103 protein-coding genes and 2 tRNA genes (1 of these 105 only partly in view) are annotated in these 113,832 nt (G+C 60.8%); 52 read left to right on the forward strand and 53 right to left on the reverse strand.

Annotation, left to right across the window (positions count from 1 at the left end; translation table 11 throughout):
* Positions 1 to 27: 27 nt before the first annotated feature.
* Positions 28 to 1,425, forward strand: a complete 1,398-nt coding sequence (gene murD, locus LC094_RS02510) for a UDP-N-acetylmuramoyl-L-alanine--D-glutamate ligase (RefSeq protein ID WP_226549982.1) — start codon at positions 28 to 30, stop codon at positions 1,423 to 1,425.
* Here murD and LC094_RS02515 read toward each other — a convergent pair.
* Complete coding sequence (locus LC094_RS02515; protein WP_226549984.1) at positions 1,422 to 2,798, reverse strand: SLC13 family permease; 1,377 nt, start codon at positions 2,796 to 2,798, stop codon at positions 1,422 to 1,424. The genes murD and LC094_RS02515 overlap by 4 nt on opposite strands.
* A 102-nt stretch (positions 2,799 to 2,900) precedes the next feature.
* On the opposite strand from LC094_RS02515, the gene LC094_RS02520 reads away from it, so the two are divergent.
* Positions 2,901 to 3,695: an AraC family transcriptional regulator gene (locus LC094_RS02520; protein WP_226549986.1), complete on the forward strand. Its 795-nt coding sequence runs from the start codon at positions 2,901 to 2,903 to the stop codon at positions 3,693 to 3,695.
* A 290-nt stretch (positions 3,696 to 3,985) separates the two neighbouring features.
* Here LC094_RS02520 and LC094_RS02525 read toward each other — a convergent pair whose 3' ends face one another.
* Positions 3,986 to 4,918: an L-lactate dehydrogenase gene (locus LC094_RS02525; protein ID WP_226549987.1), complete on the reverse strand. Its 933-nt coding sequence runs from the start codon at positions 4,916 to 4,918 to the stop codon at positions 3,986 to 3,988.
* 271 nt (positions 4,919 to 5,189) lie between these two features.
* Here LC094_RS02525 and LC094_RS02530 point away from each other — a divergent pair, with 271 nt between their 5' ends.
* The 16 genes from LC094_RS02530 to LC094_RS02605 all read left to right on the forward strand — a co-directional run bounded on the left by LC094_RS02530 (position 5,190) and on the right by LC094_RS02605 (position 23,741).
* Positions 5,190 to 6,359 (forward strand): peptidoglycan glycosyltransferase FtsW, encoded by a 1,170-nt coding sequence (locus tag LC094_RS02530; protein ID WP_226549988.1) that lies wholly within the window; start codon positions 5,190 to 5,192, stop codon positions 6,357 to 6,359.
* 30 nt (positions 6,360 to 6,389) lie between these two features.
* Complete coding sequence (gene murG / locus LC094_RS02535) at positions 6,390 to 7,487, forward strand: undecaprenyldiphospho-muramoylpentapeptide beta-N-acetylglucosaminyltransferase (RefSeq protein WP_226549989.1); 1,098 nt, start codon at positions 6,390 to 6,392, stop codon at positions 7,485 to 7,487.
* Positions 7,488 to 7,523: 36 nt separating this feature from the next.
* Positions 7,524 to 8,927: a UDP-N-acetylmuramate--L-alanine ligase gene (gene murC / locus LC094_RS02540; protein WP_226549990.1), complete on the forward strand. Its 1,404-nt coding sequence runs from the start codon at positions 7,524 to 7,526 to the stop codon at positions 8,925 to 8,927.
* A 90-nt stretch (positions 8,928 to 9,017) separates the two neighbouring features.
* Positions 9,018 to 10,205: an APC family permease gene (locus tag LC094_RS02545; RefSeq protein ID WP_226549992.1), complete on the forward strand. Its 1,188-nt coding sequence runs from the start codon at positions 9,018 to 9,020 to the stop codon at positions 10,203 to 10,205.
* Positions 10,206 to 10,215: 10 nt separating this feature from the next.
* A complete protein-coding gene (locus LC094_RS02550) occupies positions 10,216 to 10,479 on the forward strand; it encodes a DUF2484 family protein (protein ID WP_226549993.1) in 264 nt (87 codons plus the stop codon).
* A 12-nt stretch (positions 10,480 to 10,491) separates the two neighbouring features.
* The gene (locus LC094_RS02555; protein WP_226549995.1) at positions 10,492 to 10,752 is read left to right on the forward strand and encodes a DUF2484 family protein; all 261 of its coding nucleotides are present in this window, start codon (positions 10,492 to 10,494) and stop codon (positions 10,750 to 10,752) included.
* Between the two features lie 76 nt (positions 10,753 to 10,828).
* The gene (locus LC094_RS02560; RefSeq protein ID WP_226549998.1) at positions 10,829 to 12,382 is read left to right on the forward strand and encodes a DUF6161 domain-containing protein; all 1,554 of its coding nucleotides are present in this window, start codon (positions 10,829 to 10,831) and stop codon (positions 12,380 to 12,382) included.
* A 60-nt stretch (positions 12,383 to 12,442) separates the two neighbouring features.
* The gene (gene murB, locus LC094_RS02565) at positions 12,443 to 13,414 is read left to right on the forward strand and encodes a UDP-N-acetylmuramate dehydrogenase (RefSeq protein WP_226549999.1); all 972 of its coding nucleotides are present in this window, start codon (positions 12,443 to 12,445) and stop codon (positions 13,412 to 13,414) included.
* Positions 13,415 to 13,592: 178 nt separating this feature from the next.
* Complete coding sequence (locus LC094_RS02570; RefSeq protein ID WP_226550000.1) at positions 13,593 to 14,504, forward strand: D-alanine--D-alanine ligase; 912 nt, start codon at positions 13,593 to 13,595, stop codon at positions 14,502 to 14,504.
* Positions 14,492 to 15,484 carry a cell division protein FtsQ/DivIB gene (locus LC094_RS02575; protein WP_226550001.1) on the forward strand — a complete coding sequence of 331 codons (993 nt, stop codon included), beginning with the start codon at positions 14,492 to 14,494 and terminating at the stop codon, positions 15,482 to 15,484. Before LC094_RS02570 ends, LC094_RS02575 begins: the two co-directional genes overlap by 13 nt.
* Positions 15,481 to 16,812: a cell division protein FtsA gene (gene ftsA / locus LC094_RS02580; protein ID WP_226550002.1), complete on the forward strand. Its 1,332-nt coding sequence runs from the start codon at positions 15,481 to 15,483 to the stop codon at positions 16,810 to 16,812. The genes LC094_RS02575 and ftsA overlap by 4 nt, the downstream gene beginning before the upstream one ends.
* A gap of 418 nt (positions 16,813 to 17,230) precedes the next feature.
* A complete protein-coding gene (gene ftsZ, locus LC094_RS02585) occupies positions 17,231 to 18,913 on the forward strand; it encodes a cell division protein FtsZ (protein ID WP_226550004.1) in 1,683 nt (560 codons plus the stop codon).
* A 289-nt stretch (positions 18,914 to 19,202) separates the two neighbouring features.
* Positions 19,203 to 20,132 carry a UDP-3-O-acyl-N-acetylglucosamine deacetylase gene (gene lpxC, locus LC094_RS02590; protein WP_226550006.1) on the forward strand — a complete coding sequence of 310 codons (930 nt, stop codon included), beginning with the start codon at positions 19,203 to 19,205 and terminating at the stop codon, positions 20,130 to 20,132.
* Positions 20,133 to 20,318: 186 nt separating this feature from the next.
* Positions 20,319 to 21,155: an outer membrane protein assembly factor BamD gene (locus LC094_RS02595; protein WP_226550008.1), complete on the forward strand. Its 837-nt coding sequence runs from the start codon at positions 20,319 to 20,321 to the stop codon at positions 21,153 to 21,155.
* A gap of 13 nt (positions 21,156 to 21,168) precedes the next feature.
* Positions 21,169 to 22,821, forward strand: a complete 1,653-nt coding sequence (recN, locus tag LC094_RS02600; protein WP_226550010.1) for a DNA repair protein RecN — start codon at positions 21,169 to 21,171, stop codon at positions 22,819 to 22,821.
* Between the two features lie 272 nt (positions 22,822 to 23,093).
* Positions 23,094 to 23,741, forward strand: a complete 648-nt coding sequence (locus LC094_RS02605; protein ID WP_226550012.1) for an FkbM family methyltransferase — start codon at positions 23,094 to 23,096, stop codon at positions 23,739 to 23,741.
* 158 nt (positions 23,742 to 23,899) lie between these two features.
* On the opposite strand, the gene LC094_RS02610 is transcribed toward LC094_RS02605, so the two are convergent.
* Positions 23,900 to 25,264 (reverse strand): FAD-binding oxidoreductase, encoded by a 1,365-nt coding sequence (locus LC094_RS02610; protein ID WP_226550014.1) that lies wholly within the window; start codon positions 25,262 to 25,264, stop codon positions 23,900 to 23,902.
* Between the two features lie 150 nt (positions 25,265 to 25,414).
* Between LC094_RS02610 and LC094_RS02615 the strand changes: the two genes are divergently transcribed.
* Positions 25,415 to 27,100 carry a chloride channel protein gene (locus LC094_RS02615; RefSeq protein ID WP_226550015.1) on the forward strand — a complete coding sequence of 562 codons (1,686 nt, stop codon included), beginning with the start codon at positions 25,415 to 25,417 and terminating at the stop codon, positions 27,098 to 27,100.
* Between the two features lie 60 nt (positions 27,101 to 27,160).
* On the opposite strand, the gene LC094_RS02620 is transcribed toward LC094_RS02615, so the two are convergent.
* From LC094_RS02620 to cobT, 3 genes are all read right to left on the reverse strand, one after another.
* Entirely contained in the window at positions 27,161 to 27,502 is a 342-nt protein-coding gene (locus LC094_RS02620; RefSeq protein WP_226550016.1) for a DUF427 domain-containing protein, read from the reverse strand.
* 168 nt (positions 27,503 to 27,670) lie between these two features.
* A complete protein-coding gene (locus LC094_RS02625; RefSeq protein WP_226550017.1) occupies positions 27,671 to 29,452 on the reverse strand; it encodes an aminopeptidase P family protein in 1,782 nt (593 codons plus the stop codon).
* 43 nt (positions 29,453 to 29,495) lie between these two features.
* Entirely contained in the window at positions 29,496 to 31,370 is a 1,875-nt protein-coding gene (cobT, locus tag LC094_RS02630) for a cobaltochelatase subunit CobT (RefSeq protein WP_226550018.1), read from the reverse strand.
* A gap of 236 nt (positions 31,371 to 31,606) precedes the next feature.
* Here cobT and LC094_RS02635 point away from each other — a divergent pair, with 236 nt between their 5' ends.
* The gene (locus LC094_RS02635) at positions 31,607 to 32,194 is read left to right on the forward strand and encodes an NADPH-dependent FMN reductase (RefSeq protein WP_226550019.1); all 588 of its coding nucleotides are present in this window, start codon (positions 31,607 to 31,609) and stop codon (positions 32,192 to 32,194) included.
* 88 nt (positions 32,195 to 32,282) lie between these two features.
* On the opposite strand, the gene LC094_RS02640 is transcribed toward LC094_RS02635, so the two are convergent.
* From LC094_RS02640 to cobS, 3 genes are all read right to left on the reverse strand, one after another.
* Positions 32,283 to 32,714 carry a hypothetical protein gene (locus LC094_RS02640; protein ID WP_226550020.1) on the reverse strand — a complete coding sequence of 144 codons (432 nt, stop codon included), beginning with the start codon at positions 32,712 to 32,714 and terminating at the stop codon, positions 32,283 to 32,285.
* Positions 32,715 to 32,809: 95 nt separating this feature from the next.
* Positions 32,810 to 33,184, reverse strand: coding sequence for a hypothetical protein (locus LC094_RS02645; protein WP_226550021.1), 375 nt, complete (start codon positions 33,182 to 33,184; stop codon positions 32,810 to 32,812).
* Between the two features lie 153 nt (positions 33,185 to 33,337).
* Complete coding sequence (cobS, locus tag LC094_RS02650) at positions 33,338 to 34,306, reverse strand: cobaltochelatase subunit CobS (RefSeq protein ID WP_226550022.1); 969 nt, start codon at positions 34,304 to 34,306, stop codon at positions 33,338 to 33,340.
* 225 nt (positions 34,307 to 34,531) lie between these two features.
* Between cobS and LC094_RS02655 the strand changes: the two genes are divergently transcribed.
* Both LC094_RS02655 and LC094_RS02660 read left to right on the forward strand, forming a co-directional pair.
* On the forward strand, positions 34,532 to 35,092 hold the full coding sequence (locus LC094_RS02655) for a fasciclin domain-containing protein (RefSeq protein WP_226550023.1): 561 nt from the start codon (positions 34,532 to 34,534) through the stop codon (positions 35,090 to 35,092).
* A 144-nt stretch (positions 35,093 to 35,236) separates the two neighbouring features.
* Positions 35,237 to 36,214, forward strand: a complete 978-nt coding sequence (locus LC094_RS02660; RefSeq protein ID WP_226550024.1) for a DUF808 domain-containing protein — start codon at positions 35,237 to 35,239, stop codon at positions 36,212 to 36,214.
* A 62-nt stretch (positions 36,215 to 36,276) separates the two neighbouring features.
* Here the strand turns inward: LC094_RS02660 and LC094_RS02665 are convergent, their stop codons facing one another.
* Positions 36,277 to 37,176 carry a hypothetical protein gene (locus LC094_RS02665; RefSeq protein WP_226550026.1) on the reverse strand — a complete coding sequence of 300 codons (900 nt, stop codon included), beginning with the start codon at positions 37,174 to 37,176 and terminating at the stop codon, positions 36,277 to 36,279.
* A 148-nt stretch (positions 37,177 to 37,324) separates the two neighbouring features.
* Positions 37,325 to 37,960 (reverse strand): J domain-containing protein, encoded by a 636-nt coding sequence (locus LC094_RS02670; RefSeq protein ID WP_226550028.1) that lies wholly within the window; start codon positions 37,958 to 37,960, stop codon positions 37,325 to 37,327.
* A gap of 69 nt (positions 37,961 to 38,029) precedes the next feature.
* Here LC094_RS02670 and LC094_RS02675 point away from each other — a divergent pair, with 69 nt between their 5' ends.
* The gene (locus LC094_RS02675) at positions 38,030 to 38,287 is read left to right on the forward strand and encodes a BolA family protein (RefSeq protein WP_219783896.1); all 258 of its coding nucleotides are present in this window, start codon (positions 38,030 to 38,032) and stop codon (positions 38,285 to 38,287) included.
* 9 nt (positions 38,288 to 38,296) lie between these two features.
* Here LC094_RS02675 and LC094_RS02680 read toward each other — a convergent pair whose 3' ends face one another.
* The 6 genes from LC094_RS02680 to gatB all read right to left on the reverse strand — a co-directional run bounded on the left by LC094_RS02680 (position 38,297) and on the right by gatB (position 42,260).
* Complete coding sequence (locus LC094_RS02680) at positions 38,297 to 38,734, reverse strand: DUF4177 domain-containing protein (protein WP_226550030.1); 438 nt, start codon at positions 38,732 to 38,734, stop codon at positions 38,297 to 38,299.
* A 92-nt stretch (positions 38,735 to 38,826) separates the two neighbouring features.
* Positions 38,827 to 39,093 (reverse strand): hypothetical protein, encoded by a 267-nt coding sequence (locus LC094_RS02685; protein WP_226550032.1) that lies wholly within the window; start codon positions 39,091 to 39,093, stop codon positions 38,827 to 38,829.
* 58 nt (positions 39,094 to 39,151) lie between these two features.
* Positions 39,152 to 39,646: a thioesterase family protein gene (locus LC094_RS02690; RefSeq protein ID WP_226550034.1), complete on the reverse strand. Its 495-nt coding sequence runs from the start codon at positions 39,644 to 39,646 to the stop codon at positions 39,152 to 39,154.
* Between the two features lie 121 nt (positions 39,647 to 39,767).
* Positions 39,768 to 40,286: a YcnI family copper-binding membrane protein gene (locus LC094_RS02695; protein WP_226550035.1), complete on the reverse strand. Its 519-nt coding sequence runs from the start codon at positions 40,284 to 40,286 to the stop codon at positions 39,768 to 39,770.
* 68 nt (positions 40,287 to 40,354) lie between these two features.
* A complete protein-coding gene (locus LC094_RS02700; RefSeq protein ID WP_226550036.1) occupies positions 40,355 to 40,741 on the reverse strand; it encodes a hypothetical protein in 387 nt (128 codons plus the stop codon).
* Between the two features lies 1 nt (position 40,742).
* Positions 40,743 to 42,260 (reverse strand): Asp-tRNA(Asn)/Glu-tRNA(Gln) amidotransferase subunit GatB, encoded by a 1,518-nt coding sequence (gene gatB / locus LC094_RS02705; RefSeq protein WP_226550037.1) that lies wholly within the window; start codon positions 42,258 to 42,260, stop codon positions 40,743 to 40,745.
* Positions 42,261 to 42,403: 143 nt separating this feature from the next.
* Here gatB and LC094_RS02710 point away from each other — a divergent pair, with 143 nt between their 5' ends.
* On the forward strand, positions 42,404 to 43,165 hold the full coding sequence (locus tag LC094_RS02710; RefSeq protein WP_226550038.1) for a transglycosylase SLT domain-containing protein: 762 nt from the start codon (positions 42,404 to 42,406) through the stop codon (positions 43,163 to 43,165).
* On the opposite strand, the gene LC094_RS02715 is transcribed toward LC094_RS02710, so the two are convergent.
* Together LC094_RS02715 and LC094_RS21540 are read right to left on the reverse strand one after the other, a co-directional pair.
* Positions 43,149 to 44,288: a Hint domain-containing protein gene (locus tag LC094_RS02715; protein ID WP_226550039.1), complete on the reverse strand. Its 1,140-nt coding sequence runs from the start codon at positions 44,286 to 44,288 to the stop codon at positions 43,149 to 43,151. The genes LC094_RS02710 and LC094_RS02715 overlap by 17 nt on opposite strands.
* Complete coding sequence (locus LC094_RS21540; protein ID WP_264186320.1) at positions 44,278 to 44,412, reverse strand: hypothetical protein; 135 nt, start codon at positions 44,410 to 44,412, stop codon at positions 44,278 to 44,280. The genes LC094_RS02715 and LC094_RS21540 overlap by 11 nt, the downstream gene beginning before the upstream one ends.
* Before the next feature lie 277 nt (positions 44,413 to 44,689).
* On the opposite strand from LC094_RS21540, the gene LC094_RS02720 reads away from it, so the two are divergent.
* Positions 44,690 to 45,820, forward strand: a complete 1,131-nt coding sequence (locus LC094_RS02720) for an aminotransferase class V-fold PLP-dependent enzyme (RefSeq protein ID WP_226550040.1) — start codon at positions 44,690 to 44,692, stop codon at positions 45,818 to 45,820.
* A 171-nt stretch (positions 45,821 to 45,991) separates the two neighbouring features.
* Here LC094_RS02720 and LC094_RS02725 read toward each other — a convergent pair whose 3' ends face one another.
* From LC094_RS02725 to LC094_RS02735, 3 genes are all read right to left on the reverse strand, one after another.
* Positions 45,992 to 47,212, reverse strand: coding sequence for an FAD-dependent monooxygenase (locus LC094_RS02725; protein WP_226550041.1), 1,221 nt, complete (start codon positions 47,210 to 47,212; stop codon positions 45,992 to 45,994).
* 113 nt (positions 47,213 to 47,325) lie between these two features.
* Positions 47,326 to 47,556 carry a hypothetical protein gene (locus tag LC094_RS02730; RefSeq protein ID WP_226550043.1) on the reverse strand — a complete coding sequence of 77 codons (231 nt, stop codon included), beginning with the start codon at positions 47,554 to 47,556 and terminating at the stop codon, positions 47,326 to 47,328.
* Positions 47,557 to 47,710: 154 nt separating this feature from the next.
* Positions 47,711 to 48,361, reverse strand: a complete 651-nt coding sequence (locus LC094_RS02735; RefSeq protein WP_226550045.1) for a pyrimidine 5'-nucleotidase — start codon at positions 48,359 to 48,361, stop codon at positions 47,711 to 47,713.
* 145 nt (positions 48,362 to 48,506) lie between these two features.
* Between LC094_RS02735 and LC094_RS02740 the strand changes: the two genes are divergently transcribed.
* On the forward strand, positions 48,507 to 49,151 hold the full coding sequence (locus LC094_RS02740) for a GntR family transcriptional regulator (protein WP_226550047.1): 645 nt from the start codon (positions 48,507 to 48,509) through the stop codon (positions 49,149 to 49,151).
* A gap of 12 nt (positions 49,152 to 49,163) precedes the next feature.
* Here LC094_RS02740 and LC094_RS02745 read toward each other — a convergent pair whose 3' ends face one another.
* Entirely contained in the window at positions 49,164 to 51,584 is a 2,421-nt protein-coding gene (locus LC094_RS02745; protein WP_226550049.1) for a glycosyltransferase family 2 protein, read from the reverse strand.
* A gap of 243 nt (positions 51,585 to 51,827) precedes the next feature.
* On the reverse strand, positions 51,828 to 52,991 hold the full coding sequence (gene carA, locus LC094_RS02750; protein ID WP_226550050.1) for a glutamine-hydrolyzing carbamoyl-phosphate synthase small subunit: 1,164 nt from the start codon (positions 52,989 to 52,991) through the stop codon (positions 51,828 to 51,830).
* 338 nt (positions 52,992 to 53,329) lie between these two features.
* Between carA and LC094_RS02755 the strand changes: the two genes are divergently transcribed.
* Both LC094_RS02755 and LC094_RS02760 read left to right on the forward strand, forming a co-directional pair.
* Positions 53,330 to 53,791 carry a GatB/YqeY domain-containing protein gene (locus LC094_RS02755; RefSeq protein ID WP_226550051.1) on the forward strand — a complete coding sequence of 154 codons (462 nt, stop codon included), beginning with the start codon at positions 53,330 to 53,332 and terminating at the stop codon, positions 53,789 to 53,791.
* A 131-nt stretch (positions 53,792 to 53,922) separates the two neighbouring features.
* Complete coding sequence (locus LC094_RS02760; RefSeq protein ID WP_226550052.1) at positions 53,923 to 54,300, forward strand: hypothetical protein; 378 nt, start codon at positions 53,923 to 53,925, stop codon at positions 54,298 to 54,300.
* 20 nt (positions 54,301 to 54,320) lie between these two features.
* On the opposite strand, the gene LC094_RS02765 is transcribed toward LC094_RS02760, so the two are convergent.
* The 3 genes from LC094_RS02765 to LC094_RS02775 all read right to left on the reverse strand — a co-directional run bounded on the left by LC094_RS02765 (position 54,321) and on the right by LC094_RS02775 (position 57,277).
* Positions 54,321 to 54,857 carry a DUF2244 domain-containing protein gene (locus LC094_RS02765; protein ID WP_226550053.1) on the reverse strand — a complete coding sequence of 179 codons (537 nt, stop codon included), beginning with the start codon at positions 54,855 to 54,857 and terminating at the stop codon, positions 54,321 to 54,323.
* Positions 54,858 to 54,958: 101 nt separating this feature from the next.
* Positions 54,959 to 55,366 carry a hypothetical protein gene (locus tag LC094_RS02770; RefSeq protein ID WP_226550054.1) on the reverse strand — a complete coding sequence of 136 codons (408 nt, stop codon included), beginning with the start codon at positions 55,364 to 55,366 and terminating at the stop codon, positions 54,959 to 54,961.
* Between the two features lie 219 nt (positions 55,367 to 55,585).
* On the reverse strand, positions 55,586 to 57,277 hold the full coding sequence (locus LC094_RS02775) for a cytochrome c oxidase subunit I (RefSeq protein ID WP_226550055.1): 1,692 nt from the start codon (positions 57,275 to 57,277) through the stop codon (positions 55,586 to 55,588).
* 288 nt (positions 57,278 to 57,565) lie between these two features.
* On the opposite strand from LC094_RS02775, the gene LC094_RS02780 reads away from it, so the two are divergent.
* Complete coding sequence (locus LC094_RS02780; RefSeq protein WP_226550057.1) at positions 57,566 to 58,816, forward strand: MFS transporter; 1,251 nt, start codon at positions 57,566 to 57,568, stop codon at positions 58,814 to 58,816.
* A 68-nt stretch (positions 58,817 to 58,884) separates the two neighbouring features.
* Here LC094_RS02780 and LC094_RS02785 read toward each other — a convergent pair whose 3' ends face one another.
* Both LC094_RS02785 and lipB read right to left on the reverse strand, forming a co-directional pair.
* Positions 58,885 to 59,361 (reverse strand): c-type cytochrome, encoded by a 477-nt coding sequence (locus LC094_RS02785; protein WP_226550059.1) that lies wholly within the window; start codon positions 59,359 to 59,361, stop codon positions 58,885 to 58,887.
* Between the two features lie 139 nt (positions 59,362 to 59,500).
* A complete protein-coding gene (lipB, locus tag LC094_RS02790; RefSeq protein WP_319003273.1) occupies positions 59,501 to 60,448 on the reverse strand; it encodes a lipoyl(octanoyl) transferase LipB in 948 nt (315 codons plus the stop codon).
* Between lipB and LC094_RS02795 the strand changes: the two genes are divergently transcribed.
* The 3 genes from LC094_RS02795 (at position 60,362) to LC094_RS02805 (ending at position 62,624) form a co-directional block, all read left to right on the forward strand.
* Entirely contained in the window at positions 60,362 to 61,717 is a 1,356-nt protein-coding gene (locus tag LC094_RS02795; RefSeq protein ID WP_226550061.1) for a peptidoglycan-binding domain-containing protein, read from the forward strand. The genes lipB and LC094_RS02795 overlap by 87 nt on opposite strands.
* Positions 61,718 to 61,900: 183 nt before the next feature.
* Positions 61,901 to 61,987: transfer RNA gene (locus tag LC094_RS02800), tRNA-Leu, on the forward strand.
* Between the two features lie 235 nt (positions 61,988 to 62,222).
* Positions 62,223 to 62,624: an acyl-CoA thioesterase gene (locus LC094_RS02805; protein ID WP_226550062.1), complete on the forward strand. Its 402-nt coding sequence runs from the start codon at positions 62,223 to 62,225 to the stop codon at positions 62,622 to 62,624.
* A gap of 3 nt (positions 62,625 to 62,627) precedes the next feature.
* On the opposite strand, the gene LC094_RS02810 is transcribed toward LC094_RS02805, so the two are convergent.
* Positions 62,628 to 64,556, reverse strand: a complete 1,929-nt coding sequence (locus LC094_RS02810) for an FUSC family protein (RefSeq protein WP_226550063.1) — start codon at positions 64,554 to 64,556, stop codon at positions 62,628 to 62,630.
* Complete coding sequence (locus LC094_RS02815; protein ID WP_226550064.1) at positions 64,556 to 65,041, reverse strand: MarR family winged helix-turn-helix transcriptional regulator; 486 nt, start codon at positions 65,039 to 65,041, stop codon at positions 64,556 to 64,558. Before LC094_RS02815 ends, LC094_RS02810 begins: the two co-directional genes overlap by 1 nt.
* Positions 65,042 to 65,170: 129 nt before the next feature.
* Between LC094_RS02815 and LC094_RS02820 the strand changes: the two genes are divergently transcribed.
* A complete protein-coding gene (locus LC094_RS02820) occupies positions 65,171 to 66,109 on the forward strand; it encodes a DMT family transporter (RefSeq protein WP_226550065.1) in 939 nt (312 codons plus the stop codon).
* 16 nt (positions 66,110 to 66,125) lie between these two features.
* Here LC094_RS02820 and LC094_RS02825 read toward each other — a convergent pair whose 3' ends face one another.
* Positions 66,126 to 68,906 carry a Hint domain-containing protein gene (locus LC094_RS02825; RefSeq protein WP_226550066.1) on the reverse strand — a complete coding sequence of 927 codons (2,781 nt, stop codon included), beginning with the start codon at positions 68,904 to 68,906 and terminating at the stop codon, positions 66,126 to 66,128.
* 557 nt (positions 68,907 to 69,463) lie between these two features.
* Between LC094_RS02825 and LC094_RS02830 the strand changes: the two genes are divergently transcribed.
* Complete coding sequence (locus LC094_RS02830) at positions 69,464 to 72,340, forward strand: Hint domain-containing protein (protein ID WP_226550068.1); 2,877 nt, start codon at positions 69,464 to 69,466, stop codon at positions 72,338 to 72,340.
* Here the strand turns inward: LC094_RS02830 and LC094_RS02835 are convergent.
* From LC094_RS02835 to LC094_RS02865, 7 genes are all read right to left on the reverse strand, one after another.
* Positions 72,226 to 73,164: an AEC family transporter gene (locus LC094_RS02835; protein ID WP_226550070.1), complete on the reverse strand. Its 939-nt coding sequence runs from the start codon at positions 73,162 to 73,164 to the stop codon at positions 72,226 to 72,228. The genes LC094_RS02830 and LC094_RS02835 overlap by 115 nt on opposite strands.
* Position 73,165: 1 nt before the next feature.
* Entirely contained in the window at positions 73,166 to 73,966 is an 801-nt protein-coding gene (locus LC094_RS02840) for an MBL fold metallo-hydrolase (RefSeq protein WP_226550072.1), read from the reverse strand.
* Positions 73,963 to 74,754 (reverse strand): TatD family hydrolase, encoded by a 792-nt coding sequence (locus LC094_RS02845; protein WP_226550074.1) that lies wholly within the window; start codon positions 74,752 to 74,754, stop codon positions 73,963 to 73,965. The genes LC094_RS02840 and LC094_RS02845 overlap by 4 nt, the downstream gene beginning before the upstream one ends.
* A 31-nt stretch (positions 74,755 to 74,785) precedes the next feature.
* Positions 74,786 to 75,943: a DNA polymerase III subunit delta' gene (locus tag LC094_RS02850; RefSeq protein WP_226550075.1), complete on the reverse strand. Its 1,158-nt coding sequence runs from the start codon at positions 75,941 to 75,943 to the stop codon at positions 74,786 to 74,788.
* Complete coding sequence (gene tmk / locus LC094_RS02855; protein ID WP_226550076.1) at positions 75,940 to 76,551, reverse strand: dTMP kinase; 612 nt, start codon at positions 76,549 to 76,551, stop codon at positions 75,940 to 75,942. The genes LC094_RS02850 and tmk overlap by 4 nt, the downstream gene beginning before the upstream one ends.
* A gap of 26 nt (positions 76,552 to 76,577) precedes the next feature.
* Positions 76,578 to 77,747: a D-alanyl-D-alanine carboxypeptidase family protein gene (locus tag LC094_RS02860; RefSeq protein WP_226550077.1), complete on the reverse strand. Its 1,170-nt coding sequence runs from the start codon at positions 77,745 to 77,747 to the stop codon at positions 76,578 to 76,580.
* A 73-nt stretch (positions 77,748 to 77,820) separates the two neighbouring features.
* A complete protein-coding gene (locus LC094_RS02865) occupies positions 77,821 to 78,687 on the reverse strand; it encodes an SPOR domain-containing protein (RefSeq protein ID WP_226550078.1) in 867 nt (288 codons plus the stop codon).
* A 336-nt stretch (positions 78,688 to 79,023) separates the two neighbouring features.
* Here LC094_RS02865 and LC094_RS02870 point away from each other — a divergent pair.
* Positions 79,024 to 79,113: transfer RNA gene (locus tag LC094_RS02870), tRNA-Ser, on the forward strand.
* Positions 79,114 to 79,257: 144 nt separating this feature from the next.
* Here the strand turns inward: LC094_RS02870 and LC094_RS02875 are convergent.
* Both LC094_RS02875 and LC094_RS02880 read right to left on the reverse strand, forming a co-directional pair.
* Positions 79,258 to 79,614 carry a phage holin family protein gene (locus tag LC094_RS02875; RefSeq protein ID WP_226550079.1) on the reverse strand — a complete coding sequence of 119 codons (357 nt, stop codon included), beginning with the start codon at positions 79,612 to 79,614 and terminating at the stop codon, positions 79,258 to 79,260.
* 13 nt (positions 79,615 to 79,627) lie between these two features.
* Positions 79,628 to 79,957, reverse strand: coding sequence for a DUF883 family protein (locus LC094_RS02880; protein WP_226550080.1), 330 nt, complete (start codon positions 79,955 to 79,957; stop codon positions 79,628 to 79,630).
* 157 nt (positions 79,958 to 80,114) lie between these two features.
* Between LC094_RS02880 and LC094_RS02885 the strand changes: the two genes are divergently transcribed.
* Positions 80,115 to 80,288 carry a DUF1328 domain-containing protein gene (locus LC094_RS02885; RefSeq protein WP_226550082.1) on the forward strand — a complete coding sequence of 58 codons (174 nt, stop codon included), beginning with the start codon at positions 80,115 to 80,117 and terminating at the stop codon, positions 80,286 to 80,288.
* Positions 80,289 to 80,342: 54 nt separating this feature from the next.
* A complete protein-coding gene (locus tag LC094_RS02890; RefSeq protein WP_226550084.1) occupies positions 80,343 to 80,840 on the forward strand; it encodes a Dps family protein in 498 nt (165 codons plus the stop codon).
* A gap of 73 nt (positions 80,841 to 80,913) precedes the next feature.
* On the opposite strand, the gene LC094_RS02895 is transcribed toward LC094_RS02890, so the two are convergent.
* On the reverse strand, positions 80,914 to 81,726 hold the full coding sequence (locus tag LC094_RS02895; protein WP_226550087.1) for a response regulator: 813 nt from the start codon (positions 81,724 to 81,726) through the stop codon (positions 80,914 to 80,916).
* Positions 81,727 to 81,857: 131 nt separating this feature from the next.
* Here LC094_RS02895 and LC094_RS02900 point away from each other — a divergent pair, with 131 nt between their 5' ends.
* From LC094_RS02900 to LC094_RS21645, 3 genes are read left to right on the forward strand one after another with little or no spacing between them, the layout of a single operon-like run.
* Positions 81,858 to 82,010, forward strand: coding sequence for a NepR family anti-sigma factor (locus tag LC094_RS02900; RefSeq protein ID WP_226550090.1), 153 nt, complete (start codon positions 81,858 to 81,860; stop codon positions 82,008 to 82,010).
* Complete coding sequence (locus LC094_RS02905; RefSeq protein ID WP_226550092.1) at positions 82,000 to 82,596, forward strand: RNA polymerase sigma factor; 597 nt, start codon at positions 82,000 to 82,002, stop codon at positions 82,594 to 82,596. The genes LC094_RS02900 and LC094_RS02905 overlap by 11 nt, the downstream gene beginning before the upstream one ends.
* Positions 82,593 to 84,344, forward strand: coding sequence for a sensor histidine kinase (locus tag LC094_RS21645; RefSeq protein WP_226550093.1), 1,752 nt, complete (start codon positions 82,593 to 82,595; stop codon positions 84,342 to 84,344). The genes LC094_RS02905 and LC094_RS21645 overlap by 4 nt, the downstream gene beginning before the upstream one ends.
* Before the next feature lie 33 nt (positions 84,345 to 84,377).
* Here LC094_RS21645 and LC094_RS02915 read toward each other — a convergent pair whose 3' ends face one another.
* Complete coding sequence (locus LC094_RS02915; RefSeq protein WP_226550095.1) at positions 84,378 to 85,421, reverse strand: AI-2E family transporter; 1,044 nt, start codon at positions 85,419 to 85,421, stop codon at positions 84,378 to 84,380.
* 165 nt (positions 85,422 to 85,586) lie between these two features.
* On the opposite strand from LC094_RS02915, the gene LC094_RS02920 reads away from it, so the two are divergent.
* Positions 85,587 to 86,366, forward strand: coding sequence for a FadR/GntR family transcriptional regulator (locus tag LC094_RS02920; protein ID WP_226550097.1), 780 nt, complete (start codon positions 85,587 to 85,589; stop codon positions 86,364 to 86,366).
* Between the two features lie 2 nt (positions 86,367 to 86,368).
* Here LC094_RS02920 and LC094_RS02925 read toward each other — a convergent pair whose 3' ends face one another.
* The gene (locus tag LC094_RS02925) at positions 86,369 to 87,040 is read right to left on the reverse strand and encodes a DUF1028 domain-containing protein (protein ID WP_226550099.1); all 672 of its coding nucleotides are present in this window, start codon (positions 87,038 to 87,040) and stop codon (positions 86,369 to 86,371) included.
* Between the two features lie 115 nt (positions 87,041 to 87,155).
* On the opposite strand from LC094_RS02925, the gene LC094_RS02930 reads away from it, so the two are divergent.
* The 4 genes from LC094_RS02930 to LC094_RS02945 all read left to right on the forward strand — a co-directional run bounded on the left by LC094_RS02930 (position 87,156) and on the right by LC094_RS02945 (position 92,629).
* Positions 87,156 to 88,769: an ABC transporter substrate-binding protein gene (locus tag LC094_RS02930; protein ID WP_226550101.1), complete on the forward strand. Its 1,614-nt coding sequence runs from the start codon at positions 87,156 to 87,158 to the stop codon at positions 88,767 to 88,769.
* Positions 88,770 to 88,851: 82 nt separating this feature from the next.
* Complete coding sequence (locus LC094_RS02935; RefSeq protein ID WP_226550103.1) at positions 88,852 to 89,799, forward strand: ABC transporter permease; 948 nt, start codon at positions 88,852 to 88,854, stop codon at positions 89,797 to 89,799.
* Positions 89,796 to 91,673 (forward strand): dipeptide/oligopeptide/nickel ABC transporter permease/ATP-binding protein, encoded by a 1,878-nt coding sequence (locus LC094_RS02940; RefSeq protein WP_226550105.1) that lies wholly within the window; start codon positions 89,796 to 89,798, stop codon positions 91,671 to 91,673. Before LC094_RS02935 ends, LC094_RS02940 begins: the two co-directional genes overlap by 4 nt.
* Entirely contained in the window at positions 91,670 to 92,629 is a 960-nt protein-coding gene (locus LC094_RS02945; protein WP_226550108.1) for an ABC transporter ATP-binding protein, read from the forward strand. Before LC094_RS02940 ends, LC094_RS02945 begins: the two co-directional genes overlap by 4 nt.
* A gap of 22 nt (positions 92,630 to 92,651) precedes the next feature.
* On the opposite strand, the gene metH is transcribed toward LC094_RS02945, so the two are convergent.
* The 3 genes from metH to LC094_RS02960 all read right to left on the reverse strand — a co-directional run bounded on the left by metH (position 92,652) and on the right by LC094_RS02960 (position 97,636).
* Positions 92,652 to 95,384 (reverse strand): methionine synthase, encoded by a 2,733-nt coding sequence (gene metH, locus LC094_RS02950; protein WP_226550111.1) that lies wholly within the window; start codon positions 95,382 to 95,384, stop codon positions 92,652 to 92,654.
* Positions 95,381 to 96,412: a homocysteine S-methyltransferase family protein gene (locus tag LC094_RS02955; RefSeq protein WP_226550114.1), complete on the reverse strand. Its 1,032-nt coding sequence runs from the start codon at positions 96,410 to 96,412 to the stop codon at positions 95,381 to 95,383. The genes metH and LC094_RS02955 overlap by 4 nt, the downstream gene beginning before the upstream one ends.
* Before the next feature lie 138 nt (positions 96,413 to 96,550).
* Positions 96,551 to 97,636: a CobW family GTP-binding protein gene (locus tag LC094_RS02960; protein ID WP_226550116.1), complete on the reverse strand. Its 1,086-nt coding sequence runs from the start codon at positions 97,634 to 97,636 to the stop codon at positions 96,551 to 96,553.
* Positions 97,637 to 97,952: 316 nt separating this feature from the next.
* On the opposite strand from LC094_RS02960, the gene LC094_RS02965 reads away from it, so the two are divergent.
* From LC094_RS02965 to LC094_RS02975, 3 genes are all read left to right on the forward strand, one after another.
* Positions 97,953 to 99,251, forward strand: a complete 1,299-nt coding sequence (locus LC094_RS02965) for an O-antigen ligase family protein (protein WP_226550119.1) — start codon at positions 97,953 to 97,955, stop codon at positions 99,249 to 99,251.
* A gap of 269 nt (positions 99,252 to 99,520) precedes the next feature.
* The gene (locus tag LC094_RS02970) at positions 99,521 to 101,737 is read left to right on the forward strand and encodes a GumC family protein (protein ID WP_226550122.1); all 2,217 of its coding nucleotides are present in this window, start codon (positions 99,521 to 99,523) and stop codon (positions 101,735 to 101,737) included.
* A 54-nt stretch (positions 101,738 to 101,791) separates the two neighbouring features.
* A complete protein-coding gene (locus LC094_RS02975) occupies positions 101,792 to 102,001 on the forward strand; it encodes a hypothetical protein (protein WP_226550125.1) in 210 nt (69 codons plus the stop codon).
* A 213-nt stretch (positions 102,002 to 102,214) separates the two neighbouring features.
* Here the strand turns inward: LC094_RS02975 and LC094_RS02980 are convergent, their stop codons facing one another.
* A complete protein-coding gene (locus LC094_RS02980; protein WP_226550126.1) occupies positions 102,215 to 103,915 on the reverse strand; it encodes a PQQ-dependent sugar dehydrogenase in 1,701 nt (566 codons plus the stop codon).
* Positions 103,916 to 104,358: 443 nt separating this feature from the next.
* Here LC094_RS02980 and LC094_RS02985 point away from each other — a divergent pair, with 443 nt between their 5' ends.
* Positions 104,359 to 105,576, forward strand: coding sequence for a Gfo/Idh/MocA family protein (locus LC094_RS02985; RefSeq protein ID WP_226550128.1), 1,218 nt, complete (start codon positions 104,359 to 104,361; stop codon positions 105,574 to 105,576).
* A gap of 27 nt (positions 105,577 to 105,603) precedes the next feature.
* Here LC094_RS02985 and LC094_RS02990 read toward each other — a convergent pair whose 3' ends face one another.
* The 4 genes from LC094_RS02990 to LC094_RS03005 are packed head-to-tail and all read right to left on the reverse strand — an operon-like array spanning position 105,604 to position 109,873.
* Positions 105,604 to 106,440 (reverse strand): sulfotransferase family protein, encoded by an 837-nt coding sequence (locus tag LC094_RS02990; protein ID WP_226550130.1) that lies wholly within the window; start codon positions 106,438 to 106,440, stop codon positions 105,604 to 105,606.
* Between the two features lie 46 nt (positions 106,441 to 106,486).
* Positions 106,487 to 107,665 carry a glycosyltransferase gene (locus LC094_RS02995; protein ID WP_226550132.1) on the reverse strand — a complete coding sequence of 393 codons (1,179 nt, stop codon included), beginning with the start codon at positions 107,663 to 107,665 and terminating at the stop codon, positions 106,487 to 106,489.
* 1 nt (position 107,666) lies between these two features.
* Positions 107,667 to 108,665, reverse strand: coding sequence for a glycosyltransferase family 2 protein (locus tag LC094_RS03000; RefSeq protein WP_226550134.1), 999 nt, complete (start codon positions 108,663 to 108,665; stop codon positions 107,667 to 107,669).
* Positions 108,659 to 109,873 (reverse strand): glycosyltransferase, encoded by a 1,215-nt coding sequence (locus LC094_RS03005; RefSeq protein WP_226550135.1) that lies wholly within the window; start codon positions 109,871 to 109,873, stop codon positions 108,659 to 108,661. The genes LC094_RS03000 and LC094_RS03005 overlap by 7 nt, the downstream gene beginning before the upstream one ends.
* A gap of 158 nt (positions 109,874 to 110,031) precedes the next feature.
* On the opposite strand from LC094_RS03005, the gene LC094_RS03010 reads away from it, so the two are divergent.
* Positions 110,032 to 111,513, forward strand: a complete 1,482-nt coding sequence (locus LC094_RS03010; RefSeq protein WP_226550137.1) for a polysaccharide biosynthesis/export family protein — start codon at positions 110,032 to 110,034, stop codon at positions 111,511 to 111,513.
* A 10-nt stretch (positions 111,514 to 111,523) separates the two neighbouring features.
* On the opposite strand, the gene LC094_RS03015 is transcribed toward LC094_RS03010, so the two are convergent.
* Positions 111,524 to 112,474: a glycosyltransferase family 2 protein gene (locus LC094_RS03015; RefSeq protein WP_226550139.1), complete on the reverse strand. Its 951-nt coding sequence runs from the start codon at positions 112,472 to 112,474 to the stop codon at positions 111,524 to 111,526.
* A 125-nt stretch (positions 112,475 to 112,599) separates the two neighbouring features.
* On the opposite strand from LC094_RS03015, the gene LC094_RS03020 reads away from it, so the two are divergent.
* Positions 112,600 to 113,439, forward strand: a complete 840-nt coding sequence (locus tag LC094_RS03020; RefSeq protein ID WP_226550142.1) for a family 16 glycosylhydrolase — start codon at positions 112,600 to 112,602, stop codon at positions 113,437 to 113,439.
* 3 nt (positions 113,440 to 113,442) lie between these two features.
* Positions 113,443 to 113,832 carry the start of a glycosyltransferase family 2 protein gene (locus tag LC094_RS03025; protein WP_226550145.1) on the forward strand. It continues 600 nt past the right edge of the window, so only the first 390 of its 990 coding nucleotides appear in the window; it begins with the start codon at positions 113,443 to 113,445; its stop codon lies off the right edge, out of view.

The following is a 113,832-nucleotide window of genomic DNA, read 5'->3' on the forward strand; positions in this document are numbered from 1 at the left end:
TATTTGAACAGCAAAGGAGCGAGCGCGATGATCCCTGTGCTCGGATACGAAGATAGAAAAGTGGCCGTACTGGGCCTTGGGCGCTCGGGGCTTGCGACGGCGAAGGCCTTGGAAGCCGGGGGTGCCGAGGCGCTGTGTTGGGATGATTCCGTCGAGGCGCGGGAGCGGGCGGAGGCTGAGGGATTCACCATCCACGATCTGCACAAAGCGGGCGCCTTCGAGGGTGTGGCCTGTCTCGTCGTCTCGCCCGGCATTCCGCATCTCTACCCTGAGCCGAACAAGGTGATCGCGCTGGCGTGGGACGCAGGCGTGCCGGTCGACAATGACATCGGGTTGTTTTTTCGCTCTCTGGGCCAAGGCGACTGGATGGAGCATGACACCCCGCCGCGCGTCATTGCGGTGACCGGGTCGAACGGCAAATCGACCACTTCGGCGCTGATCCATCATATTTTCGAGGAAAACGGCACGCCCTGTCAGCTCGCGGGCAATATCGGGCGCGGGGTGTTGGACATTGAGCCGCCCGAGGAGGGCGAGGTGATCGTGCTGGAGTTGTCCTCCTATCAGACCGATCTGGCGCGCGCTTTGACGCCGGATGTGGCGGTGTTTACCAATCTCTCGCCGGATCATCTCGACCGTCACGGCGGCATGGGCGGTTATTTCGCGGCCAAGCGTCGGCTGTTTGCCGAGGGCGGGCCGGACCGTGCCGTGATCGGTGTGGACGAAACAGAGGGGCGCTATCTGGCGAACCAATTGGTCGAAAGCCCTGAGGATCTACGCCTCATTCGCGTCTCGTCCGGTCAGAAACTCTCTGGTCCCGGGTGGAACATCTTTGCCCGTAAAGGCTTTCTGTCGGAGTATCGCAAGGGCAAGCAAACCGCCTCGATCGACCTTCGCGAGATGGACGGTCTGCCCGGCGCACACAACCATCAGAATGCTTGCGCCGCCTATGCCGCCGCCCGCGCGCTGAACCTGTCGCCGAAGGGCATCGAAGCCGCTTTGCGCAGCTTCAAAGGTCTGCCGCATCGCTCGCAGCTTGTGCGTGAGTTGAACGGTGTGCGCTATGTGAACGACTCGAAAGCCACCAATGTGGACGCCGCCGCCAAGGCGCTTCAGGCCTTTCCCCGCATCCGCTGGATCGCGGGCGGGCTTGGCAAGGATGGTGGGATTGAGGATTTGAAGCCCTTCTTGGGATCGGTCTCCAAAGCCTATCTGATCGGCTTTTCGGCCCGCGATTTCGCGCTTCAGATCGGTGACACACCCTATGAGATTTGCGAGACCATGGAGGTGGCCGTCGCCAAAGCCGCGGCTGAGGCCGAGGAGGGCGAGACCGTGCTTTTGGCCCCTGCCGCCGCGTCCTTTGACCAGTTCCCGAATTTCGAGAAACGTGGCGAAGCCTTTGCGGCAGAGGTCGAAAAGCTGGGTTAGATCCAGCCCAAAGCCACCCACCACAGGTAATCGAGCGGGATGAAGACCAGCACTGTGAGAGCCGTCATCGAGAGCGTCATCTTCATCAGGTGACGCGTGCTCTCGCCCGCAAGCCCCATGGCGACGATGAGTGGTCCGACTTGGTAGGGGAAGATCACGGTGGAAAAACCGATGACCTGCGTCATCAACACGGCTTCGAGGGAGAAACCCGTGGCCTGTGACAATTCTTCGGCCAGAGGCGTGAGGACCGCAGGCACGCCCGGCATGGTGGTGAACACAGACGTCAGCGCACCCAAGGTCGACAGAGAGAAGAAGTTGAGGAAATCCTGGCCCTGCGCGAGTGGCAGGAGGCCCACCACCTGATGCGCGATGATGGTGCCCAGGCCGGAACTGTTGACCACCGCACCAAGCGCCAAGGCACCGGAAACAAAGAGCAACATGCCGAAATCGACCGCGCCTTTGAAGACGGGCGGCGGCACAAGACCCAGACGCGGCACCAGCAAGACGAATGTGGTCGCAAGGCCGATCCAAGCGGCGTTGATATGGTGCAACTGATCGGTGGCCCAGAAGCCGATGGTGACCAGAAGGAGCGCCATGAGGAGGATCTGTTTGCGCGACGAGGCTGGGCTGGCTTTGGGCGTTTCGACCTGAACGGGGGCGACTTTGGCGGGGAAGAAATAGAGCGTCAAAAGCACCAAAGCGATGGATTTGACCACGCCCAGCACCGGGTAATGCAGCAAGAGGTAATCGGCGTAGGAAAACTCCAGGCCAAAGACCTTATCCGCCATACCCGACAGAATGATGTTCGGAATGTTCGACGGCAGGATCGCAAAGCTGGGCATATTGGTGCCAAAGGCGATGATCACGGCGACGCCGATCCGACCTTTCGAGCCTCTCTCAAGCCCCAACATATCGGAAAGCGCCATGCCCACGGGCACCAATACGGCGGAGCGACCCAGAGACGACGGCATCACAAAGCCCAAGGCCATGCCAATCACCATGAGCCCCCCGATCAGCATGGGGTAGCTTTTCGACAAATGCGGGCGCGCGACTTCGCCGATCTGAGCCCCAAGACCGGAATGCGTGATCGCGGCCCCGATGACAAAGCCCGCGATGATCAACCACATCGCGGTCGAGGTGAAGCCAGAGAATACCACATCGGGTTCCATCAACCCTGGCAACAAAAGGGCTGTGAAAAAGAACAGCGAGGCGAGGTAGCCGGGCACGAGGCCCGTGGCCCAAAGCCCTAGCGTGACGAGGACGATGGCGAAAATCAGCGCCTGATGGGCGGCGAAGATGCCGGGGACGGTGATAGCGATCGCAAGCGCGATCAGGGTGATGACCGCAAGGACGGCTTCTCTGAAATAGGTCATGTATACTCCTGCGCTTGGGGAGGGGGAGTGGGCGCTGGCGGGTGGCGGGCGCGCGTTGCGAAAGATGTAGTAAAAATGTCGGAAATGCGGTAGAGCGACATTATGCCAAATCATGTCGAATACCTGCCAAATCCGGACGCGCCGCCCACAGGCATCGGATTCGACCTCACGCCCGGGCGTCCCGTCATCGCCCGGCGCGAGGAATTTCGCGGGGGCTACGCGGTCGAGCCGCACAGCCATCCGCGCGCGCAATTGGCCATGTGTTACAACGGCGTGATGCGGTTGCAGGCGGGCGAAGATGTCTGGATCATCCCGCATAAACACGCGATCTGGATACCGCCCGATGTCGAACATCAGCTCAGCACGCAATCTGCCGTTCTGACCCATCATCTCTATGTCGCGCCGCCCTATGTGACCCGCGCCGGGCTGCCGCAAGAAATGACTGTGCTGCGCACCTCACCGCTGTTGCGGGGCGTCGTGGAACGCATGGTCGAGGGCGGGTTGACGCGGGCGGAGGTGCGGCGACTGGCCTGGGTGGCTTTGGATGAAATCGGACGGTTGAGGCCCGCAGCGATGCACCTGCCGGGTGGGCGCGATCCGCGTCTTGTGGCGGCGATGGGCATCTTTTTGCGCCACCCGGAAGAGCGGCGGGGATTGGCGGAGATCGCCCATGAGGTCGGGACCTCGGAACGGACTTTGGCGCGGTTGTTCGTGACGGAAACCGGCAAGACCTTTCGCGACTGGCGCGCGCGGCGTCGGATTTTGTTCGCGCTCGAACGGCTGGAACAGGGCGAAAGCAGCACCGATCTGGCGGCGCATCTGGGCTATTCCAGCCCCTCGGCTTTTATCGCCGCTTTCAAACGCGATTTGGGCGTGCCGCCCTCGGCGTTTCGGTGAGGTGGTTACTTTTGATGGTTTTTCATAGAAGCCAGACCCCAGACGTAGCCGACCGGAAACATGAAACAAGGGAGCCAAGTTGAAAGAGCTGAATAGCGCCGCGACTCGACCCACCAGTCGGGGCGAAAAATTAGCAAATAGAGCGCAAACGCTTCCAAACTCAAACATAATGCCGTGAAAGATCGGACTTGCTTAGGTCTTTCTCGCAGTGCCCACTGAATATTTAGCTTCAACGTCCTGATCACTTAAATATCCTTGGTTGAATGGCCTTCGGCGTCAGACCTTTCTCTTCAATACTCCAACGCATCCAGCGTCTCTTTCAACAACCGCGCTGAGGCCCCAAGCGCCTCATGTTCCGCGTCATCCAGTTCCGGGAACAGATCGGACACCACGCCCTGCGCGCCGACGATGCGGGGGATGGAGAGCGCAACGTCCTGCACCCCCTCGACCTTTGGCGTCACGATGGAGACCGACAGCACGGTCTGCTCATCGCGCGCGATCGCCCTGACGAGGCGCTCAAGCCCCGCGCCGATGCCGTACCATGTCGCGCCCTTGCCATTGATGATCGTATAGGCCGCGTTGCGCACCCCGTCGTCAATCCGCGCCTTGACGCCTTCGGTCAGCGGCACGCGCATCTGGGCGGCGAAATCTTTCACCGACAGCGCGCCTGCGCGCGCCGAGGACCAACACAGGACCTCACTGTCGCCATGTTCGCCCAGCACATAGGCATGCACAGAGCGCGGGGCGACGCACAGATGTTCGCCGATCAAATGCCGGAACCGTGCCGTGTCCAAAATCGTCCCCGAGCCGATCACCCGCGAGGGCGGCAGGCCAGACAAACGCGTGGCGATCTGGGTCATGATGTCGACGGGGTTGGTCGCGACGAGCAAGATCGCATCGGGGGCGGCGTCCAGCACCTTGCCGATGATCTGGCGGAACACCTCGGCGTTGCGGGTCAAAAGCTCCAATCGGCTTTCGCCGGGTTTTTGCCCCACACCGGCGGCGAGGATCACCACGCCCGCGCCCTTGAGGTCGGCGTAGTCCCCAGAGGTCACCACGGTCGACGAGGCAAAGGGCACGGCATGGGCGATGTCCTCGGCCTGCGCGCGGGCAAGGCCTGCGTTGTAATCGACAAAGGTGATCTTGCTCGCGGTGCCTTTGAGCGCGATGGCATAGCCTGCGGCAGAGCCGACCATGCCCGCGCCGACGATCCCGATTTTCATGGACAAGCTCCGTGCTGAGAGGAGGGAGAGGGTAAGTTGGTACCAGACTGCGGGGATTCCCCTTAACGATCAATGATGACGGACAATAAGGTGGATCAATTCGCGTTTTGGCATGTCTCGACAGAGATGTCGGCAAATCCCTGCCTTTATGGCGTTTCATCGCTCTGAGGCCACAATCTGTAGTGGCGCAAAGCCGGAAAAGTCGCTATTCTGAACAAATCAGACCCGGAAAACCGGGCGTAAAAATGATAACGAGGCAGTAGGCGGTATCATGACAGAAATGGTGTATGGCTCGGCGCCGATGCGCGTGGGAGAGCCGATCTTGCCGCGTTGGTGGCGGACAATCGACAAATGGACGCTGTCCTGCGTCTTTATTCTTTTTGGTGTCGGGCTTTTGCTCGGGCTCGCGGCCTCGCCGCCTCTGGCCGAAAAGAACGGTTTCACGGACCTGTTCCACTACGTCAAACGTCAGGCGTTTTTTGGCTCTGTCGGGCTGATGGTGATGATCGGCATCACCATGATGGACCCGGCCAAAGTGCGCCGTTTCGCGGTCGTGGGTTTTGTCCTCGCGCTTTTCTCGCTGTTTCTTCTGCCCGCTTTTGGCACGGATTTCGGCAAGGGCGCGACGCGGTGGTTCTCGCTTGGCTTTGCCGCTGTGCAGCCGTCGGAATTCCTGAAACCCGCCTTCGTCATCACCTCCGCCTGGCTCATGGCCGCCGGTCTTGAAATCGGCGGGCCTCCGGGGCGGATGTATTCGTTCCTGATCACCTCTCTGGTGGTGATCCTCTTGGCGCTGCAACCGGATTTCGGGCAGGCCTCTCTCATTCTCTTCGCTTGGGGCGTGATGTATTTCGTCGCCGGCGCGCCGCTGACGCTCTTGGTCGGCATTGCTGGCCTCGTCGTTCTGGGCGGCACCTTCGCCTATAACAACTCCGAACACTTCGCGCGCCGCATCGACGGGTTCCTGAACCCGACGATCGATCCCACGACCCAGATCGGCTATGCCACCAACGCCATCCGTGAGGGCGGCTTCTTTGGCGTCGGCGTGGGCGAGGGGACCGTGAAATGGTCGCTGCCCGATGCGCATACCGACTTTATCATCGCGGTCGCCGCCGAAGAATACGGGCTGATCCTCGTGCTCGTGATCATCGCGCTTTACGCGACCATCACCGTGCGCTCGCTCTGGCGTTTGCTGAAGGAACGCGATCCCTTCATCCGCCTTGCGGGCACCGGGCTGGCCTGTGCCTTTGGCATTCAGGCCTTTATCAACATGGGTGTGGCTGTGCGGCTTTTGCCCGCCAAAGGCATGACCCTGCCGTTTGTGTCCTATGGCGGTTCGTCCTTGATCGCGTCTGGTATCGCGCTTGGTGCACTGCTGGCCTTTACCCGCACCCGCCCGCAGGGCGAGATCGGTGACATCCTGATCCGTCGCGGCCGCTGAGCTTTCGCAGATATATAAAAGAGGTTCCAAATGACCCAAGCCCCCCTTCTTGTCATCGCCGCTGGCGGCACCGGCGGACATATGTTCCCGGCGCAGTCTCTGGCCGAGGTGATGCTGGCGCGGGGGTGGCGGGTCAAACTTTCGACCGACGCCCGTGGCGCGCGCTACACCGGCGCCTTCCCGCAGGCGGTGGAGATCGAGGTCATGCCCTCGGCCACCTTCGCGCGCGGAGGCCTGGCGGCCAAAGCGATGGTCCTGCCGCGCATCATGGGCGGCGTGTTCAAGGCCATGTCGAACTTCATGCGCGACAAGCCCGCCGTGGTGGTGGGCTTTGGCGGCTATCCGGCGATCCCGGCGGTGGCGGCGGCGACACTGATGAAACTGCCGCGCATGATCCACGAACAGAACGGCATTCTGGGCCGGGTCAATCAGGTCTTTGCCAAGCGCGTCGACAAGATCGCCTGCGGCACATGGCCGACCACGCTGCCCGAGGGCGTCGAGGGGGTCTACACCGGCAATCCGGTGCGTGGCGCGATTTTGGAAAAATACGCAGCGCCTTACATCGCGCCCGGCGATTATCCGATGGAAATTCTGGTGATGGGCGGCTCGCAAGGCGCGCGCATCCTGTCTGATGTGGTGCCCGAAGCCATCGCGCGCCTGCCGGAGCGGATGCTGGCCAATCTGCGCATCAGTCAACAGGCCCGCGCCGAAGACCTCGACCGCGTGACCGAATTCTACCAGATGCGCGGCATTCAGGCCGATGTGCAGACCTTCATCCATGACGTGCCGAAGCGCATGAGCGAGAGCCAATTGGTGATCACCCGCTCGGGCGCCTCGTCGGTGGCGGATGTGTCCGTAATTGGACGCCCTGCGATCTTCATCCCCTTCGCGGCGGCGACGGCAGACCATCAGACCGCGAACGCGCGCGGGCTCGTGGAGGCGAACGCGGCGATCATGATCCCCGAAAGTAAGCTGACGCCCGAGAGCCTTGCCGAGCAGATCGAAAACGTGCTGAGCCACCCCGACGGCGCCTTGATGATGGCGCAGGCGGCGCTGTCTGTGGCGAAACCGCAGGCGGCCGAAGATTTGGCGATGCTGGTCGAAGATCTGGCTTTTAGAAAAAAATGACAGCCTGAAAAGGCGAGAGACGAGTGAGACGATAAGATGAACGCGAGCGTAACCAAACTTCCCACCGAAATGGGCCCGATCCACTTTGTCGGCATCGGCGGCATCGGCATGTCCGGCATTGCCGAGGTGCTGTTGAACCATGGCTATCGGGTGCAGGGGTCGGATTTGAAAGCCTCGAAAATCACCGATCGTCTCAAAGAATTGGGCGCTGTGATCTACGAAGGCCAGCGCGCGGAAAACCTCGAAGACGCCGAGGTCGTTGTGATCTCAAGCGCGATCAAACCGGGCAACCCGGAACTGGACGCCGCCCGTCTCAAAGGCCTCCCGGTCGTGCGCCGCGCCGAGATGCTCGCCGAGCTCATGCGCCTGAAATCCAACGTCGCCGTCGCGGGCACCCATGGCAAGACGACGACCACCACGCTTGTGGCCGAGCTTTTGGTCGCGGGCGGCATTGACCCGACGGTGATCAATGGCGGTATCATCCACGCCTATGGCTCGAACGCCCGGATGGGGCAGGGCGACTGGATGGTTGTCGAGGCCGATGAGAGTGACGGGACATTCAACCGTCTGCCCGCCACCATCGCCATCGTCACCAACATCGACCCGGAGCATATGGAGCATTGGGGCACCATCGAGAAGCTGCGTCAGGGCTTTTACGATTTCGTCTCCGGCATTCCGTTTTACGGCCTCGCCGTTTGTTGCACCGATCACCCGGAGGTGCAGAGCCTCGTCGGTAAAATCACCGACCGCCGTGTCGTGACCTACGGGTTCAACGCCCAGGCTGATGTGCGGGCTGTCAATCTGACCTATGTGAAAGGTGTTGCGCAGTTCGACATCGTGTTGGCCGCCGAGGATATGGTGATCGAGGGCTGCACCCTTCCGATGCCGGGCGATCACAACGTGTCCAACGCTTTGGCGGCCGTCGCGGTGTCGCGCCATCTCGGTATGAAAGCCGAAGAGATCAAACAGGCCTTGGCCGCCTTCGGTGGTGTGAACCGTCGCTTCACCAAGGTTGGCGAGATCAATGGCGTGACCATCATTGACGACTACGGCCACCATCCGGTCGAGATTGCTGCCGTGCTCAAAGCCGCGCGTCAGGCCTCCGAAGGCCGCGTCATCGCTGTGCATCAGCCGCACCGCTACTCGCGTCTGCATAGCTTGTTCGATGATTTCTGCACCTGTTTCAACGAGGCCGATGTCGTCGGCATTGCCGAGGTTTACGCCGCGGGCGAGGAACCGATCGAAGGCGCCTCGCGCGACGATCTGGTCGCCGGTCTCATCCGCCACGGCCACCGCCATGCGCGTGCTGTGACCTGTGAGGATGATCTGGTGCGTTTGGTGCGTGAACAGACCCGCGAGGGCGATATGGTCGTCTGTCTGGGCGCAGGGACGATTTCCGCCTGGGCGCATAACCTGCCGGAACGGCTGTCGAAAGGCTGAGGGGCAAAAGACTGACCTCAGCTTTGTTCTGACGCAGAGACAGAGGGGCTGTTCCGGGCTAATCTTGGAACAACCTCTCTGGAGACCGCCATGTCCGATCATCTCAAACGCCGCATCGGCCCCGGATTGCTCACCGCTTATGGCGTGGGCGTCATGGTCGGTGCGGGGATTTATGTCCTCGTCGGCACGGTCGCGGCGCAGGCCGGGATTTACGCGCCTTTGGCCTTTTTGCTCGCCGGTCTGATCGCCGCGCCCTCGGCCCTCTCCTACGCCGAATTGTCCACCCGCATCCCCGAAGCGGCGGGCGAGGCGGCCTATGTCGAGGCGGGCACCGGATCGCGGGCTTTGGGCCTGATCGTCGGGCTTGCGATTGTCGCGGGCGGGACGGTGTCAGCCGCCGCCGTGCTTCGAGGTGGCGCGGGCTATCTCACTGGATTCGTTGACATTCCCCTCAATTTCGCCGTCGTCGGGTTGGGCCTCATGCTTTTGGTCGTCGCCATCATCGGCGTGCTGGAAAGCCTCGCCATGGCGGCTCTTTTCACCGTGATCGAAGTCATCGGCCTGTTGCTTGTCGTCTGGTCCGGCTGGCAGGCGCCCGTGTCGCCGGATTTCACTGCCCCTGCCGCTCCGTATTTTTCCGGCATCGGTGTCGCTGCGACGCTCGCGTTCTTCGCCTTCATCGGCTTTGAGGACATCGTCAACATGGCCGAAGAGGTCAAACGCCCCGAGCGCAGCCTGCCCATCGCCATCATCGGCTCGCTGATCATCACCACGCTGCTCTACGCGGGCGTCACCGTGACTGCCGTGCGCGCCGTCCCGCTCGAAGACCTCGCCGCCTCCGAACGTCCTCTGGCGCTGGTCTATGAAGCGGGTGGCGGGCATGTCGCCGTGCTTTCTGCCATTGCTGTCACCGCCGCCTTGAACGGGGTTCTGGCGCAGGTTGTCATGGCCGCGCGAGTGCTCTTTGGCCTCGGCAAACGCGGCGGGCCGCTTGGGGTCTTTCGCCACGCCCATCCGCGGTTCGGCACGCCGGTTCTGGCCACCGTCCTGATCGGCGCGGTGGTGATCGGCGCGGCACTGGTGTTGCCGGTCTCCGATCTGGCGGGCGTGACGTCGACGATCCTTTTGGTGGTCTTCACGCTGGTGAACGGCGCGCTCATCCTTTTGAAACGGCAAAGCCCCAAAGCGCCCTTCCGTGTGGCCGCTTGGGTGCCCGTCGTCGGCCTGATTTTCGCGCTTTTGACGCTCTTGGCGTTTGCCTTTGGGGCGGTCTCGTGAGGACCATGTCATGAAAGCCCTTGTTTCCTTCGTTGATAATCCCCTGATAGCGCTCGCATTATGGGCGCTTGCCACCATGGCGCTTGCTCCGTTACCCTTGCGCTACCAGATTCTCCCCGGTTCAGTGCTTTTGCTCGTGCTGCCCGTGGTGCTCATCTGGACCGGGCTGACCTATGGGGTCTGGCCGGTGTTGATCGGTTTAGCTGCTGCCGTGTCTTTGTTTCGAAAGCCGCTCAAGGTGCTATGGAGGCGTCTTGTGCGGGGGATCAAATAGGAAGTGGCCGCTATGACCCTGTCCCTCACTCTGGCCTGTTTCTGGGCCGTGCTCGCCAATGTGATCGCGATGTTCCCGTCGCGCCGCCACCATTGGCCGGCCGCCTATGTGCTGATCGCGCTGGGGGTTCCTCTTCTGGGATTTGTCACCTATGAGAACGGCCCATGGATCGGACTTGTGGTGTTTGCCGCAGGCGTATCGATCCTGCGCTGGCCTGTGGTGTATTTGGGCCGGTGGATCAGACGAACCCTGACGCGAGGCCCGGCGGAATAGGGCAAATTCCTGTTCCGGTTTGCGGGGGAAACCCTTAAGATTTGCGTCAGATTGATGCGATTGGGACGGGCCGGATTTGGATATTTCTGAGATTAAGGACAGAGAGACGCTTGAGGCGTGGTTGCAGGGGCGCAGCCATGAGGATGCGGTTGCGATAGCTGCGCGGGCGGCGCTGCGGGTTTTGCCGGTTTATTGGCAGTGGAGCTTGTCTGAAGGAAAGCACGCAAGTGATTTATTAACACTGCAAGTTCTTCGCTGTACTTTGATTTCAATGGTTGCGGCGGAATCTCCGCCTGCAGGGATCGCGCGTGCTGCGAACTCTGCCGTTGCTACCGCTTATGCCATTATCGTGCAACATTTCGGGTATCAATATGCCTCTGCTATGGGCGCGGCAGAGGCGGCGATTGATGCAGCAACGACAGTTTATGCTGGCATCGGGGCTGCAACTGGCTTGTCTTTCGATGAAGCACTTCGGCTAGAAGTGCAAACCGACTGTGTGTCATTGGAAAATGGTAAAGATTTATTTGCTCTGGCTTTGTGGAGCAGCGTCAACTTTTTGGGCGAAGAGTGGCAGAATGTTCTGAAAGCACTGGAAGAAGAGCAAAACGATCCCGGAGTTTGGCGCGTCTGGCGCGACTGGTATACGGGCATTCTTAACCCAGTCAGATATCCGCCTTCTTGGGAATTCTATAGAAAAATTGCTCTGATAGAAGATGAGACATGGGAAGCTGGGCCTGAAGCGATCTCAAAACGAATTGAGGAGATTAAAGCGGGGCGCTTTTCTATTCTCGATCCGCAGCGTGATCTGGATGAGAAAATGCAGAGTGTTTCTAGGCATGTCGAGCAACTTGAGCGAGCTATCCCGAAGTTTTTAAAAGATTTGTCTGGCCTTGAAGAGCGTTTTGAGGAAGTTGAAGGTCAGGCGAAGGGCGTAAATCAAGATCTTTCTGCCACAAGTTCGTATGCGCATTCGATAGCTGATCACACTAAACGCGCGCTTGAGAAAAACGAATCTGATCTGGCACTTCGCTTTCAGGAGCTTCAAAAAGAATATGAGAACAAAATTCAGGCCAGATTTGACGCTTTTCACGCCGCGAACCGAATTAAGGCTCCCGTCGACTTATGGTCGGAAAAGGAAATAGAGCACAAAAAAAGTCGGAAGCTTGCCTTTACCGGATTTGTGGTTGGCCTCATTGTCATTGCAGCTGCCATCGTTTGGGTAGGCGCGACGCTTTTGAACCCCAGCGAAAACTTGATTTTGGCTCTATCACCTGTGGGTTGTGACCTTATTGATCACCCAGAGTTGTGCAAAGGTTTCAGTTTTCGCGGCATGATCTTGTCAGGTTCCGTGCTGACGCTTTTAACGCTCGCACTCTGGTTCACCCGCATTCAGATGAAGCAATATCTCTCTGAGCGGCACTTGGTTTTGGACGCGCGTGAGCGCCGCGCTTTTGCCCAGACTTATATCGGTCTGATCGAGGAAGGAGATACCAGCAAGGAGGCCCAAGAACAGCGTGCCTTGGTCTACGCTGCACTCTTCCGGCCGAGTTCTGACGGTATCATCAAAGACGAGGGCGGCATTGATCCGTCGCTCACGGCGGCGCTGAGTAAATTGCTGGCGGGGAAGTAACCCTTCCCCCCATCCCCCAATCTGTTATGACGCTCCTAATCCGACGCAAGAGAGCCGCCTATGACCCAGACCTATCCCACGCCCCGAGGCAAGCTGACCGAGAACCGGGCTTTGGCCGATCTCACGTGGTTGCGTGTGGGCGGGCCTGCGGATGCTCTGTTTCAGCCGGCGGACCTTGAGGATTTGCAGAGCTTTCTCGCCGCTCTCGACCCCTCCGTCGCGGTTTTTCCGATGGGCGTCGGCTCCAACCTGATCGTGCGGGACGGCGGCATTCGCGCCGTGGTGATCCGCATGGGGCGGGGGTTTAATGGCATCGAGATCGAGGGCAATCGGGTGACTGCCGGGGTCGCCATGCTGGACGCCCATGTGGCGCGCAAGGCGGCGCAGGCCGGGTTGGACCTGACCTTTCTGCGCACCATTCCCGGCGCCATCGGCGGTGCTGTGCGGATGAATGCGGGGTGCTACGGTTCCTATGTGGCCGATCATTTCGTCTCTGCCAAGGCCGTGACGCGCGCTGGCGAACTGGTGACGCTCACTGCCGAGGATTTGAATTTCCAATACCGCCAGACCGATCTGCCAGAGGGCTATGTGATCGTCGAGGCGACCTTTGAGGCCGAGCGTGGCGATCCCGCCGAGCTTGAAGCCAGAATGGTGGATCAACTCGCCCGCCGCGACGCCTCCCAGCCGACCAAAGAGCGCAGCGCAGGCTCGACGTTTCGCAACCCGGCGGGGTTCTCTTCGACGGGTAAGGCCGACGATGTGCATGATCTGAAGGCCTGGAAGGTGATCGACGACGCGGGGCTTCGCGGCTTTTCCATCGGCGGCGCGCAGATGAGCGAGATGCATTCCAACTTTATGATCAACATCGGTGAGGCCACAGCACACGATCTCGAACTTTTGGGCGAGACGGTGCGAAAAAAAGTATTTCAAAACGCCGGTCTCGCGTTACAGTGGGAAATTAAGCGCATCGGCGAATTTTCTGGCGATCCGATCCCGGATGGTCTTGCCGAAGCACAAATTTCCGAGGCATAAGTGCCTTACGCGCTCTGAGCAGGGCGTGTTTTCCCGAAAGGGCGTAAATCAGACCCCGAAGTGGGGCGGTTTTTCAAAGGGTCACATAAGATGACCCGATATCAAAAGGGCCACATAAGATGGCCCAGTGTGTCACGGGTCGCGAAAAGACGATCCTGTAAATTTGAGGCGAGTGGACATGTCGAGCAGGCAGTCCCCGAAAGTCGCGGTCCTCAAAGGCGGTCCCTCTGCTGAACGCGAGGTGTCTTTGTCTTCCGGTCGCGAATGCGCAGAGGCGCTTCGGGGTGAAGGATTCGAAGTGGTTGAGATCGACGCAGGCGAAGACCTGTGCGCGAAGCTGACGGCGGCGGCGCCCGATGTCGTATTCAACGCACTGCATGGTCGGTTCGGCGAAGACGGCTGTGTTCAGGGTCTGCTCGAATGGATGCGCCTTCCCTATACCCACTCCGGCGTGCTTGCTTCGGCTTTGGCCATGGACAAGGAAAAGACCAAAGAGGTCTACCGTGCCGCTGGCCTGCCCATTGTGCCCTCCAAACTGGCGTCCCGCTTTGAGGTCGAAGCCGGTCATGTGATGGCCCCGCCCTATGTGGTGAAACCCTATAACGAAGGCTCCTCCGTGGGCGTCTACATCGTGCGCGAGGGCTCCAATGCGCCGCGCCTGTCGGATGAGATGCCTGCGGTGGTCATGGTCGAACAATATGCGCCGGGCCGCGAGCTGACCTGTTCGGTGATGGGCGACAAGGCGCTCTGCGTCACCGATATTCTCACCGATGGCTGGTATGACTATGAGGCGAAATACGCCACGGGCGGCTCGCGCCATGTCTGTCCTGCCGAAATCCCCGAAGAGATCGCAGCGGCCTGTCAGGACTACGCGCTCAAGGCGCATCAGGTGCTTGGCTGTCGTGGTGTGTCGCGGACGGATTTCCGTTGGGATGAAAGCAAAGGCCTCGACGGTCTGGTGCTTTTGGAAACCAACACCCAGCCGGGCATGACGCCGACCTCGCTCTCGCCGGAGCAGGCGCAAAAGAGCGGCATCACCTTTGGCCAGTTCTGCAAATGGATGGTGGAGGACGCCTCATGCGACCGATAGATCCCACTGAATTTGCCAAAGGCCCGACACTTGGCGGCTCCGCCCGCGTGTCCGAAGCCGTTGCCCGCGCCATCCGTGCGCGCCGTGGTCAGAGCGGCGAGACGGAGAGCGCGCCGCAGCGTCCGCGCGACCCGGCGCCGTCGCGAACCGCCTACCGGATGAGCCGCCTCTGGCTCACGCCGTCGTTCCGCTTTTTCCTCCGCCGCATCGCGCCGGTCGCGGCCGTCGCGGCCTGCATCGGGCTTTGGTTTGCGCCTGAAGACAACCGCGAGGCCTTCATGGGGCAGGTCATGGCGATCAAGGCCGAGGTCCAGAACCGCCCCGAATTCATGGTCAAACTCATGGCCATCGATGGTGCCTCAGGCGAGCTGTCCGAAGACATTCGCGAAGTCATGGCCCAGGATTTTCCGGTCTCCTCCTTTGATCTCGACCTGCCGGGGCTGTTGGCGCAGGTCGAAAGCCTGGATGCGGTCGAAAGCGCCGGGCTGCACGTTCGTGCGGGCGGCATCTTGCAGGTCGACATTGTCGAGCGCACGCCCGCCGTGGTCTGGCGCTCCGATCTGGGGTTGGAGATGCTGGATGCCGAAGGGCACCGTGTTGCCGCCTTGGGCAGCCGTCTGGATCGTCCCGACCTGCCGTTGATTGCGGGCGAGGGGGCGGATCGCGTTGTGCCGGAAGCCATGGCGATCCTCAAATCCGCCGGTCCCCTGACCCCGCGTCTGCGCGGGTTGGTGCGGGTGGGCGAACGCCGCTGGAACATTGTGCTGGACCGCGATCAGGTGATCCTCCTGCCGGAGGTCAAACCGCTGGGTGCGCTGGCGCAGGTGGTGGCGCTGGATCAGGCCAAAGACCTTTTGGGGCGTGACGTGGCCGTGGTCGACATGCGCCGACCGACCCGACCGACCGTGCGTCTCACAGAGGCTGCACAAGACGAATTGAAACGCCTGCGGGGCGTCGAACTTGGAGTGTCTTATCGATGACCGATTTGTACGAAGCCCAACGGGCCATGCGGAACATGCGCAAAGCCGCCCTGCAACGCGGTGTGATTGCCATTCTCGACGTGGGTAGCTCGAAAATCGCCTGTCTGGTGCTGCGCTTTGACGGCGAGCGTTTCATGGGCGGCGATGGGGTCGGGGCCTTGGCCGGTCAATCGTCCTTCCGCGTCATCGGCGCCGCCACCACCCGCTCGCGCGGTGTGCGGTTCGGCGAGATCGAAGCCATGGCCGAAACCGAACGCGCCATCCGCACCGCCGTGCAGGCCGCGCAAAAGATGGCCCAGACCCGCGTGGATCACGTCATCGCCTGTTTCTCCGGCGGCAGCCCGCGCTCTTATGGCATCGCGGGGCAGGTCGAGGTCGAATATGACACCGTGTCGGAACAGGACGTCGCCCGCGTGCTGGCCTCGTCTGACGTGCCGGATTACGGCAACCACCGCGATGTGCTGCACGCCCAGCCGGTGAACTTTCAGCTCGATCACCGCTCCGGCCTCAAAGATCCGCGCGGTCAAATCGGGCAGAATCTCGCCGTCGACATGCATATGCTGACGGTGGACACGGCCACGATCCAGAACCTTCTCTATTGTATCAAACGCTGCGACCTCGAAGTCGCGGGGCTGGCCTCTGGCGCTTACGTGTCCGGCATTTCGGCTCTTGTGGAAGATGAACAGGAACTGGGTGCGGCCTGTATCGATATGGGCGGCGGTGCGACCGATGTGTCGATCTTCATGAAGAAACACATGATCTATGCCGATAGCGTGCGCATGGGCGGCGATCACGTGACCTCCGACATCGCAATGGGGCTGCAAATCCCGCTGGCGACCGCCGAGCGGATCAAGACCTTTTACGGCGGCATCGTCGCCACCGGCATGGACGACCGCGAGATGATCGAGGTCGGCAGCGATTGTGGCGACTGGGAGAAAGACCGTCGCACTGTGAGCCGCGCCGAGTTGATCGGCATCATCCGCCCCCGCGTCGAGGAAATCCTCGAAGGCGTGCGCGAATGTCTGGATGCCGCAGGGTTTGAACATATGCCCAGCCAGCAGATCGTGCTGACAGGCGGGGCCTCGCAAATTCCGGGGCTTGATAGTCTGGCGCCGAAAATTCTTGGTCAGAATGTCCGTATCGGGCGGCCTTTGCGGGTCCAGGGCCTGCCGCAGGCGGCCACGGGCGCGGCCTTTGCCTCCGCCGTCGGCCTGTGCCTCTTTGCGGCCAATCCGCAAGACGAATGGTGGGACTTCGAGATCCCGGCGGAACGCTATCCGGCGCGGTCTCTGAAACGCGCGGTGCGTTGGTTCAAAGACAATTGGTAAGCGGTTGCAGCCCCTATTGCAGCTCCTGCGGGGGCTGTGATAAACACTACATATAGGCAGAAGGCCCGGGAAACGGGTCGGAGAGACATAAGGCACAAGAGCAGTGCCCGGACATGACAGCGATGCTTTGCGGCATCTCAGGCCCTTTTTGTAGGGGGCGAGGGGGATCGCCTCTTTTCGTATGTCTGAATGGTTAACCGCTAAATCTGGCCTCATGCGCAAAATCCCGCCGAAAATAGCGGCAATATACCCCATATTTTGTGGCATTCCCGTGTTTTTGGGATGACGCCGTAGACGAAACCCCATAATATTAAGGGTGAATAGGTAAAGTTTGCCCCGATTCACGGGGCGGGGACATCGGGCGGTTTGGGCAGAATGTGCAATCGCCCCGGCACGAGAGAAAGCAGGCGGTACACTCATGGCTTTGAATCTGACGATGCCCGAGCGGGACGAGTTGAAACCCAAGATCACGGTCTTCGGCGTTGGCGGCGCGGGCGGCAATGCGGTCAACAACATGATCGAAAAGGCGCTTGAGGGCGTCGAATTCGTCGTGGCAAACACCGACGCGCAGGCGCTGCAACACGCCAAGGCACAGGCCCGCATCCAGATGGGTCTGAAAGTGACCGAGGGTCTGGGCGCAGGCGCACGTCCTTCCGTGGGCGCCGCCGCAGCCGAGGAAAGCATCGAGGCCATCGTCGATCAACTGGCGGGCGCGCATATGTGCTTTATCACCGCCGGTATGGGCGGCGGCACCGGCACGGGCGCGGCTCCGATCATCGCGCAGGCCGCACGTGAGCTGGGCGTTCTGACCGTCGGCGTTGTGACCAAACCCTTCCAGTTCGAAGGCGCGAAACGTATGCGCCAAGCGGACGAGGGCGTCGAGCAGCTTCAGAAAATGGTCGACACGCTGATTGTGATCCCGAACCAGAACCTGTTCCGCCTCGCCAACGAGAAAACCACCTTTACCGAGGCCTTCTCCATGGCCGATGACGTGCTGTACCAAGGCGTCAAAGGCATCTCCGATCTCATGGTCCGTCCGGGCCTCATCAACCTCGACTTTGCCGACGTGCGTTCTGTGATGGACGAAATGGGCAAGGCGATGATGGGCACCGGCGAAGCCACCGGCGAAGATCGCGCCGTGCAGGCCGCCGAGAAAGCCATCGCCAACCCGCTTCTGGACGAGATTTCTCTGAAAGGTGCGAAGGGCGTTCTGATCAACATCACCGGCGGGCACGACCTGACGTTGTTCGAACTGGACGAAGCCGCCAACCGCATCCGCGAAGAGGTGGACCCGGAAGCCAACATCATCGTCGGCTCCACGCTCGACAACGACATGGATGGCGCGATGCGTGTGTCCGTCGTCGCCACCGGCATCGACGCCACCGTGGTTGCCGAAGTGCCGGTGCCGCGTCGTCGTCTGGCCGAGCCGCTGCAAGAGCCGACCGTTGTCGAGGAAAAGCTTGAACAAGCCGCTCCCGCCGCTGTGGCTGCTGCCGCCGCAGTCGAGGCCGCGGCCTACGAAGAGCCTGCCCAGCCGACCCTTGATGTCTTCGATCCGCAGGCAACGCATGCCCGTGCTGAGGCCCGCACCTCTGCACCGGAAGAGTCCTTCCGCGCGCTCGACGACGATCTGCCGCCGCCGGCCTATCAGCCGCGCCCGCAGCCCGCGCCGCAACCGGCCATGCACGAACCGCAGGCCGACGCTTTCGTGGCCCCCCGCGCGCCCGCTCCGGGCACGCCGTCGCCGGAAGCCATGGCCCGTCTTCAGGCCGCTGTCTCCAAACAGCCGCGCGCCGACGTGCGTCACGAGCAACAGCAACCGCGTTACGCCCAACCGGCGGCCCATCCCGCCGCAGAAGCCAAACCGGCCCGTTTTGGCATCAACTCCCTGATCGGTCGTATGACCGGCCATGGCGGCGAAGAAGAGGCACGTCATCAGGCCGCTCCTGCCGCGCCCGCACCGCAACCGCAGCAGGCCCGTTTCGGTGCCCAGCCGCAGGTGCGTCCGCAGGTGCATCAGGCCTATGACGAGGATCAGGACCCGAACCCGGACGCCGAGAAAATCGAAATCCCGGCCTTCCTGCGTCGTCAGGCCAACTGACATAAGTCTGTGATCGGGCCGTTATGAACCACATGACCTTAGGTCACAATCACAGATATTACAGACCCTAAAAGGCCGCCTTCGGGCGGTCTTTTTCATTTTAAAACAATGGATTGCCGCATTGCGGCAAAATCCTGCGCGGTTTTTTGCCTCTGCTCAAAGGGAGATGTTTCAATCCGTTACAAAGATTGAGTTGAGGTGGGGCGGGGGGAATGGTTATTTCAATATCAACCAAGCCCGAAGTGTATTTGGGCAGAGGTGAACAAAAAGTTAAAACATGAGGCACAAAGTGCAGAGCACAGTCGCAAAAGAAATCCGGTTTGACGGGGTGGGTCTCCACTCCGGGACGCCCGCGTGCCTTGTGCTTTCGCCTGCACCTTCGGGGCATGGCATCGTCTTTGTGCGCTCCGATCTCACTGCTGATGTGAATGCCCGCATTCCCGCGCGTTGGGATGCTGTCGTTCCCTCGCAGCTTTGCACGCTCATTCGCAACGAAGATGGCGTCGAGCTGTCGACCATCGAACATATCATGGCGGCGCTGGCGGGCTGTGGCGTGACCAATGTCATCGTCTCTGTCGATGGTCCGGAAGTGCCGATCCTCGATGGCTCCGCGGCCCCCTTCGTCGATGGTATCCTGGCCGCTGGCCTCGTGCGTCAGGACGGTCCGGCGCGGGCGCTCAAGATCCTGAAACCCGTCGTCGTTGAGACCGAGAGCGCCACTGCGCGCCTTGAACCCTCCGACACGATGGAAATCGAATTCCACATCGACTTCGCGGATCGCGCGATCGGTGTGCAGGACAAACATCTCGTGATGGCGAATGGCGCCTTCGTGCGTGAACTGTCGAATTGCCGCACCTTCTGCCGTCAGGCCGAGGTCGATATGATGCAGGCCAATGGTCTGGCTCTGGGCGGTGTCGCCGGTGAGAACGCCGTCGTCTTCGATGACGATAAGGTCAACGGTGGCCCCTCCGGTCTGCGCCATGCGGACGAGCCGGTGCGTCACAAGATGCTCGATGCTCTGGGCGATCTCTACCTTGCGGGTGCACCGATTCTGGGGCGCTACGTCGGTCAGAAATCCGGCCATGCGGTGACCAATGCGCTCTTGCGCAAACTCTTTGCTACGCCGGGGGCCTGGGCCTTTGTCACGGTGGACGCGAAAACCGCGAAACGCCTGCCGGGTGCCGGTGTCAGCCGCGCTGATCTGGCCTTTTGCGCCTGATCTTTCGGCTCTTCTTTCGGCTTGGGCGAGCAACAGGATAACCCCACAGTCCCGCGCATTTTTCGACGTGACGATCACGTGACGACTTTTCCCGTCTAAAGGCGTTTTGCCTCGGATTTTTCTGTGCTAGGAGTGTGGGCACGCCCCCAAGGAGGGGCGTGTGGAACGGTGAGGGTAGGGCCTTTCATGACGGCACGAAAAACAGGTCATTTCGCAGTAGTTGTTGGATTTTCCATGGCTTTTCTGACAGCCTGCGGGAACAATGCTCCGACGCGCGATTTGGAGGGCTACCCGGCCGAAGAGATCTACGCCCGCGCGGAATATGAGATCACGCAAAAAGATTACGGCGACGCTGCGCAGTATTTTGGCGAGGTCGAGCGTTTGTACCCCTATTCCGACTGGGCCAAACGTGCGCTGATCATGCAGGCCTTCTCCTATCACCGCGACAAGGATTACGAGAGCGCCCGCGTTTCCGCGCAGCGTTTCCTCGATTTCTACCCCGCCGACGAAGATGCCGCCTATGCGCAGTACCTTTTGGCGCTGTCCTATTATGACCAGATCGACGATGTGGGCCGCGATCAGGGTCTGACCTTCCAGGCATTGCAGGCTCTGCGTGCCGTTATCGAACGCTACCCCGACACCGAATATGCGCGCTCTGCGATTCTGAAATTCGATCTGGCCTTCGATCACCTTGCTGGCAAGGAGATGGAGATCGGGCGCTATTACCTCAAGCGCAAGCATTACGCCGCCGCCACCAACCGCTTCCGCGTCGTGGTCGAGCAATTCCAGACCACGCAACACACGCCGGAGGCGCTGCACCGTCTGGTCGAAAGCTATCTGGCGCTGGGTCTCGTGGAAGAGGCGCAGACCGCTGGTGCGATCCTCGGTCACAACTATCAGTCGACCGAATGGTATCAGGACAGCTACAAATTGCTGACGGGGCAGGGGCTTGAGCCGAAAGCCTTTGAAAACAACTGGCTTGGCGCGATCTATCGTCAGATGATCCGCGGCGAATGGCTCTGAGGCTCACACAAAAATGCTAAGAAGTCTCGACATCCGGGACATGTTGATCATCGACCGGCTGGAACTTGAGTTTCAGCCGGGTCTCAACGTTTTGACCGGCGAGACCGGCGCGGGCAAATCCATTCTTCTCGACAGTCTCGGTTTTGTACTGGGCTGGCGCGGGCGCGCCGATCTGGTGCGTGCGGGCGCGGCACAAGGCGAGGTGACCGCCGTTTTCGACCTGCCGAAAGGCCATGATGCCGAAGAGGTCCTGACCGAACTCGGCATGGACACCGACGATGGCGAGCTGATCCTGCGGCGGGTGAACACGGCCGACGGTCGGAAGACCGCCTGGGTCAATGACCGACGCGTGTCGGGCGATGTGCTGCGGCGTCTGTCGGAGGTTCTGGTCGAGCTGCATGGCCAGCATGACGACCGCGGGCTTTTGAACCCGCGCGGGCATCGCGTGTTGCTCGACACCTTTGGTGGTGTGGACACGCTGTTGGCGGCGACCCGGACTGCATGGAAAACGCTGGCCTCGGCGCGCAAAGCGCTGGCTCTGGCAGAGGCTGAACAGGCGGCTCTGAAAGAGGAAGAGGACTTCCTGCGTCATGCCGTGGGCGAGTTCGACGCGCTGGCGCCGGAGCCGGGTGAAGAGGCCAAATTGGACGCCGAACGCCGCCTCATGCAATCGGCGGAAAAGATCGCGGCAGATGTCGCCAAGGCGCATCAGGCGATTTCCTACGATGGTGGTGAGGGCATGTTGTCGGATGCGCTCAAATGGCTCGAAGGGGCGGCGGAAAAGGCCGATGGGCGGCTTGATAGCGCGATCGAGGCGCTTGGCCGGGCGCTCAATGAATTGGCCGAGGCGCAATCCGATGTTGAAGAGTGCATCGAGTCCTTGCGCTTCAATCCGCATGAGCTTGAGACCCTCGAAGAGCGGCTTTTTGCGATCAGAGGCCTGGCCCGTAAGCATAATGTTCTGGCCGATGACCTGCCGGCATTGGGCGAGGAATTTCGCACCAAACTCGCAGCACTCGACAGTGGCGCAGGCGATTTGGCGGCGCTTGCCAAATCGGTGACACAGGCGGAGGCCGCCTATGATGCCGCAGCGTCGGCTCTGACCGAGGCACGCCAAAAGGCCGCGTCCGAACTCGACGCCCTCATGGCCCGCGAATTGGCGCCTCTGAAGATGGAGCGCGCGGTGTTTGCGACCGAGGTCAGCCAAGGCGAGCCGGGCGCGGAGGGCCGCGACGAGGTGTCCTTTACTGTTGCGACCAACCCGGGCGCACCGGCGGGGCCTCTGGGCAAGATCGCTTCTGGCGGCGAGCTGTCGCGCTTTCTTTTGGCGCTTAAGGTCTGTCTGACCCGCGACCAGACCGGCGTGACGATGATTTTCGACGAGATCGACCGCGGTGTCGGCGGCGCCACGGCCGATGCGGTCGGGCGACGCCTCAAGGCGCTCTCGGACGAGGGGCAGGTGCTTGTCGTGACCCACAGCCCACAGGTGGCGGCGCTTGGTGGTCATCATTGGCGCGTGTCGAAACGGGTCGAGGCGGGCGTGACGCTCTCTGAGGTGACGCCGCTGGACGCAGGCGCGCGAGTCGATGAGCTGGCGCGGATGCTGTCCGGCGATACCATTTCCGACGCAGCGCGGGAGGCAGCAAGGTCGCTTTTGGCGGGTTAGAGTTTGATTTTTACTCATGGCGGGGGGGAATTGGTTTCGCCCAAGCTGTACTTATCTCGAACAAAGCTTTCAGGGGTCGGGTGAACCGGTTCGAAAAAGGAGACGGCTGATTGCCTCCTTTTCTGTTGCCGCCCTGGCAAGATTGAAGTCTACATGAATTCATTCGACCTTGAGACGTGTTGCGACCTGTTTTCCGCACAAGTCGCGAACGAGATACGAAGTGTTCTTGCATAGCGAGATGTAGTGTCGTCTAAATCTCAACTGCGGACGCTTTGAACGATAGCTTGGAGACAGTTTTGTTAGAACCTTACACATATAGTTCACATCAGTTTGGTGGACGAACCGCAAAACTGCCCAACAATCACGGCGGAATTATTGGTAGGCATTGGGCAAAAGGACGATTTTACGAGCAGGCGCTTTTGCGTTTCGTCCGGGCACAGACTGCTGCGGGGACCTACCTTGATGCAGGCATGAACATTGGCAATCATTCTTTGTTTTTTGCGAAATTCTGTAAATCTCGTACTGTATATGCGTTTGAGCCCTACATTCGTCATATCCTTCGTGCAGAGGAACTATTTCAAGCCAACGATGTTCATGAGAAAATCCGGGTTTTTAACTGTGCCTTGTCAGATCAACCTGGTGAAATTTCGATAAATATCGCCAATCAGCCAGCCACTGTGCCGGCGCTGAGAGTTGACGATCTGGGCCTTACGGATCTGGCCGTGATGAAAATTGACGTCGAAGGTGCTGAGGACGCGGTGTTGCGCGGTGCATACGAGACTTTGGGGCGGTGCCGTCCACTTCTGCTCGTTGAGGTGTTTGATGAGAATTACGATGCCAATGTGACGATTTTGGCCGACATGGGATATCAGATTGGCGAAAAATTTGGCCCCGCAACATATGCTTTCAAGCCGATTTAAAGCGTTTCTGCTTAGGGTCCTGAGCCTAAACCTGACTCCGGGTTTGAGCAGAAAAGCTTTAATCAATCTGTAGCATCTGTCTGTCACACTGTTGCCCGTGAAGGGTAGCGAGTTTTGGGCGCGGAGGTTTCCGCGCCCGTTTGCTTTTTCGGTCTTTCTTACGGCACCAACTTGCCGGGGTTCAGGATATTCGTCGGGTCCATCGCTGCTTTGAGCTGACCCATGATGCCCCAGGCGGCGCCATGTTCTGCGGGCATCAGGCCCTTTTTGCCGATGCCGATGCCATGTTCGCCCGTGATGGTCCCGCCCAGTTTCAGCGCGCGTTCGGCCATCAGATGCGCCAGACGTTTGCCTTCTTTGATCTCCGCCTCGTCATTCGGATCAACCAGCAGGATTGCGTGGAAATTGCCGTCGCCGACATGGCCCAAGATCGGCCCGTGCAGCGGAGAGGCGGCGATGTCGGCGCGGGTCTGTTCGACCGCTTCGGCCAGTTTCGAGATCGGCACACAGATGTCGGTGACCACCGCTTTTGCGCCTTGGCGCAGCGCCAGACAGGCCCAATAGGCATGGTGGCGCATGGTCCAGAGCGCGGTGCGATCTTCGGCCTTGGCGGCCCATTCGAAATCCGAGCCGCCGAAATCATGTACGATCTCGCCAAAGGTCTCGACCTGTTCGGCGACGGTGGCGTCAGAGCCGTGGAATTCGACGAAAAGATGCGGTTTCAGCGGGAAATCCGCGCCCGCATATTTGTTCACCGCATCGACGCTTTCGGCGTCCAAAAACTCAATCCGCGCCATCGGCAGACCCATCTGGATCGTCGCGATCACGGCCTCGACGGCGGGGGTGATTTCGTCAAAGGAACAGACGGCGGCGGAGATCGCCTCCGGTTGACCATGGAGCCGCACGGTCATTTCGGTGATCAGCCCAAGCGTGCCCTCGGAGCCGACAAAAAGCGAGGTCAGGTCATAGCCCGCCGAGGATTTCCGCGCGCGGCTTCCGGTGTGAATAATGGTCCCGTCGGCCAGAACGACCTCTAGCCCGATGACATTCTCTTTCATCGTGCCGTAGCGCACGGCGGTGGTGCCCGACGCGCGCGTCATCGCCATGCCGCCGAGAGAGGCATTGGCACCGGGATCGACCGGGAACATCAACCCGGTGCTGCGCAGCTCGACATTCAACGCCTCGCGGGTGATGCCGGGTTGAACCACGGCGTCCATATCGGCGTCATTGACCCGCAGCACCCGGTTCATGCGGTTGAAATCCACCACCAGACCGCCGGTCGTCGCGAGTGTCTGACCCTCCAAAGAGGTGCCTGCGCCGAAGGCGGTGACGGGCACACCATGGGCGTGGCAGATTTTCATGATTTCGGAGACTTCTGTAGTGGTCTCCGGGTAAGCGACCGCTTCGGGTGGCGTGTGCGGAAACCAAGTCTCAGACAGGCCATGCTGATCGAGTTCGGACTTGGATCGGGTGAGCCGACCCTCTAGAACATTGGAAAGCGCGGCATAGGCTGTGTCAAACATGGGGACTCACTTGTCTGTTAAGGCCCGGCGACCATAAAGGAGGCGGGCAGTCAGGGAAAGCGGATGCGCATGGCTGGGCAGGTTTAGGTGACTGTCGTTGCGTCAGGTGCCGAAAGTCACGCTGAAAGACAAGAGGGGGACAGCAGGCAGATGGCCGAAGACAAAACGGCATATCCGGCGAAAGCGTTTCAGGACATTCGCGAGGGTCTGATCGAGGCGCTCGATCTGATGCGCCGTCGTGGTCCGAGTCAGATTCAGTTCTGGTTCATCGCGCTTCTGATCGGGATCGCCTCGGGTTTTGCCGCGCTGTCGTTTCGCAAGGCGATCGATTATTTGCAGGGGCTGTTTTACGGCACCCATGACCTGCGCCACCTGCACAGTTTTGCAAGCGAACTGCCTTGGTTCTGGGTCTTGCTTTTGCCGGTGTTTGGCGGGCTTTTGGTCGGCATCGTGTTGAACTGGTTCACGCCGGACGGCCGCGTGCGCTCGGTCGCCGATGTGATCGAGGGCGCCGCGATGAATGAGGGCCGGGTGGAGAAACGTGCGGGCCTTGCCTCTGCACTGGCCTCTCTCATCACGCTTTCGACGGGCGGCTCTTCGGGGCGCGAAGGTCCCGTGGTGCACTTGGCAGGGGTGATTTCCACATGGGTGTCGAACCGCTTACATGCCGATGGTATCACCGGGCGGGATCTCTTGGGCTGTGCCGTGGCCGCCGCCGTTTCCGCCTCCTTCAACGCACCCATCGCGGGCGCCTTGTTCGCGCTCGAAGTGGTGCTGCGTCATTTCGCGGTGCATGCTTTTGCCCCGATTGCTATCGCCTCCGTGGCAGGCACGGTGATCAACCGGATGGAATTCGGCGGTGTCACCGAGTTTACGCTGGCCGCCGAGGGCGCGCTGACCTTCTACGTCGAATTGCCGGCCTTTTTGCTGCTCGGGCTGTTGTGCGGGCTGGTCGCCGTCCTGATGATGCGGACGATTTTCATGGCGGATGATTTCGGCACTTGGGTGCAGGAAAAGCTGCACCTGCCGCCCGTGCTCAGACCCGCCTTCGCCGGGCTCTTGCTGGGCCTCATTGCCATCCAATTCCCGCATATCATCGGGGTCGGCTATGAGACGACCTCCTACGCGCTCACCGGACAGCTCTTGTTGTGGCAGGCGGTGATTTACACGGTGATCAAGGTCATCGCCGTCTCCATCACCATGGCGGGGCGCATGGGTGGGGGGGTGTTTTCTCCGGCACTGATGGTGGGGGCCTTGACCGGCCTGTCCTTTGGTCTTGTGGCGACGGCGATCTTTCCGACCGTCTCCGGCACCGCGACGCTCTACGCGCTGGCGGGGATGGGCGCTGTGGCTGCGGCTGTTCTGGGCGCGCCGATTTCCACCACCTTGATCGTTTTCGAACTCACCGGCGACTGGCAGACGGGGTTGGCCGTCATGGTCACCGTCTCCTTGTCCACGGCTTTGGCTTCGCGCTTTGTGGATCGCTCGTTCTTCCTCACGCTTCTGGAGCGCCGCAATGTGCATTTGGCGGCGGGGCCTCAGGCCTATCTCTTGGCCACCGTCAGGGTGCATCAATGCTACCGCAAACCCGATGCGCCCCGCGCGGCCTCGGAAGACGCCTGTCGCGAGCTGATCGGGCAGGGGATTTACCTCTCGCCCAATGCCACGCTGGAAAAGGCCATGCCTTTGTTTGAAAAGAACAATCTGATCTTCATTCCTGTCGTGACCCTGCGCGAGGACACGGGCGCCGAGCTACATGGCGCTTTGTTTCAGGTCGACGCGCTTCGGGTGTTTTCGCGCAAACTGGCGGAGACGGCGGCGGAAGAGCATTCGTAAACGCAAAACGCGGACCTTTTGGCCCGCGTCTTTCAATGAGTATTTAGACCAAGAAAAAGCTCAAAGCTGTTCGACAGCGGCCTTTTGCGCGTAGAAGGCGATGTAGCCTTTGACCTCGGCGGCGACCTCATTGGGCTCTTCATAGCTCCAGGCGGCGTTTTCGATCACCACGGATTTGGTGTGAATGTCGAAATGCTTGGCGGTGCCTTTGAACGGGCAGGCCGCGACCGTGTCGGTCTCTTCGAGAAACGCCATGGCAAGGTCCTCGCGCGGGAAATAGATCACCGGCGGGTAATCGCCCTCGGTCAGCTCCAATGCATTGGCGGTTTCGCCCAGAACGGCCCCGCCAGCCCGCACCACCCATTTGCCCGCAGCGGGGCGAATTTTGATGTGATCTCCCATGTCGTCGTCCTTTTTATTTGTGTTGCGCGCAGCTTAGCCCCTTTTGTCCCAAGCTGGAAGCCAGACGGGCCTGAAAACGTCCCGTCAAAACGTCTTATAAAGGGGCGCCAAAACGCAGATTTGTCGGTTTCGACAAGGTTTTAGCAGGCTTTGCATGTCAGGTATATGTCAGACGGGGGCCACCGCTTGTCTCAGCCAGATTTTGGCATGCTCTGAGACCCGATCCTTGAGCTTGTCCCAGACCTCTTCGTGATAGGCGTTGATCCAATCCTGTTCCCAAGGCGCCAGCTCGTCGGCGAGGATCAGGCTACGGTCGATTGGCACCCAGGTGAGCGTCTCGAAACTTAGCATATCGCGCGGATCGGCACCGGTCAGTTCAGGCGCCTCTTGCACCACGATCAGGTTCTCGATGCGGATGCCATAGGCCCCCTCGCGGTAATAGCCCGGTTCGTTCGACAGGATCATGCCTTCTTCAAGCGGCAACATCGACAGCCGCGAAATCCGCTGCGGGCCTTCGTGGACCGACAGGTAGGCGCCGACGCCATGCCCGGTGCCGTGGTCAAAGTCTCGGCCCATCCGCCACAGAGGCGCCCGCGCCAGCGCATCGAGGTGCCCGCCCGCCACGCCGCGTGGAAAGCGCGCGGTGGAAATTGCGATCATGCCCTGCAACACGGCGGTGAAAGCGGCGCGTTCCTCGGCGCCCGGATCGCCCAAAGCAACCGTGCGGGTGATGTCGGTGGTGCCGTCCTGATACTGCGCACCGCTGTCGATCAGCAGCAATTCGCCCTCTTTGAGTGCGCGGTTCGTGTCCTCGGTCACCCGGTAATGCACGATGGCGCCATTGGGACCGGAGCCGCAGATCGTGTCGAAGGATATTTCCTTGAGTTTCCCTGTGGCGGCGCGGAAGGATTCGAGCTGTTTCACCACTTCGATCTCGGTCAGATCCTCGGGCATCTGCTCGGACAGCCAGCTCAGGAACTCGACCATCGCAGCCCCGTCTCTGAGATGTGCCTCGCGCGAACCGGCGATTTCCTCGGGCGTTTTGCAGGCTTTCGGCAGAATGCAGGGGTCCGTGCCCTCAATGATCTCGGCATGTTTCAGCATGGTTTTCACCGCGAAAGGCGCGCTGCCGGGATCGACCAGCACGCGGCCCGTCAGCTCCTCCAAGGCGGCCCCGAAGGCGGCACGCGGCAGAATGGAAATGCGCGGGTCCGGCCCGAGATGGGCGTATTTCGCGGCCTCGTCAAACAGCATCAGCCGCCCCGTGACGGTCAGAATGCCAAAGGCCTGCACCACCGGGTTATGCGCAATATCAGAGCCGCGAATGTTCAACAGCCACGACAGGCTGTCGGGCAGGGTGAGCACCACCGCCTCTGCACCTGCTGCGGCCACAGCGTCGCCAATCTCCGTGAATTTCTCCTCAGAAGTTTTACCCGTGAGCTCAAAGGGTTGAGCCGCCACAGGTTCAGAGGGCCGCGCCGGCCGGTCGTTCCAGATTTTGTTCACCAGATTGCCGGTGGAAATCAACTCCTTGCCGCCGCCCGCAAGCATCTGACGCAGGCCTTCGACCTCACGGATCGTATGCAGCCAGGGATCAAAGCCGATCTTTTCCGCCGTCTCGCCCAAAAGCCAGCCGCCCAAAGATGTCCCCGGCCAGTCGACGTAATCGAAAATCTTCGGATCGCATTGCGCGCGCACCTGCACCGTATAACGCCCGTCGGTGAACACGGCCGCGCGGCCCTTGAGCACCACGGCAAACCCGGCCGATCCGGTAAAGCCGGTGAGCCAGGCCAGACGTTCATCACAAGGGGCGACATATTCGCCCTGATGCGCATCGGCGCGCGGCACGAGAAAGGCGTCGAGCCCGGCCTCGCTCATCTCTTGGCGCAGCGCGGTCACGCGCGGGGCGGCCTGGTCGGGGCGAGAGGTCACGTCAAAGCTTTGGAACATTTTTCAATGTCCTTCATTGCAGTTTAAAATACTCAAATAGCGCTCAAGAGGCGCGGCGCATGCCCATCACGCGCGCACGGGCCCGCGGGTCGCTGTCGAACAGGGAGGCGAGTTGCTCCGTCATCGCACCGGCCAATTGTTCGGCGTCGGTGATGGTCACGGCGCGGTCGTAGTAGCGGGTCACGTCATGGCCGATGCCGATGGCCAAAAGCTCCACCTGGCGGCGTTTTTCGACCATGGCGATCACATCGCGCAGGTGTTTTTCCAGATAATTCGCGGGGTTGACCGACAGAGTGCTGTCATCGACCGGCGCGCCATCGGAGATCACCATGAGAATTTTGCGCGCCTCGGGACGCGCGGTGATCCGACGATGCGCCCATTCAAGCGCCTCACCGTCGATGTTTTCCTTCAGCAAACCCTCTTTCATCATCAGGCCAAGATTGGCCCGCGTCCGACGCATCGGTGCGTCGGCGGATTTGTAGACGATGTGGCGCAGATCGTTGAGGCGGCCCGGCTGTTGCGGACGGCCTTGGCTCAGCCATTCCTCGCGTGACAGCCCGCCTTTCCACGCCCGTGTGGTAAAGCCCAGCACCTCGACCTTGACGTTGCACCGCTCCAGTGTGCGCGCCAGAACATCGGCGCAGATCGCGGCGATCGAGATCGGCCGCCCGCGCATCGAGCCGGAGTTATCCAGCAAAAGCGTCACCACCGTGTCGCGGAATTCCGTGTCTTTTTCGACCTTGAACGACAGAGGTGTCGTCGGGTTCGCCACCACACGCGCCAGACGGCCTGCGTCCAAGATGCCCTCTTCGAGGTCGAACTCCCACGAGCGGTTCTGTTGCGCCTGAAGACGGCGCTGCAATTTGTTCGCCAGTCGCGAGACGGCGCCTTTCAGCGGCTCCAACTGCTGGTCGAGATAGGCGCGCAGGCGTTCCAATTCGGCAGGTTCCGCCAGCTCTTCGGCCATGATCTCTTCGTCATGTGCGGAGGTGAAGACCTGATAATTCGGGTCGGCATCCGAGATGGGCGCGGGCTGCGGCGGCTCGACGTCGCTTTCGTCCTGCGGCAGCTCGACCTCTTCGGAAAATTCATCCTCGGCCATGTCGTCGGACGACGCGGTGGCCTCCTGCATGTCCTGCTGTTCTTCCTGGGTGTCCTCGGAGCTGGCCTCGTTCTCGTCCTCTTGCTCCTGCTCTTCGCCCTGGCTGTCCGGCTCTTCTTCCTGTTCCTCGGTCTCGGCGGATTGATCCTCTTCCGGGTCGGTCTGATCCGGGTCCTCGCCCAGCTGATCGCCATAGCCCAGCTCTTCGATCACCCGGCGGGCGAGGCGGGCAAAGCCTTTTTGATCCTCCAAAAGGCTGTCGAGGTCTTCGAAGGTGTCCGTGGTCTGGCCCTCGATGAAATCGCGCCAGAGATCCAGCACATTATCGGCACCTGCGGGCAGGGTCCGCCCGGTGGCTTTCTCGCGCAGGTAATAGCCCATCGCCTGCGCCAGCGGCGCGTCTTCGCGTTTCGCGATGCCGTCATAGCCGCGGCGCATGGCGTCATGGCCGATCTTGGCATCGATGTTCTTGCCGGTGCCGGGCATGAACCGCGCACCCGCCGCCTCGCAGCGTGCGGTTTCCAGCGCATTGTAGATGTCATAGGCCATCTGTCCCGGCGGCGCATAGCGTTGGAACGTCGCTTGATCGTGGAATTTATGGCGCAAAGCCAAAGCATCCGCCGTGCCGCGCGCGATCAGCACCTCGTCTTTCGACATCCGGCGCGAGACCTGCGGCAGGCGCACGGTATCACCGGAAATCCCCGAGGGGTCCATCGAATAGGTGACGGTCAAATCGCTGTCGTCGGCCAGGACTTTCGTCGCTTCCGCGAGAGCTTTTTTGAAGGGATCGGCCGGGTTGTCTGAGGGCTTGGTCATAGGCTCGTTAAATCATGGGATTTGAGGCCCGGCAAGCGAAAGACAAGCGAAAGGGGCGTGCAGGGATGCGACCGGGGATACGCCAAAAAGCTGGCCATCGCAGGGGTGCACAGGCTTTGCAGCCCCCGCGCACACAATAGCGGCTTGAAGCCTCTGTTTGTGCAGACTTATTTAGGGGCCAAGTCACATCACCTCCTCCTCCTCCCGTAGATGTGCGTATGTAAAAGGAAGTCCCTATGTCCAACCCGAAAATTGCCATTGTGATTGGCTCCACCCGTGATGCCCGTTTTGCCGACAAACCGGCGCAATGGCTGTTCGCAAAAGTGAAAGAGCTCAGCACCGAGCTCGATTTTGATCTCGTCGATCTGAAAGATTACGAGCTGCCGATGTTCAACGAGATGGCCTCGAACCTCTGGGTGCCGTCCTCTGACGAAAAAGCCATCGCTTGGCAGGAAAAAATGGCCGAATATGACGGCTACATCTTCCTGACGCCCGAGTACAACTCCTCGATCCCGGCGTCGCTGAAAAACGCGTTGGATCAGGCCGGCAAGGAATGGGTGCGCAAACCTGCCGCCGTCTTCGGCTACGGCTCCGTCGGTGGCGCACGTGCTGTCGAGCATCTGCGCGCTGTGGTGATCAACCTGCAAATGGTGCCGGTGCGTTCCGCCGTTTACATCTCCGGCTCCGACTTCTTCAAAGTCTCGCCGCTGGGCGCCAACGCCGAAATGTCCGAGATCGAAGCGGGTATTCTGCCCTCCGTCGAAGCGATGCTGGGCGATCTGACCTGGTGGACCAAAGCCACGAAAGCGGCGCGCGAGGCGTAAGCCTCTCTAACGATGGTATAAACCACGCACATGTATGGCAAAAAGGCCCGTCATTTTGGCGGGCCTTTTTACGTTTTTGGGGTAGGGGTTAGCCTCCGAGAAGCATGCCGCGACACTGCCGCATGTTCTCGGCGGCCAGCGACTTGGCCCGGTCCGCTTCGCGCGGGTCAAAGGAAAACCGTGACACGGCCAGCAAGTCGCTCTGGGCCACATGGCCCGCGATGCGCAGCTCTTCATAGGCGGGCTCTGAGCCCGGCGACATGAGCGCCGCCAAAAGCTCCTGCATCGCCTCTTTCAACGCGTAGAGTTCCCGATCCTCATGATGCTGCGCCTCCGCCGACAGCCGTCCGGCGCAATAGGCGAATTGCCGGGCCAGAGGATCGTCGGCGGGCAGGGGCGCGGCACGCAGCGGTGCGGCAAAGGTGGCCATAAGACACAGAAGCGCAGCCGTTTTTCCGGTCCAGCCCAAGGGTTTGGAGCGGGTTTGGAAAAGAGACTCTGTGCGTGCGTGTCGTGTCATGGCCTTTGTCTGTCGTGGGAATGTTACATTGAGGCTAGGCGGGATTCGTCGTTCTGGCAAGGGATTTGTATATACTTTGGATATACCTTTTGGGCTCAGCTTAAAATCAGGGCGCGGCAATGTGCGATTTCGACTTCGGCGCGTTGCTGAGCGATGCGGGCCTCCTCCGGCCCTGTCCCGAACCACATCCGTGTTAAAAGTTCGGCATGGGCGACTTTGGCGACCAGCCGCAGATGCAGCACCTCGGGCCCCTTGTCGGGTGGGGTGACGGCCTCAAGAAGAGAAATCATCGCCAGTCGCTCGCGCGCGATCTGGTCGCTGTCGATGTTCGAAAACATCCAGCTGAATTCCAACTCGGCCGAATATCGCCCCGCACAATAAGCAAATTCGCGCAACAGAGGGGCCGAGGTGATGCTGTCCCAGACCGGAAGGGCCGGGGCGGGCAGGGCCGCGATGAACCAATTGATCATTGCGGCGGTTATGCTGGATAGCCATCGCATTCGACCAGTATAGCAGAAATTGCCTTCTCACGTCTTAACGCTGATGCGGTCTCGGAGAAGTCGTTGATCTAAAAGAAAAAGCGGACCCGAAGGCCCGCTTTCAATCTCGTCTGTGGAGGCGGTTTAGCCCGCGACAGAGGCCGCCGACTCGGGCAGTTCCTCGTCAAAGCACCGCTGATAGAACTCGGCCACGGTCTGACGCTCCAACTCATCGCATTTGTTGAGGAAGGTCAGGCGGAAGGCATAGCCGACATCGCGGAAAATCTCGGCGTTCTGCGCCCAAGTGATCACGGTTCGCGGGCTCATCACGGTCGAGAGATCGCCATTCATGAAGGCCGTGCGGGTCAGGTCCGCGACGGTCACCATCTGGCTGATCGTCTTGCGGCCTTTCTCCGTGTTGTAATGCGGCGCTTTCGACAGAACGATGTTCGCTTCCGCGTCGTGGCTCAGATAGTTGAGCGTCGCCACAAGGCTCCAACGGTCCATCTGCGCTTGGTTGATCTGTTGCGTGCCGTGGTACAGGCCCGTCGTGTCGCCGAGGCCCACGGTGTTCGCGGTGGCGAAGAGGCGGAAATAGGGGTTCGGTGTAATCACCTCGTTCTGGTCGAGAAGCGTCAACTTGCCGTCCGCTTCCAACACACGCTGGATCACAAACATCACATCGGCGCGGCCCGCATCATATTCGTCAAAGACGATGGCGCAGGGGTTGCGCAGCGCCCAGGGCAGGATGCCTTCCTGAAACACGGTGATCTGTTTGCCGTCCACGAGTTTGATCGCGTCTTTCCCGATCAGGTCGATCCGGCTGATGTGGCTGTCGAGGTTCACCCGCACCGAGGGCCAGTTGAGGCGCGCGGCCACCTGTTCGATGTGGGTGGATTTGCCCGTGCCGTGATAGCCCTGAACCATCACGCGGCGATTGTGGCTAAAGCCCGCGAGGATCGCCATCGTGGTGTCCGGGTCGAATTTATAGGTCGGATCCATCGCAGGTACGCGGTCTGAGGCCTCGGCAAAGCCTTTCACCGTCATGTCGGTGTCGATGCCGAAAACATCGCGCACGGAAATGGTTTCGGTCGGTTTTGCGCTCGCGTCCATGATCTTGCCCGTTCTGATTTCTCACTCACCTGACTTCTTGCCCTGTCGAGGCGTCAGGTGCAAGGGGCAGTGCGCCGCAGAGGCCCGCATTCTCCGAGGGCGTCCTGTGCAAAGCCTCACGGCCCTGTGATCCGTCGTGATATTTGTGCGGTGATCTGCCCGGCGATCCGTCCCGTATCCCTGACAACCTCGACACTGGGTCGGGGCATAAAAGGGAGAGACCTTATGAAACGCACGATTTTTGCCGCCGCCACTGCGACGCTTCTGGCCACCACCGCATTTGCGGACGATCACATGGCCAAGAACCCGATGGTGGGCGGCGCCGAGATGTTCGCTGACAAGAATATCGTCGAAAATGCGGTGAATTCCGCCGACCACACCACGCTTGTGGCGGCCGTGCAGGCTGCGGGTCTTGTCGAGACGCTGTCGGGCGAGGGTCCGTTCACCGTCTTTGCGCCCACCAATGACGCCTTTGCCGCGCTGCCGGAGGGCACGGTTGAGACCCTGCTTCAGCCGGAGAACAAAGACCAGCTTACCAAAATCCTGACCTGCCACGTGGTTGCCGCTGACGTGATGTCCGAGGCGCTCGTCGGTATGATCGAAGACGACGGCGGTGTGCATGACGTGCCCACAGTCGGGGGCTGCACGCTCAAGGCCATGGTCAAGGACGGCATGGTGATGATCGAGGACGAACAGGGCAATGCCGCCACTGTGACCATCGCCGATGTGGATCAATCGAACGGCGTCATCCATGTGATCGACAAGGTGCTTTTGCCGGCCATGTAATCCCTTCGGGGTTCATGCGGGGAGCGGGGTGCGTCTGAGGCGCATCCCGCTTTTTATGTGCGTCTTTAGATGCTGTGGGTTGGCCTTTCGGGCGCTTCGTGCCTACATACGTCCCAATGTAGTTTTTTACGTGGGGACAATGAGATGAGTGGCCTTCTGGCGCTTTTGGACGATGTCGCGGGGATCGCGAAAGTGGCGGCGGCCAATGTGGACGATGTCGCAACGCAGGCGGCGAAAGCCTCTGCCAAGGCCGCAGGCGCGGTGATCGACGACGCCGCCGTGACGCCGAAGTACGTCCATGGGTTCGCCCCCGCCCGCGAATTGCCCATCGTGGGCAAGATCGCTCTGGGCTCGATCCGCAACAAATTGCTGATCCTTCTGCCGCTGGCGCTTTTGCTGTCGAGTTTTGCGCCCTGGCTGATCATGCCACTGCTGATGCTTGGCGGGTCTTATTTGTGTTTCGAGGGCGCCGAGAAGGTCTATCACCTGTTCAAACCCCACGCGCCCCATGCCGATGGCCAGCCCGCCAAGGGCGATCCGGCCCATCTCGAAGAGCAAAAGGTCGCGGGCGCGGTGAAGACCGATTTCATCCTGTCGGCCGAGATCATGACCATCATCCTCTCCGCCCTCGATCCGGGCCTGTCGATCTGGTTCGAGGCGGGCGCTCTGGCGCTGGCGGGCATCTTGATCACAGTGGTGGTCTATGGCAGCGTGGCGTTGATCGTCAAAGCGGACGACTTCGGGCTCTGGCTCGCGCGCGTCGGGCGTCTCTCCGCCACCCGCGCTTTGGGGCGTGGCATTGTGAAATTCATGCCGCTGTTGATGAAGCTTCTGATGATCGTCGGCACGGCGGCGATGATTTGGGTCGGGGGCTCCATCGTCATTCACGGCATGCACGAGCTGGGCCTGCATCGCCCCTATCAGGACATCCACGATCTCGCCGAACTGGCCGCCCATGCGGTCGAAGGGGCCGCTGATTTCGTCAAATGGTTCGTCACCGCCTTTTTCGACGGCATCTTTGGTCTGATCTACGGGCTGATCCTGATTCCCATCGTGGCAAAAGTGATCAATCCGCTGATTGCGCTCTTCAAGAAAAAGCCCGCCACGCCTGCCGATCATTGATCTCAGGTCTTTGACCTCCTCCCCTTTAGCGCGGCGACGCTTGGGGGGAGGCCCGGTCCCACCTAGAGGTCCTCGCGGAACTCGGGAAATGTTACCGCCTCGATGCGGGCTTTGAGAGCCGCTTTCTCGGCCGCCGCGGCCTCTGCGGGCATGGTGGAAACCATCGCCTCTAAGGACAGGGCATCTTCGGAAAGTGCGAGCAATGTCGTGATCGCTTCGGCTTGCTCCGGCGTCAGGTCCTGCGCTGAGGGGGCGCGCATAAATATCCTCATCTCACCGTATACCCGCAGCATGGCACTGGGATTCAAAGTGTCATCATTGAGCATATCCAAAAGCGTGCTGCGCAGAAGAGAAGCGCAGGCTGTGCCATCATTGATGTGGCACGGCAGGGAGGTGCGGGTGTTTTGTGGCGTCGGCTTGATGGTTTTCAGGGTCGTACAGGCCAAAGCTCCGCCGCGCTGGCATTGATCCGTGAGCGTGGCGATCAAGGTGTCGGGGTCAGGATTTTGTGCCATGGCCTGACGCGTACAGCCCTCCATCACGCCAGCTTCACACGACAAACTTGCATAGCGCAGAGCTTTTGCATCGTTCTGCCGGGCCACGACACATTGCCGAGAGCCAGTGTACACGCCATTCTGTCTATAGACGTTGCATCGCCCAGTGGTCGTGGTCAGATAGGTTTTGGCAACCTGCAGACAGGCCTCGCCATCGCTGTCGTTTTTACAACGCAAGATATTGGGGCGAATGTTCTCGACATAATACGACACACGGATATCCGCGTCGCTAGAGGTATACCAAAAAAGCACGATCACGAGCACGCTGGCGACAAAACCGCTCAGAAGCGTTCTGCGCGCAGGGCTGCGGTCAATGCGCCGATATCTTCTATGCAGGATCACAGTGAGCGGGATGAATGCGACGATACCTGCGAGAAGCGTAAATAAGATGAACATTGCAAAAAACACGGGCGGGCTCTCCTTGGAAATCTGTTGCGTGACCTGAAATGTGAGCTGCGCGAAGGTGATCCGTGCGCGTTGGCCGAATTGTTTTCATCGACACATAGAAAAAAGGTGCGCCTTTCAGCGCACCGTTCTTATTGGCTTCAAAGTGACATCACTTGAACCAGCGGCTTTCCTTGAGCTGATCCCAGGCCCAGACCACCTGTTGCAACTGCTCCTCTTGCGAACGGTCGCCGCCGTTCACGTCGGGGTGCAGCACCTTGATCAGGGCGCGATACTGTTTCTTGATCTCGGCCTTGGTCCAATGGTCCTTGGCCTCCAGAATCTCGATCGCCTGACGTTCGACCGGCGGAAGTTTGCGGGTCGGCGCCGCCGGGTCCGATTTGCCCGGATTGCGCGTCGCGTTCTCGCCCAGAACCTCATGGGCATCGTCGATGCCAAGACGTTCCCAGGCGCGTTGCTCGACCGATTTCTTGCCGAAAGGCTTGGTCGGGCGGTCGCCGGTCTGAGACGATTTATAGGCCGCATCCATCTCGGCCTCGGTCGCATTGGTAAAGAAATTCCATTGCAAATTGTATTCGCGCACATGTTCCTTACAGAACCATTTGTACTCGTCGAGGTGATCCGGGGACCGCGGCGCACGATATTGGCCCGCTTCCTCACAGCCCTCCCATTCGCATTTGCGTTTGGAGGTCTCGAACGCGCCGGACATGCCTCTGCGGCCGCCGCGTCTGTTCTTTTTCGCGGACGATACTGACATATCAAAACCGAAGGGGTCTTTTTTATCCATCTGCCTCAACCTTTTCGACTCGGACGCAAGACTTTAGATGAGAACGGGAAAATGGAAAAGGGGCCGATGATGACAATTGCCGATCAAATGCGTGAACGTTTGCAAAATGCCTTTGCGCCCAGTGAGTTGCTGGTCGTGGATGACAGCGCGTCTCATGCGGGCCATGCCGGAAATCCGGGCGGCGACGGGGAGACCCATTTCAACGTGCGGATCAGATCAAGCGCCTTTGAGGGCCAGTCCCGCGTCGCGCGCCACCGCATGGTGCACAAAGCTCTAGGGGATCTGGTGCCGCGCATTCACGCCTTGGCGCTTGATCTGGATGTGTAAGCCCTGAGATCAGGACTCGCGGTCTTCGGCGATCTCTTCAGCCACATCCGGCGCAACCTTGCGGGCTTCGGCTCCGGCGCCTTTTTCCGCCTTCGCGGGGAAGGGCACGGAGGGCGGCGGCGTGTCACGATCTGCGGCCAGCGTTTTGCGCGCAGGGGCGGTCTCGACCTCCGCGCCCTTCGTCTCTAGCGTGGCTGCCATCTCTGCGGCCGCGCCAAGCTCGCGGCGGAACACCAGAACCGTATGATAATTCACGGTTTTGGACGCGATCCCCGCGCGTTCTTCCATCGGCACCAGATCGGCGCGCAGATACTCCCAGCCTTCGCGGCCTTTTTCGTTCAAAAGGCTTTGCATCGCCTGCGCGATCCGGGCTTCGGGCGTTCTCGCCGCTTTGGATTTCTCGCCTTTGCGCGGGGCGGGCAGGGTCAGATATTCGTAACGGGGCATCAGAGGGTCTCCTTGTTGCCCCCGGTGTAGCCGATCCCCGGAAGGGGTCAAGTGCGGCCCTATCACATACGCGTGGAACCGCTTTCCCTCGTTCAAGGCGTGGCAAAGGTGCCGTATTCCGGCTTGTCGGTGGCAAAAACACCGAAATCGCTTTCGCGGCGGAAAATCAGCACGGCTTGTTTGCCCTCGACCCCGTTCAAGGTGAATTCGTCCGAGCGCAGATAGGTCCAGCCGTCGCCTGCCATGGCATTGAGCCGCACGGTGACGGCATCGGCGAGCCGGGCCTGTGGCGTCTGCGCGGCAGAACTGGCTTCGCCCTCGTGAGGGGCAGGAATGGCGATATATTCGTAATGGGACATGGCGATCTCCTTCCTGACATAGCCTTACGCGAGAGGGCTTAACGGAGGATTGACGTCATTAGGCGGCCTTGTTTGCCAGAGAAATCGCACGTCCGGCCTGTGCAGGACGGGGCAGGGCGGAATGCGCCTGTTTCAGCGCTGCGAGATTGTCCGCGATCTCTGGCGGGAAGGGCACAACGCGCGGTCCTGACATGTCGATATGCAAGAGCAATTCCTCGGCAGTCGCCGCGATCCAGCCACCTTCGTGGTGAATCTCATGGAACAGCACCATGCGTTTGGTGTCAAAATCCAAAAGCTGTGTTTGCACCCGCACCCGGTCGCCGAGTTTCAGCTCGCGTTTGTAACAGATATGCACTTCGGCGGTGTAGCTCGTGTGGCCTTTGGTCTTGGCATAGGTCTCCCCCAGCCCGATCAGCGGGTACATCTGATCGCCGCCCAAATCCATGATCACCGCGTAATAGGCCATGTTGATGTGACCGTTGTAATCCACCCATTCGGGGCGGACGTCGATCAGCGTGGAGATATGAGGCGCGGGGAGGGGAGCGGCGGACATGGAGCGATCTTCCTGTGAGCGATCTTTCTGTTGCGTTGCCCGCCAAGATCGGTGCTCAGCCATCGCAGGTCAAGCGATGAAAAGGGGCGGTGGGCCGCCCCTTTCCGTCGTGCTGGTGGTCTCAGTGGCTGTGGCCCGCGCCCTCGATGATGGAGAGCGTGGGGGCCGGATGTGCCGGGCGCGGTTGGCCCTCTTGCGGCAGTTCGACCCAGGCGTTTTCGCCGCCCTCGCAGGTCTGCACGACCGGGATATAAACCGTGTCCCCCGGCGCAAACGCATCGCTCACATAGCCGCGAAAGACGAATTCGTCATATTGCCAGTCCTCAAGCGCCCCATTGGTCCAAGTGATCGACTTTGCGCCCTCGCTTTTCGGGCCGTGATCCTCGTAGCTGCGCGCGTAGGGGCCGGTCTCGACCGAGACGTCCCAACCGGCTTTCGGCATCGGTTTGACCGACACGAGGCCTTCCGGAATGTCGATCTTGACGGTGTGTGTGGCCTGACCGTCGCAGCCATGGGTCACGCGCATGACGAATTTAAAGCTCGTCTCCGGGGGCGTTTCGCTCACGTCGAGCGAGGCATGTGCGGAGGCGGAGCCTGCCGCAAAGGACAGGGCGAGTGCGGAAAGAACAGTGGTTTTCATGATATGTCTCCTGAACCCGACGCCTTCGAGTGCAACGGCGCGGGGGATTTGATGTCAAAGATGAGGGATCAGGAGAAAGAGGGCGGCGCGCGGATCGGCGGCGTGGCGCCGGAAAACACCGCGTGCGGGAGAGTTGCGACGATCTGTGTCTGTTCGGTCCGATGGGACAGGGGCCGGGGCAGAACAGGCTCTGTTGCGACCAACAGCGCCGCCGCGTGCAGCACACAGAAGGGACAGACGGGGGCGGTGGCGCCGTGGTCCTCTTTGCCCGCGCCGACGCCACAGATGTCCGACCAGTTCATGCCGGACGGAAGCGCCGCCGTGCTCAGCGGTCGCTCAGAGGCAACGAGAGCGGTTTGAAGTTGCGCGCCCGCGTGAACAATGCCCGCCGCCCAAAGGTGAATCGACAGCAGGCACAGGCCCAGCAGCCGGATCAATCCTTTGGACAGGCGCATATCAGAGACCGAGTTTGGTTTTGACCAGCTCGTCCACCGCTTTCGGGTTGGCCTTGCCGCCGGTGGCTTTCATCACCTGACCGACGAACCAGCCCGCGAGTTTCGGGTTGGCCTGGGCTTTCTCGACCTGGGCCGGGTTGGCGGCGATGATCTCGTCCACGGCGGCCTCGATGGCGCCGGTGTCCGTCACCTGTTTCATGCCGCGCGCTTCGACGATTTCCGCCGGGTTGCCGCCCTCGGTGTAGACGATCTCGAACAAATCTTTCGCGATCTTGCCGGAGATCGTGTCCGCTTTGATCAGCTTGACGATTTCGCCGAGTTGCTCCGGGCTGACCGGGCTTTCCGCAATATCCGTGTCGTCCTTTTTGAGACGACCGAACAACTCGTTGATCACCCAGTTGGCCGACAGCTTGCCGTCTTCGCCGACGGCCACGACTTTCTCAAAGAAATCCGCGTTCACCGTGTCGGCGGTCAAGACGCCCGCGTCATATTCCGACAGGCCGAAGTCCTTGACGAAACGCGCCTTTTTCTCGTCCGGCAGTTCCGGAAGGCTTTTGGCGATGTCGTCCACCCACGCTTGTTCGATCTCCAAGGGCAGGAGGTCAGGGCAGGGGAAATAGCGATAATCGTGTGCTTCCTCTTTCGAGCGCATCGAGCGGGTTTCGTTCTTGGCCGCATCGTAAAGACGGGTTTCCTGATCGACCGTGCCGCCGTCTTCGAGAATGGCGATCTGGCGACGGGCCTCATAGTCGATGGCGGCCTGAATGAAGCGCGTGGAGTTCATGTTCTTGATCTCGCAACGGGTGCCCAAATGCGAGAAATCCTGCGTTTCCTGGTATTTCTCATACTGACCCGGACGACAGACGGAGACGTTCACGTCAGCGCGCAGGTTGCCGTTCTGCATGTTGCCATCGCAGGTGCCCAGATAGCGCAGAATCTGACGCAGTTTCAGCACGTAAGCGGCGGCCTCTTCCGGCCCACGAATGTCGGGACGCGAGACGATCTCCATCAGCGCCACACCGGTGCGGTTCAGGTCCACGAAAGACATCGTCGGGTCCATGTCGTGAATGGATTTGCCCGCGTCCTGTTCAAGGTGAATGCGCTCGATCCGCACCTTGCGGGCGACCCCCGGCTCCATATCGACGATGACTTCGCCTTCGCCCACGATCGGGTGGTAGAGCTGGGAAATCTGATAGCCTTGGGGAAGGTCAGGATAGAAATAGTTCTTACGGTCAAAGGCCGAGAACAGGTTGATGTCGGCCTTGAGACCCAACCCCGTGCGCACGGCTTGCTCGACGCAATATTCGTTGATCACCGGCAACATGCCCGGCATCGCCGCATCCACGAAGGACACGTTCGAGTTCGGCTCATTGCCGAATTGCGTCGACGCGCCGGAGAACAGTTTGGCCTCGGAGGCGACCTGGGCGTGAATCTCCATCCCGATGACGAGTTCCCAATCCTCTTTCGCACCTGCGATGGTTTTCACTTTCGGTGCGGCATATTCGAGATGGTCAAGCATGGGCGTGTCCCTGATCTGATCGAGCTTTTCTGGCGTTCTAGGCGGTCTCAGGCCCATGGGCAAGAGGGGGCGGGCGCTCGGGCTTTGCAAAGAGGGTTTTCCCGGGCATATATAGACAGCTTGCTGATAAAAGGTGATGTGGTGTGACACGCGTGTCGAAAAGGATCGTTGGGGCTGCCTTCGCACTTCTCATGAGTGCGGTCACACCCGTTTGGGCCCCTGTTTGGGCCGCGGACACCACCTCGACCATGTCCGCGCCGGTTTTGCCCATGTCGGCCAGCCCCGTGCCCATCCCGCGTCCCTATGAAATCCGCATGCCGAAACTTCGCTGGAAAAATCAGACGCGCGGCCCGGCGTGGACGCGTGCGGCGATGCGCGCGGTGGCCAGTCATGGGCAGGGGCTGATCAAAACCGTGCCGGGGGACATTCACAATTGGTGTCCGGGCTATGCCACCCAAGACGAAAGCGGGCGTGCGGCGTTCTGGGCCGGGCTTCTCTCGACGCTCTCCTATCACGAAAGCACTTGGCGCGAGACGGCGGTCGGGGGCGGCGGGCAATGGTTCGGTCTGGTGCAGATCGCGCCGCCCACCGCGCGGCATTACAATTGTCGGGCGGGCACGGGCGAGGCGCTGAAAGACGGCGAGTTGAATTTGGCCTGTGCGGTCAGGATCATGAACAAAACCGTGGCCCGCGACCGGGTGGTCAGCCAAGGCATGCGCGGTGTCGCAGCCGATTGGGGGCCGTTTCATTCCAGCACCAAACGCGAAGACATGCGCCGCTGGTTGGCCGCGCAGCCGTTTTGCCGACCTATGCTGAAAAGCTCGCCGGTGCCTTTGTTGCGACCGGTGTCTGAGGAGGGCGATCTGGGCTCTGACGTGAAAGCCGCGCTCAGCTCGCCTTTCTGAGCGACACATCGCGAAGGCCCCGAAGCGCCTTTGCCTCCCAAGATTTCAACTCGTAGCGCGACAGCTCGGGCTGCGCGCTCTCGTCCTCGCATTCCGGGAACAGCGTCAGGATTTCACACCGCGCCTCATCCGACACGGATTTGAGGGCTTCTTGGCCCGGGTAAAGGCTTTCGGTCGGGCAGGCTTCGGCAAAGACGATCTGATGCGCGTCGAACAGCATGTGGAAATACTCCACCATACCGGTGCCATTGCCACCCTCGACGATGCGGATGCTGTGATCGTTGACCAGATATTTGGCCGCGACCAGAACGTCGCGTTCGCCAAACAGCACCTCGGCCTGCGGACCGCGCACCAGCATGCGGTGGTTCTGGCTCACCCACATGTCGCGCAGGTTGCCAAGCGCGCCCATGCGGATCAGCACCGGCGCGAGCGCCCCCGTTGCGGGCACTTTGCGCGATCCGATCCAGCGGATGGGCTGGGCCCCGTGATCGAGCGTGTTGACCAGATCGCCCTCTTTCAGCGTCTCGATAAAGCGCGGGCCTTCGGGCGTGTCGATCAACGTGCCGCGGGTCAGACAGACGGCGCCGTTGATGATCTCTTTGGCAAAGGTGTTGTTGTCGATGTTGAAATTGCCGTCGCCCTCATTGTCGATCACACCGTCGCCGTCGTAATCCATATCCGTCTCGTGATCGATCTGGATCACCGGGCGCAATTCGGTCAGATCCTGACCGGGCGCGATCAACACGTTGTTGAGACGCGGGCCCCCGTTAGAGGACACAAGCACATTGGCGTTAAAGCGCAAATAGGTGTCGCCCAGACCGGAGAGATCGCTTTGAATATTGGCCGTCTGGCCGGGGTTCATCGGCTCATAGGTGTAAAGCGCCGTGCCGTTCACGTAATCGGCGGGACTGTCATAGACGACGATTCCGGTGATCTGGCTGGAACCCGAAACTTCGCCATCCGTGACATTCTGGACGGTGATGACTACGACGTCGTCTTCCTCGAACGGCATCGTGCCGTTGTGGATCATGATATGCCCGCCGTTGCCGCCGCTGCTGTTGGTGCCGATGGACACATTGTCGAGCAGCGAGCCGCCCATCACCAGGATTTCTTCAGTCGACATCGCGCAGGCCTTCTACTGGAGAGCGGAGGGCATGAGGCATCGCGTCTCCGCGCTTTGTGCGGGACGGCCCAAGCTGTGGGGTCACGATGGGCAGGCCCATCACGATGCATTCGTCTTTCGGCATGACTGCTCTCTGCCTGTATGTTCTGTCCGGCCAGGGCCGAACGATCTGCCTCGGGTGACGCATCTTTAGATTTTGCAGATGCGGTCTTTTATTGTGCTCTGGTCAACGCCTTGTTTTTTCGCCTGTCCGGTGCTCTTTTGGACCTGAGACAGAGGTGGCGCTTGGCGCAGAGTATGACGGGGAGGAGGGCTTTCTGTCCAGCCCCGCCGCATTCAGCGCGCCGCAGCCGTGACCTTTGTGCCACCGCAGAGGCCAATCATCATCCGAGGAGGACCCCATGACCGCTTTGCGCCCCGATATCGACCCCGATGGATTGCTCGAATTCTCGGTCGTCTTCACCGACCGGTCGCTCAATCACATGTCGAAGGCCTTTCAAACCGTGATGACCGACATCCACGACACGCTCTGCGAGGTCTATTCTGCCGACACGGCTGTGGTCGTCCCCGGTGGCGGCACCTATGCGATGGAAGCCGTCGCGCGCCAGATCGCGGGTGGCGAAGACGTCATGGTGATCCGCAACGGCTTTTTCTCTTTCCGCTGGTCGCAAATCTTCGAGGCGGGCGACATTCCGGCCTCGCAGACCGTGTTGAAAGCGCGCCGCACCGGCAATGAACCGACCTCCGCCTTCTTGCCCGCGGCCTTGGAAGAGGCCGTCGCCAAAATCCACGAGCTCAAACCCGCCGCCGTCTTCGCGCCCCATGTCGAAACCGCTTCGGGCATGATCCTGCCCGACGCCTATATCCGCGCACTCGCAGAGGCCGTGCATGAACACGGCGGGCTCATGGTGCTCGATTGTATCGCCTCGGGCTGTGCCTGGGTTGATATGAAGGCGACCGGCGTCGATGTGCTGATCTCCGCGCCGCAAAAGGGCTGGTCGGCCCAGCCCTCCGCCGGTCTGGTGATGCTTTCGGAGCGCGGTGTCGAGGCCGTGACATCCCGCCAAAGCTCGTCTTTCGCGATAGATCTCGGCAAATGGCTGACCATCATGGAGGCTTATATGGGCGGCGGTCATGCCTATCACGCCACCATGCCGACCGATGCGCTCCGCGCCTTCCGGGACGCCATGCTGGAAACCAAAGACTACGGTTTCGCGAAACTCTCCGAGGCGCAATGGGAATTGGGCCGCCGGGTGCGGCACCTTCTGGCGGAGCGCGGCTTTAAATCCGTCGCGGCAGAGGGCGTCGAGGCGCCGGGTGTCGTGGTGTGCTACACGGACGATCCGATGATCAAAACCGGCGCGGCCTTTGCGGCGCAGGGGGTACAAATCGCGGCGGGCGTGCCGCTTCAATGCGATGAGGGCGAGGGGTTCTCGACCTTCCGCCTCGGGCTTTTCGGTTTGGACAAGCTCTATGACGTCGATGCCACGATTGCCCGATTGGAAGCCGCCTTGGATGCGGTGCAGGGCTAAGGGTTTCCTTTGGCCCTAAATACTCATCTGGCCAAAAGCTTTTGAGTATTTGGGGCAGCAAAGGAAACACAGACCGATGCATTTCAGCGCTTTCTCACGCGTGAACCTTAATCAGATTAACCTTAACGCGTGAGAAACATGAGGCAGTGGTGGGGGAGGTCAGGGTGCGCCTTAGATCGGCCCCAGTCCCGCTTCCATCACCTTGCGGCGCACCGGGCGCAGGTCATGCACCGCTTTCAGCCCCAAAAGCCGCACCGCGCGCAGGATGTCATCCTCGGAGCGCACCACGCGGTTGAACAGATCGACCACCTTGGCTCGTGCCGCGATGTCGCGATGCCGAGTCTTCGCATAAGCGTCGAGCATGGCTTCGCCGCCAAGTCCGACCGGATCGTTCTCTGCCAGCGCCAAGAGTTCCGCCAAATCGTTCAAAGACGTGTTCAACCCTTGCGCGCCAATCGGCGGCAACACATGCGCGGCCTCGGCGATCACCGCGACGCGTTCGCTCGACAGCCGATCGGCGAGCTGGGTGATGATCGGGAAAATACCGCGACCAGAGGCCAGTTCCAGCTTGCCAAACAGCCCCGCAGAGCGCGTCGTCATCGTAGCGTTGAAGGCGTCGACGTCCATGTTCAACAGCTCGGTGGCATAGGGCCCTTTGTTCATCCAGACGATGGCGGAGGCGTGTTTGCCGTCAATGTCGGCCAAGGGCACCATGGTGAACGGCCCGCCTTCGCGGTAGATCTCCGTCGAGACGTTGTGATGCGGCAGCTCATGGGTGGCGGTGAAGGCCAGCGATTTCTGACCGTAGCGCGTGGTCTTGACGCCGATGCCCGCGGCCTCGCGCAGCGGCGAATTGCGCCCATCGGCGGCCACGACGAGTTTCGCGCGCAGGGTTGTGCCGTCGGTCAGGGTGACACGCGCCTCGCTGGTGCGGGTGAAGAGGCTCTTGAACCCCACACCATAGCGCAACTCGACATTGGGAATATCAGGCACCGCACGGGCCAATTCGCGGCGGATCACCCAGTTCAGGAAATTCCAGCCGAAGGGCTCATCGCCGCTTTCGCGACCTTCGAATTGCCGCTCGGTGCGGATCACGGCGGGGGCGCCGTCCTCACCGGGTAACGTGTCGACAATGCGCAGGGATTCGAGCGGCGTCGCATGGGGCGCCAGCGTGTCCCAGATGCCGATGCGTTGGAACAGATCGCGCGCCGGGCGCAGGAACGCGGTGGAGCGCAGATCGGAACTGGCCTCGTCGCCAGTGATGACGGGCTCTGCGGGATCGACCATGAGGGTTTTGAACCCCGACGCCCCAAAGGCCGCCGCCGCGATCAGCCCCGCGATGCCGCCGCCAGAGACCAAGACATCAAAAGTGTCATTTGTCTGGGATGTCATGGCCGGATCTCCTCTGCATCTTCGGGCTTTGCCTCAGAGATAGGTGCAAAAGAGGGGATTGTCCAAGGGGCAACACGATCTGCGCGCCGCCCTTTGGAGCAGAAACTTAAGGCTCAGCGGCCCATGGTGAGCAGGATCAGCACGAGGTAGATCACCGGCACGGTCGCCACGGCGGTCACGCCCAAAACCCAGGGGCCGATCGCGAAAGCGCCGTAGATGACAGCGGCCAGAACCGCGACAACCACCAACAAAAACAGAGCCACACCGCGCGGCGTTGCCTCGCCACCTTCATGGTGATCGTGGGCGTCGTGGGACGGGGTGATGTCGAGAGTGGCGTCGGTCATGTGCGTGCTCCGCGAGTGATGGGGGGCGTTTGTGTTGGATTTCGACCGGAGATACGTGAGGACATGCCTGTCGTCACGGCGACGGTTTGACGCAGGCGATTGACTTGGATCAAGCGGGCTTAAGCGAAACTGCGGCAAAACTGCCGGGATCAGATCACATCAACTCGCGCAGGAAGCGCGCCAGATCATTGGTGTGGTGATCGATATGGGGTGCAGGAGGGGCGAGCGGTGAGGGGGCGACATAGATCGTCTTCATGCCGAGCTTGTGGGGCACTTCGAGGTTGCGCGGATCGTCTTCGAACATCGCGGCCTCTGTCGGCGTGATGCCGTCGAGCCCCAGCACCGTGTCAAAGGCTTCGGCCTTGGGTTTGGGATGAAACTCAGCATGTTCAATGCCATAGACCGCGTTGAAAATCCCGGTCAGCCCGCGCGCCTCAAGCACACGGTTCGCATAGGGCGCCGAGCCGTTGGTGTAGACAATCTTGCGCCCCGGCAGGTTGGTGATCGCGGCTTTCAGCTCCGCGTCACGCGTCAGGCCGGAAAAATCGATGTCATGCACATAGGTGAGATAGGGCAGCGGATCGGTGCCGTGTTTGGTCATCATGCCCGAAAGCGTGGTGCCGAATTCGCGCCAGTAGTCACTGCGCAGGCGGTTGGCCTCGTCCTGAGAGACATTCAATTCGCGCGCCACCCAATCGGTCATTTTGACCTCGATCTGGGAAAACAGCGCGGCTTCTGGCGGGTAAAGCGTGTTGTCGAGGTCGAAGACCCAGGTTTTCACGTGTGAGAAATGATCGGCTACCATGCGCCTTTGTTAAAAGCCCCCTTCGGCACATGCAAGCCGCCTCGTGTTAGCGCTTGATTGCGGGGGCACTGCATGGCTATGGTTTGGGCCTGCCCGGATGAACAAAACCCGCTGAGTCAAAAGTGAGCCGAGAGAGAGACCTGAGATGAAAGACCCGCGCGCGAGCCAGAAAGATGCCTATGGGCTGATCCTTGAGGCCATCGATACCGGCGTCTATCGCCCCGGCGACCGTCTGGTCGAAAGCGAGCTGGCGGAGCGGTTCGGTGTCTCGCGCACGCCGATCCGCGAGGCGTTGCAGCGGCTTGAGACCCAATCCATGCTCACCCGTGACGGGCGGTCTCTCATTGTGGCCTCGCTGGATCACAACCAGATGGCCGATCTCTATGTGGTGCGCACCGAGCTTGAAGGTCTGGCGGCGCGTCTGGCCGCGCGTCATGCCACCGCCGAAGAGGTCCGCGTGCTGCGCGATATGGTCGAGGCAGATCGCGCTCTCATCGGCCAGCCCGAGCCGATGTCACGCGCCAACCGCCGGTTCCACAAGCAAATCCACCTCGCGTCGCACAACAAATACCTCGTGCAACAGCTCGATCTCGTGCACCGCTCCATGGCGCTTTTGGCGACCACCTCTCTGGCCGCCGAAGGCCGTGGCGAGGAGGCGATCAAGGAGCACGATCTTATCGTTTCCGCCATCGAGGCGCGCGATGGAGAGGCGGCGCATAAGGCGCTCTCCGATCACATTTCGAAAGCTTTTGTCACCCGGCTGAAAATCGACGCGGAAAAAGTGCGTTAAGGGAAAGCGCCTTTAGGCACTGTCACGACTTTTATCGATTGGCGACACGCCCGGCACGAAGTCCGGTCGCTCGGCAAAAGCGGCCACATGCGCCCAGTCCGGTGCCCCCGGCGCGTTGACGGCGGGCGGTGGCGCAGGCGTTGTCAGCACGCCCAAGTTTTGGGTTCGCTCTGGCGTCGGGCGGATGTCCGGCTGAGGCGCTGGACGCAGGCGCTCCGGGTCGAGGGCCACGGCCGCCGCCTCCACCGCGCGGCGCAGGGCGGGGGGTTGCGGCCCGCGTGACAAGTCCAGCCCAAAGGTCAGCCGCCGTCCCGGAACCGGGGCCGAGCCGCCGGTCTCCGGTTGCAAGCCGTCAAAGGCAAAGGGCCGCGCCGCTTCGGCCACTTCGCGCAGAGGCATGGGGGCCTCGTCGCGGGTCGGATAGAGGACAGGCGGGGCGTGCTTTTCATTCGCGGGGGCCTTGCGGGTGACACGCGGCGTTCTCAAAACAAAAGGCGCGGTCTCGGCGACCTCAGGGGCAATCGGGTCCGAGAGCACAAGAGGCGCCTCGGCCTCAGTTTCCTCGTGAAAGCCGTGATCATCGATGCCATGCGCGGTCTTATCCCAGTAATAGGGCTTTGACACCACTTCCCAGAGCCCCTTGAGCGCAGCGAGGGTGGCCAGCGGATAATAGAAATGCAGCGTCGGCACCCAAGGCCAAAGCCATTTGTGTTTCGAGGTCGAGGTGGCGACCATGCTGGTGGCGATGGTGATGACCTCAGAAAACAGGAACACCGCGCCCAGAACCACCAAAAGATCATGCGGCAGCACCCCGCGCATCGGATGCGGCAGGCCCAAGGGGAACATCCAGAAGGACCACAAAAACGGTGCCAGCACGAATTGCGACAAGGCGCCCAAGAACAGCGCCTGCACCCCAAAGAACCGCCACGGCCCCAGATCGCGCCAGAGCTTGCCGGGCTTTTGCATATGCATGGCGTAGGTCATCGCGTAGCCCTTGAGCCAGCGCGACCGCTGCTTGACCCAGGGCCAGAGACGACAGTTGGCCTCTTCTTCGGTCACAGTATGCAACAACTCGGTGCGGTAGCCATGGCGCGCCAGACGGATGCCGAGATCGGCGTCCTCGGTCACGTTATGCGCGTCCCAACCGCCCAGCTCCTCGATGGCATCGCGCCGGAAAAACAACGTGGTGCCGCCCAAGGGCACGGTCAGCCCCATTTTCTCATAGCCGGGAAGGATGACCCGGAACCAAGTGGCATATTCGACGGTAAAACAACGCGATAGCCAGTTGGTGCGCGCGTTGTAGAAATCCAGAATGCCCTGCACACAGGCGACTTTCGGATCGGCCTGAGCGAAATGCGCGGCGATTTTGTGGATCTGCTCGGGCTCCGGTGCGTCCTCGGCGTCATAGATGCCGACGATGGACCCGCGACAGAAATCCAGCGCGAAATTCAAAGCCCGCGGTTTGGTTTTGACCCCCCCACGCGGCACGATGATTTGCCGCATCCAACGCGGCAAATCGGTGCCTGCGATGGCCTCTTGGGTGACGGTGTCATCTTCTTCGACCACCAGACAGATGTCCAAAAGCTCACGCGGATAATTCAGCCGGGACACGCGTTTGATCAGCCGCGTGGCGATCTCGCGCTCTTTGAACAAGGGCACCATGATCGACACGATGGGAAGGGCGGTTTTGTTGCGTTTGCTGGCAAATGTGCTTTGCCGGGTCTTGGAATTTCGCGCCTGAGCAAAGGCGGCGGCGAGTTTGAGCGCGGTGGAGATCACCAGCGTGATCACCGCCCATGAGGTCAAAAGGATCGCCGCCGTCAGCGGTGAAATCAGCGCGATGAGCAGGCCCAGAACCGCCAGAGACGACATGAGCCGCGTCAGCTTGCGAATGTCCATCTCGCGACAGCTCTCATGGGCCGCGACGCGGGTTTCGGCCTGTGACGCCAGACGTCGTTGACGCGATTTCAACAGCGCTTCGTGCAGCGCGGTTTCCGAGGTGACGGCCAAGCGCACCGGACCGAAAATCCCGGTCAAACGTGGGCGCAATTCCTCGAATTGTTCGGGACGGCAGGAGGCGATCAGAACCGTGCCACCCGCCTGCCGCCAGGGCAAAATCCCACGCCGAAGGCATTCGTCGGCTCCGATGCGGTCGATGAGGCGCACATCGGGCGGGCTTTGATCAAAGCGGGCGATCTCGGCGTTGAACTGGCGGGCGAGCGCGGTGTAGAGCGCGCGCTCGCTGACCATGCCGTGGGCCAAAAGAATATCGCCGATCCGCGCGTCTTCGCGTTGACGCATGGCGGCGGCGCGCACCAGATCGCCGGGGGCCAATTCACCCATCTCGACGAGGATTTGTCCGATCGGTTTGCGACTGCGGGGGCGCGGCGCGGGAGACGGGATCGGAGAGACGCGTTGAGTGGCAGACAGCACAAGAGGGGCCGCGGAGGTTCCGTGGCTTTTGAATGTCGGAAACTGTTGATGCCTGTCAAAAGACATCCGACCCCCGCTGTCTACGGATCGGGCACATCCCGACCGCGTTTGGACACCTTGGAGGACGCTTGGTTAACAACGCGTTAACCGCGACTGTGAAAGTGGTAAATGCGGCGTTCAGGACACGAAAAAGGCGGGCAAAACCCGCCTTCTCTTAACCTTAATACCGTCCGCTCAGGCAGATCAGGCGGTTTCGCGCTCTGCCATGGCCGCAGCGAAGCGTTCGAACAGGTAGTAGCTGTCCATCGGACCCGGGGAGGCCTCGGGGTGGTATTGCACGGAGAACACCGGCTTGCCCTCGACCGCAATGCCACAGTTGGAGCCGTCAAAGAGCGAGATATGCGTCTCTTTCACGCCCTGAGGCAGGCTCTGCGCGTCCACGGTGAAGCCGTGGTTCATCGAGGTGATTTCCACCTTTCCGGTGTCGAGATCTTTCACCGGATGGTTGGCGCCGTGGTGGCCGTGGTTCATCTTGATGGTCTTGGCACCCAAGGCGAGGGCCAGCATCTGGTGACCGAGGCAAATGCCGAAAACCGGCAGGTCTTTGTCCAAAACGCCTTTGATCATCGGTACGGCATATGTGCCGGTCGCAGCCGGATCGCCCGGACCGTTCGACAGGAACACACCGTCGGGATTATGGGCCAGAACCTCGTCGGCGGTGGCGGTGGCCGGAAGCACGGTCACGTCGCAACCGGCAGAGGCCAGACAGCGCAGGATGTTGCGTTTCGCGCCAAAGTCCACGGCCACAACTTTAAAGCCCTTGCCCTCACGTTTCGGGTAGCCATCCGGCCAAGCCCACCGCATCTCGTCCCACTGGTACGATTGCGCACAGGTGACGTCTTTGGCCAAATCCAGCCCCACAAGACCGGAGAAGTCGCGCGCCTGTTTGACCAGAGCTTCGATGTCGAACTTGCCTTCCGGGTCATGCGCGATGGCGACATGCGGCGCGCCCTGTTGGCGGATTGCGCGGGTCAGACGGCGGGTGTCGATGCCACCCATGCCGATGCGACCGCGTTTTTCGAGCCAGGGACCAAGGTCTTCCTGCGCGCGCCAGTTCGACGGGTCGGTCGGGTCCCATTTGACCACCATACCGGCCGCGACCGGGTCCGTGGTCTCGTCATCCTCGGCGTTGACGCCGGTGTTGCCGATGTGCGGGAAGGTGAAGGTGACGATCTGTCCGGCGTAGGACGGATCGGTCATGATCTCCTGATAGCCGGTCATGGCGGTGTTGAAACACAGTTCTGCGGTGGTGGTTCCGGTCGCACCGAAGCCTTTCCCGTAGAAGACAGTGCCATCGGCCAAAGCCAGACAAGCGGTTGGATTTCCGGACTGTAGACCAGATGCCATGGCACGACTCTCCTATATGGGCAAAATTGGCCGGAACCTAAGGAAAGGGGCGGGCAGCGTCAAGCACTCGGGGGGCGATTTTGAGCTTAAATATAGAGTGTAATGATTTCAATTATTTATGGCATGTATTGCCGATTGTGAACGGTGCTTGAGCTTGGTCGCCTGTTTCGCTATGTTGGCGTCTTGCGACTTCACTAAAGCGTTTTGCGTTTTGTCTGAGGCAGGTCAACTGAGGCAGGTAAAAGCGAAGCGCAGTGTTTGATATAACCGTAGTATGGCGTTTTCCGAAAATCTGTCACTCAGGTTCTTCGTCAAACGCTTTAGGGGATGAGGCCCATATGGATATGCGAAGCCGGCTGAATGCCGCACTGAAAACGGCGATGAAGGAAAAGGACAGCGAACGTCTGGCGACGCTGCGCCTGATCAACGCCGCCATCAAGGACCGCGAGATTGCGGCCCGTGGCGAGGGCGAGGATGTGGTGGTCTCTGACGACGACGTGCTCGGCATCCTCGGCAAGATGGTCAAACAGCGTCAGGAAAGCGCAAAAGCCTTTGAAGAGGGCGCGCGTCTTGAGCTTGCGGAAAAAGAACGCGCCGAGATTACGATCATCGAAGAATTCCTGCCGCGTCAGTTGAATGCTGACGAGGTCACCAAAGCCGTCGAAGACGCCATCGCCGAGACCGGTGCGGACAGCATCCGCGACATGGGCAAGGTGATGGGCGCTCTGAAGGCCAAATACACCGGCCAGATGGATTTCGGCGCTGCCGGGCCCATGGTCAAGGCACAGCTCGGCTGCTGAGGCGGCCGAAGATTGCACATCATGAGAGGTCGCTTTCGGGCGGCCTTTTTTCATGTCTTGGGCGTTTCGAGTTTCCTTTCGCGCGGAATCCGTATACCCCCGGCGACCCGTATCAAGTGAGGAGTTTTGCTATGAAAATGAAGATGTTGTGCGGCGCGGTGGCCATGGGGGCTTTGGCAGGGTGCGATCCGTCAAGCGTCACGCAATCGATGCACCCGGACTATGTCCGCCATGAGATGACGTCGCAGGACGGCGAGAGCGATTACGCCTTTCTCTGTGCCCCGCAAGCGAGCGAGGCCGCGACCAAGGCCCAGCTCGCAAAAGCACGTCAGATGACGGATGCCCATCTCGAAGCCAGCGCTGAGAGCATGTTTGAGCAGATGATGAGTGACGACGATTTCACCACCTGGGACGCCTATAAGGTCACGCGCGACAGCCAGAAACAGGCGGATGTTTTCGTTAAGGCGCTGAAGGCCGAGACGGGCTGTGTCCTCGTTGAGGCGGAGTGATCTCGGCGCAGCTCAGGCGTTTAATTCGACCGTTTCAACTCTGACAACATGGTCATGAGATCGTGATAAAGGCTTTGGCGCTCTTCCGGACTGAGAAAGGCGCCAAGCTCCACCTCGCGCGTTTGCGCCGGTCCGCCGCCTTTCATCGTCAGATAGTGCTCCACCTTGCCCTCTTTCGGGTGGAGCGTCAGGCGCAGCCAATAGGGGTTGGCCTGCCATATCAAAGCGGCGCCCTTGGCGGGCCAATGGGTCAGTTCCACACGATCGGGCCAGATCAGCATCTCTTCGCGCAGCCGGTCCCGGTCCGAACGCCTGAGCGCCACCCAAAGCGCCGCGAGTGCCGTCATCATGAAGATCAGCAGGACCCAAAAGGCGATGGTTCCAATGAAAGGCACCACGGGGATCAACCCGCCGCAGAACATGATCCAGATGGTGGCGGAAAAGCCTTTGCCCTTGAGCGAGCGATGCGGCCAGAGATCGAGCCGCAAGACAGGCGCGTCCTCCTCAGGAGGCCGGGGCAGGGGCGTGATCTGATTGGGCGTCCAGCGATAGGGCATGGTGGGGATCGGTGCGTTTCCCCTCACCTTAGGCGCTTCATGACCACAGGGAAAGCGATGTCTTTGCGCCGCTCTATGAGGGGGGCGTGCGGTGGCCTCTGTCATAACGTCAAGCACCAGTCGCTATCCCCATCTTCGATCAGCATGCCGCGCGGTTCAAAGGCGCCGATCCGCTCGCCGTCGAAAGCATAATAGGCTTTGATGCGTTGCGCCTGCGTGGCGTAGGCACCGTTGCTGCCATGTTCGAGAATGGCCACGAAGCCCGTTGAAGGATGCGCGGGAAAGAGCGCGGCGGCGCTGGCGGCCTCCTGGCTGGTCCATTTGCAATGGGTGATGCGGTCGATTTCGGTGGCAAGCGCATCGATCTGACTGCGCACGTTCATCGCGTCGGGATTGAAGAGCGGTTCCGGCGAGGTGATCAACATGGCGACACGGGTTTTGCCGTCGCGCGGGTCGTAGATTTTCGAGAATTGTGGCGGATGCCAATGGTCAGACACGAAGGTCGCCATGGGGGGCTCCCCGGTGTCTCGTGATTTGAAGAAAAACGCCAACATTCGTGTGCTCCTGACCGCTTGAGATCAAGGCTACTGAGGAAATCGGCGCAAACCGTGGCCTGTTGAGGGCAAAAGATGCCCAATGTCTTAAACGGTTAACGGCGGATCAAACGGGCTGTATGAAAAAGGCCCCGCATTTCTGCGAGGCCTCTCTTGATCCGGTGTGGCACTGGCTTAGTGCGAATGCTGGTGATCCCAGTCTTCGCGCTTCGGCAGCGTCTCGAACGTGTGCTCCGGCGGCGGGGAGGGCAGGGTCCACTCCAGCGTGTCGGCATATTCGTTCCAGTAGTTGTTCTCGGTCACGCGACGGCCCGCAAAGAGCGTGTAGAACACGATGCCGATGAACAGGACGAAAGAGGCGAAGGACAAAAGCGCACCGTAAGAGGAGACTTTGTTCCACATCGCGAAGGCTTCCGGGTAGTCGATGTAACGACGCGGCATGCCCTGACGGCCCAAAAAGTGCTGCGGGAAGAAGGTCAGGTTCACGCCGATGAAGAACAGCCAGAAGTGCAGCTTGCCCGCCCATTCCGGGTACTGACGGCCCGACATCTTGCCGATGTAGAAATAGATCCCGGCAAAGATGGTAAAGGCCGCCCCCATCGACATGGTGTAGTGGAAGTGAGCGACGACGTAATAAGTGTCGTGATAGGCCCGGTCCACACCCGCCTGAGACAGCACGATGCCGGTGACGCCACCGATGGTGAAGAGGATCAGGAAGCCGAACGCGAAGAGCATCGGCGTCTTGAACTCGATGGAGCCGCCCCACATGGTGGCGATCCAGGAGAAGATTTTCACACCCGTCGGCACGGCGATGACCATGGTGGCCATCATGAAGTAGCTCTGCTGCGTCAGCGACAGGCCCACGGTGTACATGTGGTGCGCCCAGACGACAAAGCCCAGAACCCCGATCGCGATCAGCGCCCAGACCATCGGCAGGTAGCCGAAGACCGCTTTGCGCGAGAAGGTCGCGATGATGTGCGAGATCAGGCCAAAGCCGGGCAGAACCACGATGTAGACTTCCGGGTGGCCGAAGAACCACAGGATGTGCTGATAAAGGATCGGGTCACCACCGCCAGCGGGCTGGAAGAAGGAGGTGCCAAAGTTCCGGTCGGTCAACAGCATGGTGATTGCGCCCGCCAGAACCGGCAGGGACAAAAGGATCAGCCAGGAGGTGACAAAGATCGACCAAGCGAAGAGCGGCACCTTGAACATGGTCATGCCCGGTGCGCGCATATTAAGCATCGTGGTGATCATGTTGATCGCGCCCAGAATGGACGAGGCGCCCGAGACGTGCACCGCAAAGATCGCCAGATCCATGGAATAGCCGCCCTCGGCGGTCGACAGCGGCGGATACAGCACCCAACCCACGCCGGAGCCGGACTGGTTGTTACCACCCGGCGCAAAGAGGGACGCGATGCCCAGAGCCACACCACAGACATAGAGCCAGTAGGACAGGTTGTTCAGACGCGGGAACGCCATATCCGGCGCGCCGATTTGCAGCGGCATGAAATAGTTGCCGAAACCGCCGAACAGTGCCGGGATCACCACGAAGAACATCATCAGAACGCCGTGATAGGTGATCATCACGTTCCAAAGATGCCCGTTCGGGTCACAGTTTTCGGCACCAAAGCCCGAAATCAGACGCGCGGCGGATTCGCCCGCTTCATTGAGACACATGAACTGAACGCCGGGCTCCATGAGCTCGAGGCGCATGTAGACGGTGAAACAGACCGAGATAAACCCCACGACGGCCGCCGTGAAGAGATACAAAATCCCGATGTCTTTATGGTTGGTGGACAGGAACCAGCGGGTAAAGAACCCCCGGTTGTCCTCGTGTTCATGCCCGTGAACGGCTGCGTCTGCCATGCGGTCCTCCCGACTAATGCGTGGTCATGCGTACAGTTTATGCGCTTGAAAGCGATGTTTATGCGTCTCTCCGCCGCCCCCTTCTCGGGAGTCATATCGCGGAATTACCATTTGTCTTAGAGCTTCACGAAGACGAGAGCAATAATTTGGCGCATTTTGTCGCAATAAAAATGCAGCTTTGGGGCTTGAAACTTTTGTTTTGGCTCAGTTTGCCGGTCCGGAGGGTGTCTCGCTTGCGGTGGTTTCGGGCTTCGGCATAGGGTCTGGTTTTACCGGAAAGTTTATCACATGCCGCAAATTGCCTTTCGCCGTTTCGTTATCGCCAGCGGCTTGACCAATCTGGCGGATGGGGTGGCGGTGGTGGCCTGGGCCTGGCTCACCTCTTTGCTGACCCGTGATCCTCTGATCATCGCGCTGGTGCCGGTGGTGTTGCGCCTGCCGTGGTTTCTCTGTGCGATCCCTGCGGGGATCGTGACGGATCGGGTGGACCGGCGGCGGTTGATCGTGGCGATGGATGTGCTGCGCGCCTTGGCTTTCGGCGGCACGGCTTTGGCGATTTTTTGGGCTCTGCCCTTGGCGGAGCCGCCCGATACAGGCCTTTCGTCACCTGCGTTGTTCACCGTGTTGATCCTCGCGGCCTCCCTCGTGGGTGTGGCCGAAGTCTTTCGCGACAATGCCGCCCAGACCATGTTGCCAAGCCTCGTGGCGCAGGATGATCTGGAACGGGCCAATGGGCGGTTGTGGAGCGTCGAGATGGTCGGCAATGCCCTGATCGGCCCGGCCTTGGGCGCGTCTCTTTTGGCCTTCGCCCTGCCTTTGCCGTTTTTCGTCAATGCCTTGGCCTATCTGTCTGCGATTGTCCTCGTGGCAAGGCTCAAGGGCAATTTTCGCCCGAAATCCAACGGCCCCCGCAACTGGCGACGGGAGTTGAAAGAGGGGTTCGCCTTTCTCAGAGACGCACCACTTTTGCGCGCACTGGCTTGGATCACCGGTTTTTGGAATCTGTTCTTTCACATGGTCCTGATCGCGCTGGTGCTGCATGTGCAGGAAAACCTCGGCGTCGAAGCGCAGGTCTACGGCCTGATCCTGACCGGCGGCGCCATCGGCGGCATTTTGGGCAGTTGGAGCGGCGGCTGGGTGGTCAAGCGGATCGGCGCGGCCAAAACGGCGCAAATCTCGCTCATGGCCTCGGTGCCTGCGTTTCTGGCGATCGCCTTTGTGCCGGGGCCGGTGTCTTTGGCGCTCACCCTCGGGGTGTTCGAATTCATGGGCATTCTGTGGAACACCGTCTCTGTGTCCTACCGCCAACGCACCATCCCCGACGCGCTTTTGGGCCGGGTCAACAGCCTCTATCGCCTCTTGGCCTGGGGCATGATGCCGGTCGGGCTGTTTTTGTCGGGCGTCATCGTGCGGCTGTTCGACGGCATCGTGCCGCGCGACACCGCCCTGATCCTGCCGTTTCTGGTGGCCGCTTTCGGGGCGCTTGTCCTCGGTCTTTTGGGCTGGCGGGTGTTGGGGCGCGGGTTTGCCGGATCGTAGACCAGACCCTGGACATGAAAACGCCGCCCCCGAAGGTGCGGCGTCTTAAATGCTCTCGCAGCAGGCGCTTATTCGGAAGCGGCTTCTTCTGCGGGGGCGTCTTCCATCTCCGCCGGTGCCTCTTCGGTCATTTCAGGCGCCGGAGCCACGGAGGCGAGGAAGGCCACGATGTTCGACGCATCCTTGATCTTAAAGGTCATTTTCGAGCGACCGGAGCCACCATGGGTGTCGATGAAGGCGGTCGGGTCCATGGCATATTCGACCAAGAGTTCCGGGGTCCAAACCATGCCGGTTTCGCCCACGGCGATGATGCCGTCGCCATAGTTAAAGCCTTCGACGGAGGCGACAGGACGGCCGACGATGCCGTAGAGGTTCGGGCCGGTCTTGCCACCGCGCACGATCGCTTCGCCCGCATCGTCCACAACCATGTGGCAGGCTTTGCATTTGTTGAATTCTTTCTCGCCCGCAGCAGCGTCGCCTTCGGCAAAAGCAGCGGTGGAGGTTGCCATCAGGGCGGCGGCTGTGAAGGCAAAAAACTTATTCATAAGGCGGTGTCTCCCGATTCATGTGTCCCAACTCAGAATACCGAGTTTGACTGGTGTTACCAGCCCGGGCATCTCCTACTTTGATCTTACTCAAGTGCCGGGGCGCGTTTGGGCTTGATCGGGACGTTTGGCCGCAGGGTCACTCTGCGAAAACCGTCCCGAAGCTGCGTTTCAACGCCATATCGACGTCTTCCATCGTCACCGGCAGGCCGAGATTGACCAGAGATGTCACCCCATGCTCGCGAATGCCGCAGGGCACGATGCCCTCGAAATGCGAGAGATCCGGATCGACATTGATCGACAGCCCGTGAAACGACACCCATTTGCGGATGCGCAGCCCGATCGCGGCGACTTTATCTTCGGGTTTCTGACCCAGAGCGGTGAGCGGTTTGTCATCGCGCACGACCCAAACGCCGACACGGCCCTCGCGGATCTCGCCCTTGATGTTGAACTCATCTAACGCGGCGATCACCCAGGCTTCCATATCCTGCACGAATTTGCGCACGTCTTTCCCGCGTTTGCTCAGATCGAGCATCGCATAGGCCACGCGCTGGCCCGGACCGTGATAGGTGTATTGCCCGCCGCGCTTGCTCTCGTAGACCGGAAAGCGATCCGGATCGACAAGGTCTTCGCGCCGCGCAGACGTCCCGGCGGTATAGAGCGGCGGATGTTCCACAAGCCAGATCAACTCATCGGCCTCGCCCTTGGCAATGGCCTCCGCGCGCGCCTCCATTTCGGCCACGGCCATGTCGTAATCCGTCAACCCGTCAGAGATTCGCCACTCGACCATTTGCGCCCGTCCTTGCCTGTGTCCCTTGCCTTGGCTCTGATTTAACGCGGCGAAGGCGCCGCGAAAAGGGGCAGGGGCTTTGCATTTTGAGAATTGAGGTCGGGTTTTCCATACCCCGTTGAGAGTTTCTTTAGGATTTGGCCAAAAACCTCTCAGAAGATCACGATCCGGTGATAGGCTTGGACATCTGTGTAAAATGAGGGGGATCTCATGCGTATCAAATATTTCATCTCCGCGGCTCTGGCCTCTGCCCTGATGCTCGGAACCACGTCTCGTGTTCAGGCCGATGGCGGCGATTTCATTGCGGGGGCCGTGATTGGTGGCCTTCTGGGCGCGGCCAGCCAGCAACCGAAAAAGAAAACCACCACCTCGACGCGCAGCTATCGCCCGCGTCTGCCCTCCACGCAGGAAGGCAAGGAAATTCAGGCCTCGCTCAATTACTTCGGGTTCAACGCCGGGTCCGTCGATGGCCAGTTGGGGCAAAAGACCCGCAACGCCGTGTCTTCTTATCAGGCCTATCTCGGCTATCCGGTGACCGGCCAGCTCTCGCCGTTTGAGCAGGAGCTGCTGATTTCGTCCTACAACCGTGCGCAGGCCGGGGGCATGCAAACGTCTCAGCTTGTGGCGGCCAGCCCCGATGGGACGCGCGGTCTTTTGAAACAATACCGCTCCGAGATGGCCTCTGGCGGCGCCACCATGGCGGGTGCGCCGATGATGGCAGCCCCCGGCACGACTGTGGTCGTGAACCCGGTGATGCCGCAGGGACAGGGCACATTGACGGCTGCGGCACCTGCACCGACTGCACCTGCGGCCGGAGGCATGCCCGCTTTCGCCGCCGCCCAGCCGGAAGGCGCGATGCCAAGCTTCATGGGCAACGGCGCGACGGTGTCCCTGGCGTCGCATTGCAACAAGGTTTCCTTGATGACCAACACCAACGGCGGGTTCGTCACCGAGGCCTCGATGTCCGACCCGAACCAGGCGTTGAACGAACAATTCTGCCTCGCGCGCACCTATGCGATCAGCACCGGCGAAGACATGATTTCCAAGGTTCAGGGCTTTACCCCCGAACAAATCGCCCAGCAATGTCAGGGCTTTGCTCCCACCATGTCGTCGCAAGTCGCCGCCCTGTCGATCCAGCCGCGTGATCAGGTTCTGACCGACACTTCGGCCTTTGTGCTGAACTCCGGCATGTCGCCGGCGCAACTGGCCTCGACCGCGAAAATCTGTCTCTCCGTCGGCTATCGCACGGATGATATGGATGTGGCGTTGGCCTCGTCTCTGTTGCTCGTGGCCTTGGGCGAACGGGCGTACGGCGAGCTTTTGGGTCACCACCTGAGCCAAGGCGTCGGCGTCACCCGTCGCCCGGATCTGGCGCAGGCCTGGTATGGTGACAGCCTCTCTGCCATCGACGCCGGCATGCCCGCCGTCTTCGCGCCGGGTCAGCCCGAGCGTCAGGGCCTTTTGCGCAAGGCCTCCATGTCGTTGAGCGGCGCGGTGATCCCGCAACCGGCCCCCGTGGTGCCCACCTCCGCGCCCGCGCTGCCGAGCTTTGGCGTGACGGAATAAGTCTGGAAGTCTCTCGGGTTTAACGTCTAAGGCCGCCACGGGTTCTCCCATGGCGGCCTTTCTCATTTGCGCGCTTTAGACTGCGCTGCGAAGCCTGTAGAAAAAAATCTGTCCGAGGGTCAATTTTCCTCTTTCCTTCCCCGAACCGCTTCGCTACATAGCCCCTCACCAAGCCTAGACAGTGCGGTCGTGGCGGAATTGGTAGACGCGCAGCGTTGAGGTCGCTGTGGGGTAACTCCCGTGGAAGTTCGAGTCTTCTCGACCGCACCATTGGCTCTTTGCAAAAGCAAAGATGCCGAAACCCTCCTAATGTTTTCATGCGGCAATCGTTTTCGGCACGAAAACGATTAGAGCCTTTGCGCTCTTGATCCTTGCTCGCCTGCGCCCTCACCCCACCGCCATGCACCCAGCCCAATGCCGCATTGCGTGTTGGGGCAAAGGCTTGAGGCCTCGTCTCTGGCGTGCCATTTGAGACCCATAGATCACAAGACAATGGACTTTCAAAATGTCAGACGCACATACACCCGAGGGCATGGAGCTCACGCTGCGCACGCTTGCGATGCCTGCCGACACCAATGCCGCGGGCGATATTTTCGGCGGATGGGTGATGAGCCAGATGGACCTCGCCGCCGCCATTCGCGCCAACGAGCGCTGCAACGGGCGCACGGTGACCATCGCGGCCAATGAAATCGTGTTCAAGAAACCGGTGAAAGTGGGTGATACGCTTTGCGTGTATACGGCCATTGATCGCGTCGGGCGGACCTCCATGGTGATCCGGATCGAGGTTTGGGCGCGTCGCTGTTATTCGGCCTTGCGCGATCATGTGACCGAGGCGCGGTTCACCATGGTGGCCGTGGATGAGGACGGCAATCCGCGCGAAGTCGGCCCGGCGCCGGAGCACGTGTAACTCTTAGTCCAACGTGGTGAGCAGGGGCGTCAACGTGTCGATCCCGCTCACTGCCTCGCGCAACAACGCAGCTTCGGGGCCGGTGTGTCGGGCCTGAAGTTTGACGAGCGTGGCGCGGGCCCGGGCCGGGTCCTCACGCAGATAGGCCAGACGCATCAAAGCGGCCCGTGCGGCACGGCGATTGGAGTCGGAGATCGCCATTTCATGCGCTGCCATCCGGGTCTCGGCCTGATTTTCCGCCTCCCGATGGCACCACATCGCCGCATGACCAAGGTTCAACAGCGCCAAAGCCGCATCTTGCGCCTCGGTCTGGGCCCGCGCGGCGCGCTCGGAAAGGCGCACCAGACGCAGCGTCCGGTGATAGAGCCGCGCCTGCCAATGGCTGCGGGTTTGCAGCGCCTTCGGATCGGCGGCCAGATCGCTCAGATCGTGCAGCATGGTCGTCATCAACGTGTCGAGGCGGCGTTTCAGGTTGGCCGGGTAGATGGTCAGATAGGCCCCCATCGCGGCCACAGGGGCGGCAATCACGGCAAGACCGGCGGCAACGGAGGTCTCGAAGGTGCCGGTCAGCGGCCAATGCGGCTGCGACATCAGCATCAGGACCATGTTGTAATCGAAACTCATCGCGACGGTTTTGTTATGCGCGACAAACAGCGGCCCGATCAAAATGAGGGGCAGGGTGAAGAGGATCATCTGGGTCTCCGTCTCTGCCATCGGCCAGATCAGCCAGCGCAAGATCAAGGCACCGATGACGCCTGCGAGCTGACCCTGAAAGACGGATTTCATCATCTGCGCCGGGTTCTCGAAGGTCGAGAACAGCGAGATCATCACCGACAGGCCCAAAAGCATGAAGGCGCCCACCGACCAGCCGGTCACCAGCCACAAGACGCCAAAGAGCAAAAGCGCGCCAAAGGCCCGAAGCCCCGCTTCGCGCGCGCCGGTCCAATCGCGGTGCAAGACCACGGAGAGCGGCGCGAATGCGGCGGGGTAGGCAACGGAGCGGCGCTCATGCGGATCGGCATGCCAATTGGCCAGCGCCGCGCCCATGGTGTCGAGTGTCTCGCGCAGACGCGGCGACAGGCCGGGCGTCTCGGCGGAGGCTTTGAGGCCCGCGAGGGTCTCGGCGATGTCCTCATCCGCCAGCGCGAGACTGGCCGCGCTCAGATGGCTGCGAAAGCCTGCGGGTTGGCTGTCGCCATGTTTCCAAAGCAAAAGCGGGGTGGCGGCAATTAAGAGCGTGCGGGTGGCACGAATGCTTTGACGCGAACGGATGGAGCCTGCGCCATGCGGGTCCAAACCCTCTTCGATGGCCGCGAGATCCGACAAAAGCTGGCGGCGACGCGTGTGTGACGGTGTGGCGGCGGCGGCCTCCGCCAGCATCTCGGTCAAAAGCGCGCGCACCTTTTGGCGCAGCTCGCCGGTGGCGGCCTTGGGCGCAAAGAGCGAGCCGATAAAGGTGGCGACGACGACGCCGGTCATGACGGTCGCCAGACGGTCGGCGCCGAGGCCCAGCACTTGATCCGGGTGGGCGGCGTCCAAAAGCGAGACCATGGCGGCGGTGTACCCCGCCAAGACGGTGCCATAGGCGACAAAACCGCGCTGAAGATTGCCGATGTAGGTACAGGCCCCGACCCAAAGCGCGAGACCGATGATTAGAAGCGAGGGGTGAAGCTGCATCGACAGAACCAAAACCACGCCCACGATGGTGCCGCTGATCGACCCCAGACCCCGAAACAGGCTTTTCTCCCAAAGCTGGCCACGGGTGGGCTGCGAGGCCGCCCAGACGGTCATCGCGGACCATTGCGGATGCTCCAGCCCGATGAGCCAAGCCAGCACAAAGGCGATACAGGCCGCAATCGCGGTACGGGTGGCAAAGCGCAGGCGGTTGGTGTCGAACCCATGGTTTGAAAGCCAGGAGAGGAGAGGGGTCATCAGCTGTCTGCCTTCGTCGTTTGCGTGAGCGCGCGCTCGACTGTGATGTTGATCTTATCCATGGCACGGATCAGCGCGGCGACCTCTGTGTCGCTGAGATCGGTCAAAAGCGTGGCCTCGACGGCGTTCAAATGCGTCTTGATCCGGGCGACATCGGCATGGCCTTCGGACGTCAGATATAAGAGACGCGCGCGGCGGTCCTTCGGGGAGACCCGGCGTTCGATCAGCCCGCGCTCTGAGAGAATGTCCAACAGACGCACGAGGCTTGAGGTGTCGAGCGCCAGTTGATCCGCCAGCTCTGTCTGGCTGATCCCGTCACCCGCATCGAGATGCACCAAGGGCGCCCAGGTGGCATCGGTCAGCCCGGCCTTGGCCAGTTCGGCATGGATCACCTTGCGCCAGCGCCGCGAGAGCGTGACGAATTGAAACCCGAAGAGGGTTTTGGCGGGGTCAGATTGGGGCAGGGCGGCGGGTGTCTGTGTCATAGATTGCATGTGCGTCAAAATGATTGGCATTGCAAACTATCTGCGTGCAAGTCGCCTGTGCATAGGATGCATGGCTCTTTTCGGGCGCGCCGGTTTCAAAGGCACCGGAAATCGCGTTACGCTGCGGTTATGTCCAAAACCTCTGACAGTCTCTCCCCTGAAAATGTGCCGCTGGCCGTGGCGACGATTGTCGGGACCGTGTTTGCCCTGTCCTTGGGGGATGCCCTGATCAAGGCGCTTGGCGGCGCCGGAGGTATGGGGATATGGCAGCTGTTCGCCCTGCGGTCTCTTCTGGCCTTTCCGGTTCTGCTGATCGGGGCTTTGAGCATGTTCGGAGCCAGCCGCTTAAGACCGCGCGCGCTCTTCTGGATCGTGCTGCGCTCGCTGCTTTTGGTCGGCATGTGGATCGCCTATTACCTGTCGCTGCCGCTTTTGCCGCTGGCCGTTGCGGCGGCAGCTTATTACACCTTGCCGTTGTTCATCGTGGCCTTCGCGGCGCTCTTTGGCGGCGAAACGGTCGGGCGCCTGCAATGGGGCGGTGTCGCTTTGGGATTTTTAGGCATCTTGCTGGTGCTCAGACCCGGAGGAGAGGCGTTTTCATGGGCGGCGCTTTTGCCCATTCTCTCAGCGGTGCTTTATGCGGTTGCGATGATCCTGACGCGCACCAAATGCCGTTTTGAACATCCGGCCACGCTGGCCTTGGGCTTGAATGCTGTGTTCATTCTGGTGGGCGGGGCTGGGCTTTTGATCGGCAGCGGCATGACGGAGGATATTCCCGGGTTCCTGACGCCGAAATGGCAGGAGATGACCGGGGTGCAATGGCGCAATCTGGTGCTTTTGGCCGGGCTTATCCTTGTGGCTTCGGTGGGGACGGCGGTGGCCTATCAGGCGGCTTCGGCCTCGACTGTCGGCACTTTTGATTTTGCCTATGTCGGATTTGCCGTGATCTGGGGCGTGGTGATTTTCGACGAACGACCGCAGGGCGCGGCCCTGGCGGGCATCGCGCTGATTGTCGTTGCGGGGGTCTTGGCCGTGCAGAGGCCAAAACCCAATTTGTCGTCACGCTAGGCGCAGGGAGGCCGGATTACGCCACCAAAAGCCCCGCCTCATGCGATTTGAGGCATTTGCGGGCGGTGTCGCCGTGATGCGTCGGCATGGAGCGCAGCTCCGGGAAGAGCGCAAAGAGTTCTTCGCGCGCGGCATCCTCAACGCCGGTGAGCGAGTAATCCGAGACGTGGAAGCTTTCGGAGGGTGCCCCCTCGGCAAAGATCACCTCGTGGCGGTCGAACATCAGGTGGTAATAGGTCACCATGCCGCCTTGAGATTCGCGGATCGTCGTGCCGTTGATCAGGTGCTTGGCGGCGGCGAAGACCTCGGAAGTGCCGAACAGCATTTCCGAACGCCAGCCGTTCAACAACATGCGGTGCTGTGGCGAAACGATCAGATCGCGGTCGTTGTTCAACGCGCCTGCCTTGATCTCGATGGGCGCGAACCGGCCCATCGCGGGCACCTCGCGCGCGCCGACCCAACGCAGGGGCTGCACGCCGTTGTCCATGGTCAGCACCAGATCGCCGGGCTTCAAGTCCTCAACCGCGCGGGCGCCGTAGGGGGTCGCGATCCGTGTGCCCTTGCCGAAACAAATCACCGTTTCGATGTTGGTGAATGTGATGACCGTGCCGTCGGCCAGCGTCAGAGAGCCGCTTTCCGGGTTGTTTTCGTCATAGATGATCGGTTTTGTCGACCAGTCGATGTCGAGGCCGGAGAGATCGAGCACATCGTTGTCGCCATCGCCCGGGTCCTCGGCACCGTTGATGGTGATCGCATTGCCGTCCAGCAGGGCAGGGTCGATGATGATCGTATCATTGCCGGTGCCGCCGTAGATCGTGTCGCCGCCGCCCGCGTAGATCGTGTCGTCGCCCGCACCACCGTCGATGATGTCCGCCCCTTCGCCGCCGTAGATGGTGTCATCGCCATCCTCGCCGAAGAGAATGTCGTTGCCGGTTCCGCCCAGAATGGTGTCGTTACCTGCGCCGCCATAGATCGTATCGTTGCCCGCGCCACCATCGAGGTAGTCGTCGAAATCGTTGACATTGGCGAGGTCGACATCGTCGATCAGATCGTCGCCGTCGCCCCCATAGACCGTGTCGCCTTCCCCGGTTTCTGCGTTGCCCGAGCCGTAGAAAATCGTGTCGTTGCCGTCGCCGCCATAGATGGTGTCTGCGCCGGAGCCGCCTTCGATGTAGTCATCGCCCGCGCCGCCGAGGATCGTGTCGTCGCCGTCCTCGCCGTAAAGCTCGTCATCGCCGCCCGCACCATCGAGGTAATCGTTGCCCGCGCCGCCGTAGAAAATGTTGGTGTAGGAATTTTCGCCATCGGTGCTTTGCCCGTCGAAGCCGATGAGCGTGTCGTCGTAATCCGACCCGATGAGGCCGTCGATGCCCGAACCGCTGTCGCCCTCGGCGTCGCCACCCGAGTATGTGCCAGTGCCGAGATTGACATTGACGCCTTCGGAGCTGTTGGAATAGTCGATCGTGTCCTGACCTGCGCCACCATCCATGTAGTCGGCGCCTTCGCCTCCGATGAAGGTGTCATCGCCGGCTTCGCCATACATCGTATCATTGCCGACGCCGCCTTCGATGATGTCATCGCCTGCGCCACCATAGATCACATCGTCGCCAAGCCCTGCGTCGATGATGTCATCGCCGTCGCCTGCTTCGATGATGTCATCGTATTCGGTCTGGATCACATCGAAGTTGACGTCGGAGATATGGATCGCCTGTTGTTGCGTGCCATTGTTGCCGTAGTCGATGGTGATGCTGGAGACGGGGCCGGGGATGGTCACGAGGATCGCGCCGGAGGCATCGTCGGGATTGACGTAATTCGCATCCGCCGTCCCCGTGGCGGTGTTGCCGGAGACGCTGACCTCGCCCTCGGGCGTGATGGTCAGGGTGACGGTGTTGCCCTCGGCATCCACGGCGGTGATGGTGACGGTGTCGACAAAGGCGTAGACGTCGAGATCGGAAATACGAAAGGTGACGTTTTCCACCTCGCCCAGAACATCGCTTTGGGTCGAGGAGAAATCGAGCGTGACCGACGAGGTGTCTCCACTGTTGCCGGAGCCCCAGAGGCGCAGCGAGCTGTTGTCGGAGAAATCCCCGTTCTCCGTGTAGATGGTCTCGTTGGAAATGGTGGCGGTGTTGTTGCCGTTGGTTTCCGTATAGCCGATGTTGACCTGCACACCATTGATGACGGTGGACATGCCCCCCTCGATCGAGGAGTTGTCAGCGGCCAGATCGTCCCAGCTTAGCGTGCTCTCCAAGGTGGTGGTGCCATCGACCATTTCGCCTTGCGGGTCGCCGGTGTAATTCGTGTCAATCGTGTCGTTGCCGTCCGTGCCGCTGACGACCCCGTCGGGCAACTCGGCGGTCGAGATGTAATCCGCATAGCTGAAACTCGGCGCCGTGCCGTTCGACGAGCCGGGATTGGAGTTGTAGTTGACGATCTGATATTGATGCCCGTCGATCAGCGGTTGTTCGGAGACGGTGTAAAAGCCGCGCGCGTCGCCGTTCTCGACCTCGAATTGGATGACCTGAAAGGTTTCGCCGGTGGTCATGTCCGTCACGGTCCATGCCATTTCCGCATCGACATTCGAGCCCGTCGAGGTATTGCCGCCAATGCTGACATTCGCCGTGGCGGTTTCGCCATAGCTCCCGCCTGCGCTGTCGTCTGTCAAAATAGCGTTGTTGTCTGTGACAGCTGCCGTGCCGGTGGGGCCGCCTCCGGAATATGTAAAACGTGATCCCGTTGTCGTGCTGAACACGCCGCTCGGGTTGAAATTATACACTTCCAGTTCGTAAACGGGCATCTGCTCACTCGTCTCAAATTGCTGGCCCGATTTCGTCAGGGACCGTCTCACCTGCGGCCGGGCGTCATGGTTAATGATTGCTTGAGGGACCAAGTGCCGCTTCTTTGTGGCACGATTGGGGCAAGCTTGGGTCAAAGCTATGAAATCACTGGGAGGCCAAGAAGAATTGTTTCTTCTCTGGCGACAATGGGCCGGGTGAGTTTCCAGACCTCTGTCTAGATCATTTTGGGGCCACTTTGCAAGTCACACATTGAGCCGTCGTGGTGGTTCGGGCGTGATTTTGAGGGCTTTTCGCCCCCGATTTTCGCCTCTGTTTTTTGCCCCAAATTGCTCTGCGCGAATTTGCCTCAAATGCGAAGTAAAAACGGCTTCCTCTTCAGGGAATGTAAGGGGTGCAGGGGTAAGATGCTCAAGACCTCTGAGGTTCGATACCCGGTGCAGGGCTGTGCAACAGGTGGCCCGTCGCAACCGCAGGTTTCGGCGCGACGGGACAAATCAGGACGCGTGCGTCCGAATGGGTGATTTACGGGTGACCGTGAATATTGGGGACTGCTTCTATGCCGACGAACACGCTTCAAGGCTATAATATTTATGATTTTTCGACCTCGACAGGGTCGATCTATGTCGGTCCCGGCGATACGATTGCGCTCAATCCGGGATGGGATCCGTCCGTCAATTCTCTGTCTATCGCCGTCACCGATGACGATGCGGTCTTCAATGGCGACAAGTATGCTGATGAGACGGGCGATGATAGCTCGCAATCCGCCGTCATTCAGAACGCGTCTGGCACCACCCTGGCCTCCGGTCAGGCCTATCTGGACGAGCGCATCATCCTCTCGGATGGCGAGGGCAACGTCATTCATGTCTACACGGTGGAAATCAACGGCACGCTTCAGGGGGTGATTTCAGACCCTGCGCTGGTGCCCGGCGTCACCTATACGGTCATCTCGATTGACAACGTCGATGCCGCCTCAGGCACCGCGCCCGCCTACGCCGATATCGCCACCTCGCATTATGACCCGGATCAGGGCGTCTATTACGATGGCGGCGCCAATGACGACAAGTTGACCACTGGCGCGGGCAACGACACGATCGAGGCGGGCGCGGGCGCCGACTGGGTCGAGGCGGGCGACGGCAACGACACCATCTACTATGGCGAAGGCGGCGCCACGCAGGCCGATGGCGACACGGTCTATGGTGGCGCGGGCGACGATATGATCGACGACGTGTCGGGCAGCGCCTACACCTATGACGACACGCTCTATGGCGAGGCCGGGAACGACACGATCTACGCCGGCGGTGGCGACGACGAAGTCTACGGCGGCGATGACAATGACACCATTTACGGTGAGGACGGCGACGACGAACTGTACGGCGATGCGGGCGATGACGTCATCTATGGCGGTGACGGCTATGACCTGATCTGGGGCGGCGAGGGCAACGACTGGCTTTACGGCGGCAATCAGGACGACGTGCTTTACGGTGGCGCGGGCATCGACGTGCTGTTCGGCGATGCGGGAGACGACACGCTTTTGGGCGAGGCCGGGGACGATCACCTCTACGGTGGCTCTGGCACGGATACGCTGTCGGGCGGAGCAGGTAACGATACGTTTTATGTCACTGAGGCAAGTGAGTACGACTACCTCTACGGGGATGACGACTGGGATACGGTCGACTTCACCTATGCGACCGGATCGACCGGCGTCACGCTCACCTTCTCTGGAGACAATGCCTTTGACTACACGCTCGATGGCACCACGGCCGCCGGGTCGGGCAACTCGATGGAGCATTTCAATCTCACTGATCAGAGCGATGAGATCGATGCCTCTTTTGATACCACTGGCGCCTCCTATTCACTTTTGGGGGGCGATGACATCTTCAAGGGCGGTTCCGGCAACGATGCGGTCTATGGCGGGGAGGGCAACGACACCATCTCGACCGGCGATGGTGGAGACTATGTCGACGGCGGCGCGGGCGATGACACCATTGACGGCGGTGCTGGCAATGACTGGCTGTCTGGCGGGGCGGGCAATGACACGATCTATGGTGGCACCGGGGATGATACCCTTGAGGGCGGCGCGGGAAATGACGTGCTCTGGGGCGAAAGCGGTCAGGACACATTTCTCTTTTCGGACAATTGGGGCGCGGATACGGTCTACGGCGGCGGGCTTGGCATTGATTTCGACACGCTCGATTTCTCCAATGTCACCGTCGATGTCACCGTCACCTTCTCCGGTTGGGAGGATGGCACCGCCACCGATGGCACCAACACCGTCACCTTCGACAATATCGAGGCCATCACCGGCGGCGCAGGCGATGACACGATCGATGCCTCCGCCGACGGCTCGGGGCTGACGCTTGATGGCGGCGCAGGGGCGGACACCATCACGGGCGGGACGGGCGACGATACCATCACCGGCGGCGCGGGTGACGATACGATCCTGCTCACCGACGGTTTCGGCAATGACACGATCACCGACTTCGACCTGTCCGATGGGGACGCGGACGGGTTCACGGCGGATCAGCTCGACGTCTCCGGCCTGACGGATGCAGAAGGGAACCCGATCAACGCCTGGGATGTCACGGTCTCCGACGATGGCTTTGGCAATGCGGTGCTGAGTTTTCCGAATGGTGAGAGCCTGACGCTCATGGGCGTGGCGCCCACACAGGTGGACAGCGCGCCGGAAATGTACGCTATGGGCATTCCCTGTTTCACCTCAGGCACGCGGATCATGACGCCCTCGGGCGAGCGCTTGGTCGAGGATCTGCGCGCGGGCGATCTGGTCTCCACCATAGAGGCCGGGCCGCAGCCGCTGTTATGGCATGGCCAAAGGCGGCTGGGGCAGAACATCCTCAAGGAGCGTCCCGAGCTTTTGCCGATTTTGATCCGCGATGGCACCTTTGGCAACCGGGGCGATCTTTTGGTCTCTCCGCAACATGGCATGGTGGTCCCTGATCCGCGCGCAGGCGCCGGTCGGGTCTTGGCGCGTGCCGTGCATCTGTCGCGTTTGGGCGAAGACCGTATCCGGCGCGCGACAGACCAGAAATATGTGATCTATCACCACCTGCTGCTGCCGCAACACGCGACGATCCTTGCCAATGGGGCACTGACGGAAAGCCTCTATCCGGGACGCTTTGCACTCTCGGGCTTTGATCGTGCGGCAAAGGCCGAAGTGTTCGACCTTTTCCCGGCGCTCAAAGCTATTATGCACGCGCCTGACGCGGCGGAGCATCTCTACGGGCCAAGTGCTTTGCCCTATCTGCGCGGGTCTGAAACGCGTCGCGTGTCTCTCTTGCGGCTGCTGACGGCTGACGGGGCTTACGGCAAGATCGCCAGCCAGCACCAGATGGTCAGGATGGACCCCGCCGTCGCGATCAACACCGAAGACGCCGCCACGCGTTTCGCCACACCATACATATTGGCAAAGAGATAGGCATTGATCCCCGGCGCCATGGCCGCGGTGATCGTGGCGGAGCGCAAGGAGGGCGTCGGCAGGTCAAAGACGAAATGCCCAAGCCCGTAGGCGATCATCGGATGCAGCACCAAGGAGGCGGCAACTGCCCAAAGGATGATCCGCATATCGCCCTCAGGCTTATAGCGCAAAAGCACGCCACCCAGACCAAAGAGCGCCGCTGGGATCGCCGCACGGGTCATGAGACCAACCGCATCCCACACGGGCGCGGGGAGGGGGATCTGCGCCAGATTGACGGTCCACCCCGCCGCGATGCCGAGGATCAGAGGGTTGCGCAACACAGAGCGCGCAATCTGCCGCATCAGGCCAAAGCCCGACAGGCCCAGCCCCCGCGTCCGGGCAATTTCCATCGCCGCAATGCCGATGCCGTAGAGCAGCGGAGAATGGATCGAGATGATCGCAAAATTCCCCGCCAAGGCCGCCTCGCCATAGGCGCGTTCGGTGATCGGAATGCCCAAGAGAAGCGAGTTGGAGAACAAGCCGATGAACCCAATCGCCACGGCGTCCGTCAGATCGCGTTTGAACAGGTAGCGCGCGCCCAGAAAGCAAAACAAACCGCCCGACAGAGCGCCTGCGTAGAATGAAATCAGGATCGGTGGGTGGAAATCCGCCCCCAGATCCATCCTCGCGATGCCAGAGAACAGCAACAGCGGTACGGCGAAATTCTGGGCGAATTTCATCACGCTGTCGATCAACTCATCGCTGACCCAGTCGAACCTGCGCGCCAGATAGCCGTAGCCGATCACTAAAAAGACCGGAAGGATGACGGTGATCAGGTCCTGCATGTCAGAGCGCTCCTGTGATCTCGATCACCATCCCGTCATGCGCGGGGGTGACGTGATCCGGGGTCTCCTCATCCACGGTCGCGTAGTCGATGTCGATGTGCATATTGGTCAGCACGGCTTGGCGCGGTTGGGCGCGGGCGATCCAGTCGAGCGCCAGCTCCAAATGCGCATGAGAGGGGTGTGGCGTGTACCGCAGCGCGTCGATCACAAAGGTATCAAGCCCCTGCATCGCGTCCCATGTCGCCTCATGAATCGCCAAGACATCGGGGATGTAGGCCAGATCACCGATACGGAACCCCTTGGCCTCGATCTGTCCGTGGTTGACCTGCAAAGGTGTCAGCGTCACGGGGCCGCCGGGGCCATCGATTGTGACCGGCCCGCGAATGGCATGAAGGTCCAGAATAGGCGGGTAATTCGAGCCCGCAGGCTGCACAAAAGCATAGCCGAACCGCGCGATCAGATCGTTTTCCGTCTCGCTGTCGGCATAGACTTTGACGCGTTCGCGCATGTTGAACACGATCTGGCGCAAATCATCGAGGCCATGCATGTGATCCGCGTGGGCATGGGTGAACACGACGCCATCGAGCCGCTCCACGCCTGCGTCGAGCAATTGCTGGCGCATGTCGGGGCCGGTGTCGATCAGCACGGTCGTGGTCCCGTCCGGGCCGTCGCGTTCGATCAGAGCCGAACAGCGCATCCGCCGGTTTTTCGGGTTCTGCGGATCGCAGGCGCCCCAATGGTTGCCGATCCGCGGCACGCCGCCTGAGGAGCCGCAGCCCAATATGGTGAAACGCGCGCTCATCGAATGGCTTTCGAGAACAGGCGTTCAAAATTGGCCTCGGTCAGCGCCGCGAACTCGGCAAAGTCCATCTCAAAGGTCTCGGCGGCGCGCTGGGCGGTGTGGGCGGTGTAAGCCGGTTCGTTGCGACGCCCGCGATGCGGCGGCGGCGCAAGATAGGGGCTGTCGGTTTCCACGAGGATACGATCACGCGGCACGGCACGGAAAATCTCGCGCAGCTCTTCAGAGCGCGGAAAGGCCGTGATGCCGGACATCGAAATGTAAAAGCCCCAGTCCATCGCCGCCAGCGCGAACGCCTTCGAGGCGGTGAAGCAATGCAGCACGCAAGGGTAGGCACCTTTGCGGTATTCCTCGCCCAAAATCTCCATCGCATCGGCGTCGGCGTCGCGGGCGTGGATAATCAGCGGCAGTTGCGTCTCACGCGACGCCTCGATGTGAATGCGCAGGCTCTCTTTTTGAATGTCGGCGCTCTCGGCGGTGTAGTGATAATCGAGACCGGTCTCGCCAATGCCCACGAACTTCGGATGCTCGGCCAGCGCGACAAGTTCGTCCACTGTCGCCAGAGGTTCCTCGGCCGCCGACATCGGATGCGTGCCCGCCGCCCAGAACACCGGATCGAAGCGTTCGGAAATGGCTTTGACCTGATCCACCTGCCGTAGCCGGGTGCAGATCGTCACCATACGGTGCACGCCAGCGTCCACGGCGCGGGCGACAACCTCCGGCAATTCCTCGGAAAAATCCGGGAAGTCGAGGTGGCAATGGCTGTCTGTGATGCGGGCGGGAAGGCTCATGCGGTCTGCTCGTTCTTCGGACCGCAGGACATCATCGGCTGATGCGGGAGGCGGTGTCGTTGATCTTGAATACCATATCGAGGATCAGAGCGGCAGGGTCAAGGTTCACCGCCCTCGCATGTTGTGCGCGTGCGGAAAGCTCTTGCTGCAACACCGCCCAATCGCGGGCGGCAAAGCTGTCGGGCGCCAGTCGGGTCAAAAGCGCGGCTTCTCCCGGCGCGGCCTCGACAATCGGCGGACGCCCGGCGCCTGCGCGCGCAAGCCGGGTCAGAAACCGGTCGATGAGGCCCAGCGTCAGGTCATAGCGGTCGATGTTGGCGGCGCCCACGCACCCTTCGGCGAGTTTCAGCGCCCGCGCGCGGTCGAGCCGGGGCAGGGTGGAGAACAGTTCCACCAGATCGCGATACACATCCAGCCCGCCCAAATTCGTCAACCTCAACGCCTCCCCCACAGAGCCGGCGGACAATTCCGCCAATGCGTCTGACTGCTCTGCGGCATCGAACCCCGCCGCGTCAAGGGCTTGGGCCAAATCGGCGGGCTGGAGTGGCCCGAGACGCAGCTCGCGGCAGCGGCTTCGGATCGTCGGCAAAAGCCGCGAGGGCTGGTGCGAGATCAAGAGTAGAAACGCGTCTTTCGGCGGTTCTTCGAGGGTTTTGAGCAAGGCGTTTGCGGCGGAGACGTTCATCTCATCGGCGCTGTCGACAATGACCACGCGACGCCCGCCGTCGGCGGCGGACATATGAAAGAACGCGTTGAGCTTGCGCACCTCTTCGACGGTGATCACCGTGCCATGGCGCGATTTTTTGGCGTCCCATTCGCGGCGAATGAGGCAGAGACGGGGTTCTGCGAGCTGCGCGGAGCGGCGGTAGACCGGGTGGTCGTGACCCAAGTCGAGGCTGTCCGTCGGCGGTGGGGCCTCGCCAAACAGCCCACCTTCATCCTCCACCGGCTGCGCCAGCAAAAATCGCGCGATGCGCCAGGCCAGCGTGGCCTTGCCCACCCCGCGCGGGCCGGTGATCAGCCAGGCGTGATGCATCCGGTGCGAATTGAAGGCGTCTAGAAAGTTCTCTTCGGCATGTGCCTGACCGAACAGCGTCGAGGTCCGGCGCGGATGCGGGGCGCCCGGCGCGCAATCGGCCTCCGGCGCCATCTCCATTTCGCCGAGTGATTGTGAGGATCGGCTGCTCATGAGGACAATTGCCCCGCAACGAGGGTCAGCACCTCTTTGGCCACGACCTCGATCTCGCGCCCGGCGTCGATCACGGTGAAACGGTCATGTGCCTTGGCCAGATCGAGAAAGGCCGCGCGGCATTTTTCCTGAAAATCCTGACCGAAATCTTCGAAACGTTCCTCGGAGGTCTGACGCCCCTTGGCGCGCGCCAGCCCGATCGCCGGGTCCATGTCGAACAACAGCGTGAGGTCCGGCTCGATCCCGATCATCTCATTGTGCAGCCGGTTCACCTTGTCCTGTAGGTCGCCGCGCGTGACGCCCTGAAACACCCGCGTGCTGTCGGCGAAACGGTCGCAAATGACGACTTTGCCCGCAGCTATAGCGGGGCGGATGGTCTTTTCCAGATGATCGCGACGGGCGGCGGTAAAGAGCAAAATCTCGGTTTCCGCCGACCAGCGGTCCGGATCGCCTTCGAGCACGAGGGAGCGGATTTCCTCGGCGCCGGGCGAGCCGCCCGGTTCTCGGGTGTGCACGACCTCATGACCCAAAGCCTGAAGCGCCTCGGCCAAAAGCCGTGCTTGTGTCGATTTGCCGGACCCGTCGATGCCCTCGAAGCTGATGAACATGGCGCACCCCGTGTTCGCGCAGTTGGTTATTCGGCTACGGCCAGACCCGTTTGCCCTTCCAACTTGTCCTTAAGCACCATGAAGGCCGTGCGCAACCTCGGAGCCAATCCGCCGCGCGCAATAGAGCGATCCGCGACCAAAGGGATACGCGCTTCGGGCAGGTCTTCGCGCGGGATCACCAGCTCGGCCAGCGTGTCGCCTTGGGTGATCGGGGCCTCAAAAGGGCCGGTGTAGATCACCTCTCCCGTCAGTTTTTCCAACTGGCTGCCGGGCAAAAGCACGGAAATATCCTCGGCGGCGACAAGCCCCACCTCGGTCTGATCACCCATCCAGACATTGGCACGGGCAAATTCATGGCCTTTTTCGGCGACGGATTTCTCGGCGAATTGGCGGAAGGCCCAGTTGACGATGCGTTCGCTTTCCTGCGCGCGGTCGGCCTCGGTCGCAAGGCCGGAGAGCACAAAGACCACCCGACGCGTGCCCTGGGTGGCGGACCCGACAAGACCATAACCCGCCTCTTCGGTGTGGCCGGTCTTGAGCCCGTCCGCGCCAATGCCGAGTTTCAACAAGGGGTTGCGGTTATAGCGGTTCTGCGGCGCACGGTTGTCGTAGGGAAACTCATGCTGGCCAAAATAGCCGTAATATTCCGGGAATTCGGTGATGAACCGGATTGCCAATTTGCCCAGATCCTCGACCGACATGCGTTGGTTGGGGTTGGGCCAGCCGGAGGCATTGGCGAAGGTCGAATTTTCCAGACCCAGAACCCGCGCACGGTCGTTCATCAGGCGCGCGAAATTGTCCTCGGTGCCCGCCAGCCCTTCGGCGACGACGACACATGCGTCATTGCCGGAGAGGACGATGATGCCCTGAATGAGTTCTTCGACGGACGGACGGTCGGTCTCGTTGAGGAACATGGTCGAACCGCCCATGTTTTTCGCCCGCGTCGAGACCGAAAACCGCGTGTCGAGCGTCACACGCCCATCGCGCAGCGCCTCGAACAGCATGTTGAGCGTCATCAGTTTCGACATGGAGGCGGGCGGCAGAGGTGTCTGAGCCTCTTTGTTCATCAAAACGGTTTCGGTCGTCAGATCATAGACCCAGGCGGCGCGGGCACGCGTTTCAAACGCGGCGGCGGGCAGGGTGAGGGTCAGGGTCAGAAAACCGGCTGTGAGGCTTTTGGCGATGAGGCGCAACATGGGGGCGGGGCGTCCTTTCGGGCGGGCGTCTAGGTTTGGGCAGGCCTCTTTGAGGCCCGCCCGGCTTTGTCTCTTAATGCGTTACGGCATAGGCGTCCGTGAAGCCCGCCTTTTTCACTTTTTCGAGAAGTGCCGCGCGTTCAGACGCGGTGGCGGCGGGGCCGACGACGACACGCCAGAAGTCTTTGCCGTTCGAGCTGCCGGATTTTGTCGTCGCAACGATGCCTTGCGAGCCCAACATATCGACCGTGCGTTTGGCATTGGCCTCGACTGAGAAAATCCCGATTTGCAAATAGGCTTTCGAAAGACCAGAGGACGCGGGTTTCAGCGCCGCCGGTTTTGGGGCGCTCGCTGCCGGTGCCGCTGTCGCTGTCGGGGTGGCTGGTTTCACCGCAGGCGCAGCGAGTGTGTCGAGCGTGGCCGCCGCATCGGCGATCGGATCGTCGAGCGAAGTCGCCGCGATTGTTTCCGTTTCTGCGAGGGTCTCGACGGTTTCCGGCTCTTGCGCGACTTCTTCGCGTCTGAGCGCGGTGATGTTCAGCTCGGCCGGAGAGCCTGCCAGCATGCCAAGGGCTTCGGCGGCGTCAGAGGACACCTGAATGCCCGGCCCGGGCGAGGTGGCTTCGCGTTTGAACAGCGCGCCGATGACGAATTTGCCGTTTTTCTCGTTGCGGATGATGACGCGCTCGGGATCGGTCACCTCGGAATGCGCCACCCAGACACCGCCCAAAGACGGACGCCCGTCCCAAAGGCCCGTGTCCGTCACCTGAAACACATCCGGCGCCTCGACATCGCGTTCCACCAGTTTCGTGGAGGTCGAAGCCGCCTGCGCCCCTGCCGGCGCTTTCATCTTGTCGAAAAAGGATTGTCCGTCCTCGCACGCTGTCAGCGCGAGTGTGACCCCCACAAAGAGCGCAACGCGCGTCCCTTTACCCGTCATTCGCATGAGTATGCCCCTATATCACCCCTGATTTTCCCGGCATTTTTCTGTCGGGCTCAGGTTACTCTGTCTGCTCATTTTATCTTTTGCCGTTTCGAGAGGGGAACCCCCCCTGTCGTCCCGAACGGATTTGGCGACAGTCTAACGGTTCGCCCCCAAGCTGGAAAGCCCCGCATTGCGCAAGTGGCGGAAAATAGCACGGCTCGCGCGCGGGGAGTTCATGGGGAGAGCAGGGAGGTGCGCGAGGGTGTTGGGCAAAACAGGATGCATAAGATGGGTTTTAGAATCAAACCGAGGACGCTAATCCTGTCCGAACCCGCTCGGGGCATGCGCGTAGGAGGCTTGGCAGAGTGGTTGAATGCACCGGTCTTGAAAACCGACGGGCGTGAAAGCGTCCCCAGGGTTCGAATCCCTGAGCCTCCGCCAGCGTCTCTTTTGCAAGGCAGTTAAGAGATCAACGACCACAGAGCCGATATGCCTGAGATCTTCTCTCGTCCTTCGAAGGTGGATTTGCTCCCTTTTTGAACCTGAAAAAGTGATACGGAAGCTTGAGGATTGGGGTGTAAGGACTTACTTTCGCAAGGCTTTACCGGCTTGAAGTCCTTCGGAAAAGGCGATGGCGATGCGGGCGAAGAGATCGTCTTCGGGGGTGCAGGCCGCGCGTCTGTAGGCCTCTTCGGCGCGTTGATTTTCGAGCGTGGAGGCGCGTGTGCCTTGCGTGTTCAGCGCGATGATCACCAGTCCTGCGCCGACATAGACCAGACCGATCACCAGCGCCGCAAACTGCGCATCACGCAGGGTGCTGAGCATGATCCAGGCGGCGACGGTCAAAAAGCCGATGCCCACCGCCATGAGGATGCCCCCCGCAGAAACCCAGGCCGCACGACGTGCGCCCCGGGTCAACTGATGTTGCAATGCCGTCAGCATGAACAAACGCTCCTTACGAGCGGCGGCTGGCCAGAAGGCCGACCAGAAACCCCACACCTGCGGCGATGCCAACGGAGGCGGCGGGGTTGGCGCGGACGGTTTTCTCCGCACCGGCATAGGCGTCACGCGCCTGCTTGCGGGCATATTCGGCGGTCTCGGCGCCTTTCTGTTTCGCAGATTCAAAGCTCTCTTCGGCGGCGGAGCCGAGCTGGGCTTTCTGCGCGCGACCGTAATCGCCCATCACTTTGGTGAGCTCGGCCACATCCGCTTTCAGCGTTTCGATTTGAGCCGAGAGATCAGCAGACGTTTGTTCGACGGCGCCATTGGTTTGAGCACGTGCCATGATCTTTCTCCTTTCGAATTTCAGTTGCCCCATCAACGCCTGAGCGCCGCGCAAAGTTCCGAAAAATATCTTTGGAACTTCGGGCCGGGGCGGGCCGTTATCCTCTCAGACCGCGCTTGATGAGCGCATGTATGAAATCGCTAATAAGGAGGCTCCCATGCTTGGTTGGGCACTTACTTTTCTTATCGTTGCGATTGTCGCCGGGGTTTTCGGTTTCGGTGGCATCGCGAGCGCTTCCGCCGGGATCGCGCAAATCCTGTTCTTCATCTTCATCGTCCTGTTTTTGCTGGCGATGGTCGCTCGTGCTGTTCGGGGTAAGCCGCCGGTTTAACACCGGCGCAGCCCCCAACATCACGCGAAAAATTTTATGAGAAAGGAGTACATTATGAAGGATGGTCTCGACACCACTCCCGAAGCCACCGACGTCAACACCGGGGTGAAATCCCCGAAAGCTGTCGCGGACGGGCTCTCGCAGGTTCTGACCGACACCTATACGCTTCTTCTAAAGACGCATATCTATCATTGGAACGTCGAAGGCCCGCTGTTCTACAGCGTCCACAATCTGACCGAAGAACAATATGGCGCGCTGTTCGAGGCGACCGACGAGTTGGCCGAACGCATTCGTGCGCTGGGGCAACTGGCGCCCATGTCCATCGGCGACATTCTGGCGGGCACCAAGGTGCAGGACACGCCGAAATCGCCGAGTGCCACAGAGATGGTGGCCGATCTGGCGCAGGACCACGAACAGCTGGCCTCCCAGATGCACAAGCTGATCAAATTGGCGGAAGAGCACGATGACGATGTCACCGCCGATATGGCGACCGCGCGTGCGGCCTTTCATGAAAAGGCGGCTTGGATGCTTCGGGCGATTGCAAAGTCCTAATCTCTTGAAGATCTTAACAAAAAGCGCCCCGCCGATCTCTCGGCGGGGCGCTTTATTTGGTTTGATCTCAAGCTCAGGACACGAGCGTTTCCGTGCTGGCAAAGAACATCGCCTGCGACACGGCAGAGCGCACCTGATCTTCGCTGTAGGGTTTGGTGATCACGAAGGCCGGTTCCGGGCGGTCGCCGGTCAAAAGGCGCTCGGGGAAGGCAGTGATGAAGATCACCGGCACATCGCCCGAGGCGCGCAGAATGTCGTTCACAGCGTCGATGCCAGACGAGCCATCGGCCAGTTGGATGTCCGAGAGGATCAGATCCGGCTGGGTCTCTTTCGCCAGTTTCACCGCTTCGCTGGCGATGCTGGCAACACCGGTGATCTGGTGCCCCATGTCGGCCACGATGCCTTGAAGATCGAGCGCGATGATCGCCTCGTCTTCGATCACCATGACACGGCCATTGATGCTTTCGGTCATTTCATTTTGCGCAACGTTCAGAAGGTGCTCGACCTCATCGACATCGGTGCCCATGATTTCGGCCACCTCGTCGAGGGTGAATTCCTCGATGGTGTGAAGCAGCAAAGCCTCGCGGGTGTTCGGCGTCAGGCGACGCAAATGCGCCTGGGCACGCTTTGCGAGACCCGTCTCATCCTCGCCCGTCGGCGCGCCGGCACTGGCCCAGATCAGGTGGAAAGCATGGAACAAAGCCACTTTCGGGCTTTCTATCTCATCAAAGACGGAGCGGTCGCTCAAAAGCGCCTCAAGAGTCGTCGCCGCATATTTGTCCCCGGTCTGTTGATCCCCGGTCAACGCCCGCGCGTAACGACGCAGGTAGGGCAGAAGGCTGGCCACAATGAGGGACAGTTTCTTCTCTGTCGGAGCTGTCGACATATATTTTCGTCCTTTTTTTCGATTTCTCGGGAACCAAACGCGGCCGGAATGCGTTTGGTTCCCGAAAACGGTATAAAATTTTCAGAAAGCCCACGGAAAATCCGGGAGATGGGCCTGAGATGGGAAAGATAATGGCGCAACAGAAACCAAAACATAATCTCGATGAGCAGATCGAGATGAATTTGAAAAAAGTCTATCAGAAAACCCTCGACGAAGAGGTGCCTGACCGCTTCCTGGAACTGCTTGAGCAGCTTAAGGAACAGGATGCGCGCAATGACCAGTAACGCAAGCCTGGCGCAAGACGCCCCGCCGCTCGATCCGCGCGAAGAGATCGTCACGCATTTGCCTGCGATGCGGGCCTTTGCTCTCAGTCTGACGCGCAACCCGTCGCAGGCCGACGATCTGGTGCAGGACGCGGTGATCAAGGCGTGGAAAAATCTCGCCTCTTTTCAGGTTGGCACGAACATGCGGGCCTGGCTGTTTACGATCCTGCGCAACACGTTTTATTCCGACCGTCGCAAAAGCAAACGCGAGGTGCAGGACACGGATGGCGCCTTTGCTGCCACTTTGGCGAACAAGCCGGACCATGACGGTCGCCTCGCCATGGCGGATTTCGAAGCGGCCTTTGTGCAGCTCAAATCCGAACAGCGCGAGGCCCTGATGCTCGTGGGTGCCATGGGGTTTTCCTATGAAGAGGCCGCCGAGACCTGTGAAGTGGCGGTGGGCACGATCAAGAGCCGGGTCAACCGTGCGCGTCAGGCGCTGAGCGAGTTGATGAACCTCGAAGAGGGTGAGCCGCTGGAGCTGACCGATCAACAGACATTGGCGGTGATGAGCACCAATATGCCGGGACGGGGGGATGCTGCGTGATCTGGCGCATTGTGCGTGCCCGCGTGGACGGGCTTGGCGTGCGTATTGCGGTTCTTCTGTCGATTGCGCTGTTTCCCATCGGCCTGATCGCTGTCTCCCTCACCCATCAATTCGCCAAAGCCGCGGATGAGCGCGCGCAGAGCAATCTGCTCGCGCTCACCGCGCAGGCGGCGGCGGGCGAAGAGGCTCTGATCCGCACGGGCTTTGGCACGGCGGAGGCGCTGGCCGCCGTCATGCCCTTTGTTGTCGCGGATGAAGCCGCCTGTGACGGGGTGTTTTCGGGGTTCATTGAGAGCAATCCGTCATTTATCTTTGCAGGCTATATCAGTGCTGATGGGATTTTGGTCTGTGGGTCTGCGGAAACCGGGCAAGATTTCAAAAATCGCAGTGTTTACAAAAGTATGATCGAGGTGCCTGAGCTCAGAAGCGATCTCGTTCTGGACGGTCAGGTCAGTCACCGGCAAGTGATCGTGCTCTCCGCGCCGGTCTTTAAGAATGGCCTGTTCGATGGCTATATCAGCGTCTCCCTGCCGCATGAGGACACCCGCATCAATCTCGAAAACGCGCCGGTCGACCGGCCTGTCGAACTGATCACCTTTAACGCAGAAGGCGAGGTTCTAAGTGCGTCTGGCGGGCTGGAAAACGTCGATGCGCGCTTGCCTGAGGGGCGTCCTCTGGCCCATCTCACCGGACAGTATCGCAGCTCTTTTTCGGGCGTGACCAATGATGGCGAGGAGCGTGTCTTTGCCGTGGTGCCGATCCTCAATGAAAAGGTCTACGCCATCGGGAGCTGGCCGCGCGAGCGCCTTTCGGTGGCGCCGGGCTTTGCGATTGCGACGCCGATGATCTTTCCCATCGCGATGTGGATCACCAGCCTCGGCGTGGCTTATTTCGCGGTGCACCGCCTTGCGATCAAACACATACGTCACCTGAGCCGGGACATGCGCACCTTTGCGTCGACCCGACGCCACAATCCGCGCCGTAAGGACTTCGGACTGCCGCGCGAGCTGCGCGACATCGAAGGGGCGTGGCTTGATCTGGCGGAAACCGTGATCCGCGATGAGGCCGAACTTGAGGACACGATCCATGACAAATCGGTGCTCCTGAAAGAGGTGCATCATCGCGTCAAAAACAACCTGCAACTCATTGCTTCTATTGTGAATATGAAGGTCCGAAAGGCGAAGACGCCGGAGGCGCGCTTTGCGCTCAAAGAGGTGCAGGGCCGTGTGATGAGCATCGCCACCGTGCATCGCAGCCTCTATGAAACGACCACAGAGGGCCGCGTGCGTGCCGATCAACTGTTGCGCAGCACGGTCGGCAAGCTGGTCGATGCGGGCGTCGGCAATGAGATCAAACTGGAGAACACCCAGAGCTACGAGCCGATCACGCTTTACCCGGATCAGGCCGTGCCCTTGTCGCTGTTGGCCACGGAGGCCACGACCAATGCCCTGAAATATGTGGGGCGGCCGAACGAAGGGTTGCCCTGTGTGGAGGTTAGCCTCACCCGGTTGGAACCTGAGATCGCCCGACTTTCCATTTCCAACAGCAAAGGCGCGCCGCTTTTGCCGCCGGAACAGATCAGTGGCACGGGGCTTGGCACCAGCCTGATTCAGGCTTTCGCACAGCAGCTCGGTGGTCAGCTCAAAGTCGAGGACGAAGAGGGCCGTTACAGTGTTGTGATCGACTTCCCGATTGCCTCTTTCGATGAGGCCTCCGACGGCGGGTTCACGGAGGTGGAAGGCGACTGAAGGGTCGCCTTTCCCCATTCTTTTCCAAATGTTTTAATCCATGAGAGGGGCCGACTGGCAGTGCTTAGACGGACCCAATCCGTCAAACACTGCCAGCCCCCAGACCAGAAGCGGAATGGCGATAAAGCCCCCCACAGGTCCCCAAAGCCAAAGCCAGAAACACAGCGACAGGAACACCAGAAGCGGATTGACCTGCATGTGGCGGCCCACGAGGGTCGGCGTGATGAACTGGCCCTCCAACATGTTGAGCGTGATAAATGTCGCGGCAGGCGCCAGAGACATTGCGCCGTCAAAAGCGATGGTCCCGGCGACAACCAAAGACACGGCTACGGTCGCAGGGCCGATGTAGAGCAGAAAATTCATCACGGCGGCAATCGTTCCCCAAATCACCGGACCGGGCAGGCCAAGCGCCCAAAAAGCGCCGGCGACGATGGCGCCGAAACAGGTGTTGATCAGGGTGATCGTCAGGAAATAACGCGACACCCGCGCATCCGCGTCGCGCAAACAGGCGGCGGAGGGGCCTTCGGGATGCAGTTTGGTGAGCCACTCATACATCTCGTCGCGCGACAAAAGGATAAAGAACATGGCGGCCGCGAAAAGCAGGATCTGCGCGATCAGCGAGGGCGCGGCGAACAGAGCGTCGCCCAGCGACGGCAGATCGACAGTATCGCCTTCATCGCCGCCGCCATCGGGTGAGATTGTGTCCTGAACCTCTTTCGTCACATCGCTGATGCCACGAAACATGTCTTGCACCTGACTGATGGTCGCGCTCAATTCGTTTTTGATTTCAGGGATTTGAAGATAGGCGCGCTCGACCACGGGTTCGGCGATGAACACCAGAATGGCCAGAAGGCTCAGCACCGTGCCGAGGCTCAAAAGCGCACCGATCGCAGGCGGAAGGCCAAAGCGTTTCCAGAAGTTCGACAGCGGAGACAGCACCACCGCACAGACAAAGGCCAAGACAAAGGGCGCGAGCAGCGCATGAGCCAGATTAAGTGCCATCACCCCGGCAATCAGCGCCAGGACCACCAAGGCCCAAGTCGCTGTCTCCGGGCGTCCCCGTTCGGTTTGCATCATGCTGTTCTCCTTATTCATGAGGGAACGCTCAAGTCTCTGTTCCGGTTCCGGTCGCGGGGAATTTGAACCGCCTCAAAAGACAGTTTTTTTGCTTTATCATCGTGTCGTCGGATCTATCATGATAAATATCGGGACGCCCCAATTCGCCAGATCGAGACCTCGCAGATGACCACTCCCTCCGTGCCGCAAAATGGCACAGAAAACAGACCTCAGCCCCGTCGCTCGCGCCCTGTCAGGGTGGCCGAGGAGATCAAGGATTGGGTGGTGAAACGCGGTTTGCAGCCCGGCGATCGTCTGCCGGGCGAGGCGGAGTTGATCGCGCGTTTTGGCATGTCCAAGGGCACGATCCGCGAGGCCATGCGGCTGTTGCAGGCGCAGGGGCTCATCGAGACCAAAACGGGGCCGGGCGGTGGCAGTTTCGTGGGCGAAGTGTCCCGCGACCGGGCCAGCGCGCTCTTGGCGAATTACTTCTATTTCCGCGATGTGACGGTGGCCGACATCTATCAGGTCCGCATCGCTTTGGAGCCGGAGCTCGTCGCCAGTCTTGCCGGGCGTTTGAGCCCTGAGCAACTGGCCGAGCTCGAAGAGATCATGCAAGACTACGCTGGTCCCGCCGCCGATGCCGAGGAAGAGCGCCGCCAACATGTCGCGTCTTTGCGATTTCACGCTCGCCTGTCGGACTTCGGCCAGAACGCGCTTTTGGGCTTTTTCATCGGCTTTATGGCCCAGATTTTGACCGATCTGACGGTCTATAAAAAGCTCTACGCGACGCCGAACGAAGACCTCTGGCGGCAAGGGCGTGATCACCAGCTTGGTCTCATTCGCGCGCTGAGAGACGGCGACTCGGAGGCCGCGCGGCAGATCATGAAAAGCCACATGGAGATGGCGAAAACCCGGATGGAGGCGCAGGAGGCCGAGGTGATGAAAGGCTTTATCGCCGAGTAGGGTTAGTCCGGGAAAGGAATGCCGCGCTCGCGGTCGTTCAGGGTCGGCACATAGGTCGTCCAGCGGGCATAAGCGCCGCTTGTGGCGCGCGTATAAAGTGCTGCGAGCGCTTCAAGCGGGGTGTCCGAATAATCGATGCGCAGGCTCATGGGCGGATGATCCCGGCTGACCACCAAAAGGGCGGCGGAGAGCAATCCGCGACTGTCGCCGCCTGCGCGGGACGCGGCCGTGAGCGCCGCCATGAGACGCTGGGCGAGGGGGGCTTCGGTGGTTTCGAAACCGGTGAGACAGGCGTCCAGCACCGCCTCCGAGGACAAGAGATTTCCCGCGACGATCACATGGCGCCCCTGACGCGCGCCTGCGGTGGCGATGCTTTGGGCGCCGGTGAAAGAGGCCGTGCCCCCCATGGGATCGAGCGCGGACAATTGACGCTCATTGCGGCCCGTATCGGCCTGCGTCACAGCCTGCACAGCCTCTGTCGCCGTCTTGCCATTGCGCATCAGCGTGAGGACATCGGTGCCCCAGAACGTGCTGGGCAGGGAGCCTTGCGAGGCCGAAAGCCCCGATTCGGCATCGCCCCGCAGCACCCAGCCGCCGACACAGAGGCTGCCCGTGGTCGCGGCTCCGCCATAAGCGCCCGTTTTTTCGTCAAAAGCCAGGATCGAGATTGTCATTCGGGTCTCCATGAAAAGGGAGGCTTGAATTTATCATGAAAATTTGGCCTCATCAATTTATCATGATAAATTATCCATTGCGCAAAACCGGGCGCATAACAAGAGAGGAAACCCCATGTCACTCTTTCACGTTCCCCGCCGCCTGAACCGTCATGTCACCCGCCGCGCCGTTTTGGGGGCGGGCACCGCGCTGGCCCTGACGCTCAGCCTGACCATGGGGATCGCCGGTGACGCGCAGGCGCAAACCCCGCCCGGAGTGCTCATCGTCGGCCAGATCGCCGAGCCCAAGGCGCTCGACCCGGCCGCTGTCACCGCCGTCAATGATTTCCGCATTCTGATGAACGTCTACGACGGTCTCGTGCGCTATAAAGACGGCACGTTGGAGGTCGAACCGGCGCTGGCGACCGCTTGGGAGATCAGCGAGGACGGCACAGAGTACACCTTCAACTTGCGCGAGGGCGTGACATTTCACGACGGCACGCCGTTTAATGCCGAGGCTGTGAAGTTCAATTTTGAGCGCATGCTCAATGAGGATCACCCCTATCACAACACCGGGCCGTTCCCCTTGGCCTTCTTCTTTTCCTCCGTAGACAGCGTTGAGGTGGTGGACGATCTGACGGTGAAATTCACCCTGAACGCGCCCTACGCGCCGTTCCTGTCCAATCTGGCCTATCCCACCGGCCTCATCGTCTCGCCCGCCGCTGTCGAACAATACGGTGCCGAGTTTGGCCGCAATCCGTCCGGCACCGGGCCGTTCAAATTCGCCGAATGGCGGTCGAACGAGGCGGTGGTGATCGAGGCCAACCCCGACTATTGGGATGGCGCGCCGGAGCTTCAGGCCGTGGTGTTCCGCCCGATCACCGACGCCAACACCCGCACCGCGGAGATGCTGGCGGGCGGCATCGATTTGATGGTCGAAGTGCCGCCCGTGGCGCTCTCAGAGTTCCAAAGTGACGCCTATCAGGTCTATGAACAGGCCGGCCCGCATGTCTGGTTCCTGATCCTGAACACCAAGGAAGGCCCCTTTGCCGACGTCCGCGTGCGTCAGGCCGCCAACTATGCGGTGAACAAGGAGGCTTTGGTCAATGAGGTGCTCGAAGGCACGGCAGATGTCGCCGCTGGCCCGACGCCGCCCGCTTTTGCATGGGCCTATAACGATGAGCTGTCGCCCTATCCCTATGATCCTGAGAAGGCCAAGTCCTTGCTGGCCGAGGCGGGCGCTGAGGGGGCCGAGCTGACGTTTTATGTGACCGAAGGCGGTTCGGGGATGCTCGATCCCATCGCCATGGGCACCGCCATTCAGGCCGATCTCGAGGCCGTGGGGTTCGATGTGAAAATCGAGACCTACGAGTGGAACACCTTCCTGGGCGAGGTGAACCCCGGTCTTGAGGGCAAGGCGGATATGGCCGAAATGGCCTGGATGACCAACGATCCGGATACGCTGCCGTTCCTCGCTTTGCGCACGGAGGCCTGGCCCGAGGCGGGCGGGTTCAACTCCGGCTATTACTCCAACCCGAAGGTCGACGAGTTGCTGGAAGCCGCGCGGGTTGCCACGGATCAGGGCGAACGTGCCGCGCTCTACAAAGAGATGCAGGCGATCGTGCAAGAGGACGCGCCTTGGGTCTTTGTCGCCAACTGGAAGCAGAATGCGGTCACCAGCGACAAGGTCGAAGGCTTTGCCTTGCAACCGTCCTTCTTCCTGCTGCTTGATGACGTCGTGAAGAACTGACGCGCTATGACACCCGCGGGCAGCCCACGCCCGCAGGGTTTTATGATCATTCACACAGCAAGCCGCCCAACCGGAGCCGCGTATGACAGGCTATATTCTGAAACGACTTCTCTCGGCGATCCCGGTGCTCTTCGGCATCACGGTCATCGTCTTTTTGATCATGGCGCTCATCCCCGGCGACCCGGCCACCGCCATTTTGGGAAGCTACGCCACACCCGAGAATGTCGAAAAACTGAACCGCGATCTGGGCCTCGATAAGCCTTTGGTGCAGCAGTATTTCATCTGGCTAAGCAATATGGTGCAGGGCGACTTTGGCACCTCTTTCGCACTCAACCGCCCGGTGATCGACGAGGTTTTGGAGCGTTTCAACGGCACTCTGGTGCTGGCGGGCACGGCCTTTGTCCTTTGTTCCGTGTTTGGTGTCGTGGCGGGCGTCATTTCGGCGGCCAATCAATACGGGCTGGCGGATAAGGCGATCACATTCGTCGTACTTTTGGGCATTTCGATCCCGTCGTTTTTCCTCGGCATGATGATGATCCTGTTTTTCGCCGTGAACCTGCGCTGGTTTCCGGTTTCCGGCATGTGGCCCATTTACGGCGACCGGACTTTGCCCGTGCTTCTGACCCATCTCGCCATGCCCGCCTTTGCCTTGGCCGTTGTCGCCACCGGTGTCGTCGCGCGGCTCTCGCGTTCGGCCATGCTCGAAGTGCTGCGCCAAGATTTCATCCGCACCGCGCGGGCCAAGGGCGTGCATGAGCGCGGCGTGATCTGGCGCCATGCTTTGAAAGCCGCGATGGTTTCGATCATCCCGGTCTTGGGCATTCAGGCTGGTTTCGTGCTCTCCGGCGCGGTCTATATCGAGATCGTGTTCCAATGGCCGGGCGTCGGGCGGATGCTGGTCGATGCGATCCTCAAGCGTGACATTTTGCTGGTGCAGGGCGGGGTGGTCTTTGTCGCCGCCTGCTATGTGCTGTTCAACATCATGGTGGATGTGGCGCAGAGCCTGCTCGACCCGAGGATCAAGACATGAAGAGTTTCCTCACCCTTCTGGTCCGCAACCGTCTGGCTTTGGCGGGGGGCATTGTCTTGCTGCTCGTCGTCCTGCTGGCGATCCTGACACCAGTTTTGCCGCTCGCGGACCCGGATGTGACGAACACGTCGAACCGGTTCCAACCGATCTTTTCCGAGGGTGCGCTTTTGGGCACCGATCATCTCGGCCGCGATCTCTTGTCCCGGCTGATGTGGGGCACGCGGCTGTCGCTCGCGGTGGGCGTTGCCGCCGCCATTGTCGCCGCCACGATTGGCGCCGGGATCGGCATCGTCGCGGGCTACTATGGCGGGCGGATCGACAATATCATCATGCGCGGCGTCGATATGTTGATGGCCTTTCCCTATATCCTCTTGGCGCTGGCCATCGTGGCCGCCCTCGGGCCGGGATTGTTCAATGCGCTGATCGCGGTATCCGCCGTCAACGTGCCCTTTTTTGCCCGCAACATTCGCGGCATCACGGTGGGCCTCGCACATAAGGAATTCGTGGACGCCGCCCGTCTTGCGGGCCTGTCCAATACCCGGATCATCCTGTCGGAAATTCTGCCCAATGTGATCCCGGTGATCGTCATCGCCATGTCCACCACCATCGGCTGGATGATCCTCGAAACCGCGGGCCTGTCGTTCCTCGGCCTCGGAAGCCAACCGCCGCAGGCCGATCTTGGCTCCATGCTGGGGGAGGCACGATCCGCGCTTATCACCAATCCGCACACCTCCATCGTGCCGGGTGTGATGATCCTGATCATCGTCATGTCGATCAACCTCTTGGGCGATGGGGTGCGCGATGCTTTGGACCCGCGTCTGAAATCCGGTGCCCTGTCGCGTCCGATGGCCGCCACGCGTGTGGAGCGCGCAGAGCAACCGCCCGCGTCCGAGGGCCAAGGCCTGTTGGAGGTCAAAGCTCTCGAGACACAGTTCCACATCAAGGACCGTATCTATCGTGCCGTGGGCGGCGTGGATCTGTCGGTCGAGAAAGGCGAATGCCTCGGTATCATCGGCGAAAGCGGCTCCGGAAAATCCGTGACAGCGCTCTCCATCATGGGTCTCGTCGCCTCTCCGCCCGGCGTGATCACCGGGGGCGCGGCCTATTATGAGGGCGTTGACCTGATCGGCGCGCCCTACAAGCGCCTGCGCGACATGCGGGGGCGCAATGTGTCCTATATTTTCCAAGACCCTCTGGCGACGCTGCACCCTCTGTACCGTGTCGGTGATCAGCTGATCGAAGCGATCCGTGCGCATCGGCCCATCGGGCGCGAAGAGGGCCGCGCCAAGGCGATCGAATTGCTCAACGCCGTGCGCATCCCCAATGCCGAGAAACGCATCTCCGATTACCCGCATGAAATGTCGGGCGGGATGCGCCAACGTGTTGGCATCGCCATGGCTTTGGCCAATGACCCGGACATCATCATCGCCGACGAGCCGACCACCGCGCTCGACGTCACGGTGCAGGCGCAGGTGCTGACCATTCTTGATGATCTCAGGCGCTCGCGCGGCCTCGCCATTGTGTTCATCACGCATGATTTTGGCGTCGTGGCGCAGCTCTGCGATCGGGTCGCGGTGATGTATGCGGGCCGCGTGGTCGAGACGGGGCGCACAAGCGACATTCTGGACGCGCCGCGTCATCCCTATACCGCGCGGCTCATGGCCTGTGTGCCGGAGCTTGGCGGCGGCAAACGGCGGCTGGAGGCCATTCCCGGCCTGCCGCCCGTGGTCGACAAGCTGCCCGTGGGGTGCGCCTTTGCCGACCGTTGCGACCGGGCGCAGGACGCCTGTCGCAATGGGGACATTGCACTGGCGCAGACCGGTCATCACGCCGTTCGCTGCCTCTATCCCGTGGCACAGGAGGAGATCGCATGACCAACGCGCTCAAACTCACAGACCTGTCGAAAACCTTCCCGGTCGGGCGGTCGCTTTTTGGCAAACCCACCGGCTCGGTCAAAGCCGTGCATCCGCTGAGCCTCACGGTGGAGCAGGGCGAAACGCTGGGCATCGTCGGGGAATCCGGTTGCGGAAAATCCACGCTGGCCCGCATGCTCGTGGGGCTTTTGCCGCCCACGACGGGCCAGATCGAGATTGAAGGTGCCGCACTCGATACCGCCGATCCGGCGGCCTTCGGCAAGCGCATTCAATATGTGTTTCAGGACCCGATTTCGTCGCTGAACCCGCGCAAGACCATTCGCCAGATTATGGAGGCGCCGCTCAAGCGCCTGCACCACATGCCGGCGGAGGCGCGGCGCCAACGGATTTCCGAGATTTTCGAAAGCGTCAATCTGCGCGAAGAGTTCCTCGACCGTTACCCGCATGAATTCTCCGGCGGGCAGGCGCAGCGCATCGGCATCGCCCGCGCTTTGGCGGCAAACGCCCGCATTCTGATCCTCGATGAGCCGGTCTCCGCGCTGGATGTCTCGGTGCAGGCGCAGGTGCTGAACCTCTTGGCCGATCTTCGCCGGAGCTTTGATCTGACGTACCTGTTCATCAGCCACGATCTGGCCGTGGTCGAAGCGGTCAGCGACCGGATCGCGGTGCTGTATTTCGGCTCTGTCGTGGAGGTTGGCCCCGCCGAAGAGGTCTTCGCCGCGCCCAAACATCCCTACACCAAATTGCTCGCCGACAGCGCGCCGGTGGTGGGGCGGGCTTTGACGCCGCCTGAGGCAGAGGGCACGGAATTGCCAGACCCGCTGAACCCGCCGCCGGGCTGTGCCTTTGCCGCACGTTGCCCGCGCGCCAGCGAGACATGCCGCAGAGAGGCACCTCGGCTCACCCCGGTCGGGGCAAGCTCAGAAGTGGCGTGTTTTCATCCGCTCTCAGTGTGACGTCGCCCTCTCAGGTCCTCTCTCAGGCAACTTCACCTTTCGGCGCGGCGACGCCCGCAGGCGTGTAGTTGAGGATCGGGGCGAGCCAGCGTTCGGCCTCCTCGATCTCCATGCCTTTGCGCGCGGCGTAATCGGCGACCTGATCGCGTTCGACCTTGGCGACGCCGAAATAGTAAGACTCCGGGTGGCCCAGATAGAGACCCGACACCGACGAGCCGGGCCACATCGCCATGCTTTCGGTCAGCTCGACCCCGGTGGCCGCTTCGGCGTCCAAGAGCTTGAACAGCGTGACTTTTTCCGTGTGATCCGGCTGCGCAGGGTAGCCCGGCGCCGGGCGGATGCCACGATATGGCTCGCCGATCAGCTCTTCGGGGCTGAAGGTCTCATCCGCCCCGTAGCCCCAATAGTCACGCCGCACACGTTCGTGCAGCATCTCGGCCATGGCTTCGGCGTAGCGGTCGGCCAGCGCTTTGACGAGGATCGACGAATAGTTGTCGTGTTCGCGGTCGAAGCGGTTGGCGATCTCCACCTCTTCGGGGCCCGCCGTGACGACAAAGCCGCCGACGTAATCTGCGGGGCCACCCTCGGGCGCCACGAAATCCGACAGGGCGACGTTCGGTTTACCCGCACGTTTGGCGTGTTGCTGGCGCAGGGTGTGGAGCATGGCAAGCTCTTCGCGGCGGTCCTCGCCGGTGTAGAGCCGGATGTCGTCGCCCGTGGCATTGGCGGGCCAGAATCCCACAACAGCGCGCGGCCCGAACCATTTTTCCTCGATGATGCGTTTGAGCATGGCTTGCGCATCGGCGAACAACGCCCGCGCCGCTTCGCCCTGTTTCGGGTCGTCGAGGATTTTCGGATAGACGCCCTTAAGCTCCCATGTGCGGAAGAACGGCGTCCAGTCGATGTACTCGGCAATCTCCGCGAGATCCCAATCCTCGATCACCTTCGCGCCAAAGAATTTCGGCGCTTCGACCTTATAGTCGCTCCAGTCGATGGCAAAGGCATTGCCGCGCGCGGTGGCCAGAGGCACGCGCTGTTTTTCGCGCTCGGACCGTTCGTGGCGTTCGGCGACCTTGGCATATTCTTCCCGAATATCCGTGACATAGGAGGATTTGTTCGCAGCCGACAAGAGGTTGCCCACGACACCCACCGCACGGCTGGCGTCCAGCACATAGACCGCCGGGCCCGAGTAGCGCGGGGCGATTTTCACCGCCGTGTGGACCTTTGACGTGGTGGCGCCACCGATCAGCAGCGGAATGTGGAAATCCTCGCGCTCCATCTCGGCGGCGAGATGCACCATCTCGTCGAGGCTCGGCGTGATGAGACCCGACAGGCCGATCACATCGACATTCTCTTCGCGTGCCACTTGCAGGATTTTCTGCGGCGGCACCATGACGCCGAGATCGACAATTTCATAGTTGTTGCAGGCCAGAACGACGCCCACGATGTTCTTGCCGATGTCATGCACATCGCCTTTCACCGTCGCCATCAGGACCTTGCCCGCCGACTGACGGCCATCGCCCCCGGTGAGGCGTTTTTCCTCTTCCATATAAGGCAGGAGCACCGCAACGGCCTGTTTCATCACGCGGGCGGATTTCACCACCTGCGGCAGGAACATTTTGCCGGAGCCAAAGAGATCGCCGACGACATTCATGCCGTCCATCAGCGGGCCTTCGATCACATGGAGCGGACGTTCGGCGGCCTGACGGGCCTCTTCGGTGTCGGCCTCGATGAATTCGGTGATGCCATTGACCAGCGCATGTTCGAGACGCTTCTCGACCGGCCAGTCGCGCCAGGCCAGATCGCGGACTTTCTCTTCGCGCTTGTCGCCGCGGAAGCGGTCGGCGATGTCCAAAAGCCGCTCGGTCGCCGTGCCGCCGGCTTTCGGCATACGGTTCAGCACCACGTCTTCGCAGGCTTCGCGCAACTCCGGGTCGATCTGGTCGTAGACCGCCAGCTGACCGGCGTTGACGATGCCCATGTCCATCCCCGCCTTGATGGCGTGATAGAGGAAGACCGCATGCATCGCCTCGCGCACCGGCTCGTTGCCGCGGAAGCTGAAGGACAGGTTCGAAACGCCGCCGGAGATGTGACAATAGGGCAGGTTTTCCCGGATCCAACGCGTGGCTTCAATGAAATCGACGCCGTAATTGTCGTGCTCTTCAATGCCGGTGGCGACGGCAAAGACGTTCGGGTCGAAAATGATGTCCTCGGGCGGGAAACCCATTTCGTCCACCAGAATACGGTAGGCGCGGGCGCAAATCTCGGTCTTGCGCTCAAACGTGTCGGCTTGGCCCTGTTCGTCAAAAGCCATGACCACGACCGCCGCGCCATAGGCGAGACATAGCCCCGCGTGATGGCGGAACAACTCTTCGCCCTCTTTCAGAGAGATCGAGTTGACGACGGATTTGCCCTGAACGCATTGCAGACCGGCCTCGATCACCTCCCATTTTGAGCTGTCGATCATGATCGGCACGCGGGCGATGTCGGGCTCAGAGGCGATAAGGTTCAGAAACTCGATCATCGCCTGTTTTGAATCGATCAGACCCTCATCCATGTTGATGTCGATGATCTGGGCGCCGTTCTCGACCTGATCGCGGGCCACATCGAGGGCGGTGGCGAAATCGCGGTTGACGATCAGCTTTTTGAACTTTGCAGAGCCCGTCACATTGGTGCGCTCGCCGACGTTCACAAACGGAATATCGGGTGTCAAAACAAAGGGTTCGAGACCGGAAAGACGCAGATAATGGCTCATGCGGAAATCTCCCGAGGGGCAAAAGAGGCGACGGCATCGGCGATGGCGGCAATGTGTTCGGGCGTGGTGCCACAGCAGCCGCCGACCACATTGACGAGGCCCTCGCGGGCGAACTCGCCGACCTGTGCGGCGGTTTGTTCAGGCGTTTCGTCATATTGGCCGAAGGCATTGGGAAGGCCTGCGTTCGGATAGGCGCAGATCAAGGACGAGCTGACACTGGCCAATTCGGCGATATGAGGCCGCATGGCCGCAGCACCCAAGGCGCAGTTGAGGCCGACGGAGAAGGGGCGCGCGTGCATCACGGAATGCCAGAATGCGGTGGGGGTCTGACCCGAAAGCGTGCGTCCCGAAGCATCGGTGATCGTGCCGGAAATCATGACCGGAAGGCGCACGCCCGCCTCGGCGAAGGCCTCGAAACTGGCGAAAATGGCGGCTTTTGCATTGAGCGTGTCAAAGATCGTCTCGATCAGGATCAGGTCAGAGCCGCCGTCAATGAGGCCCTTGATCTGTTCGCCGTAAGCCACACGCAGGTCGTTGAAACTCACCGCGCGGTAGCCCGGATCGTTCACATCGGGGCTGATCGAGGCGGTGCGGTTCGTTGGTCCCACGGCGCCCGCGACATAGCGTTTGCGACCGTCCTCGGCCTCGGCGCGCTCAGCGGCGCGGCGCGCAACCTGGGCGCCTGCGACGTTGAGATCATAGACCGCATGCTCAAGGCCATAGTCGGCCTGCGCGATGGTGGTCGAGGAGAAGGTGTTGGTCTCCATGATGTCCGCGCCCGCCTTGGCGAAACGGTAATGAATTTCCTCGATCACAGAGGGCTGGGTCAGGGACAACAGATCGTTGTTGCCCTGCTGCGGGTGATTGGATTTCAGATCATAGGACCCGTCGCCTTGAAAATCGTCCTCTGTGAGGCCAAAGGTTTGCACCTGCGTGCCCATGGCGCCGTCGAGAATGATGATCCGCTCTGCGGCGAGTTTGCGCAGGGCGGTGAGGCTGGGGGCATCTGGGAGAGAGAAATTGATCATGGCGCTCCTCGGGAACTGGGTGCGTTTGGCGTGCGTATGCCCGCAAGCGCCGGATGCGCAAAAGGGGCGTTGGGGGGATATAGTCTCAGTTGAACATGAGCGGTAGCGAATAATTCTTAAGATAATGATGAGCGAAATTCATCTGGACGGCATGAGAGGAAGGCCCGCGTGGCCGATCCGCGCGAACTGCGCCTGAAGCGAAGGCGCGTCGAGATGCGTGCCGATCAGCACCAGCCGGGCGCTGGCCTGACCATTGGGCCAGGCGTCCAGACGGTGCAGCGGGTAAAGCCGGTGGCCGACGGCATGGACCAGCGCCGGGGTGGTGGGATCGTCGCTCAATGCCACGAGACCCTTGATGCGTAAGAGACCGTTTTCGGGTTTGCGGCACAGGGCACCCAGAAAGGCCAGAAGGGCGGCTTCGGGCAGCGGCGCCTCTGCCGTGAGGGTCAGCGCCGTGACATCGCCGTGCCGGTTCAAATCGTGAAACGCTCCGCAGGCGTGATCGTGATCGGTGGCGAGCCATTGGGCGACATCCTCGCCCTTGCCAAAGGCGGAATAGCTTCCGGCCTTGAGCAACATTCCGGGGTCAAAAGTCGTGTCAGCCGCCCGATGCACCTGTGCGGTGGCGTTCAGGGTGCGGAGCCGCTCTGTCACCGCCGCCAGCCTCTCCGGCGTGACCTCATCGACATGGGTCAGCACGAGATGATCGGCAAAGGCGATCTGGCGCAGGCTTTCGGGATGCTGGGCAAGCGCGGCCTCAAGCCCCGCGACATCGACCACGGTGGTGACCGACGAGAGCCGAAACATGCGGGCGACCATGTGGTCGCGCAAGCCCATGGCCGGAAGCCCGCCGGGGATGAGGCTGTTGAGGATCGGCGCGGGGTCCGCGAGCCCTGTGGTCTCGACAATGACGCGCGAAAAGGCGGGCAGGCTGCCGTTTTGCCGCCCGACCATGAGCCGTTCGAGAGAGGACCGCAGGTCGCTCCCGGCGGTGCAACAGATACAGCCCGAGGTGGTCACCATCACCCGCTCGGAGCCTTCGCCGACCAAATCCTTCGCGATCAGGTCCTGATCGATCGGCACGAGACCGAATTCATTGATGATCAGCGCGGTGTCCTGAAAGCGCGGGTCCTGCAAGAGCCGGTTCAAAAGCGTGGTTTTGCCCGCGCCGAGAAAGCCGGTCAGGAGGTGGACGGGAAGCTGATCAGAGGAGGGACGTGCCATGCGCCTACTGTCTCACGACGGTGGCTTAGGGGCAAGCGGCGGCGGATCCCCAAAAGGATCACCGGGCGGGCCAACACGTGAGTCTCAAACCCGCGCAAGCCGGACCAAACAGGCCCAAGACGTTCGCGTTGCGCTGGAAAAGCAAGCATCAGCCCCCTCAAGGCGCGCAAAATAAGGCGGTTTGGCGCGTTTTTAGGCACAAAAGCCTCAAGAAAAGAGTGGGTCGGGCGGGAAACCTGCATGTAATGTCATAGAAGCATGCTTTTGTGATCGGGTGTCAGGCCCGCGTTCGGCGTGTAAGAAGAGTGATCTGAGTATGATGACGCCAGAGGGGACAATCTATCCCACCGCCCCCCGTCCGCCTCTGCGGGCAGGTCGGGGGCAGGCGCGCTCTGATCAAGGCCGGGATAAAAGCTGGTTCGGGCTCAGTGCCAAGCTGCGCGATCATCTTTTGCTGACGCTCTGGCTGGTGGTGACCTTCAAACAATTCCCGATGGACGAGCTGATCCTCTATCCGTTGTCTCTCTATTTCGGCTACGCCTTTGTACGCGACATCGACGAGCTTTTCCCGATTGTCGCGAAATCCTGGGTGCTGTTCCTGTTTCCGATCTGGTGCACGATGTCGGTGCTTTGGGGCGTCAACCCGAGCACCATCATCAAATCCGCCGCGCAGGGCTTTCTGACCGTGATGATTTGCTACTGCGTGGCGCTCAGGCTCGAGCGGCGTGATGTGCTTGTCTCGCTGGTCTTTGCGGCGGGGATCTTCGCCATCGCCTCGCTCATTTTGCCCGCGACCGGCGGCAAGGCCTCGCGCGGGGTCTTTGCCTCAAAGAACTCCATGGGGCTCAATATGGTGATCCTCTGGACGGCGGCGCTCTGTGTGATGCTTGACTATGGTCAACGCCGGGCCTTTCGCCTCATCGCGGGGGGGCTGGCCGCCTGTGCGCTGGCGCTGGTGTTCATTTCCAACTCCGCCACCGCCGTGCTTTTGGCCTTTGCGCTGATGTTGGTGATCCTTCTGTCCAAAATCCTCGAAGGCCGGGGGCTGTTTCATCCCGCTATTCTGGTGATCCTGACCTTGGGACTGAGCGTCTTGTTGATCGGCGCTTCTTTGGTGTTCTCCGCCGCCAATGTCGATGTGATCGGCCTTGTCCTTGATGAATTCGGCAAGGACGCGACGCTGACCGGGCGCACCGTGCTTTGGGGCTATGCCTTTGAGCAGATCAAGGAGCATCCGCTTTTGGGTGTCGGCCATGGCGGGTTCTGGAACCCGCGCGACTGGACCCATGTGTCGCGCAAGATTTTCATCGACTTCCACAAGGACTTCAACGCCTCCTTCACCTTTCACAACGCCTATCTCCAGACCGCCGTGCACCAAGGCCTGATCGGGCTGGGCATTGCGATCACGGCGTTTTCCTTTTCGATCTGGCAGGTCTTCGCCGCGATGATCCGCAAATGCGAGATGCCGCAGGCGTTTTTCGTCGCCATCGCCCTGATGATCCTGGCGCGCAACATGACGGAGCCGGGGCTGATGACCCCCTTCGCGCTGATGACGATGGTGCTCTACATGGGGGCGCTGATCGGGGTGCGGGAGCGGGTTTATGGCCCATCCTGACCGGGGTTTCGAGTGTGTTAAGATGGTAAACAAATCCCTGTTACAGTCAGGTTTGTATGGTGCGCAGAGGAAAATCGCCGCTCAAAAAATGAGCGTCACGGGATTTACCGGCCTTTGGGCGGGAAATGCCTTGATTGCGCAACGACGGTTGAGAAAGCTGAAGGTGAGGCCGGGGCGCATGTGGCGTGTCCGGCCTGGGGGTTGAGACATTGCGATGAGGCCAGCATCTGTGCGCTGGCCAGTGCAAGGGGCTTAGAGAGGGTGTGAGTATGAATCAGTATAGCGGTGTGCCGGCATTGTCGAAAAAAGACTATGAGCCACAAGACCACGCGTCGTCTCCACCGGAGGTCGAAGCCCCGAGAATGCGCCTGAGCGATCTCATTCAACTGATCAAGGACGGGCGCAAGACCATTGCGATTTTTGCGGGCACGGCCATCGTTCTGACCGGCCTGCTGCTGTTGAATGCGACGCCGCGCTACGAGGCCGTCTCACAGATGCTCTTGGGCGAACAGGGGTTGAGCGCGCAGAACAGTTTCGATCTGGTCGAGGAACAGAACCTCACCAGCTCGGTGATCGAGGGCGAGCTGGCCGTGCTGCGCTCGAACGTCTTGCTGCACCGGGTCGCGGAGCGGCTCGAGCTTGAGACCGTGCCGGAATTCAACCCCGCCGCTTTGGATGGCGACGGCCCGTCTTTCATCGGCGGGCTCAAATCCTGGCTGAAATCTCTGGTTCCCGATTTCGACGCGGATCGCGGGGCTGAGATCGCAGAGGTTGAGAGCCAGATCTCCGTGGCGGCTTCGGCGAGTGCCACGCAGTTGGGCGAATATCGTGACATCGTCGGCAAGCTGCGCCGGTCTTTCTCGGTCCGTCAACAGGGCACATCCTATGTGGTGCAGGTGACGGCGGAATCCGAGGACCCTGATCTGGCCGCCGCTTTGTCCAACACTTTGATGGACGAATATGTGAAATTCCTGACCGACAAACGCTTTGATGCGGCGCAGGAATTCACCCATTGGCTGGAGGTTCGGGTGAACGATCTGGCCGTGACGCTCGAAGAGTCCGAGCGCGCTGTGGTTGACTATCGCGCCCGGATGGAGGCCGATGCCGACAACCGCTCGCGTCTTGACCAACAGATGACCGAATTGACCACGCGTCTCGTGCAACAGCGCGCCGAACTGGCCCAGATCAACGCGCTGCGCGACAAGATGAACGAGATGCTGGAAAACGACGGCCCGCTGGCGGCGCAGCTTTTGTCCTCTTCTGAGGAGATGGTCGAATATCGCAGCCAGATGTCGAGCCTGCGCCAGCGCGAGGCCAATGCGGTCGGTCGCTTTGGCGAGGACTCCGCACAGGTCGCCTCGATCCGTCGCACCATTGAACAGCTCGAAGACGCCATCGAAACCGAGGTGCGGCGCGAGTTGGACCGGCTGGAAAACCAGCGCGAGGTTCTGACCGTGGTGGTCGGTTCGATGGACAATTCGCTCTCGGAGCTGTCGCGGCTTATGCTCAATCAGTCGGGCGAAGAAATCCAACTGAGCCAGCTGCGCCGCGTCGCCGATGCCAACCGTCAGGTGTATCAACAATTCCTCGGCCGCTTCAAAGAGCTGAGCGAATTGCAGAGCCTGCAAAGCCCGGATGCCGAGGTGATCTCCTACGCCAACCCGCCAAGTTCGCCGGTCTATCCGCGCCGCAAACTGTCGTTGATCCTCGCGGCCATCGGCGGTGTGTTTCTGGGCGTCGCCTATCTTTTGATCCGCAACATGTTGCCGCAGAAACTGGGCTCGGAACAGCAATTGGCGCAGGGCACGGGCGTCGGCGTTTACGGCACGGTGAGTGGTATCAGCGACGATTTGTTGCTCTATGATCTGTGCAGCAAGCTGAACAGCAAACCCGACAGCGATCTGGCGAAACAGGCGATGCGTCTGGCCAATAACGTCGATATGCGGGCAGGGGGCGCGGCGCGCACGATCCTCGTGAACACGGACAGCGACCGCATCGACCGGCTCCATACGGTGGTGATGCTGGCCTGGGCGCAGGCGCGCAAGGGCCGCAATTGCGTCTTCCTCGATGCCGACATCCGGGGCGCACAGCTGTCATCCAAACTGGAATATCTCAAACCGAAAGCGACCCTCGCGGACGTGCTCTACGGCAATGGCGCGGTCGAGGATGCGCTGACCCGGATGCCGCGGGTGGGGGCGTTTTTCATGCCGACCGAAACCATGACCGGCGCCAATCCCGCCGTTGTCTTCGACACGGAGAAATACCACGAGGTGATGCAGGCGCTTCTGGCCGAGGCCGACACGGTGATCATAGCGCCCCCCCCCGCCACGAGCTTTACCGAAGCCTACACCGCGACGGATGCGGTGGACGCGAACCTCTTTGTCGTCCGCGCGGGAACTTTGACGGCGGCAGACCTGAGCGAGCCGCTGGCCATCGCGCAATCCGCCAAGGCGCAGAACTTCGGGTTGATCATGACCTCGGCGTGAGGGAGAATATCTGACCTTTTTAGACCTATGAAATGATAGCCCGAGGAGATGATAATGACTGCGCAAAATCTTGGAGCAAACTATGTTCTGACGGCGCTCTTGCCGCGTTTGGAAAAACTCATGCCGGGTTTGTGCGATGAGCTTTTGGCGGGCATCAGGGCAGACAAAGAGGCTATCAACATGAGCGGAAAACTGACCGCTGACGTTGAAGAAATCTTTTGCTCCGCAGAGAAAATCCTTGCGCATTCAGGGCATGAGACGTGAGTGCCGAATTACAGCAAACCTAAAGTGTTTTTCGTTTAATCTGAATTAGATTGAGCGAAAAACGTTGCCACACTGAATTGATATTGCTGCGTTTCTCAAAAATTGAGTGCCTCAAGTTTTGCGAAACGCTTTATTCACCTCTCTTTTATGAAAAAGACCACCGCGCGGTGGTCTTTTGAGTCTCATAGTGGCCGCCTCAAACCCTGAGGCGTCTCACAGCTCACACAGGGCCTTCGAAATCGCCAGCGAGACATTCTCATTCTCGATGCCTTCCCAGCCCATGCTGGTGTCCGGCAACATGCCGAAGGGATCGGAGATATAGGCCTGAAGCGTCTGTTCAGTCCAGACCCCGCCCAGTTTGTCCAAGGCGCCGGAGTAGCCTTCGAAGGGGCTGTTGCCCGGCTCGCGGCTACAGATGTTATGCAGCGAGGGCCCCGCGCCATTGTCGACGCCTTCGAGCAGGCTATGGCATTGCAGACAGGCCGCCATGGTCCCATCCGCCGCCGCCAGCACATCGGCGTCCGCGGCGTAAGTCGTCAAAAGCTCGTCAAAGCGTGCCATCGGATCGGGGCCGGTGTCGGCGGTCAGGAATGACAGGCGGCGGTCGTCGGTGTAGAGCACGATGGTCTTGCCGCCGTGGATCGCGTCCATGTCACGGATGCGCATCTCGACGTTGATCGGCTCGACATAGATGCCCCGGCCATCCTCGACATGCACCCGGTGCACCGACCCGCTCAAAGCGCCAACAAGCACGTCTCCGTCCCAGGCGTAATGGAAATTCTGCACCGCCAGCGCCGAGGAGGGCGCAATCGAGGGCACAAAGGCGATCACCGGTTTGTCGTAGCCGTCATGATTGGCGTGGCGGTCGCCGTTGCCCGCAGGCTGGCGGTTGTATTTCGTGCCAAAACTCACCGCAGGGAAGCCGAAATTTGCGCCATCGAATACGAGGTTCAGCTCGTCACCGCCCTGCATCCCGTGATCGGAGACCCAGATACGCCCCTCTGCATCGACGCTCACGCCTTGCGGGTTGCGCAGGCCCTTGGCCACGGGCGTCTTGTCGCCACTCTCGATGTTGACCAAAAGGACTTTGCCATAATCCATGTCGTCCGACTGGCCGATGGCATGGGTGAAATCGCGCTCTGCAAAGCGGTCGGCGCGCTCATAGGCGCCGGAGGACCAGGCGATGCGCCCGTCGGGCATCCGGTCCATCCGACCGCCCGCTTCCAGGCCGAACATGCCCTTGCCGGTGGTGAACAGCTCAAGGCAGGGCTCGGTGCGCGCGATCACGATCCAATCATCGGCCTCGGCGCTCCATGTGGTCGGGTCCATGCCCTGAACGGCCAGACGTGCCATGGCGCTTCCAAAGCATTTCTGCTCCGGCAGCCATTCCGTGTAGGACAGCAAGAGATAGCCCGCGCCCTCTTGCGCACGGGCGTAGTAAAAGATGTCGTTAAATCGCATCCAGTTGAAGTTGATCTCGATCTGGCCCAATTCGCCCGCGTCCACTTGCGACTGAAGCGCCGCGCGGTGGTCATCGGGGGGCGCAACATTCAGCTCATGGACCACGGCGTCGGTGACCGAATACATCTTGCCGACACGGTCGGTGACCAGAACTGTGTCCTCACCGATGGTGCCAATGCCGCCCGCGAAATCCTTGGCCGAGGCGGGCAGGAAGATGGTCTCCTGCGACAGGATCGCCCGGTTGGTGACCAGTCGCTCGGGCTCGGGTTCTGCGCCCGCGTTGAAGTAGGAATTGTACATCCCGTTCAACTTGTAATGGATTTGCGCCGGAAAGCTGAACCGGTTCTGCATTTCCGTGTTGAGCGCATATCCCGCCCAAATCCCACCGCCGAACAGTCCGGCCAGACAGACAATGACCACAAGGGCCAGCGCCAAGATACGCTTTCGTGACATGTTTAATCCCCCGCCAAGATACTCATCACTCTACCACACCACAGGTACTCTGACTGTACGACGGATTGGTAACGAGGTGAACGCTCGTGAAATGCCGCCGGGGGTGCAGCGTGAGTCGCCCGCATCAGAGCCACACTCCTGTGACAATTTTGGGCGCTCCTTGAGCAAGTGGTCAAAAAGAAATCGCTTGGAGAAAGCCGTGAGCGCCAACAGTCCGTGCCGAAGGCGCGCGAGTCCTCGTGAAACTGGACGGAAAGGGGCGCTCTGCGTAGGCTTTTTCTGACGACAAGGGTCAAGACGCAAACAAGACGCAAGATCGTTACGATCACTGTGACATGTTGGGCCTAAGACATGTTGGACCTGTCGTCTGTCGATGCACCGGAGTGGGGCGCATCGATGGGGTTCAGAGTGAATAGAGTGAGTGTATCAGTGGGGGATTACATATGAATGTCGCGAGCAATCTGTCGGAGTCCGTCTCCGAAGCCTCGGTGGATGTCACTGCAAAGGCCGGGACAAAGGTGGGGGCCAAAACCGGCATCGCCTTTCTCGGCTGCGGCTATGTCGCGGATTTTTACCAACAGACCTATGCCAATCACAAAGACAGCCTGACGCTGCACGGCATCTGGGATCACGACGCGGCACGGCTTGAGAAATTCGCCGCGTTTTACAAGCTTGAGCACTACGCCAGTTTCGAAGAGATGCTTGCGGACCCGGAGGTCGAGATCATCGTGAACCTCACCAACCCGCACGCGCATTATGCGACGAGCAAACGCATTCTGGAGGCCGGGAAACACGTTTATTCCGAAAAACCTCTTGCGATGGAGATCGACCAAGCCCGCGAATTGGTGGCGCTGGCCGAGGAAAAAGGGCTTCAGATCGTCTCTGCGCCTTCATCCGTTCTGGGCCCGGCCGCGCAAAGGCTCTGGCAGGCGGTGCGCGAGCGCGAATTGGGCACGCCGCGTCTGGTCTATGCCGAGATCGACGACGGGATGATCCACAAGATGGGCTATGCGGGCTGGCTCAGCTCGTCGGGCACGCCTTGGCCCGCGAAGGATGAATTCTACACCGGCTGCACGCTGGAACATGCGGGGTACATGCTGACTTGGCTGGTGGCGATGTTCGGGCCGGTGACCGAGGTCCTCAGCATGGCGAGCCTCTGCATCCCGGACAAGGGCGGCGACACGCCCGAGGATTACACCACGGCGGATTTCTCCTGCGCGCTTTTGCGGTTCGAGGCGGGGGTGACCGCGCGTCTGACCAATTCGATCATCGCGCCGCATGATCATCGCTTGCGGATTTTCTGCGACGGGGGCGAGCTTTGCGCCCATGAGGTTTGGAACTTCCACACACATGTGGACGCCTATCCTCTGCCGCAAAACAAAATCCAGCGCGGGATGGAGAAATACCTGCACATGCGTTCCAAACGCAAACTGGCGGTGGCGAAGAACCCGGAGACGAAATTCGCCGAGGGCGGTCACCCGATGGATTTCGTGCGCGGCGTGGCCGATATGGCCGCCGCTCTGCGGGCGGGCCGTCCGGCGCGGCTCGGCGGGGCGTTCTCGCTGCATATCACTGAGGTGACGCTGGCGATTCAATATCCGGAGATTTACGGCACGCCCTATGTGCCGCAAAGCCGACCGGCGCCGATTGAGCCCGTGTGATATAATCTGCTGTGAGCGGGGGCGCCCCTACCGAAACTCGCTCTGAAACTCCGCCCATTTCGGCGCGAAATCCGCCTCCAAACGCGCCCGTGTCTTGGGGGGCAGTTCGGACGGCACTTTGAGCGGCTTGCGCAGCAGTTTTTTGCCCATGGCGATCACGCCCTTGGGCATCATCATGTTCAAGCGGTCGTAATATTTCCACCGTCGGAGCCGCGCCAAAAGTGCGCCGTCCATGCCTTGGTTCTCGCGTTTGTGCAGCGCCTGTTGTTCCGAGAGCGCCGCCAAGGCAGTCTCCGACGCATCGACATCCAGAAACTCAAGCACCTGCGCGTGGACCGCATCCTTGTCGGCCTTGTAGTCGTCCAGAAACAGCACCAAAATCTGATCGTCGGGGAAATGCTGGCGCAGGGTCTCGACCGTGGCGCCATAGTCGCTTGTGCCGACAATCTCCGGCCATTTGTCCAGAGCCTCATCGATGGGAACCACCTCGCGGGCGTTGGATAGCATCTGGACGTAATGGCTTTCGATCCGCTCAATCGGGTTGCGCACCATCATGATGAGTTTGGCATCGGGGATCGTGTCGGCGATCCGCTCCGCCGTGCGTTCGACACAATGGGACATCGCGTAATCCGGCGTGCCCTCCATCAAAAGCGCACCGTCCGGGGCGGGGTCGAACAGGCTTTTGTACCACTCCATGCCCCGCTTGGTGAACAGGTCGTTGAAGAAATGCGTTTCCTTCTTTGGATACATGTAGATGTCGGGGTGTCGCATCAAAGCACCGCAGAGCGTGGTGGTGCCGGATTTTGGGGTGCCGATCACGATGGCATGCGGAAGGTCGCGGGGAAGGTCGCATTTCTTGTCCATAGGTTGCATCTCCTAGGGGGTTAACTCCTGAACAGAGGATTGAGGATTAGGCATAGGTTTGGTCTTTCCGAGAGGCGTCACCACGATGAGCGACCAGCGCGCGCTGGGCCATCTCATGCATGACGGCGGGCGGTTCAACGAAGGTGTCGCGGGGCAGGGCGGCCAGCGACCGGCGCAGCTCCAGCATGGGGGAGGGATCGTTCAACAGGTGCTGGACCAGCGGGATAAAATGCGTTTCCACCGGATCGCCAACAATCAGCCCGATGCCATGATCATGCAGCCATTTGGCGGTCTCTGTGCCCTCGGGCGCAAAGGCCGGCACGCCGAAATAGCCGCCCTCATAGACCCGGTTGGGCAAAAGCCACAATGAGTTGAACCCCGCCTCATACCAATCCCCCGCCCAGACCAGATCGACCTCGCCGTAAATCTGGTTCAAATCCTCGGGCGCCTTATAGCGACCGTGATAGGTGATGTTGGGGAAGCCTTTGATTTCGCCTTCGAGATCGGGAATGACCGACAGCGCCGGATAGCCGCGCAGCACGATCTCGACCGCATGGGGGAAATGCCGGGCGAGGTCCTTGAGCAACTCCAGAGAGCGCCGACAGCGCAGATTGCCGAACCAGCCAAGTCTAAGCCGCCCCGGAATATGCGGCAGGGCATGTTCGGGGCGGGGCCCAAAAGCGTCGCCCTCGATCAGCCGGTTCTCGATCAGCATGTGCTGATACCGCCCCGGATAATAACGCCGGAAATGTTCCTCTTCGAAGCGCGGAGAGGACACGACGACAAGATCGCTGGCCTCCACCAGCCTCTTCTCGAACTGCCGAAACGCCTTCGCGGACAGAGCATCCCCCGCCAGCCGGTGGTGAATATCAAGGCATTCGTAGACCACCGGCACGGAAGATTTCATCAAGCGACGCACCCGCAAAGCGGTCGCCAGCATGTCGAGATTGCGGGCGTAGAACAGATCGGCGCGGTCCAAAGTGGCGCGCTGGGCGAGCGCGGTTTTGGCGCCGGTAAAGATGGATTTGACCCTATGCACATAGTCATTGTCGTGGGTTTCGCCCAGATCGACCCAGTCGAAGGGCACGGGCGTCGCCTCACCGCGTCGGGGCATGAAGCCCGTGACCTCAAAGCCCGCGCGCTGCATCGCAATGGCGCGGCGGCGCACGGCGGAATCCTTGGCGTTATGGCCGAAAAAGGCGATATGTTTGATCTCACCAGACATCTCAGCGCCCCGCCTTGCGCGCCTGAGCGAGGCCGACCAAAAAGCCAATCCCCCAAGACGTGTGCATCGCCGCCAGCGCGGGAAGCGCCACAAGGCCACACAGCGCCTGATGCTTTTGCGCCATGAGGATCGCAACCCCGCTCAGCAGCAGCAGGTAGAAAACCGGCCAGATCAGCCCCAAAAGGCTAAACGGCAGGATCAAAAGCGACAGCACCAGCAACAGCACATGCACCACAGGGATCATCTGACGCGGCGCGGGAATATCGCCATGTTTCATACAGTTGCGCGCCCGCCCGACACCGTATTTGTAATATTGCCGCCATAGCCCGCGCAGGCTGTCGCGCGGAGAATAACCGATGCGAATACTGGCATCGAGCCAGATCTTGCGCCGGGATGCGATGAGGCGGCGGTCGAACTCGGCGTCCTCATTGGCGATGAAGCTGGTGTCATAGCCCTCCATCGCGCGAAAGGCATCGAGGCGAAAGGCGGCGTGGTGGCCGTGCTCGACATAGCCCGATTTGACGCCGCCGCGATGCGGTGAGCCGCCCGCGCCCAGCTTGCTGTCGGCGACAAAGGCCAGACCGCGACGAAAACAATTCCCTTCCGCGACCGCATCCATCGGGATCACGATAGAGGCAATATCGGGTTGCCGGTCCAACTCGGCGCACAGGCGCGAGATGAAATCAGACGGGTAGGCGGCATGCGCGTCGCAGCGGATCGCAATGTCATAGCCGTCGAACTCCGGCGCCAAAAGCATGTTCATGGCATGGGCCTGGGTGCGTTTCGGGTTGTGTCGCAATTCGACATTGGGAAAGCGGGTGGTGAGGCCTTCGACGATCGCTCGCGTGCCGTCGGTGGAGCCGCCATCGGCCACGATCACGCGAGCCTGTCCCGCCACCGCGTCCTGCGCCAAAAGTTGCGTGAGAACGGCCTCAATGTGCTGCGCCTCATTGAGGGTCGGGATCAGCACGATGATGCGGTCGGGCGGGGTTTTTACCATGCGTAGGCCTCCAACGGCAGCCGGTCGCGTTCGCTCAAGGCCCGCCCCGTGGCGGTCGGGATCGACCAAGGCGGCAGGGCGGCCAAAAGGGCGGTGATCGCCAGCACCTCGGTGGGTTTTTTGCCCTTGATCGCCTCGCGCAGCCGCCAAACCGCCCCACGCGACAGCGCCCGAGCCAAGGATTTGCCCGCCGCCGCACGTTTCGAGATGTCGAGAATGCGCTTGCGCGTGGGGGGCTCAAACAGCTCCTGCGCGCCATGTTTGCCCGCCACGGCCCGGATCGCGATCCGGCATTCCTCGGGGCTTAAGGCCAATTCGGGACGGATCAGAACAGCCGCTTCGAAATCTTCGAGGGCCTGGTTCCAATCGCGCCGCCGGGCATAGACCGCGCCGCGCTGCAACAGGGCCGCGCGGGTGCAAAGTTCCGGCGTGTCGCATTCGAACATCGCCTCGTAGAGAGACAAAGGAATGCGGTCGCGCAGCCGTTCGAACACGACTTTGTCGGCGTTGCGCCACACATCGTCCGAGGATTTCGCCGCATGACGTTGCCAGGCGGGGCCGCGCTCGCCGTCGTGTTTGCGTTGCAAAAACACCGTGTCCTCGATCACCTCCGCCGGGTAGCGCGCCATCAGCCGCACCGTCATGTCGTAATCGATTGAGCGCGCCAGATCGACGGAGAAGGGCCCGACCTTGTCATAGCAGGCGTGGCGCACCAGCGTGGCGTTTTGAAAAAAGAAGATGTCTTCAAGCACATGACGCAGCGGGCTACCGGAGGTGAGGTTCGGCCAGTACCCCGCGTCGCTCAGCTCTTTTGTGCCACTTTCAGGCGCGGTGGAAAACCGAGTGTGCGCGCCTGCGGCCAAGCCAACTTCGGGCTTTTCATCCAGAATGGCGGCCAGTTTTTGTGTCGCATCCGGCAGTGCGATATCATCATCGTCACAAATCCAGATATAATCCCCCTGAGCCAGCTCCATGGCCTGATTCAATGCGGCGGACTTTCCGGCATTCTCTGCGCGCCGATAGTCGATCCTCGCGCCCTCATTGCGCAGATAGGGGGCTATGATGTCGGAAGTGTTGTCTGTTGAGCCGTCATCCCAGACGATGATCTGCGAGACTGCCCGTTTTTGCAGCAAAATCGCCTCGATCGCCTCGGCAAGAAGGGCCCCGCGATTAAAAGTTGGCACAAGCGCGGTAATTTGCGCAACCATAACAGTGTTCCCCCGTACAACATGGCCAGATGGTGTCTGGCTCTAGGTACTATGCTTAAAAGGTGACAAAGATGCATCTGCTTGCTCCTACGATAGATCGTCAGACGCACAGGGGGGCCGTTCCAACGGTGTCGTTGGGCATTTTCTGTGCGTTTTTGATGTCTTTGCCCGCAATAAAGCCGCTTTCGGCCCAATCCGTGGGCGTTTGGACGGCGGCACAAGAGGACGTGACGGGCGATATGGCCCTCTCGGAGGTGCCGAATCCTGCGGGTCTTTCGCTGGCGTCCTCCTTGCGTGAGGCTCAGAAAGGGTTTCTGGGCGTCGGCGATCAGGTCGCGCTCAGCATCGTCATTTGGGAAGACGCGGAGTTGGAATATCGCCAATGGGAACCGGTCTCCGGCATCTATACGGTCTCGGCGGAGGGCACGCTGACTCTGCCGCTGGTGGGCTCTCTCCCGGCGGTGAATGTGTCCCGCGAGGAACTGAGCCTTGAGATCGCCGGGATTTTGCAGAACCGCGCGCAGATGGTGGAAACCCCCGTCGTCACCCTCAACATCGCCGCCTATGCGCCATTTTTCGTGCTGGGCGATGTGGCGCGTCCCGGCGAATTCGAGGCCCGGCCCGACCGCACCGTCTATCAGGCCTTCGCCATGGCCGGCGGTGCGCCGCGTCTGGCGGGGGGGCTTGATAGCAATGTGCGCAGCCTGATGATCGACAGTGGCACGCTGTCGCAACTGCGCCGCGAGATCCTGCGCGCGGAGGTCTCCGCCGCCCGCTACCGCGCCATGCGCGACGACGCCGAGAGGATCACCTTGCCCGAAGACCTCACCCATCCCGACGGCGCCGCCGCGCTGCAACGGGTGATCGAGGGCGAGCAACAACAGCTGGACGCACGGCGCGAAGCCAAGGCGCTGGAGGTCGAAAACCTCGAGGGACTGAAAGAGTTGTTGAACACCGAGATCGCGAGCCTCGAAGAAAAGCTCGACGGGCTCTCGACCCAGATCGATCTGGCACAGGAGAACCTCGACAATATGCTGTCTCTGAAAGAAAGCGGGCTGGCGCGGTCGGTGCAAATCCGCGACGCGCAGGAATCGCTTTTTGACGTGGAAAGCCAGCAGATTGACATCGAAACCGCGATTTTTCGCGCCCGCCAACGGCATCAGGAGGCTGAACGCGATATTCTGGCGCTGCGCTCGCGCGACAAGGTCGAAGCCGCGCGCGAGCTTCAGGTCCTGCAAGGTGAGATCGAAGAGCTGCGTCTGCGCCGCGAAACCTACGGCGCGCTTGTGGAGGCGGCGGGGGGCGAATCCTCGACGCTGATGGATCAGGTCGCGACCTTTTATTTCCTGACCCGAAATGGCGATGCCGCAGGCGAAAAGCGCGTCGAGCCGGACACGTTGATCGGACGCGGCGACGTGCTGCGCATTGAACGCGTGGTGCTGGAAGGCGACGATCTGCCGGAGGTTCTGTCTGAGGCCGCGCCTACGATCCGCTCGGAGGTGCAGGAAGAGGTTCAGCCTGAGGTTCAGCCCGAAACACAGGTCGTGACACAGCCCGAAACACAGGTCGTGACATCAGAGCATGATGTGAGCCTCAAAGGGCCGGGCGAGGGCATCAGGCCGCTGTTGCGGCAGGAATAATTGACCCGACTTATCCGCCCGGCAGCCGTTTTCGAACGGCTTCCGAGAGTTTCGTCATCACCAGTTTGCGCGCTCTGGGGTTCGTGGCGCAGAGCTTTCCGGCGGCGATAATCTGGCGGTTTTTCAACTGGGTCATCACCACCTCCGCCGCCATCAGCGTCTCAAGATGCGTGCGGCGGATGTCGATCATCTGGGCCAGACGCTCCGTGCGGGTCTCGGCGCCGGGCGCCAGAACCTTGGCCGCAAACTCCGCGTCGGCGGCCAAAAGCGCCTCGATATATTTCGGCGGCACGGTGGCGGAGAGCGACCCTTCGGCCTGTTGATAGAGGTAGTCCGGCTCGGGCGCGATGATCACCTTGGCGCCTTCGGCAATCGCGGCGGCGATGATGTGATAGTCCTCACTGTTGCGCAGCGCCGGGTCATACCGTAGCCCGGTTTCCATAAGATATTCGCGCCGGAACATCGGTTTGAGATAGCCCAGACATTTCTCGCCCGCCGTCATCTGGTTGCCGGAAAGGTAATCTTCGAGCGTCAGATGATGCAGCGGGTCCACCTCGGAAGGCGTCAAAAACACGCCGCCATTCACCGGCGCGCCGTGGATGTCGACACGGGTGAAATTGCCCAAGACAATATCCGCATCCGCCGCCACCGCATGTCCCAGCATTGTGGACAAACGCCCCGGCACCATGTCGTCGTCGGCGTCTAAAACGGCGATCCAGTCGCCGGTCGCCGCCTCGATCGCCCGGTTGCGCGCCACGGAGGGGCCGCCGTTTTGTGGCATTTGGATATATCGAACATCCGGGAAATCCCGCATGATTTGAGGGGTTTCGTCCGAGGACGCATCGTCGACGACAAGGATTTCCGGCGTCAAACCGGATTGTTCCCGCGCAGATGCTATAGACTTGGGCAAAAAACGCGCTGCGTTATATGCCGCGATCATTATTGTGGTCTGCAGGTTCATGAACGCTTCCCTGCCTGAACAGCTGTGTTAACCTCTTACTTGTGTGTTCATTGTTAGGGTTCCCCCGTATGTCAGACAATCTGTACTTTCATTCTGACCGTAAAATCTTGCGCTCCTGCCTTATAATGTCGCTTTTCGCAGGCGCCGCATTGGTGTCGCAAAGCGCAGCGGCGCAGGAGGCGCCCGAATTGCAGGGGGAGCTTCCTCCGATCAGCGGATTCTTTCAGCTGTTTGAGACCGAGGCCGATCTCGGGGGATTCTATCAGTCGGATTTCGATTTCGGTGGCGACACCATGGTCACCGGCTATCGCCGCGACCGGATCGCCTATGACGCCGAGGCCAAGGAAGTCATCCTGAGCCTCTCGCCCGCGCCCGAAGGGTCGGAGAAAGCCTTTTGGGGCGCCGAGCTTCAGCGCGACGGCGGGCATGGCTATGGCGACTATGAGGTGGTGATGCAGCCCGCCAAAGCCGATGGCGTGGTCTCGTCGTTCTTCACCTATACCGGCGGCACATTCGGCGATCCGCACCACGAGATCGACATCGAATTTCTGGGCAAGGACACGACGGGGCTCTATGCCAATATTTTCGTCGATGGCGAACAAATGCCGGGGCGGCATATTCCGCTGGGCTTTGACGCCTCCGAGGGCATGCATCTGTACCGCTTTGAGTGGCGGCCCGAGGGCGTGCGCTGGTTTGCGGATGGCAAAGAGATTTTCTATGCCGCCGCGTCCGAGACCGCGATGCCCCTGTTTCGCGGCAAGCTTTTCGCCAATATCTGGGCGGTGACCGGCCCGCAGGAGCCCTGGGCCGGGGTCGTCGATCCCACAACCGATGTTCAGGCGCGCTATGGCTGCATGTCCTATGTGCCTTTAGGGCGGGGCGGGTTGCAATGTCAGGACTTCGGGCCCTGGACGACGGAGGCGAGCGCGCCGGAGACGGCCTCCGAGGGGCACGAGGAGGGCTGACCCGTGGTCGAGACAGTGCAGGTCGAGACAGTGCAGATCGACGTCTCCGTCATTGTGGCCGCCTATAAATGTGTCGCGACGCTGGAACGTGCGGTGCACTCCTGTCTCGATCAGCCCGGTGTTGCGGTCGAGGTGATCATCGTCGATGATGCCTCGCCGGATGACACGCTGGATTTGGCGCGACAATTGGCGGAGGCGCATGACACTGTGATCGCCCTGACCACTGGCGTGAACAAAGGCCCCTCGGGCGCGCGGAACATGGCGCTGGAGATTGCAAAAGGCACCTATGTCACCGTGCTCGACAGCGACGATTTCATGGAGCCGGGGCGTCTGGCGCGGATGTTGGCGCAGGCCCGTGTGTTGCAGGCCACCATTCTGGCCGACGATCTCTAT

The organism is Celeribacter naphthalenivorans (genome assembly GCF_020524585.1).
GTDB classification, from domain to species: domain Bacteria; phylum Pseudomonadota; class Alphaproteobacteria; order Rhodobacterales; family Rhodobacteraceae; genus Celeribacter; species Celeribacter naphthalenivorans.

Coding starts and splice junctions, on each gene's coding strand:
- murD (WP_226549982.1), top strand. CDS start 28: ATGATCCCTGTGCTCGGATACGAAGATAGAAAAGTGGCCGTACTGGGC.
- LC094_RS02515 (WP_226549984.1), bottom strand. CDS start 2,798: ATGACCTATTTCAGAGAAGCCGTCCTTGCGGTCATCACCCTGATCGCG.
- LC094_RS02520 (WP_226549986.1), top strand. CDS start 2,901: ATGCCAAATCATGTCGAATACCTGCCAAATCCGGACGCGCCGCCCACA.
- LC094_RS02525 (WP_226549987.1), bottom strand. CDS start 4,918: ATGAAAATCGGGATCGTCGGCGCGGGCATGGTCGGCTCTGCCGCAGGC.
- LC094_RS02530 (WP_226549988.1), top strand. CDS start 5,190: ATGACAGAAATGGTGTATGGCTCGGCGCCGATGCGCGTGGGAGAGCCG.
- murG (WP_226549989.1), top strand. CDS start 6,390: ATGACCCAAGCCCCCCTTCTTGTCATCGCCGCTGGCGGCACCGGCGGA.
- murC (WP_226549990.1), top strand. CDS start 7,524: ATGAACGCGAGCGTAACCAAACTTCCCACCGAAATGGGCCCGATCCAC.
- LC094_RS02545 (WP_226549992.1), top strand. CDS start 9,018: ATGTCCGATCATCTCAAACGCCGCATCGGCCCCGGATTGCTCACCGCT.
- LC094_RS02550 (WP_226549993.1), top strand. CDS start 10,216: ATGAAAGCCCTTGTTTCCTTCGTTGATAATCCCCTGATAGCGCTCGCA.
- LC094_RS02555 (WP_226549995.1), top strand. CDS start 10,492: ATGACCCTGTCCCTCACTCTGGCCTGTTTCTGGGCCGTGCTCGCCAAT.
- murB (WP_226549999.1), top strand. CDS start 12,443: ATGACCCAGACCTATCCCACGCCCCGAGGCAAGCTGACCGAGAACCGG.
- LC094_RS02570 (WP_226550000.1), top strand. CDS start 13,593: ATGTCGAGCAGGCAGTCCCCGAAAGTCGCGGTCCTCAAAGGCGGTCCC.
- LC094_RS02575 (WP_226550001.1), top strand. CDS start 14,492: ATGCGACCGATAGATCCCACTGAATTTGCCAAAGGCCCGACACTTGGC.
- ftsA (WP_226550002.1), top strand. CDS start 15,481: ATGACCGATTTGTACGAAGCCCAACGGGCCATGCGGAACATGCGCAAA.
- ftsZ (WP_226550004.1), top strand. CDS start 17,231: ATGGCTTTGAATCTGACGATGCCCGAGCGGGACGAGTTGAAACCCAAG.
- LC094_RS02595 (WP_226550008.1), top strand. CDS start 20,319: ATGACGGCACGAAAAACAGGTCATTTCGCAGTAGTTGTTGGATTTTCC.
- recN (WP_226550010.1), top strand. CDS start 21,169: ATGCTAAGAAGTCTCGACATCCGGGACATGTTGATCATCGACCGGCTG.
- LC094_RS02610 (WP_226550014.1), bottom strand. CDS start 25,264: ATGTTTGACACAGCCTATGCCGCGCTTTCCAATGTTCTAGAGGGTCGG.
- LC094_RS02615 (WP_226550015.1), top strand. CDS start 25,415: ATGGCCGAAGACAAAACGGCATATCCGGCGAAAGCGTTTCAGGACATT.
- LC094_RS02620 (WP_226550016.1), bottom strand. CDS start 27,502: ATGGGAGATCACATCAAAATTCGCCCCGCTGCGGGCAAATGGGTGGTG.
- LC094_RS02625 (WP_226550017.1), bottom strand. CDS start 29,452: ATGTTCCAAAGCTTTGACGTGACCTCTCGCCCCGACCAGGCCGCCCCG.
- cobT (WP_226550018.1), bottom strand. CDS start 31,370: ATGACCAAGCCCTCAGACAACCCGGCCGATCCCTTCAAAAAAGCTCTC.
- LC094_RS02635 (WP_226550019.1), top strand. CDS start 31,607: ATGTCCAACCCGAAAATTGCCATTGTGATTGGCTCCACCCGTGATGCC.
- LC094_RS02640 (WP_226550020.1), bottom strand. CDS start 32,714: ATGACACGACACGCACGCACAGAGTCTCTTTTCCAAACCCGCTCCAAA.
- LC094_RS02645 (WP_226550021.1), bottom strand. CDS start 33,184: ATGATCAATTGGTTCATCGCGGCCCTGCCCGCCCCGGCCCTTCCGGTC.
- cobS (WP_226550022.1), bottom strand. CDS start 34,306: ATGGACGCGAGCGCAAAACCGACCGAAACCATTTCCGTGCGCGATGTT.
- LC094_RS02655 (WP_226550023.1), top strand. CDS start 34,532: ATGAAACGCACGATTTTTGCCGCCGCCACTGCGACGCTTCTGGCCACC.
- LC094_RS02660 (WP_226550024.1), top strand. CDS start 35,237: ATGAGTGGCCTTCTGGCGCTTTTGGACGATGTCGCGGGGATCGCGAAA.
- LC094_RS02670 (WP_226550028.1), bottom strand. CDS start 37,960: ATGGATAAAAAAGACCCCTTCGGTTTTGATATGTCAGTATCGTCCGCG.
- LC094_RS02675 (WP_219783896.1), top strand. CDS start 38,030: ATGACAATTGCCGATCAAATGCGTGAACGTTTGCAAAATGCCTTTGCG.
- LC094_RS02680 (WP_226550030.1), bottom strand. CDS start 38,734: ATGCCCCGTTACGAATATCTGACCCTGCCCGCCCCGCGCAAAGGCGAG.
- LC094_RS02685 (WP_226550032.1), bottom strand. CDS start 39,093: ATGTCCCATTACGAATATATCGCCATTCCTGCCCCTCACGAGGGCGAA.
- LC094_RS02690 (WP_226550034.1), bottom strand. CDS start 39,646: ATGTCCGCCGCTCCCCTCCCCGCGCCTCATATCTCCACGCTGATCGAC.
- LC094_RS02695 (WP_226550035.1), bottom strand. CDS start 40,286: ATGAAAACCACTGTTCTTTCCGCACTCGCCCTGTCCTTTGCGGCAGGC.
- LC094_RS02700 (WP_226550036.1), bottom strand. CDS start 40,741: ATGCGCCTGTCCAAAGGATTGATCCGGCTGCTGGGCCTGTGCCTGCTG.
- gatB (WP_226550037.1), bottom strand. CDS start 42,260: ATGCTTGACCATCTCGAATATGCCGCACCGAAAGTGAAAACCATCGCA.
- LC094_RS02715 (WP_226550039.1), bottom strand. CDS start 44,288: ATGTCGACTGAAGAAATCCTGGTGATGGGCGGCTCGCTGCTCGACAAT.
- LC094_RS21540 (WP_264186320.1), bottom strand. CDS start 44,412: ATGCCGAAAGACGAATGCATCGTGATGGGCCTGCCCATCGTGACCCCA.
- LC094_RS02720 (WP_226550040.1), top strand. CDS start 44,690: ATGACCGCTTTGCGCCCCGATATCGACCCCGATGGATTGCTCGAATTC.
- LC094_RS02725 (WP_226550041.1), bottom strand. CDS start 47,212: ATGACATCCCAGACAAATGACACTTTTGATGTCTTGGTCTCTGGCGGC.
- LC094_RS02730 (WP_226550043.1), bottom strand. CDS start 47,556: ATGACCGACGCCACTCTCGACATCACCCCGTCCCACGACGCCCACGAT.
- LC094_RS02735 (WP_226550045.1), bottom strand. CDS start 48,361: ATGGTAGCCGATCATTTCTCACACGTGAAAACCTGGGTCTTCGACCTC.
- LC094_RS02740 (WP_226550047.1), top strand. CDS start 48,507: ATGAAAGACCCGCGCGCGAGCCAGAAAGATGCCTATGGGCTGATCCTT.
- carA (WP_226550050.1), bottom strand. CDS start 52,991: ATGGCATCTGGTCTACAGTCCGGAAATCCAACCGCTTGTCTGGCTTTG.
- LC094_RS02755 (WP_226550051.1), top strand. CDS start 53,330: ATGGATATGCGAAGCCGGCTGAATGCCGCACTGAAAACGGCGATGAAG.
- LC094_RS02760 (WP_226550052.1), top strand. CDS start 53,923: ATGAAAATGAAGATGTTGTGCGGCGCGGTGGCCATGGGGGCTTTGGCA.
- LC094_RS02765 (WP_226550053.1), bottom strand. CDS start 54,857: ATGCCCTATCGCTGGACGCCCAATCAGATCACGCCCCTGCCCCGGCCT.
- LC094_RS02770 (WP_226550054.1), bottom strand. CDS start 55,366: ATGGCGACCTTCGTGTCTGACCATTGGCATCCGCCACAATTCTCGAAA.
- LC094_RS02775 (WP_226550055.1), bottom strand. CDS start 57,277: ATGGCAGACGCAGCCGTTCACGGGCATGAACACGAGGACAACCGGGGG.
- LC094_RS02780 (WP_226550057.1), top strand. CDS start 57,566: ATGCCGCAAATTGCCTTTCGCCGTTTCGTTATCGCCAGCGGCTTGACC.
- LC094_RS02785 (WP_226550059.1), bottom strand. CDS start 59,361: ATGAATAAGTTTTTTGCCTTCACAGCCGCCGCCCTGATGGCAACCTCC.
- LC094_RS02795 (WP_226550061.1), top strand. CDS start 60,362: ATGCGTATCAAATATTTCATCTCCGCGGCTCTGGCCTCTGCCCTGATG.
- LC094_RS02805 (WP_226550062.1), top strand. CDS start 62,223: ATGTCAGACGCACATACACCCGAGGGCATGGAGCTCACGCTGCGCACG.
- LC094_RS02810 (WP_226550063.1), bottom strand. CDS start 64,556: ATGACCCCTCTCCTCTCCTGGCTTTCAAACCATGGGTTCGACACCAAC.
- LC094_RS02815 (WP_226550064.1), bottom strand. CDS start 65,041: ATGACACAGACACCCGCCGCCCTGCCCCAATCTGACCCCGCCAAAACC.
- LC094_RS02820 (WP_226550065.1), top strand. CDS start 65,171: ATGTCCAAAACCTCTGACAGTCTCTCCCCTGAAAATGTGCCGCTGGCC.
- LC094_RS02825 (WP_226550066.1), bottom strand. CDS start 68,906: ATGCCCGTTTACGAACTGGAAGTGTATAATTTCAACCCGAGCGGCGTG.
- LC094_RS02830 (WP_226550068.1), top strand. CDS start 69,464: ATGCCGACGAACACGCTTCAAGGCTATAATATTTATGATTTTTCGACC.
- LC094_RS02835 (WP_226550070.1), bottom strand. CDS start 73,164: ATGCAGGACCTGATCACCGTCATCCTTCCGGTCTTTTTAGTGATCGGC.
- LC094_RS02840 (WP_226550072.1), bottom strand. CDS start 73,966: ATGAGCGCGCGTTTCACCATATTGGGCTGCGGCTCCTCAGGCGGCGTG.
- LC094_RS02845 (WP_226550074.1), bottom strand. CDS start 74,754: ATGAGCCTTCCCGCCCGCATCACAGACAGCCATTGCCACCTCGACTTC.
- LC094_RS02850 (WP_226550075.1), bottom strand. CDS start 75,943: ATGAGCAGCCGATCCTCACAATCACTCGGCGAAATGGAGATGGCGCCG.
- tmk (WP_226550076.1), bottom strand. CDS start 76,551: ATGTTCATCAGCTTCGAGGGCATCGACGGGTCCGGCAAATCGACACAA.
- LC094_RS02860 (WP_226550077.1), bottom strand. CDS start 77,747: ATGTTGCGCCTCATCGCCAAAAGCCTCACAGCCGGTTTTCTGACCCTG.
- LC094_RS02865 (WP_226550078.1), bottom strand. CDS start 78,687: ATGACGGGTAAAGGGACGCGCGTTGCGCTCTTTGTGGGGGTCACACTC.
- LC094_RS02875 (WP_226550079.1), bottom strand. CDS start 79,614: ATGCTGACGGCATTGCAACATCAGTTGACCCGGGGCGCACGTCGTGCG.
- LC094_RS02880 (WP_226550080.1), bottom strand. CDS start 79,957: ATGGCACGTGCTCAAACCAATGGCGCCGTCGAACAAACGTCTGCTGAT.
- LC094_RS02885 (WP_226550082.1), top strand. CDS start 80,115: ATGCTTGGTTGGGCACTTACTTTTCTTATCGTTGCGATTGTCGCCGGG.
- LC094_RS02890 (WP_226550084.1), top strand. CDS start 80,343: ATGAAGGATGGTCTCGACACCACTCCCGAAGCCACCGACGTCAACACC.
- LC094_RS02895 (WP_226550087.1), bottom strand. CDS start 81,726: ATGTCGACAGCTCCGACAGAGAAGAAACTGTCCCTCATTGTGGCCAGC.
- LC094_RS02900 (WP_226550090.1), top strand. CDS start 81,858: ATGGCGCAACAGAAACCAAAACATAATCTCGATGAGCAGATCGAGATG.
- LC094_RS02905 (WP_226550092.1), top strand. CDS start 82,000: ATGACCAGTAACGCAAGCCTGGCGCAAGACGCCCCGCCGCTCGATCCG.
- LC094_RS02915 (WP_226550095.1), bottom strand. CDS start 85,421: ATGATGCAAACCGAACGGGGACGCCCGGAGACAGCGACTTGGGCCTTG.
- LC094_RS02920 (WP_226550097.1), top strand. CDS start 85,587: ATGACCACTCCCTCCGTGCCGCAAAATGGCACAGAAAACAGACCTCAG.
- LC094_RS02925 (WP_226550099.1), bottom strand. CDS start 87,040: ATGACAATCTCGATCCTGGCTTTTGACGAAAAAACGGGCGCTTATGGC.
- LC094_RS02930 (WP_226550101.1), top strand. CDS start 87,156: ATGTCACTCTTTCACGTTCCCCGCCGCCTGAACCGTCATGTCACCCGC.
- LC094_RS02935 (WP_226550103.1), top strand. CDS start 88,852: ATGACAGGCTATATTCTGAAACGACTTCTCTCGGCGATCCCGGTGCTC.
- LC094_RS02940 (WP_226550105.1), top strand. CDS start 89,796: ATGAAGAGTTTCCTCACCCTTCTGGTCCGCAACCGTCTGGCTTTGGCG.
- LC094_RS02945 (WP_226550108.1), top strand. CDS start 91,670: ATGACCAACGCGCTCAAACTCACAGACCTGTCGAAAACCTTCCCGGTC.
- metH (WP_226550111.1), bottom strand. CDS start 95,384: ATGAGCCATTATCTGCGTCTTTCCGGTCTCGAACCCTTTGTTTTGACA.
- LC094_RS02955 (WP_226550114.1), bottom strand. CDS start 96,412: ATGATCAATTTCTCTCTCCCAGATGCCCCCAGCCTCACCGCCCTGCGC.
- LC094_RS02960 (WP_226550116.1), bottom strand. CDS start 97,636: ATGGCACGTCCCTCCTCTGATCAGCTTCCCGTCCACCTCCTGACCGGC.
- LC094_RS02965 (WP_226550119.1), top strand. CDS start 97,953: ATGATGACGCCAGAGGGGACAATCTATCCCACCGCCCCCCGTCCGCCT.
- LC094_RS02970 (WP_226550122.1), top strand. CDS start 99,521: ATGAATCAGTATAGCGGTGTGCCGGCATTGTCGAAAAAAGACTATGAG.
- LC094_RS02975 (WP_226550125.1), top strand. CDS start 101,792: ATGACTGCGCAAAATCTTGGAGCAAACTATGTTCTGACGGCGCTCTTG.
- LC094_RS02980 (WP_226550126.1), bottom strand. CDS start 103,915: ATGTCACGAAAGCGTATCTTGGCGCTGGCCCTTGTGGTCATTGTCTGT.
- LC094_RS02985 (WP_226550128.1), top strand. CDS start 104,359: ATGAATGTCGCGAGCAATCTGTCGGAGTCCGTCTCCGAAGCCTCGGTG.
- LC094_RS02990 (WP_226550130.1), bottom strand. CDS start 106,440: ATGGACAAGAAATGCGACCTTCCCCGCGACCTTCCGCATGCCATCGTG.
- LC094_RS02995 (WP_226550132.1), bottom strand. CDS start 107,665: ATGTCTGGTGAGATCAAACATATCGCCTTTTTCGGCCATAACGCCAAG.
- LC094_RS03000 (WP_226550134.1), bottom strand. CDS start 108,665: ATGGTAAAAACCCCGCCCGACCGCATCATCGTGCTGATCCCGACCCTC.
- LC094_RS03005 (WP_226550135.1), bottom strand. CDS start 109,873: ATGGTTGCGCAAATTACCGCGCTTGTGCCAACTTTTAATCGCGGGGCC.
- LC094_RS03010 (WP_226550137.1), top strand. CDS start 110,032: ATGTCTTTGCCCGCAATAAAGCCGCTTTCGGCCCAATCCGTGGGCGTT.
- LC094_RS03015 (WP_226550139.1), bottom strand. CDS start 112,474: ATGAACCTGCAGACCACAATAATGATCGCGGCATATAACGCAGCGCGT.
- LC094_RS03020 (WP_226550142.1), top strand. CDS start 112,600: ATGTCGCTTTTCGCAGGCGCCGCATTGGTGTCGCAAAGCGCAGCGGCG.